Source organism: Sphingomonas sp. 2378, assembly GCF_038084995.1.
Classification (GTDB): Bacteria; Pseudomonadota; Alphaproteobacteria; order Sphingomonadales; family Sphingomonadaceae; genus Sphingomonas.
Genome location: NZ_JAXCMJ010000012.1, coordinates 1 through 103,801 on the forward strand (window position 1 = coordinate 1; position 103,801 = coordinate 103,801).

The following is a 103,801-nucleotide window of genomic DNA, read 5'->3' on the forward strand; positions in this document are numbered from 1 at the left end:
GTAACTCGTTCGGTATCGCAGGCTCTTTGCGTCGGGACATATCGGGTCTCCTTCTTCCCCTTTATGCCCGCCCGCACACGAAATTCCTGACACTCCCCGCTCAGGCTGAACGGAGCGGGAAGTCGAAGCCCAAGGGAATCCCTCACGCGATCGCCAAAGGCCGCACCGGTTCCGCCACCGCCGACCCCGGCACCGCGAACACACCTCTTTTCGCCAGCCTTTCGCCCGGTCGCACCTTGGCCGTCTGCATCGCCAGCCACGGCGCGAGCAGCAGCCCCAAGGTCACCGGCGACAACCACGCCCCCAGCACCGGGTTCAGGAACGACACGCCAAGCAACACCACGCCGACCGCCAGATGCCAGTAATAGCGCGGCATCGCATCCGCCGCCGCCAGCCCGTCGCGCACCCGGCTCTGCGGGCTCCAGCCGGAGGGCTTGCCGCGCACGATGTTGATGAGGTCGATCGTCTGGGTCAACGCGATCACCGGCGCGGTCAGGATCGACAAGGGCACGTCGAGCGCCACCGACGCCAGGATTCCCCGCGCGCCGCCGTAACTCGCCCGCCGGTTCCGGTCGGCCATCGCCCAGACGATGCTCAAGACCTTCGGCCCGAACAGCAGGATCAGCGTCACCACCAGCACCTGGGTCGAGGTCACCGCGCGCACCGTCGCGGCGTCGTCGGACAGGCTCTGCGCGATCGAGGTGGCGATCAGGATCAGCCAGGCGGGCGACATCAGATAGGCGAGCGCGCCGATGAACAGCTGCAACCGGCTGATCCAGTGGAAACCGCTCGACCCCAGCAGCTTGAGGTGCTGGGTATTGCCCTGCGCCCAGCGCCGGTCGCGCACCGCCTGGTCGATCAGGGTCGGCGGAAACTCCTCGAAACTCTCCTCGACCATCAACATGTGCAGCCGCCAGCCGCGCCGCCGCAGGAGGGCCGCCTCGACCATGTCGTGGCTCATGATCGTGCCCCCGAAGGGCGGGCGTCCGGGCAGGTCGGGCAGGCCGCAGCTTTCGGCAAAGGCGCGGATGCGGATCAGCGCGTTATGCCCCCAGAAGGTCGACTCCGACCCCGACCACCAGACCAGCCCCGCCGTCGAGATCGGCCCATAGAAGCGGCTGGCGAATTGCATCCAGCGCTGGAACAGGGTGGTCGCGCCGATGATCATCGGCACGGTCTGGAGCAGCGCGATCGAGGGGCGCTGCTCCATGATCTGCGCCATGCCGACGATCGTGTCGCCGCCCATCAGGCTGTCGGCGTCAAGCATCAGCATGAAGTCGTACGCCGCACCGTAATTGCGGATCCATTCGGCGACATTGCCGGGCTTGCGTCCGACATTCTGGGTCCGGCGGCGATAATGGAGCGGCACCGCCAGACGGGGGGCGAGGCGGGCCCAGGCGGCGCGTTCCTCCGCTTCCGCCGCTTCGCCCGAATCGGACAGGACGAAGAAGGCGAAACGGTCCGCCGCGCCCGCCCGGTCGATCATCATCGCCATCCGCGCGATCCGGTCGAAGACGGCGTCGACATCCTCGTTATGCACGGGCACCAGCACGGCGGTCCGCGCGGTCAGGGGGGCCGCGCCGCGGGGGGCGGGGGTGATGCCGGGATGCGCGCCGGAAATCAGCAGGATGAAGCCGATCGCCGCGGTGACGAAGCCGAACGAAATCCAGGCGAAGAGCGGGAAGAACAACAGCAACAGCAACCCGTCGAGCAGGTTGAACCCGTCGCTGAGCAACGCCTCCTTGACCGACGCGGAAGCGGCGGTGGCGAGCAGGCCGGTCAGCAATACCAGCAGCAACCGGCGCGTCAGGATATCGTCGGGTGCCAGATTGACCCCGATCCGGGGCTCCGGCGCGTTGTGCGGCGGCGGCGGGCCGTCGAACCGCTGGACCTCCATGGTCAGCGGCGCGGGCGGCGGCATCATGCTGCGCGGGTCGGTCATGGCAGAAAGACGGGGGCCAGCACCGTCTCGGTCAGCGCCTTGTTGCCGCGCTTCAGGAACAGGCGGACATCGGCGGGGCCCTGCCCCACGGGCGCGATATCGGCGGTGACGCGCCAGCGATTTCGCTGGCCGACGACCGGATAGGCGGCTTGCGTGAGCAGCTTGCCGCGCGATACGCCGATCTCGGCGGTCACGTTGCTCTGCCGGTCCAGCCCCGCCAGCGCCGGGCCGACGAAATCGACGACCAGCTTGCGCGCGCCCGGTGTCGGCTCGGCACCGGGCCGACCGGCCGCGCCGGTCCACTGGTCGACCGCGTGCGCGACGGCGGGGACCACGGTCGGGTCGGTCGAGCCCCAGCTCAGGCGATAGTCGAATTGCCGCTTCTGCCCCGCCTTGGGCGCGTCGGCGGGGTTCCAGAAGGCGACGATATTGTCGACCGTCTCCGACGCGGTGGGGAAGGCATAGAGCATCACCTGCCCCCGGCCCCAATCCCCCTGCGGCTGCACCCACAAATTGGCGCGGCGGTCATAGAATGCCCCGTCATCCTGATAATGATCGAAATCCCGGTCGCGCTGGAGCAGGCCGAAGCCGCGCGGATTGGTGTCGGCGAAGCTGTCCAGCGTCGGGCGCGGCGGGTTGACCAGCGGCCGCCACAGCCGCTCACCCGCGCCGGTCAGCAGTGCGAGGCCGTCCGAATCGTGGATCTCGGGTCGCCAGTCGCTGCCCGCTATGCGGTTGCCCTCGCCATACCAGAACATGCTGGTAGCGGGCGCGATGCCCAGCCGCTCGACGTCGCGGCGGAAGAACAGGACGGCGGAGACACGCTGTTCGACCCCGTTTGCGCCCTTCACCGACTCGATCTTGTACGCGCCCGTCACGCTCGGCCCGTCAAGCAGCGCGTGAACGATATAGCCCTGCGCCCCCGTCCGCTCGATCCAGAAATCGGTGAAGGCGGGAAACTCCTCGCGCCCATCGATCCCGGTGTCGATCGCGATCCCGCGTGCCGACAGGCCATATTGGTCCTGCGCGCCTGCGGTCCGGAAATAGGAGGCGCCCTGAAAGGCCAGCCAGTCGCTCTTGCCGTCCGCCGTCATCGCGCGGAACCCGGCAATGCCCAGCGGCGGCGCATGGCCCGCTTCCGCCGTGAAGAGCGAGGGGGAGAAGGGAAGGCTGCGCGCCTGGCCGTTCTCGACGATGTGGATGCCGACCGGGTTGGGCGCATAGCGGCCCAGCGGGAACAACCGGATTCCGCCCGCCAGCGTCCGGTCGTCGCGATACCGGATCGTGCCGACCGCATCATAATCGATGGCGGCGGCGGCCTCGACCTTGGCCTGTGGGCGATAGGGTTGCCGGGCCTGCGCCTCGGCCTGCGATTGAAGTGCGGCCCAGGAAAAGGGCTTGGGCGCGCCCATCTTCACGCCCGAAGGCGTGGCTTGCGCGGCGGCGCGGGCGGCCCATGCAGGCGACAGCCCCAGGGCGGCGAAGGCTGCGATCAACTCTCGACGATTGGCTCGGATCATCGGCTCCAGCATCTCCTGCGACGGACGGACGGCCTCCCGGCTGCGTGAGCTTGGCCGTTTGTGCAACGCAACACGCGACGATCGGTTGCTCCCGCGCCACCAGACGATCGACGAATACGGTATAATATATTTGACTCTTTAAGGGCTTTGGTTAAAATTAACCAATTGAACCAGTTAGGGGGCTCATACGTGAATGGAAATTACAGGAGGCTGGCCTGTTCGGCCGGCGCAATTGCAATCGCGCTGCTTTCGGTTTCACCCGTCAGTGCACAGACCGCTCAGGGTGCGACCAGTGATGACGCGGCGGATTGCGTGCCCGCGCCCGACCGGCCCTGTCCGTCGAACGCCGCCGCGCTGCCCGACAGCGCCAACGGGTCCGCGGGCGAGGCGATCGTCGTCACCGGCACCCGGCTTCAGCGCCCCAGCCTGACCAGCAACAGCCCGCTGACGGTCGTGGACGACGCCGAAATCCGCTATCAGGGCGCGATTCAGGTCGAGAATGTGCTCAACCGCCTGCCGCAGGTGACGCCGGACTCGAACGAGAATGGGTCGAACGGCTCGGACGGCACCGCGCGCGTCAACCTGCGCAACCTGGGCAGCAACCGGAACCTAGTGCTGATCAACGGCCAGCGCATGCTGCCGGTGCAGGCCAACGACCTGAACTTCATCCCCTCCGCGCTGGTCAAGCGGATCGACGTGGTGACCGGTGGCGCTTCCGCCGTGTACGGGTCGGACGCGATTTCGGGCGTGGTCAACTTCATCCTGCGCGACGATCTGGAAGGCATTCGGACCGACATCCAGTACGGCTTCGCCCAGCATCAGAACGACAATGCGTTCGCCCGCCGTATCCAGAGCCAGGCCAATTACCGCCTTGCCAACCGCAACGTGCTCGACGGGCAGAAGCTGGACGTCAACGTCGCCTTCGGCACCAACTTCCCCGACAATCGCGGCAATGTGACCGCCTATTTCGGCTATCGCGATACCAAGCCGGTGCTTCAGGGCAATCGCGACGTGTCCTCCTGCGCCTTCGATCCGGCGGGGGCGGGTAATTCGACGCTGACCTGCGGCGGGTCGAGCAACAACCAATATGGCCTGTTCGACCCGATCACGGGCCCCAGCGCCGATTCCGGCGCGTTCAACAATACGCGCGACGGCAATCGTAGCTGGGTGCCGTATGATTCCAGCTTCCGCTACAATTACGCACCGCTGAACTATTTCCAGCGCAACGATACCCGCTACACTGCCGGGGCCTTTGCCCGGTACGAGATCACGCCGTCGGTCGAAGCCTATGGCAGCGTGATGTTCATGGACGACCACACCAATTCGCAGGTCGCCCCGTCCGCGCTGTTCCAAGGCTATACCTACTCGGTCAATTGCGACAATCCGTTCCTCAGCGCGCAGCAGGGCAATATCCTGTGCGGCTCGGCCTATGGCACCAACGCGACGCAGCAGCTCTACATCGGCTATCGCCCGGTCGCCGGGAACGCCCGTCCGCGCCGTGACGACCTGCGCCATACCGACTATCGCTTCTCGGGCGGCGTGCGCGGCGAGATCGCGCCCGGCATCCGCTATGACGCCAACGCGCTGTTCTCGACGGTCCTCTATAACGAGACCTATGAGAACGACATCGACCCCAGCCGCGCCAATCGCGGTATCCAGGTGGTCAATGTCAACGGCACCCCGACCTGCAAGTCGGTGATCGACGGCAGCGACCCGCAGTGCGTTCCGCTCGACATCTTCCGCTACAACGGCATTTCGGATGCGGCGTTCGGTTATATCTATGCGCCGACCTCGACCCGCGGCGTCGACAAGGAAACCGTGCTCAGCGGCAATATCAGCGCGGACCTTGGCACCTATGGCGTCCGGTCGCCCTGGTCGGACGACGGCATCGGCGTCGTGCTCGGCTTCGAGCATCGCTATGAAAGCCTGGAGTTCAAGGCCGACGCGCTGGCGTTGCAAAAGGGGACCAAGGAGACCCAGGGCCGCTTCGACGTGAACGAGATCTTCGCGGAAATCGAAGTGCCACTGGTCCAGAATCGCCCGTTCTTCAAGGACCTGTCGCTGAACGCGGGCTATCGCGGATCGGACTATAGCAACCTGTCCAAGATCGTCTCGACCTACAAGGCCGAGCTGTCCTGGGCGCCGAGCAGCGATATCCGCCTGCGCGGCAGCTATAACCGCGCGATCCGTGCCGCCAACGTCTCGGAATTGTTCGGCCCGCAGTTCAACGGCAATGTCAGCGCGCAGGACCCCTGCTCCACCGCGACGCCGACCGCGACCTTCGCCCAGTGCGCCCTGACCGGCGTGACCCAGGCGCAATATGGCCGCATCACGGAGTGCCCGGCGGAAACCTGCACCGCGCAGTTCGGTGGCAATCCGGCGCTGAAGCCCGAAACCGCCGACACCTTCACCGCCGGTCTGGTCCTGACGCCGACCTTCCTGAAGCGGCTGTCCTTCTCGGTCGATTATTTCGACATCAAGGTGCGCGACTATATCGGTTCGATCTCGGTCAACCAGACGATCAGCCAGTGCATCGCGACGGGCAACCCCTTCTTCTGCAACCTGTTCAAGCGTGATCCGCGCGGCGGCATCATCTTCGGTGACCAGGGCTATATCGTCTCGACGACGCAGAATACGGGTTCGCTGCGCACCTCGGGCGTGGACTTCGGCCTGGCCTATCTCCAGCCGCTGGGCGGCGTGGGATCGCTGGCGATCGACTTCCAGGGCACCTGGAACCGCAAGCTGGTGAACGAGCCGGTGCCGGGCCTGGGTTCCTATGACTGTGTCGGCTATTTCGGCCCCGTTTGCGGCCAGCCGACGCCCGAATGGCGGCACCAGTCGCGCTTCACCTGGACCGATGCGTCGAAGGTGGGGACGATCTCGCTCAACTGGCGCTATATCGGCGCGACGAACCTGACGAACAATTCCACCGACCCGAACCTGACCGGTACGCCGTCGCTCTTCAACAGCCGGATCAAGGCGTATAGCTATTTCGATCTGGCCGCGACCGCCAAGGTGCAGGACGGCGTCACCTTCCGCGCGGGCGTCAACAACCTGCTCGACAAGGATCCGCCGATCATCGCGCAGGGGCTGCTGTCCTCGTTCGGCAACGGCAACACCTATCCCGGCATGTACGACGTGGTCGGCCGGTCGGTGTTCATCGGCCTGACGGCGGAATTCTGACGGAGAAGGGGGGCAGCGCCCCCGATCCCGACAACGGCTTTTACCCCAGCCTGCCCCGTCCGGTTCACACCGGGCGGGGATTTTTTATCCTCCTCGGCACGGGGAGGGGGGCCAGCGAAGCCGGTGGAGGGGGATCGCCGCAAGGCGTGTCCTGTGTGGAAGCCCCCCGTCAGGCCTTCGGCCTGCCACCTCCCCGTGCCGGGAAGCGTTGCAAAACCCGTCAGACCATCCCGGCGAAGGCCGGGATCCGGTTAGGATAGCATGGGTAAGTTGCTCCAATCGTCTCGCAACTGGACCGCGGCCTTCGCCGAGGTGGCGGACAGGGGGGAGCGGAAGGGCGACTTTCGCAATGATCCCGTGCCGGGGAGGATCGGGGGGTTACGCCGCTTCGGCGAGCAGCTTCTGTGCCTCCGCGCCCGCCCAGTCGAAGCCGCCGGTCACCCGCCAGACTTCCTTGCCGTCCGCACCGTACAGGATCGTGGTCGGCAGGTTCGCCTTGTAATGGACGCTCAGGGACAATTTGGGGTCGAGATAGATGGGCAGCGCGTCGAGGGACTTGCCCGTCAGGAAGGGTTTGACCTTGGCGGCATCGTCCTGCGCCACGGCGATCACCGCGACCTTGCCTTTCAGACGATCCGCCGTGGCGGCCAGCGTCGGCATCTCCGCCACGCACGGCCCGCACCAGGTCGCCCACAGGTTCATCAGCACCGGCTTGTCCCGGAAATCGGCCAGCGTCATGGGCTTGCCGTCGAGCGTGGTGAAGCCCAGCGTCGGGGCGGCCTCGCCCTTGTGGCTGCGATCGACGGCACCGGCGGGCTTGGGCGCGTCCGGCGCGGGGGCGGCGGTCGCTTCCCCGCCGGTCACTTCCCCACTTGAAACTTGTGTGTCGGAGGTGTTGCTGGCTTGCTCCGGCGCGGGGCTTTGCCTATCGCACCCGGCGACCATCAGCCCCAGGAGACAGGCGATCACGGTACGCGACGACATGGGCGGCTCCAACGCAATGTGGGGCGGGCGCTTCGCAGAAGGTCCCGCCGCGGTGATGCGCGAGATAAACGCGTCCATCCCCTTCGACAAGCGATTGTGGAAACAGGATATCGCCGGATCGAAAGCGCATGTCGCGATGCTGGGCCGACAGGGGATCGTCTCTGCCGAGGACGCCGCGACGATTTCCGCCGGGCTGGACCGGGTCGCCGAGGACTATGCCGCGAACGGCGTGGCCGAGGATCTGACCCTCGAAGACATCCATATGCAGACCGAGGCGAAGCTGGCCGCGCTGATCGGCCCGGTCGCGGGGCGGCTGCACACCGCGCGGTCGCGCAACGATCAGGTCGCGACCGATTTCCGCCTTTGGGTGCGCGACGCGATCGACGAGACGCTGGCCGCGCTGGGCGCTCTGCGCAACGCCTTGCTGACCCGCGCCGAAGACCATGCCGACAGCGTGATGCCGGGCTTCACCCATCTTCAGTCCGCGCAGCCGGTGACGTTGGGCCATCACCTGATGGCCTATCACGAGATGATCGTGCGCGATGCCAGCCGCTTCGTGGCGGCGCGCGCGCGGATGAACCAGTGTCCGCTGGGCTCGGCGGCGCTGGCGGGGACGGGCTTTCCGGTCGACCGGCACATGACGGCGGCGGCGCTCGGCTTCGACGAGCCGACGCGCAATTCGCTCGATGCGGTCAGCGACCGCGACTTCGCCATCGACTATCTCCAGGCGGCGACCAACTGCTCGCTGCACCTGTCGCGGCTGGCCGAGGAGTTCGTGCTCTGGGCGTCGCAGCCCTTCGGCTTTGTCGCGCTCAGCGACCAATGGTCGACAGGCAGCTCGATCATGCCACAGAAGCGCAACCCGGACGCCGCCGAACTGGTGCGCGGCCATGCGGGGCGGATCATGGGCTGCATGACCAGCCTGATGGTCACGATGAAGGGCCTGCCGCTCGCCTATTCCAAGGACATGCAGGACGACAAGCCGCCGGTGTTCGAGGCGCACGACCTGCTGGCGCTGTCGATCGCGGCGATGACCGGGATGATCCAGAGCGCGACCTTCCGGACGGAGCGGATGCGCGCGGTGGCGGAGGCGGGCTTCTCGACCGCGACCGATCTGGCCGACTGGCTGGTGCGGGTCGGCGGCATTCCGTTCCGCGAGGCGCATCACATCACCGGCCGCGCGGTGAAACTCGCCGAGGAGAAGGGCGTGATGCTGCACCAACTGTCGATCGAGGAATTGACCGCCATCGACGCGCGGATCAACGCCGGTATCTATGACGTGCTGTCGGTGGATGCCTCGGTCGCCAGCCGGGTCAGCTTCGGTGGCACCGCGCCCGCCAATGTCCATGCGGCCATCGCGACGGCACGGGGATTGCGGGCATGAAGCGCGCGATCGCCCTGCTGGTCGCGCTGGCGCTTTCGGCCTGCGGTGCGGCCAACCGGCTGCAACCGGCCAAGGGCGAGAGCCTGCCCGTGGCACCCCGCGGCGCCACCGCGACTCCGACGCCGCAGCAATTGCTGACGGCCACCCCCCAACAACGCCCGCAGCGCTCCGACGAACTGATGACCCAGTCGCAGGACCGGCGTTCGGACGAATTTGATTTGCCCCCCCGCTGATGGACCATTTTCATTTCTCGAACGGCGAACTCCATGTGGAGGACGTGCCCGTAGCCCGGATCGCTGCCGAGGTCGGCACGCCGGTCTATATCTATTCCGCCTCCACCTTCCGTCGCCATGCGCAGGTGTTCCGCGAGGGGCTGAGCGCCCTGCCGCGCGTGCATCTGGCCTATGCGATCAAGGCGAATCCCAACCTCGCCGTGCTGCGCGTGCTGGCGGACGAAGGGTATGGCGCGGACGTGGTTTCGGTCGGCGAGATGCGCCGCGCGCTGGCGGCGGGGATGAAGGCGGAGGACATCGTTTTCTCCGGCGTCGGCAAGACCCGCGCCGAATTGATCGCCGCGCTGGAGGCCGGGATCGGCCAGTTCAACCTGGAACTGGAGGAAGAGGGCGCGGTCCTTGCCGAACTGGCGCATGAACGCGGGCTGGTCGCCCCCGCCACGCTGCGGGTGAACCCGGACGTGGACGCTGGCACCCACGCCAAGATTTCGACCGGGCGCAAGGAGAACAAGTTCGGCGTGCCGATCGACCAGGCGCTGGGCATGTTCGACCGTCTGGCGGGGCTGCCCGGTATCGACCTGAAGGGCGTCGCCTGCCACATCGGCAGCCAGTTGGGCGATCTCGCGCCGCTGGAGGCCGCCTATAAGCGGATCGGCGAACTGGTCGCCGAACTGCGCGGGGCGGGGCACCGCATCAGCCGCGTCGATCTGGGCGGCGGCCTGGGCGTTCCCTACAAGCCCGGCGACGTCATGCCCGCCCCCGCCGCTTATGGCGAGATGGTGGCGCGCGTGACGAAGGACTGGGATGTCGAACTGATGTTCGAGCCGGGACGGGTGATCGCGGGCAATGCGGGCGTGCTGGCGACCGAAGTCGTCTGGGTGAAGCCGGGCGTCGCCAACCCCTATGTCATCGTCGATGCGGCGATGAACGACCTCACGCGCCCTGCGCTCTACGACGCCTGGCACGACTTCGTCGCGGTGAAGCCGACCGGCGAGCGGATGATGGCGAATATCGCGGGGCCGGTATGCGAGACGGGCGACACCTTCGCGATGAACCGCGAGATCGACGTGGTGAAATCGGGCGACCTCGCCGTGTTCCGCACAGCGGGGGCTTATGGCGCGACCATGGCGTCGACCTATAACAGCCGCCCGCTGGTGCCCGAGGTGATGGTGGAGGGCGACCGCTATGCCGTCGTCGCCGACCGCATCGCCGCCGAGACGATCATCGCCGCCGAGCGTGTGCCGGAGTGGCTGAAGAAGTGAGGCGACGGGCGGGTTCCCCGTCTAAACCGTCATCCCAGCGAAGGCTGGGATCTTTGGCGGGTTTCGGGCCGTCAGTCGGCAGAGGCCCTAGCCTGCGCTGGGGCGACAATGCGGGGGCGGGGCGGTGAGCCTCGCGAGCCTGCCACTGTTCGTCCGGTTGGCTGGTCGCCCGGTCATCCTGCTGGGCGAGGGGGAGCCCGCCGAGGCCAAGCGGCGTCTGCTCGACCGCGCCGGTGCGCTGGTGGTGGGGGAAGACGCGCAAGCCGCGCTCGCCATCGTCGCGATCGAGGACGAGGGCCAAGCGCAAGGAGCCATCGCCCGGTTGAAGGCGCGCGGCGTGCTGGTCAATGCGGTGGATCGCCCGGCGGCGTGCGACTTCACCCTGCCCGCTATCGTAGAGCGCGGGCCGGTGATCGTCGCGATCGGCACCGGCGGCGTGTCGGCGGGACTGGCGGCGGCTTTGCGCCAGCGGCTCGAGGCCTTGTTGCCCGCCGGACTGGGGACGCTGGCCGAGGGGCTGTACGCCGCCCGCGCCGCCTTGCGCACGCGGTTCCCGGACGGGGCGGAGCGGCGGCGTGCGATCGGGGCGGCGCTGTCGCCGGGCGGTGCGCTCGATCCTCTGGCGGGCGAAACCGATGTCGCGGGCTGGCTGGCGGGCGTCGAGCGTCCGGCGGCGTCGGTCGCGACCTTTGTCCTGACCTCGTGCGACCCGGACGACCTGACCCTGCGACAGGCGCGCGCGCTCGCCGCTGCCGACCGGGTCTATCATCGCCCCGACGTGCCGTCCGCCATCCTGGACCGTGCGCGCGCCGATGCGGTTCGGATCGAAAGCGACGCATTGCCCATGGAACCGGGCGAGGGGCAGATCGTCGACCTGACCATGGACAGGCACGCATGACCGGCTTCGCCTATCGCATCGACGGGGGCAAGGCGGACGCCATCCCGATCCGCGAGGCGGTGGAGGCGAAAGCCCGGCTGGTCTGGGTGCATCTGGAGACCAATGACGCGGTGGCGCAACGCTGGCTGTGCGAATCGGCGCATCTGGAGGATTATGTCGTCGACGCGCTGACCGCGACCGAGACGCGCCCGCGCTGCGAGGCGGTGGGCGAGGGGGCGTTCCTCAACCTGCGCGGGCGCAGCAGCGAGCCGCTCGACGGGTCGGACATGCTCGCCTCGGTCCGGATCTGGGCGGTGAAGGGCAAGGTCTATTCGGTCACGCGCCGCCCGCTGCTGGCGGTGGATGCGGTGCGCAAGGAGGTGGAGGGCGGCGCCATCGCCGATCCGGGCGACCTGATCACCGCCTTCGCCACCGCGATCACCAGCGACCTGGACCCCGATGTCGCGGGGCTGGGCGACGAACTCGACAGTTGCGAGGAGCAGTTGGACGAACACCGCGTGTTCCAGCTTCGCCGCACGGTCAGCCGGGTGCGGGTCGCCGCGATCGGATACCGCCGCTTCCTCAATCCGCAGCGTGCGGCGCTGGAGAAACTCGCGGCGCTGCCGGGCGACTGGCTGGCGGATGACGACCGGCTGCATCTGTCCGCCGCCGCCGACCGCGCCGCGCGCATGGCCGAGGAACTGGAATCGATCCGCGAACGCTCCGCGCTGATCCATGAGACGCTGACCGACATGCGCGCCGAGCAGATCGACAATCGGGCGCTGGTCATCTCGATCGTGGCGATGGTGTTCCTGCCGCTGACCTTCATTACCGGGGTTTACGGGATGAACGTCAAGAACCTGCCCTATGCCGAGGAGCCCTGGGCGTTCGACGCGATCCTCGGGGGCTGCGCGCTGATCGCGGCGGGGATCGTCATCTATTTCGTCCAGCGGCACTGGTTCCGGCGGTAATCTTCACCCCCGCCCCGGCCATCCGTTCGGCCTGAGCGAAGTCGAAGCGCACGTTCCGCGCTGGCGGCTTGGCGGAGGGATCCCCTTGGCCCCTTCGACTGCCTGCCAAGGCAGGCGCTCAGGACAGGCTTCGACTTCGCTCAGGCTGAACGCAGGGTGGGGAGCGGCCCCCTTACGCCCCCGCCTTCTTGCTCATCTGGCGGACCGTCTCCCAGGCTTCGGCGATATCGGCGATGTTGTCCGCCACGTCGCGGAACAGCTTCGGATTCTGGTCCAGCGAGCCGTCGACGATCTGCCGCCGCGCACCCGCATAGAGTTTGGCGAAGGTGATCGACATGTCGCCGCCATTCTCGAAGTCGAGCCCCGCCTCCAGCGCGAACAGGATGGCGGTGGCGCGGGTCACCCGCTCGCTCTTGCGCGCGAGCTGCCCATGCTCGGTCGCCCACGCCGCCGAACGGAGCGCGGAGATGAGTTCCTCGTAGAGAAGCTGGACGAGCGCGGGGCCGTCCGCCATCGCGGTGCGGCCGACGACGTCGATCTGGCGATAGGTCGCGGCGGGATCGGCCAGCAGTCCGGTTGCATAGGCCATCTTAGCTGCTCTTCGTCCACATCTTGACCTGCTGGTCCATGAAATTCTGCACCGATTTGTAGCTGGAGACGCGCGCGTTCATCGCGGAGAACTGCGCCGTCATCCGGTCCTGCGCCGCGCTCTGATCGTCCGCCAGATCGCTCTGGGCCAGAGCGTTGGCGCTCTGGTCCTGGCTCAACTGCCTGGCGGTCGCGCCGAGCCCGTAAAGGGTGCTGGTCGCCGCCATCTGGATGCCGTTCAACTGCGCCGACAGGCCGACCAGATTGTCGCCGCTCGACTGGAACATCTGTTCGACCGCATCCGGATATTGCGCCATCACCTGCGCCAGACGCACCGTGTCGACCTTCAGCGTCCCGTCCTTGTTGGTCCCGACGCCCAGATCGGCCAGCGTCTTGGGGCCCGGCGTGCTGGCGTCGCCGGGCACGATCTTGGACGTGGTCAACCGCCCCAGCGACTGGGACAGCGTGCGCGCCGCGAGGTTGCTGCGCAGATCGCCCGTCTGGGGGTTCAGTTCCTTGTTCAGCTCGGTGATCTTGTCGTTGAAGGTCGCCACGAAGTCCGACACGACCGAGGTCAGCGCGGCGGTCGGCCGCGTGCCGGTCAGTGAGACCGGGGTGGTCGAGACCGCGTTCAGCGTCATCGTTACGCCGCTCACCAGATCGCTGATGGTATTACTGGCGCGCTCCACCGTGACGCCGTCAACCGTCAGCTCGGCATTGGCGGCCGTGGAGGTGTTGCGCGTACCTGTCGCGCCGCCACCGACGTTGAGCCGCGACAGGCCCGCCGTCGCCCCCTCGCTGGCGGTCACGGTGAAGCTGTTCGCCGCGCCCGTCGCGCCGGTGAAGGACAGATAGGCCTTGCCGTCGGCATCGGTGATGACCGAGGCGGTGACGCCGGTCTTTGCCGCGTTGATCCTGGCCGCGACATCGTCGATCGTCGGGCTGGTGCCGTCATCGAACTGGACCGTGACGGCGGCTTTGGAGCCGACCTGGATCGACAAGCTGCCGGTGCCCATCGAGGCGGTCCGGTCATAGCTGATGCGCGTCACGCTGGTCTGCGGCGTGGCGAGTGCGTTGACGGTGATCGACTTGGACAGCCCGGCCAGCTTCGCGCCCGCCGCCGTCGTCACGCTGAACACCGCCGGATTGCCGCTGCTCGCCTGGGTGGCGAGCGTCCCGCCCTTGGCGAGCGAGGCGAGCGAGCTGGCGAAGTCGGTGATCGAGCTCATCACCGTCGATGTCGCCGAAATCTGCGAGGTCAGCGTATCGGCCTTCGCCTTCAGCGCCGCGGTGCGCGCGGCGAACTGCGCCTGGACCAGCGAGGGGACCAGCGCGGACAAATCCATGCCGGAACCGGTCTGGAGCGAGGTGAACAGCGCCTGCGCGGCGGATTTGGTGGCGTCCGTGGTCGACTTGGTCGCCGTGGTGCTGGTCACCGCAGACGTCGATGAGGTCGAGGAAATGGTCGTCATCGACGGGACTCCGGCACGCGTTCGCCTTCGTGAACGACCATCGGGATGGTTTCTTTAGGGATTTGCGACGAACCGTTCATGGCGTACCGGTTCATGACTGGGGCTGGCCGTTTTCGTCGAAACGGGCGTCGACCGGCACCTCGACCGGCGGCTGCGCCGTGCCACCCGCGCCTGCGTTGAGCCCGAAGACGAAGGCGAGCACGACGGCGATCGCCTGATACAGGTCGGCGCGGACCTCCTGCCCCTCGCGGCTGGTGTAATAGACGGCGCGGGCAAGCTGGGGATATTCCAGCACGGGCTTGGCATATTCGCCCGCCATCTCGCGGATCGCCAGCGCGGTAGCCCCTCGGCCCTTGGCGACGACCACCGGCACCTCGTCCTGCCCCCGTTCGTAGCGCAGCGCGACCGCGAAATGGGTCGGGTTGGTCAGGATGACATGCGCCTCCTGCACCGCCGCGCGGACCGCCCGGCGCGACATTTCGCGCTGCTTGCCCCGGATATGCGCCTTGGCCTCGGGATTGCCCTCGCTCTCCTTATGCTCGTCCTTGACCTCCTGCTTGGTCATCTTGAGCTTGGAGAAGAGCTGGAAGATCTGGAGCGGCACGTCGAAGCCCGCGATCAGCACCAGCCCCATGCCCATCACCAGCAGCACCGAGATGAAGGTCCCGCCCAGCGAGCCGAGCGCGCTGTTGAGGTCCGACTGCGCCAGCCCCATGGTGGTGCGCGACGACTTCCACAGCATGTACGCGCCGATCGCGCCGAGCAGCACGACCTTGAGCAGCGACTTGCCCAGCTCGGTCCAGCCCTGCATGCCGAAGATGCGCTTCAGGCCCGAGGCGGGATTGAGCTTGGAGGGTTTGGGCGCGATCGCCTTGGGATTGAAGTGGAGCGAGCCCAGCCCCGCCTGCGACGCGATGGTCGCGACGATGGTGACCGCGAACAGCGAGGCGAGCGAGGGGGCCAGCTTCCATCCCGCCTCCATCAGCGGGCGGAAGGGCTCGAAATCCTCGACATCGGCATGGCTGAATTGGAAGCTGGCGGCCATCACCGCCTTGCATGCGCCGAGCAGGGTGGGCCCTGCGAAGATCAGCCAGGCGATACCCGCCATCATCACCAGCGCCGCCGCCAGATCGCGGCTGCGCAGGATCTGCCCGTCGTCGCGCGCTTTTTCGCGACGCTTCTGGGTTGGGGCTTCCGTCTTTTCGCCGCCCTCCGACATCAGCCGAGCACCAGCGTCTGGGTGGCGGCAAGGCCTTCGCGGAGGATGACGAGCATATAGTCCCCCATGGCGGGGAAGGCGATGGCGATGGCGATGACGCCGAGGAACAGCGCGGCCGGCAGGCCCACCGAGAAGAGGTTGAGCGAGGGCGCGGCGCGGCTCATCATCCCCATGACGAGGTTGAGGCAGAGCAGCAGGAAACCGACCGGCAGCGCCAGCAGCAACCCCGCGAGGAAGGCGTAGCTGCCGAACAGCGCGATGGCGCGAAACTGCGCCGGGGCCATCCAGGCCTGTCCGGGGGGCAGCGCGTCATAGCTCTTCACGATGGTATCGACGAGGACGAGATGCCCGTCGACCGACAGGAACAACAGGGTCAGCATCACCGTGAAGAACTGGCCCAGCGCCTGGGTCGAGCGACCGTTGAGCGGATCGACGGTCGCGGCGAAGTTGATCCCCATCGATCCGCCGATCAACTCGCTGGCGACGAGCGGCGCGGTGAAGGCGACTTGCAGGATCAGGCCGAGCGCCAGCCCGACGATCGCCTCCGCCGCGACCGACATGATGGTGGGCAGGGCGAAGATCACCGGCGGCGGCACGACCGGGTGCGCCATGTTGACCAGAAAGGCGATCGCCCCGGCCAGGCTGACCCGCACGGGCAGGGGGATCGACACCGCGCCGAACACCGGCGCGGTGATGAACGCCGCCCCGACCCGGACCATGATGAACAGGATCGCCCAGGCCTGCGGTTCGATCGAGAGGCCGAAGCCGAGCATGTTACTTGACCCAGGCCTTCACTTGACCAGGTCCGGGATACGCTCGAACATGCTGACGGTGAAGTCGCTCAGCAGGCCCATGATGAGGCTGCCGAAGATCAGGATCGAGACGGCGACGACGATCAGCTTCGGCACGAAGGACAGGGTCTGTTCGTTGATCGAGGTCGCGGCCTGCACCATGCCGATCACCAGCCCCGACACCAGCACGGGCAGCAGGATCGGTGCGGCGGCGAGCGCCAGCACCCACATGGTCTGGTTGGCCAGCGTCAGGAAATAATCGGCGTCCATGATGCTCGGGTGCTTCCGTGGGAGAGGGTTTCCCGTGGCCTTCGACTTCGCTCAGGCTGAACGGCGGTTGGGATCTCGGGCTTCTCCTCACAGCCGTTCAGGCTGAACGAAGTCGAAGCCCAGGGGAATCACGTCGCGAAACTGTTCGCCAGACTGCCCATGGTCAGCGCCCATCCATCGACCAGCACGAACAGCAGCAGCTTGAACGGCAGCGAGATGATCGATGGCGACAGCATCATCATGCCCAGCGCCATCAATACCGTCGCCACCACCAGATCGATGACGATGAAGGGCAGGAAGATCAGGAAACCGATCTGGAACGCCGTCTTCAATTCGGAAGTGACGAAGGCGGGCAGCAGCACCGAATAGGGAATGTCGTTGGGGCTGGCATAGGGGCCCGACTTCGCCATTTCGGCGAACATCGTCACGTCCTTGATCCGGGTCTGCTTGGCCATGAAGGCGTGGAGCGGCGCGCCCGCGGCCTTGATCATCTCGGTGCCGGGCAGGCGACCCTCGGCATAGGGCTGGATCGCGTTCGCGTTCATCTGGCTGATGGTCGGCGCCATGATGAACAGCGACAGGAACACCGACAGGCCGATCAGCACCTGGTTGGGCGGGGTCTGTTGCAGGCCCAGCGCCTGGCGCAGGATGGCGAGGACGATGACGATCCGGGTGAAGCTGGTCATCATCAGGATGATGCCCGGCAGGATCGTCAGCAGGCCCATGATGATCAGGACCTGGAGCGACAGGCTCAGCGAGCCCGAGCTGCCATTGCCGCCGCCGCCGAGCTGGCCGATCGCGCGGTCCACCGCGTCGCCGACACCCGGTGCGGGGGCGGCGGCCGGAGCGGCGGCGGGGGCCGCTTGGGCGAAGGCGGGCATCGCGATGACCAGCGCCAGCAGCAGTGCCAGCAGAATCCACAGCGGCTTCAGGCTGCGGGCCGGTGCCGCGCGGCCATGCGCTCGTATCAGCGCGGGGCCGGTGCCCCGGCGGGTCACGGAAATGCTCATTGGTCGAACGTCTTCGGCGCGAAGCGCGACACGAAGTCGCGACCGCGTGGAGTGGTCTGTTCCATCGGCGTCGGCGTGACCGGCGTCGTGGGGCCCTTACCGTCGACCTTGTCGACCAGTTGCACGCCGCCACGCCCGACCGAGACGAGCAGGTTGCGCCCCTCGAACTCGATCACCGCCAGCCGCAGGCCGGGCGAGATCATCATCGTCTCGCGCACATGGATCAGCCGCGTCGCCGGACGCCCCGGCATCCGGCTTTCCAGTCGCCGCCAGAGATAGAGGCACCCGATCATCAACCCGCAGATCAGCGGGAGCAGGACGACCAGCTTCAGGATATAGGACCAGAGCATCGGGGGGATCAGCCGCGCTTGTCGGGGTTGACCAGTTCGGTCATGCGCACGCCGAAGCGGTCGCCGACCGTCACCACCTCGCCCCGCCCGATCAGCGTGCCGTTGACCAGCACGTCGAGCAGTTCGTTTGCCTGGCGGTCCAGCTCGATGACGCTCGATTCGGACAGCGCCAGCAACTCGCGCAACGACAATTGGGTCGAGCCGATCTCGACGGTCAGCTTGACATCGACATCCTGGAGCAGCCGGAAATTGGCCGCAACCGACGTGTCGACGGGGAAGCCCCCGGCCATATCGTTCATTGTTCGAATCCTTCGTGAGCGCGGGCCAGTCCCTCGATGGACCGGTTGAGCGTGGTAAGCTGGACGGCGGCGCGGCCATTGGCGGTGCCGACCGTGCCCATGCCGAGCAGGTCGCCGCCGACCATCACCGGCACTTCCGGGCCGAAACTGATCGGGATCACGTCGCCGATCTTCAGGTCCATCAGGCGGCTGAGCGGAACGACGGGTTCGGCCAGGACCGAGCGGACCGGGAAACGCACCGTCATCACCGCGCGGGTCAGGTCGCCGCGCCAGGTGGGATCGGCGGCGGCCTGCTTGTCGACCACCTTGCCGGTCAGGGCGGAGCCGTGCGGCTTCAACGCGCTGACGGGATAGAGGATGTCGAGCATGGTCGGGCGGCGCGTCTGTCCGGCGATGCCGAAACGGGTGACGATCATCGCGTCCTCGCCCTCGATCCCCGACAGCATGGCGGGCGAGGATTCGGGACGACCGGCGCGAAAGTCCAGCCGGGCCAGCGATTCCCATGCATTGCGCAGCGGGATCGCCATCATGTCGCCAAGCTGCGTCACCATCGTCTCGGCCCCGTGCGAGAATTCGGCGGGCAGGGGATCGGGCACATGGCCGGTGCCGCCGAAGAGCAGGTCGATCAACGACAGGCCGAACCCGCCATCGATGACGATCAGCGCCTGCGAATCGGGGGGCGACCCGCCGGGCGCGCTCATCGTCATCGGCAACCACGCGCTCAGCCCTTCGCCGCGCTCCGCCCGGTAATCGGCGAAACGCTGGACGACCAGCGGCTCCGCCCAGCAGCGCAGTTCCTCGCGAAGCAGCGATTCGAACAGCCCCCGCAGGGTCCGCGCCAGACGCGCGGACAGATGCTGCATCGTGTGCAGATCGCCGAACGGGTTGAGCTTGGTCGAACCCAGCACGCCGTGATCGGCGGCGGGCTGTTCCCGATTGCGCTCGCGTCGTTCGGCCTGAGGGACGGCGTTAACCATGCCTCACTGAACAACAAAATTGGTAAAGTAGACGTTAGCGATACCCCCGAATCCCTCTTTCTGCCGAAGAATCTCGTTGATCGCGTCGACCAGCCTGCGTTGCAGCTGGCGCTTGCCCTCGCTGGAGAACACGGCTTCCTCATTGGCGTCGCCCAGCGTCATCAGGATGGCCGAGCGGACCGCCAGGTCGTTGGTCTTCAGATTGTTGATGACCGTATCGTCATAGGGCGTCGATACCGCCAGCCCGACTTGGATGATGTGCACGGAGTCGCGCATGTTGGACGTGAAGTCCTTGGGCAACTGGTAATAGTTGCTGGCATAGCGTTCGCCGCCATCGCCGATCGGCGTCTTCATGCCGACATTCTCATGGCCGCCGCCTTCGCCCTCTGCTCCTTCGCCGCCGCCATGGCCGCCGCCTTCTTCGCCTTCGGCCTCACCGGCGCGCTTCTGCTCGGCCTTGGGGACCAGCTTGGGGCCGGGATGGCTGGCATCGGCCTCGGCCTCTTCGGCGGCGGCCTTGTCCTTGGTCGAATGGCCGCCGACCAGCCCCGAATTGGCCGCATAGAGCCCGGCCCCGACACCACCGCCCAAAAGGACGACGACCCCGGTGGCCATGACGAGGATCTTGCCGATCTTGCCCTTCTTCTTCTTGGGCGTGCCCTCGGTTTCGGGCGTGTCTTTCGCGTCGCTCATATTTCAGTTCCTCAGGCGATTCGGGTGGTGGCGGCGGCGGGATCGCCCGACGCGCTCTCGCGGAATGGGTCGGCCTCGGGCGCGCGCGGGCGTGCCGGAACCATGGGGGTAGGCGGGGTCGACGGACGCTGGTCGCGCGCCGATTGGCCCAGGTCGGAGCCGCCGGTCGCCCCCGCCTGCACCGCCATGCTGCCCAGCCGCATCCCCTTGTCCTCGGCCAGTTGGGCGAGCGTCGCATGCGCGTCCGCCAGGATCGTCGCGGTGTGCGCCTGCTCGGCGGTGAAGTGGATATGCGTCCGGTCGTCGTCGCGCCGGATCGCGACGGCTATTCCGCCCAGCGCGTCGGGCGACAGCTGAATCCGGGTGTCGGCGGTCGCGGCGTCCTCGCGCACGCGGTCGATCCGGTCGATCATCGCCTGCGGCCAGTGATGCTGCGTCATGTCGAGCGGAGCCTGATCGGCGGTCGCGGTCGTCGCGACCACGGGACGCGCGCCATCGGTCGCCGCCAGCGCGACGGGATCGGCAGCGCCCGCCACGGTCAGGGGCGCACGGTCGGACGCCTCGTCGCGATCCTCGGGCGGTGTGGAAAAATGGCGCAGCGTCTCCGCCAGCAGGCCGATCACCGGCGCGCCTTGCGCGGGTTGCAGCACGCTCAGCGGGCCGCTGGGCATAGCGGGGGACAGGGCGGCCATGTCGGTGTTCGTCTCGACACGGGGCTGGGCGGCGACCAAGCGAAAGCCGGTGGTCCGGGCCGCCGGGGTCGGCATGTCGGTGACCTGGCCGGTGGCGTTCGCCACCACATCGAGCATCGCGGTGTCGCTCGGCAGGATCGGGGGCGTCGCGGCGTCGAGGCGTGGGGCACCGGGGTCCGTGGCGCCGCGCGGCGTCGCCACGATCGTGTTACCGTCGATCCTTGGCGTACCATCCTGCGGGGCGATCACCGTCGCGGCGGCCTCACCGCTGGCGACCGGTGCCGCATATTGCGGTGGCGGCGGCACGTCGGCGAAGACCGGCAGGACCATCGGCAAGATGCCCGGCAAGGGATTGCCGGGGTCCGTTGCCGCCTTGTCGCTCGTCTCCGGCGAGGAATCATCGTCCTCGGTAACGAGTGAAAGCCCGCCCACGTCTGCGGCGGGCGACGCTATCGCCAGGAGATCGGAAAATTTCCCCGGATTTCCGTCGCCTGCCGGGCTCGTGCCGCCCGGCTTGGCGGACAGGCTACGACCGGGATGCAGGGCATCCAGCGTGAGGGGGGAGGGAATGGCTGACATGGCATGATACCCGTCAGCAAGGATCGTGCCGATTTTGCGAGCGGCGCGGCGGCGCGGCGGGCATGTCCTCCAGCGCGCGCATCTCGGCGCGGATCGCGGCGGCGCGGGCGCGTTCCAGCAGCTTTTCGACCGCCGTCTGGTCGCGCTTGGCATCGCGGGTCTGCTCGGCGGCGCGGTCCGCCTGGCGCTCGGCGGCGGCAACGCGCCCGGCGGCGGCGTCGGAGGATTCGTTCAACCGGTTGCGGAAATGCGCCCGCGCCATCAGCGCCACCGCCGAGGTCGGCGGGGCCGGGGTGGGGGCGACCGCCTGGGCCAGTTGGGCGATGCGATCGGATAGCTGGCGCTCGGTCGCGACCCGCTCCTGCGCGCGCGATTCCTCGGCCATGGTCAGGTTGAGTTGCAGCGTGCGGACCCGGTGGAGCCGGTTCAGCATCGCCTGTTGCCGGTTGGGCATGGGGTGTCCTTCGGTCAGACGCCGGGCTGGCCGAACACGCCGACCAGTTCCTCGACCGCGTGGTCGAGCGGCACGATCTCGTCGGCGTCCTGGCGGATATATTCCATCACCGCCGGGTGGCAGGCGATGGCGGCATCGATCGCCGGGTCCGCGCCCGCCCGGTACGCGCCCATCAGCACGAGGTCGCGATTTTCCTCATAGGTCGCCAGGTGACGACGCAGCGTCCGCGCGGCCATCGCATGGGGCTTGCCGACGATGTCGGTCATGACGCGGCTGACCGAGGGGCCGATATCGATCGCCGGATAGACGCCGCGCTCGGCCAGATGGCGGTTGAGCACGATATGCCCGTCCAGGATCGAACGCGCCGAGTCGACCACCGGGTCGTTGCCGTCGTCGCCGTCCGCCAGCACGGTGTAGATGGCGGTGATCGAACCCGGCCCGTGCGCATCGGCCCCGGCGCGCTCGATCAGATTGGGCAGCATCGCGATCGCGGACGGCGGATAGCCGCGTGCCGAGGCGGGTTCGCCCAGCGCCAGCCCGATTTCGCGCCCGGCATGGGCGACGCGGGTCAGCGAATCCATGATGAGGAGCACCTTCTTGCCCTCGGCGCGGAACGCCTCGGCAATGGCGGTGGCGCGCAGGGCCCCGCGAATGCGCAGCACCGGCGAATGGTTGGCGGGCACCGCGACCACGACCGAGCGCGCACGCGCTTCGCCCGCCACCTTGGTTTCCAGAAAGTCGGCGACCTCGCGGCTGCGTTCGCCGATCAGGCCGATGACGATCACATCGGCCTTGGCGGCGCGGACCATCATGCCGAGCAGAACCGATTTGCCGACGCCCGAACCCGCCATGATGCCGACCCGTTGGCCCTGGCCGATGGTCAGCAGCCCGTTGATCGCGCGCACCCCGACGTCCAGCGGCTCGCGCACCCGGCCGCGATCGAGCGGCGACTGCATCCGGCCCGCCAGCGGCCAGCGGCCTGCGCCGCGAATGGGACCGAGGCCGTCGATCGGCTTGCCCGACCCGTCGACCACGCGGCCCAGCATCGCCGCGCCCACTTCGGCCTCGCCCGGAGGACCGAGCGGGCGCACCGGCGCGCGCGGCAGCAGCGGCGCGGGACCGCCCAGATTCATCAGGAGGGTGCGGCCATTGCGGAAACCGATCACCTCGGCCTCCACCCGCTCGCTCTCCGTATCGCCGATCGCGCAGACGGTGCCGACCGGCAGCGACAGGCCGACCGCCTCCATCAACAGCCCGTCATAGGAGGACAGCCGCCCCGACACGCTGACGCGCGGCGCGAAATCGGCCTGGGCCAGCGTTTCCAGATAGTCGGCGGTGAACCGGTTCAGCATGACGGGACCGGCACCTTGTCCATGACCGCCGCCAGTTGATCGAGCCATAGGCGCGGTCCGTCCTCGATGATGGTGGAGGCGCTTTCCAGCACGAAGCCGCCGCGCTCGACACTGGGATCGCCGACCGGAAAGATCGTCTGCGGCAGTCGCCCGTCCAGTGCGGCGACATCGTCGGGATGGACGCGCAGCATCGCGGACTCATGCGCCTCGGCCAGCAGGTCGATCGCGCCTTCGATCCGCGCGGTCAGTCGGTCGGCGTCGATGCCGGTCTCACCGACCAGCCGGGTGACCAGCGCCATGACGGTGTGCCGCAACTGGTTCGCCATCATGTCGCGGTCGATCCGCGAGGACAGCGCGTGCGAGATGCCGCCGATCAGTCCGGCGTCGCGCGCCTGCGCTTCGGACAGGGCCTGGAATTCGCGGGTCGCGTCCTCGACGCCCTGGGCATAGCCCTCGGCATGGGCGGCGGCGCGGGCCATCGCGATCGGATCGACCGCAGGCTCCTCGCTTTCCTCGCATGCGGCGAACGGGTCCCAGCCCTGGGTGGGGTCTTCGGTCCGGTTGGCCGGGTGGAAGTGGCGGGGGCGTGCCTGTCCGTCCGCTTCCGGGGCGGGATCGGCACCCGGCACCGGCGAGCGGGGACGGAACGACACCGGCCCCGCGCCCAGGTCGAAGCCCATGCCCATATCCGCATTGGCAACCGATCCGGCACCCATGCCGGGCAGGTCCGACCGGGCAAAGCCGCCCGGCGGCGCGAACGCCTGTTGCAGCGCCGCCGCCGCCGCATTCTGCCGCGCGGAGAAACCCGCGACGAAATCAGACATAATCGTCCTCGCCGCCGCCCATCATGATGGTGCCTTCCTTGGCCAGGTTGCGGGCCACCGCGATCATCGCCTTCTGCGCCTCCAGCACTTCGGACAGCTTCATGGGCCCGCGCGAGTCGATCTCGTCGCGGATGCCCGCCGCCGCCCGCGCCGACATGCACGCCAGGAAGCGTTCGCGCGCCGCCTCGTCCGCGCCCTTGAGCGAGCGGATGAGCACTTCGCCATCGACATTGCGGATCAGCGCGCCCAGATTCTTGTCGTCCATCTCCAGCAGGTTGTCGAAGATGAACAGCGCCTCTTCGATCTGCTTGGCGACGTCGCGGTCGATCTTGAACAGCTTGGGCATGACCCGCTGCTCGGTCGCCTTGCGCGCGCTCGACAGGATCTTGGCCGCCTCGCGCGAGCCGCCCATGGTCAGGCCGTTGCCCGCCCCGCCGCCGCCATTGCCGCCGCTCGTGCGACGCGACAGGATCGCGTTCAGCGTCTCGATCGCCTGCGGCGTCACCGGCCCCAGCCGCGCGACGCGGTGCAGGATGTCGGGCTGCATCGTCTCGGGCAGCAGTTCGAGCACCTGGCCCGCCACCGCCGGATCGCAATTGGCGATCAGGACCGCGCCGATCTGCGGATGTTCCTTCTCGACGATCTTGGCGATGTCGGTCGCGTCGAGCCAGTGGAGCATCTCGATCTCGCACTGCGCCTCGGGCGGCACGATGCGCGACAGCACGCTGTCGGCGCGTTCGGGCCCAAGCGCCCGGTTCATCAGATTTTCGACCAGCGGCTTGGGCTCGAACGCGATCGAGGTCCGCGCCCGCGCACAGCCGACGAAATTGTCGAGCACCTCGTCGACGTCGCTCTCGCTGACATCGGCGATCGAATACATCGCCTTGCCCAACTCACGCACCTCGTCCGGGTCCAGCTTCTGGAGGATGGCGGCGGCTTCCTCCTCGCCGACCAGCATCATCAGGACCGCCGCACGTTCCACCCCGCTATAGGCACGGGGGGCCTCCGCGACCGCGCTCATGCCTGGGGCTCCGGCATGCGGATCATGTCGCGGATGGCGAGCGCGGCGCGCGCCGGATTGTCGCGGGTGAAGCCGCGCACCTTGCCGATCCGTTCGTCGAGCACGGTCGAATCCTCGATATCGTCGAGCGTCACGGGTGGCTGGACCGCGATCTGATCGGGCCGGGACTGGTTCGCCAGCGCGGGATCGCCGTCGGCCTCCGCCCCGCCATCTGCGCCATCCGCGCCGTCGGCGGCTCCCATCGGGAGAGCCTTGGTCGCCGCGTCATCCTTTTTCTTCGTCATCGCCTTGATCATCGGACGCACGCCGAGCAGCAGGACGAGCAGTGCGATGATCAGCGCGGTCGCATTGCGCGCCAGCACGGGCAGCCAGCTATTGTCGTACCAGGCCGGACCCTGATCGGTGCTCGCATCGGCGAATTTGCGGCTGATGACGGTCACATTGTCGTTGCGCTGCAGATCGAAGCCGACCGCCGACTTCACCAGATCGGAAATCTGGCCGATCTCCATCTGGCTGCGCTTGCCCGTGGCGGGATCGCGCAGCAGGACGGCGACGGTCAGCCGCTTGATCGAACCCGGCGCGGCGCGCGTCACCGAGACTTCCTTGCCCAGGTCATAGGCGCGCTGGAAGCTGTCGGACTGTTTTTCGGGGTTCACGCCCGGACCACCGGCGACCGGCTTCTGGTCGGCGGGCGGCGTGCCCGGCGCGCCATTGGCGGCCTGCGGCTGTTGCAGCGTGCTGGCGGGCGGCGGAGTGTTGGACAGCGCGCCCGGAATGCCGCCCGGCGTGGTCGGATCCTTCTGGTTGCCGGTCCAGTTGCCGGTTTCCGCGCGCAGAACGCCTTGCTTGTCATAGGATTCGCGGGTCGCGCTGGTCTCGTCCAGATTGACCTCGGCCTGCACCTCGGCGGTGAAGTTGCCCGCGCCGACCAGGGGGGTCAGCAACTGGACCAGTTGGGTGCGGTATTTCTCTTCCAGGCGGCGCTGGAAATCGATGCGGCGATCGTCGCCGTTCGCGCCCTCGGCACCCTTCTTCGAGAGCAGGCCGCCCATCTGGTCGACGATGGTCACATCCTCGGGCTTCATCCCCGGCACCGACGAGGCGACGAGATTGACAATCGACTGGACCTGCGATTCCGACAGCGAACGCCCGGCGTTCAGCTTCAGCACCACCGAGGCGGAGGGCGAGGCGTGGTCGCGCACGAAGACCGACGCCTCCGGCATGGCGAGGTGGACGCGCGCCTCGGCCACGGCGTCGATCTCCTGGATCGAGCGGGCGAGTTCGCTCTCGCGCGCCTGGCGAAGCCGCTCGCCCTCGACCGCGCGGCTGACGCCCATCGGCAACTGGTCGAGGATCGCGTAGCCGCCGGGCGCCTGCTTGGGGAGCCCCTGGCCCGCCAGCAGCATCCGCGCCCTGGAGTAATCCTCCTCGTTCACGGTCAGCGCGCCGGTGCCGTCGTTGATCTTGCTCTTGATGTTCGCGGCGGACAGCGCGGTCGTCACCGCCTGCTTGTCCGCGTCCGAGAGGTTTTCGAACAGCGTCTTCTGCGGCGGGCTGGACAGTGCCATCCAGGCGAGCGCGGCGGCGGCGATCAGTCCGATCAGCATCGCCATCGGCGCGGAACGGCGCACGGCGGGCTGCGCCATCACCGACTTGATCTGGCGAAGCGGGTTGGCGAACTTTTCCGGCAGCGGCGGCAGGGCCGGTGCGGGATTGGCGGATGCGGGGGTGAGGGCTGTGCTCATCTTACACCGGCATGCTCATGATGTCCTTATAGGCGGACAGGAGTTTGTTACGGACCTGCAAGGTCGCCTCGAAGCCGACCGAAGCCTGCTGGCGGGCCATCATCACCTTGGCGATGTCGACGGTTTCGCCGCGTTCATAGGATTCGGAGAGGCGGGCGGCCTGTTGCTGGCCTTCGTTCACGCCCTTCAGCGCGGTTTCCAGCGTGTCGGCGAAATTCGCCGGAGCCGCCGGGGCTTGGGTCTGGGCGGCCTGTGCCGCCTGATTGGCACCGGCCTGGCTTGCCGCCTTGAGCGCCTGATTGCGTTCCAGGATCTGCGCGCGAAGCGCCATCACCCGGTCTACGCTCATCGCGCCGCCGACACCGCCGACGCTCATGCCATCATGGCCCGGCTAGAGGGGCGGATGATCTCCTCGCCCTGCTCGCGCGCCTTGGCGAGGCGGTAGCGCAGCGTGCGCTCCGAAATGCCCAGGCGCTTGGCGGTCTCGACCCGGTTGCCGCCGCACGCGGCCAGCATCTCGCGGATCGCGGCGAATTCGCTCATCTGCACGACCTTGCCCAGCGTCGCTTCCGCGGTCGTCACGGTCAGCGGCATGTCGTCGGTGTCGTTGGCGACCATCGGGCGGTCGAACACGATATGCTCGGGCTCGATGGTCGCACCGCCCGCGAAGAGCAGGGCGCGCTGGATGACGTTTTCCAATTCGCGGACATTGCCCGGCCAATTGTGCATGGCGAGCTTGTCGATCGTCGCCGCGCTCGGCCAGGGCATGACGGTGCGGCCCGAGGCGTGGCGCAGGATCATCGTCGCGGCAAGCGCCGGGATGTCCATGCGCCGCTCGGCCAGCGGCTTGGTGGTCAGCGGGAAGACCGACAGGCGGTAGTAAAGGTCGGCGCGGAACCGGCCCGCCGCCACTTCGGCCTGGAGATCGCGATTGGCGCAGGCGATGACGCGGACATCGACCGACTGCGGCATCGACGCGCCGAGCGGGATCACCTCACGCTCCTGGAGCACGCGGAGCAGCTTGGCCTGAAGCTGGAGCGGCATCTCGGCGATCTCGTCGAGCAGCAGCGTGCCGCCGTCCGCCGCGCGGAAGAAACCTTCGCCCGCCTGGGCCGCGCCGGTGAACGCGCCCTTCTGGTGACCGAAGAGCAGCGCCTCCAGCATCGATTCGGGCAGCGCGGCGCAGTTGATCGCGACGAACGGCTTGGACGCGCGGGCCGACTGGGCGTGGATGGCGCGGGCCACCACTTCCTTGCCGGTGCCGGTCGGGCCGTTGATCAGCACGGTGATGTCCGACTGGGCAACCCGCTCGGCCAGGGTGAAGAGGGCCAGGCTTTCCGGGTCGGCGGCGGTCGGCATTTCCGCCCCGGCGACCAGCGCGCGGACGAAGCTGTTGCCGACGCCCGCCTCGCTTGCCGGATAGATCACGGTCGTCGGTCGGCCATGGCTTGCCGGGATGATCGCGGGCTCCGCCCCGTCGCCGACGATCACGGTGCGCGTCGGATGGGTTACGACGTCGTCCGGGGTCAGCAGGAACATATCCCCCGCCTGCGGTGCGGCACCCGGTTCGGCAATCGCCAGACCCTGAGCGCGCAATGCGGAGATCAACGCATATTTCTGCTTGATCAGGGCGGGAGAGGGAAGAATCGACGGCATCGGCGGGGAAGTCCTTTCGTGACTCCCCATTGCCGCTTCTTTGGTAAAACCGCGGTTAATACGGCAAGAATGGCGGCAATATTTTTCCGGGCGCACGCGGCCGTGTGCGCCCGAGCGCCCGTATGCGCGTCCGTACGGGCCCGCGCACCCGCGAAAACGGCAGAACCGGCAGAAACTTGCGGCGGTTTTTTGCCGCCTGCCGGCTAAACCCTGCCGGAACATGGCCGTTCTCCTGTTCGACGGCGCGACGGTCCGAGGGGATGCAGCGAACCCGTCTGGCGATTCGGAGATCAAGAAATGGCTGTTATTGCTAGTAACATCAGTGCCTTGCGGGCCACCTCGGCCTCGACGATGGCGACCAATGCGCTCAACGTGTCGATGCAGCGCCTGTCGGCCGGCAAGCGGATCAACTCGGCGAAGGACGATGCGGCGGGTCTGGCCATCGCGGCGTCGATGACCGCGCAGGTTCGCGGCATGGCGCAGGGCATCCGCAACGCCAATGACGGCATTTCGCTGGCCCAGACGGCGGAAGGCGCGCTGGACGAAGTCAGCAACATGCTCCAGCGGATGCGCGAACTGGCGGTGCAGGCGTCGAACGGCACCTATGCGACCGGCGACAAGACCAACATCGCGACCGAACAGCTCGCGCTGGCCAACCAGATCAACGCGGTCGTCGCCAACACGACCTTCAACAGCAAGTCGCTGTTCGACGCCGACGCGGCGGACACCACCAAGGGCTTCCTGATCCAGACGGGCGCGACCAGCAACGACACGGTGCGAATCAACACCGTCAACTTCCAGTCCGGCGGTACGTCGGGCCTGAAGGCGGTGACGGGCGGCGGCGGCGGTGCGCCGACCACGACCACCGTCGCGGCGGTCACGCTGACCCAGTTCGACACGGCCATCTCCGAGGTGTCGACCGCCCGCGCCGGTCTGGGTGCGGTGCAGAACCGGCTCCAGTCGGCGGTCAACAACACGACCTCGACCATGACCAACCTGACCGAAGCGCGCAGCCGCATCGAGGATACCGATTTCTCGGTGGAAACGACCGCGCTCGCCAAGGCGCAGATCCTGTCCCAGGCGTCGACCGCGATGCTGAGCCAGGCCAACCAGTCACAGCAGGGTGTGCTCAAGCTCCTGAGCTGATCCTGACTGTCCGACCGGCCACGGGCTTCCCCTCGGCCGTGACCGGTAATTCGACCCCGGCGTCCTCTGGATGCCGGGGTCGAACACTATTGGGCCAAATAAAACCGAAACCGGCAAGCTGTCGCCACCGGGCGGCAAATTAATTCCGCAAATGACTAAATATTGCCGGTTGGATGACGTTTCCTTCATTGGCGGCTCGGTCGGTCCATGAGGGGACTTGGAAGGGGATCGCCGGGACTTTTCCGGGAGACAATTCATGGGCGTCATCGCCAGCAACATCAGCGCATTGCGCGCGACCTCCGCTTCGACCATGGCGACCAGCGCGCTGAACGTGTCGATGCAGCGCCTGTCGACCGGCAAGCGGATCAACTCGGCGCGCGACGACGCCGCCGGCCTCGCCATCTCGGCGTCCATGACCGCGCAGGTTCGCGGCATGGCGCAGGGTATCCGCAACGCGAACGACGGCATCTCGCTGGCGCAGACGGCGGAAGGTGCGCTCGAAGAGGTCGCCAACATGTTGCAGCGGATGCGCGAGCTGAAGGTCCAGGCGTCGAACGGCACCTATGCGACGGGTGACAAGGACAATATCGCCACCGAGCAGCTGGCGCTGGCGACCCAGATCAACAGCGTGGTGGCCAACACGACCTTCAACGGCAAGTCGCTGTTCGGTTCGGCCGCCGCGACGGGCTATGACATCTATACCGGTGCGACGGCGTCGGACAAGGTGACGGTCACCTCGGCCGACCTGACCCTGGCGACCGGCACGTCCAAGCTGGTGAAGGTCACGGGCACCGTCGCGGGCCCGCCCTATACGGCGCCGACCGCCGCCTCGGTCGCGGGGGTGACGCTCGTCCAATTCGACGATGCGATCGCCGAGATTTCGACGACGCGCGCCAGCTTGGGCGCGGCGCAGAACCGGCTGCAATCCGCAGTGAACAACACGACCTCGACCATGACCAACCTGACCGAAGCGCGCAGCCGGATCGAAGATACCGATTTCTCGGTCGAGACGACCGCGCTCGCCAAGTCGCAGATCCTGTCCCAGGCCTCGACCGCGATGCTGAGCCAGGCCAACCAGTCGCAGCAGGGCGTGCTCAAGCTGCTGAGCTGATCGGGGCGCGATGCCGCCGCTTGACCGGTGGCCGTCCGACGCAATTGTCCAATGACGATCATGGCCCCGCTGTCCGTATGGATGGCGGGGCCTTTTGCCGTCCTGGCACTTCTGTAAGCGACATGGCGGCGAAAATGGCGGTTTTCCGCGGTTTTGCGGGCCGTCGAGGGGAAGGGCAGGGCTGTCACGCCCTGGAAAACCGGCAATCATCATTGAATTTGCGGCAAAATTCGTCCGGTCGCGGCTAAAGTTTGCCGGTGGGCTGCCGTTTCTCCTCATGACGGTTCGATGGTCCACGGGAAGGGGCACAGGCTGGATCGTCCGACCACATTCACGGAGCTCGATCATGGCAGTTATCGCAAGCAACATCAGCGCCCTGCGCGCTACCTCGGCCTCGGCCATGGCGTCGAACGCGCTGAACGTGTCGATGCAGCGCCTGTCGACCGGCAAGCGGATCAATTCGGCCGCCGACGATGCCGCCGGTCTAGCCATCTCGGCGTCGATGACCGCGCAGGTTCGCGGCATGGCGCAGGGCATCCGCAACGCCAATGACGGCATCTCGATGGCGCAGACCGCCGAAGGCGCGCTGGACGAGGTGAACAACATGCTCCAGCGGATGCGCGAACTGGCCGTGCAGGCGTCGAACGGCACCTATGCCTCGGGCGACAAGACCAACATCGCGACCGAGCAGGACGCGCTACAGAAGCAGATCGTCGCGATCACGACCAACACCAAGTTCAACGGCAAGACGCTGTTCGATGCGACCGCCGCCACCGGTTACGACATCTACACCGGTGCGGGCTCGGCGGATAAGGTGACCGTCCAGTCGACCGACTTCACCGCCACCGCGTCCAAGGTGAAGGTCATCACCGACAACACCTATACCGGCGCCACGCCCGGCACCCCCGCGCTCAGCGCCTATGACGATGCGATCGCGGAAGTGTCGACCACCCGCGCCAAGCTGGGTGCGGTGCAGAACCGGCTCCAGTCGGCGGTGAACAACACGACCTCGACCATGACCAACCTGACCGAAGCGCGCAGCCGGATCGAGGATACCGATTTCTCGGTGGAAACGACCGCGCTCGCCAAGTCGCAGATCCTGTCCCAGGCCTCGACCGCGATGCTGAGCCAGGCCAACCAGTCGCAGCAGGGGGTGCTCAAGCTGCTCGGCTAAGTCACTGACGGGGCTTGAAAACCCCGAATAGCAAAAGCGTGCCCCCCGCTATTTCAAAGAGATAGCGGGGGGCGCCCCGATAAAAACGTCGCCCGCCGCACTTTTTTCCTAAAGTGCGGCGACAGGCGGCCGTTTTCCGTGGTGGCAGCTCGACCTTCGCCTTGGGGGCGGCGGAGAGCTCCGGCTTTGGAGAACGACCATGACGGTTATCGCCACCAACATCTCGTCGCTACGCGCATCCAGCGCGTCGACCAGCGCCCAGGACGCGCTGGGTGTCGCCATGCAGCGCCTGTCGACCGGTAAGCGCATCAATTCGGCCAAGGACGACGCGGCGGGTCTTGCCATCGCGGCTTCGATGACCTCGCAGGTCCGCGGCATGAACCAGGGTATCCGCAACGCCAATGACGGCATCTCGATGGCGCAGACCGCCGAGGGCGCGCTGGACGAGGTCGCCAACATGCTCCAGCGTATGCGCGAACTGGCGGTGCAGAAGGCCAACGGCACCTATTCGACCAGCGACCAGTCGAACCTGACCGCCGAACAGGATGCGCTGAGCGCCCAGATTTCCACGATCCTGACCAACACCTCGTTCAACGGCCAGAAGCTGTTCGACGGTACGGCGGGCACGACCGGCACCGTCAAGATCCAGGCCGGGTCGGGCACCAATGACGGCATCAACATGGTCTTCGGCAACCTGAAGGCCGAGACGGCGCTGACCGACCTGATCAATTTCACCGCAACGCCGCCGGTCATGAAGTCGACCGCGACGCTCGACCAGTTCGATGTGGGCATCGGCAAGGTCGCGAACATCCGCGCCGGCCTGGGTGCGGTGCAGAACCGGCTCCAGTCGGCGGTCAACAACCTGACCTCGAACATGACCAACCTGTCCGAAGCGCGCAGCCGGATCGAGGACACCGATTATTCGGTGGAAACCACCGCACTCGCCAAGGCGCAGATTCTGTCCCAGGCCTCGACCGCGATGTTGAGCCAGGCGAACCAGTCGCAGCAGGGTGTGCTCAAGCTGCTCGGTCAGTAACACCGGATCCTGAGCGCCCCGGCACCGCGCCCCCACTCGGGTGCCGGGGCCGACCGACCGCCCATGTGCGCGGTACGGTTCGCAGGAAAAACCCCGGCGGCCTTCGGGTCGCCGGGGTTTACGCGTTTCTATTCACCGCGAAGCACCAGCGCGGGCGACACGCGCGCCGCCTGCCAGGCGGGATAGAGGCTGGCCAGCACCGCGCCCGCCAGCACGCAGACGCCGATGATCGTCACCTCATGCGGCGAAATCCCGATGGGCAGCGACAGGAAGACGTCCAGATCGCGCTCGCGCGTCGGGGCCAGCCACAGGGCGAACGCCGCGATCCGATCGCGCTGGGTCAACAGGCCGCTCGCCAGCGTGAGGCCCGCCACCGCGCCGACCCCGGCGATCACGCTGCCCACCGTGGTGAACACCCGCGCGATGCCGCGCGCGGACATGCCCATGCTGCGCAACACCGCGATCTCGCGCCGCTTGGAGCGGGCGAGCAGGGTCATCGAGGACAGGATATTGAACAGCGCGATCACCGTCACCAGTCCGACCGCGATGGTCATGCCGATCTTCTCGGTCGCCAGCGCGGCGAGCAGCGCGCGATTGGACTGGGTCCAGCTCGCGATGCGATAGCCGGGGCCGAGGCGGCGGCGGATTTCACCGGTCACCATCGCTTCGTCGGCGGGTTTCGTCAGCGTCACCGCGACCCGGCGCGTCACCGCCGCCCTGTCGTCCAGGATCGGCAGGCCCGCCACCGGGCCGATGACGAGGGGCGACTGTCCGCCATCGGCTTCGTCGTCATGATAAAGCCCGGCGACCCGCGCATCGAACAGCTTCAGCGACACCGCCCCGTCGGAACCGACCTCGACCCGGCCCAGCGCGACCGGCATCCCCGGCAACAGCCCCAGTTGCAGCGCGGCATTCTCGCCGACCGCGATGCTGTCGGGCGAATCGGGGCGGCGGCCCATGGCCATGCGCGACAAACTGGGATGGCGCGCCAGCCCGTCGGGATAGAGTCCCTGCAAGCGGATCGGGCCCATCCGCCCGTCGATGCTGAGCGCGGCGGTGATTTCGCGCAACGGTTTGGCGCGCGCGACACCGGGCAGCCGGGCGATCGCCGCGGCGACCTGCGCCTCGTCCATCAATCGGTGGGCGGCGGCGGTGATGCTGAGATGTCCGTCGACCGGCGCGACGCTGCTGGCCAGCTTGGCGGTCGCGCCGTTCATCACGGCCAGGACCAGCACGAGCGAGGCGACGCCGATCGCCACCCCGACACAGCCGATCGCACCGACCAGCAGGACCAGCCGTCCCCCCGCACCGGGCCACAGATAGCGCGCGATCAGGTGACGTTCGTGACGGGCCAACATGCTCTTCCCCCGGATGCGGGGGAGAGGCTTAGGCGCAAGGGCCGGTCAAATGAACATGATTCCTCCCCGGTCGGGGAATCGTCGCGGAACCTTCCGGACGATCCCGGCGAACGCCGGGGCGGGCGACCGGTGGAGTTACGCCTGTCCGGCCAGCGCCTTTTTCAGCTTGGCATGGGCGGCGCTCTTGATCTGGCAGACGCGGGCGGCGCCGACATTCAGCACTTGGCCGATTTCCTCCAGATTGAGTTCCTCGACATAATAAAGCTGGATCACCATCGCCTCGCGCTCGGGCAAGGCCGAGATGGCGGCGATCAGGGCGTCGCGCAGGTCGCTTTCGGCGAGTTGCTCGAAGGCGTCGGGGGTGTCGTCGGCGAACCAGGGCAGATCGTCCGAATAGACATCGTCGATCGAATCCAGCCGCACCGCCTCCGCCGTCTTGTATTCGGCGCGCAGCTTTTCGACCGTCACGCCCAGCTTTTGCGCCACCGCCTCGTCGGTCGGGGCCTGGCCGTTGGGCTGGGTCAGCGCGGCGATGGCGCGGCTATAGTCGCGGCGACGGCGCATCGCACCGCGCGTCGTCGTCGCCTGACGCCGCAGCTCGTCGATCATCGCGCCGCGCAGCCGCGCCTTGAGATAATGGCCGAACTCGACCCCGCGCTCCTCGAAGGAGGCGGCGGCCTCGACCAGCGCGACCAGCCCGACCTGGACCAGATCCTCGATCTCGACCAGGTTCGACATCGACCCGTGGACGTGCCACGCGATCCGCCGGACCATCGGCAGATGCTGGCGGATCAGCGCGCTGCTGTCGCCCGTGGACCCGCGCGGGGCGGGACGATAGGTGAGCGGCTGGTCCGCGATCGTCGGATTGACCAGCGCGGGGTCGAAGCTCGCCGGGTTGACCGGCTGGGCATTCATGAACGTGCCGCTGAAAGGGTGCGAGGTCATGCAGCAATCGCCTGTTGCTGGGAGTGATGGGGGGCGCCGATGACGGCGACGACTTCGACCGGCTTGTCTTCCGGCACTTCGAAGAAGGAGAGGACGGGCACGTCGGGCAGGCAGGTGCGCAGCAGCTTGCGCATCGCCAAGCGCACGCCCGGCTGGACGACGAGGGCAAAGGGCTTGGCCTCGGCGATCAGGGGCTCGGCCGCCTGGGTCAGCGCGGTGGTGATGCGCTGGCCCAGATCGGGCTCGATGACATGGCGGCGCGACACATCGGCGCGCATCGCCTGGCCCAGCAGCCCTTCGAGTTGACCGTCCAGTGTCATGACGCGCAGCGGTTCGCGCACGCCGCACAGCTTCTGGACGATCAGCGCGCCCAGGCTTGGGCGGATCATCTCGATGATCTCTTCGGCATCGGTCGTCCGCTGTGCCGCGACCGCGACGGCGCTGGCGATGCGGCGGAATTCCTTCAAGCTGATATTCTCGGCGAGCAGGCCCTTCAGAACCTGGGTCAGCGTGGTGAGCGGCAGCGGCGAGGGGCAGAGCGAGGCGGCGAGTTGCGCCGCGCGCTCCTTCAGCCCGTCGAGCAGCGCCTGCACCTCGTCGGGGCCGAGCAGTTCGGACGCGTTGGACCCCAGGATATGGTTCAGATGGGTCGCCATGACGGTGCCCGGATCGACGACCAGATAGCCCATGCCGGTCGCGGCATCGGCGTCGCCCTTCAGGATCCAGGTCGCGGGCAGGCCGAAGGTCGGATCCTTGACCGGCTTGCCGTTCAGCGTGCCGAACGCCTGGCCGGTGTCGAGCGCCAGCATCTCGTCGGGCGAGACCTGGTCCTCGGCCGCGACGACGCCGTTGATGAGGATGCGATAGCTATAGGGGGCCAGGCTGATATCGTCGCGCACCCGCGCCTGCGGCACGACGAAGCCCAGATCCTTGGAAAGCTGGCGACGGACACCGGTGATGCGCGCCATCAGGGGGGCACCGCGACGCTCGTCGACCAGCGGCACCAAGCCGTAACCGATGTCGATATGCACCTGCATCCCGTCGGTCACGTCTTCCCAGGCGATGCGCGAGGGGTCGACCGGCTCGGCCACGGGGGCGGCGGCGGCGATGACGGGGCGCTTCTCGATCTGGCGCAGCTTCCAAGCGGTGAACCCGGCGATGGCGGCGGCGGGCAGCAGGATCAGGTGCGGCATGCCGGGCAGCACGCCCAGCAGGCCCAGGATGACCGCGACCGGCAGCCAGGTCTTGGACGCGCCGAACTGCGACCCGATCTGGCCCGCCAGGTCCTTGTCGGACGAGACGCGGGTGACGATCGCGGCGGCGGCGATCGACAGCATCAGCGACGGCAACTGCGCGACCAGCGCGTCGCCGATGGCGAGCAGGATATAGGTCTTGGCGGCGTCGGCGACGCCCATGCCATGGCTGACCGGACCCAGGATCAGGCCGCCGATGATGTTGGCCGCCAGGATCAGCATCGCGGCGACCGCATCGCCCTTCACGAACTTGGACGAGCCGTCCATCGAGCCGTAGAAATCGGCCTCGGTCGACACTTCGACGCGGCGCGCCTTGGCCTGGTCCGGGGTGATCAGGCCAGCGTTCAGGTCGGCGTCGATCGCCATCTGCTTGCCGGGCAGGGCGTCCAGGGTGAAGCGCGCGGACACTTCCGACACGCGCCCCGCGCCCCTGGTCACGACGATCAGGTTGATGATCATCAGGATCGCGAAGACGAAGAGACCCACGACATAATCGCCGCCGATCAGGAAGGTGCCGAATGCCTCGATCACATGGCCCGCCGCGCTCTCGCCCTCATGGCCATGGACCAGCACGATGCGGGTGGACGCGACGTTGAGCCCCAGGCGGAACAGCGTGGCGAAGAGGAGGACGGTCGGAAAGGCCGAGAAGTCGAGCGGCTTTTCGGCGTTCAGCGCGACCATCAGCACGGCCAGGCTGATCGCGATATTGGCGACGAAGAAGATGTCGAGCAGTGCCGGCGGGATCGGCACGACCATCACGAGCACCAGCAGCAGGATCGCGGCGGGCAGGGCCATGGTGCGGCCGTTGGAGAGGAACTTGCCCATCGCTTAGCCCCCCATGCTCGCGAGCATCATATAGGCGAGGCGTGCATGATCCGGCTTGGGCCGCAGCACGCTGTCGCCGGTCGCGGCCCCCCCGCGCATCCCCAACTGGTTCATCGTGCTGGTCGCCCAGGCGATGGCGTCGGCGGCGCTTTCATTGTTCCCGGTGACCACCGTGGCATCGCCGTTCATCCCCTGGAGCGCGAGCGCCTGTGCGGCGAACTGGAGGTTGGCGGAGCGGGTCGCGTCGCTGTCGGCGCTGCTGCCCGCCAGCTTGTTCGCGAACCGGTCATAGATGTCGGACAGCGAGCGCGGCTGGCCGTTCGAGGCATAGAAGACCGAACGATTGGCCCGCGCGGCGGCGGGGAACAGCGATGCGCCGCTGGCTTGCGGGTTGCTGGCCATGGTGCCCAGAAACTTGGTCGCGCCGCCCAGACCCAGGAAATGCGCCATGTAGAGGTCGGTGCCGTTCGCCTCGCGGCCCAGCGTCGATTCCAGCGCGGCCTTGTTGTCCGAGGCGTGCTCCGCCGCCATCAGCGAGGCGGCGGTGGGATCGTTGCGCAGGCCCATGATCGCCGAGCGCGCATTGCCGGTCACATAATAGCGCCCGCCCGACTGGCCGATCGAATCCGCCGCCCAGCCCAGTCCATGTTCGGCGCCATGCTTCTTCAGAACGGCGAGCCAGCTCTGCTCGACGAACTGATAGAGCCCGGAGGCCGAGGAGGTGCCCGCCCGCGCATTGGCGTTCAGCCCGGATTCCAGCTTCGCCTGGCCGAGCAGATAGCCGAAATCGACCCCGGTGCGGCTGGACGCCAGCGCGATGGCCGATTGGATTCTGGCGTGGGAAACGGGTTGGACGGTCATGCTATGTGGTTAAAGCCCTGGTTTGGACTTCGATTAGCAAGGGGCGTGCCAATCCCGCTCACCGCCACGGGGCGACCCGTTCAAAAGCGATGGCGGCAATAAAAAAGCCCGGAAAAACCGGGCTTTGCTTCACATTTCTGGCTCCGTGACCGCGTGCGGGGCGGTGGTGGGTCGGGTCACGGCAGAGGTCGGTGCGGCAAAGCGGCAAGCGCTTGCCGCCGGCAAGACGGCAATCAGGCGAAGGCGCGCATCATCGGGCGATAGCCCGCCCCGGCGTCGCCAGTCAGGGTCTGCAACCGGCGGCGGACATTGGCGGCCATCAGGTTGACATAGATGCGGCACGTCTCGTTCAGGCGATTGGCCTCGTCGGCCAGTTCGCGCAGCTCGGGTCCGGCGGGGCCGGTGCCCAGCGCGGCGACCTCCTCGATCGCGGCCAGCTTTTCGGTGGTCGCGCGTTCCAGGCCGGCGACGTCGTTGACCTTCAGGGCCGCGATCTCGCGATGAAGGGCCTCGATGACCCGGATCAGGGCGTCACGCCGCGTCATTGTTGTTCCAGCTCAGCTTCAGGGCGATCATCTGGTCGGCGATGGTCGCCGGCAGGATCGGAAAATTGCCGTCCGCGATCGCCTTCTTGATCTGGGCGATGCGCTCCTGATTGATCGGAGGCTGCGAGGCCATCGAAGCGGACAGGCCGCTCAGCGCGCTCGTGTCGCCGGTCGCGCGCTTCGCCGGGGCAGGCCCTGCCTCGGGAGTCGCCGCCACGCGGGCCGCCGCGATCCGCGCGACCCTCGTGTCTCCGGCATTCAGCCTTGAAGTCGTTATGTCCACCATGCCCGCACCTATCGGTTTCGCTGACATCCATGGAAACGGCAGGTTCGTGCATTCTTTTAGTCGGAATTTCGATCGCGACCCCGCAGGAAACCGTCAATCGGCCCAGCCGGGCAGGGTGGCACGACCGCTGGACAGGGCAACTGCTTGAATTGGTTGGCGAGCCGCGTCGATCTTCACCGGAAAATGCGCTCCGGGCGCGGCATCGGCCATCGCGATTCCGTCGCGGGTGATCGAAAATCCGTCCGATCCCGCCTCGACCGTCACCGGATCGCCACGTCGGATCACCGGTTCCTGGCGGACCGGGACGGCGGGAATCGCGGCCACGGCGGCGGCCACCGGGCGGGGGGCGGCCAGCACCGGCACGAAGATGCGCCATTGCGGACTGGAACAGGCGATGACCACGGCGTCATGCGCCTCGGTCCGCCAGGACAGCGCGACGGTGGGGCATTGGGCGAGCTTCAGCCGCGCATCGACGGGCGAACGCGCGCCGCCCTCCACCCCGACCGGGCGGCCGGTGAAGGCGGTGACCGCCGCATCCAGCGCGGCGACATCCTGAAAACCGGCGGCGCCGGCCAGCAACAGGGACAGGATCATGGAGACTTCCTTCGGGGTTCACCGGAAAAGACGAGGCTGACCACCGCACGCCGCTGGCCGGGGGCCGTGGCGGTCGACAGGGTCAGGCGATCGGCGGCGGTCGGGCCGATCAGCGCGGCGGCGGCGCGCGCGCGATCGGCGGCCAGCACCACCGGGCTATGGGTCACGGGATCGACATCGGCGGCACTGCCGTCGGTCGCGGCCTGGATCGACAGGCGCATGCGCGGATCGGCCAGCGCCGCCTTCGCCCAGCGCGCCAGATCGGGATCGGGGTCGATCGGCTGGGCCGAACCGGGGGCGAAGCGGAGCGCGGCGGCGGCGACCGGCATGATCGGCGATGGCACCGAGGTGGGAGCGGCACGGGCAAGCGGCGTGGCCGCCCCGAACTCCGCGCGCAGGGAATCGATCAGTGCGGGACGCCGCTCGGCGCCCATCGCCTGCACCAGCACCAGGAAGCCGACCAGCAGCAGCGCCAGATCGGCCAGGGTAATGAGCCAGAGCGGGCGCGACGCCGGGGGGGCGGGGAAGTCGAACTCGGTCATGCGACGGTGGCCAGGGGGCGACGCGGCGGCGTCGGCGGGCGGACGGCGGCGACCGGGGCCTCGCGCGCGGCGAGCGCGGCGATGGGCAGCTCGATCCGGGCACGCTCGAACGCTTCGATCCGGGCGGCGCGGCGCAGGCGGGCGGCGATGGGCTGGGCGACCAGATTGGCGAACAGCGCGCCATACAGGGTGGCGAGCAGCGCGATCGCCATCGCGCCGCCGATCCGCTGCGGATCGTTCATCGTCGCGAACATCGCCGCCAGTCCGATCAGCGTGCCGACCATGCCCATGGCGGGGGCCGCTTCCGCCGCGCCCGCCCAGATATCGACGACCGCCAGATGCCGTTCGACCCGCGCCATGCGGGCCTGACGGGTGCGGGTGAGGACGGCCTCGGGCCGCTCGCCATCGACGATCGCGCCGATCGCTTCGGCCAGGTCGGGATCGGTGATGACCGAACGGTCGAGTGTGACCACGCCGTGGCGCTGCGCGATCCGGGCCAGATGGGTGATCTGCTCCAGCAGCGGCTCGGCGGAATAGGGCGCGCGAACCAGCGCGCCCAGCGCGCGCACGCCGCGCCGGGCATCCCGCCACGGCGTGCGGAGCAGGGTCGCGACCAGCGTCCCGCCCAGCACGATGGCGAGCGCGGCCGGGTCGAGGAACTGGGAAAGGGGCGGCAATCCGTTCATGCGCCCGTACTGTGCAAGCACCGGGCCAGTTTCGGTGCTTCTCTTCATAAAGGGCAGGGCGACCGGTCCCTTTGCCGCCCGTTGCCGCCACCCGGCAAGGCGGCGGCAACCGTGACGGCAAGGCGTTGCCGGATGCCGGCTTGCCGGTCCTTGCCGTCACGGCCCTTTCCTTCGTGGCGGGCGAATTGGCACGGAGGTTGCGTATCCCCGCTGGCGTGACGTTTCGCGCCGGAAAGGAGGATCGACGATGGCCAATGAAACACTGTTCGGCGTGCATGGAGCAGCGCTGGAGGTGCGGGCACAGCGCATGGGTGTGCTGGCGTCCAACATCGCCAATGCCTCCACCCCCGGCTTCAAGGCGCGCGACATCGATTTCAAGGCCGCGCTGGCCGCGGTCGAGGGCGAACAGGATCAGGGCCGGGGCATCGGCGCGGCGATGAAATATCGCGTGCCGATCCAGACCTCGCTCGACGGCAATACGGTGGAGCTGAACCAGGAGCAGACCGCCTTTGCCGAGAATGCCGTCCAGTATCAGACGACCCTGTCGTTCCTGAACGGGCGCATCGCCACCATCACCCGCGCGCTGAAGGGCGAATAATCCATGGCGGACGCACCCCTTTCCATCTTCCAGGTCGCCGGTCGCGCCATGTCGGCGCAGCTGGTGCGGATGAACACCACCGCGTCGAACCTGGCCAATGCCGGGGACGTCACCGGTTCGCCCGATACCGCGTACCGCACGATGAAGCCGGTGTTCCGCACCAGCTTCGACGCCGCGACCGGCCTGTCCACCGTCGATGTCGAGAAGATCGTGACGGCGGGCGAGAACCCGACCGTGCGCCACGACCCGAACAACCCCTTGGCCGACAAGGACGGCAATATCTACGAAGCCGCCGTCGACGAGACCCGCGAGCTGGTCGACATGATGGAGACGGCGCGCACCTATCAGAACAATGTGGAGGTGATGCAGACGGCCAAGTCGCTGATCCTCGACACCCTCAAGCTGGGCCGCTGATCATGACGATCTCCACCACCATGGACTCCACGCTCGATGCGCTGGGCGTGCGCCGCTCCGGGGCCGCCAGCGGCGCGTCGTCCACCACGACCGCCGCCAAGAAGTCCGACACGCTCGACCAGTCCTCCTTCCTGAAGCTGCTGACCGCGCAGTTGAAGAACCAGGACCCCTTCTCGCCGATGGACAACACCCAGATGGTGGCCCAGATGGCGCAATTCTCCAGCGTGGCGGGCATCTCCGAGATGAACACCACCCTGTCCGCGATCGCGACCAAGCTGAACGGCACGACCAAGGCCGACGCGATGAGCTATGTCGGCAAGACCGTGCTGACGCCGGGATCGGTCGCCTATGGCCGGACCAGCGGCGGTATCGCGGGTGCGGTCGAGCTGGACCAGGCCGCCGCGAGCGTCTCGGTCACGATCTCGGACGCGCAGGGCAACCCGCTCAAGACGCTGTCGCTGGGCGCGCAGAAGGCGGGCACCGCCAGCTTCGACTGGAACGGCAAGACCGATACCGGCGGGGATGCGGGCAGCGGCCCCTTCACCGTCACGCTGAACGCCAATGACGGCGTCGCCGCGGTGTCGGGCCGCCCGCTGGTCTGGGCGCCCGTCCAGTCGGTGTCGATGCCCGCCAGCGGCGATCCCGTCCTGACCGTCGCCGGCCTCGGCCAGATCAACCTCGCCGCCGTCCGCTCGGTCGGCTGACCCCCATCCTCACCAAGGTACTCCGCCCATGTCCTTCTATACCTCGCTCAGCGGTCTTCAGGCTTCGCAGACCGACCTGTCCGTGATCTCGCACAACATCGCCAATGTCGGGACCAACGGCTTCAAGAAGAGCCATGCCCAGTTCGCCGACGTGATGGCGTCGAACTTCGCGACCGATCCGACCAAGCAGGTCGGCTCCGGCACGGTGGTCAAGTCGAACCGGCAGGAGTTCAAGGAAGGCAATTACAACAGCTCGTCCAACGCGCTCGACCTCGCCATCTCGGGCGACGGCTTCTTCGCGGTGCAGACGCCGGGCAAGGGGCCGCTGCAATATACCCGCAACGGCGCGTTCCAGGTCGATCAACAGAACTACGTGACCGACGCCAATGGCGGTCGCCTCCAGGTGCTGCCGGTCGATAGCGACGGCAACGTCACCGCGACGGGGGTCGATGGCCTGACCGCGCTTCGGCTTCCCGCGACCAGCGGCCTGCCGCTTCCGACCAAGAAGGTGACGATGGACCTGAACCTGTCGGGATCGGCGGTCGCGCCGACCGTGGCGTTCAACCGGTCGAACATGGGCACCTACAACAACACCACCCAGACCAAGATCTACGACTCGGCGGGCAACGCCATGACGCTGACCAACTATTATGTCCGCAAGCCGCTGCCCCTCGACGCCAACGGCAAGGAGATCCAGCCCGCGGACGGCAGCAGCAGCTGGCAGGTGTACAGCTTCGTCGACGATCAGCAGTTGAAGGTCGGGGGTTCGACCGATCCCGTCGAGATGACCTTCGACAAGAACGGCAACATGACCGCGCCGGCCAAGGCGATCGCTTTCGACCCCTTCACTTCGCACAGCTCGACCACGGCGCAGCCGCTGTCGATCGACTATGCCGGTTCGTCCCAGGCGGGTTCGGTCTTCTCCGTCGCCTCGCGTTCGCAGGACGGCAAGGCGATCGGTATCCTGTCGGGCGTGTCGGTCGGCGACGATGGCCTGGTCACCGCTTCCTTCTCCAATGGCGAGACGGCCAAGCTGGGCAAGGTCGCGCTGGCCGACTTCGTCAACATGCCGGGCCTGCGCCAGGCGGGCGACAGCTATTGGCAGGCGACCGGCCTGTCGGGCAATCCGGTCATCGGTTCGGCGGGCGAAGGCACGTACGGCGCGATCAAGTCGAGCACGCTGGAAGGCTCCAACGTCGACATCACCGAGGAACTGGTCAACCTGATCGCGGCGCAGCGCAATTTCCAGGCGAATGCCAAGGCGCTCGATACGTCCAGCCAGATCTCGCAGACCATCTTCAACATCCGCAGCTAAGCGCGGCACGGGGGTAACGGGGAGCAGCGATGGACAAGCTGGTCTATACGGCGGCGACGGGCCTGCGCGCGCACATGGCGGCGCAGACCGCGATCGCCAACAACATGGCCAACGCCTCGACGATCGGCTTTCGCTCGGACCGGGTCGTGTTCGACCGCATCGACCTGAAGGGCGGCGGCGCAGCGTTCGAGGCGCGGATGCCCACCGCCGAGGAAGTGACCGACGCCGACCGCGCGCCGGGCACGGTGCAGCACACGGGCAACCCGCTGGACGTCGCCATCGCCACCGGCACCGCCTGGCTGGCGGTGCAGGCCCCCGACGGGTCCGAGGCCTATACCCGGCGCGGCGACCTGGAGGTGACCGCCAGCGGCGTGATGCAGACCGGCGACGGCTATCCGGTGATCGGCCAGACCGGCCCGATCACGGTGCCGCAGTACAATTCGCTGACCGTCGCGCCCGACGGCACGGTGTCGATCGTGCCGCTGGGCGCTGGGCCGGACACCCAGCCGCAGGTGATCGACCGGCTGAAGCTGGCCGACACGCGCGGCTCGACCACGGTCAAGGGGCTGGACAATCTGTTGCGGGTGAAGGGCGGCGGCGCCTTGCCGCAGGATATGGACGCGACCGTCCAGTCCGGCGCGCTGGAAGGCTCCAACGTCAACATGACCCAGACGCTGGTCGACATGATCGAGAACCAGCGCAGTTACGAGGTGCAGGCCAACCTCATGAAAGAGGCCAAGTCGATGGACGAGAACAGCGCATCGCTGATGCGGCTGCCGAGCTGAGGATTAGAAAGACATGTCTTCCGCCGCCATGCACGTCGCGCGCACCGGGCTCGATGCCCAGGATATGCGTATGCGGGTCATCTCGAACAACCTGGCCAACGTCAACACGACCGCGTTCAAGCGCGACCGCGCCGCGTTCGAGACGCTGGCCTATCAGGTCGTCACCGCACCGGGCGCGGCCAGTTCGACCGAGAGCAAATATGCGACCGGCCTGAACCTGGGCACCGGCGTCCGCATCCAGGGGACCGCGCGCATCGCGACGCAAGGGCCGATGCAGACCACCAACAACAGCCTCGACATGGCGCTCGACGGCGAGGGTTATTTCCAGGTGCAGATGCCGGGGGGCACGCTGGGCTATACTCGCGCGGGCAATTTCTCGCGCTCGGCCGAAGGGCTGCTGGTCACCTCCGAGGGGTATCAGGTGATGCCGGGGATCACGATCCCCGAAGGCACCACCAATGTCACGATCGGCACCGACGGCACGGTTTCCGCGACGCTGCCGAACCAGACCGCGCCTGCCGAGATCGGGCAGATCCAGATCGCGAACTTCCCCAACCCGGCGGGCCTCCAGTCCAAGGGCGACAATTACCTGACCGAAACCCCTGCTTCGGGGGTGGCGAACATGGGTGTCGCCGGGCTCGAGGGGCGCGGCCAGATTCGCCAGGGGATGCTGGAGGGCTCGAACGTCAATGTCGTCGAGGAACTGGTCGACATGATCGAAACCCAGCGCGCCTATGAGGTCAACTCGAAGATGATCAAGTCGACCGACGAGATGCTTCAATACGCGAACCAGAATCTGTGATGATGCGCCTTCCCGCCTTCCGCATGGCCTATGGCGTCGAGCTGGCGCTGACCGCCGCCGCCGGTGTGCTGGTCGCCGCCGCGCTGGCGCCCGCGCCCGCCCATGCCAGCCTGTTCGGCAAGAAGAAGCCGGTCGAGGATTTCACCACCACGCGCCCGATGGCGGTTCCGGCGCAGCCGGTCGCCGCGCCCACCGGCTCGATCTTCCAGGCGTCGGACGGCTATGCCGCCTTGTACGAGGGCTGGCGCGCGCGCCGGGTCGGCGATCCGCTGACCATCGTCCTCGTCGAGCGGACCGCCGCGTCCAAGTCGGCAGGGTCGAAGCTGGGCTCCAAGGGGGATTTCGGCCTGACCCCGCCCACCACGGGGCCGCTGGGATCGCTGCTCAAGTCGAGCGATGTGGGGATGAGCGGCAGCCGCAACTTCACCGGTTCGGGCGCCGCCGACCAGTCCAACTCGCTGTCGGGTGAGATCAGCGTGACCGTGGCGCAGGTCTTCCCCAACGGCACCATGCTGGTCCAGGGGCAGAAGCGCGTGACGCTCAATCGGGGTGACGAGTTCATCCAGATCAAGGGGCTGGTCCGCAGCGCCGATATCGGCATCGACAACCGCGTCCCCTCGACCCGCGTCGCCGATGCGCAGATCGCCTATACCGGCAAGGGCGACGTCGCCCGCGCCAGCCGCCAGGGCTGGCTCAGCCGCTTCTTCCAGGCCGTCAGTCCGTTCTGAGGCATTTGACCATGATCCGCTTCCTCCTCGCGCTTCTCGCCGCCCTTTCGATCGCGGCCCCGGCTTCCGCCGACCGGATCAAGGATCTGGGCGGGTTCCAGGGCATCCGCACCAACCAGTTGACCGGATACGGCATCGTCGTGGGTCTGCCGGGCACGGGCGACGACAATCTGGAATATACCGTCCAGTCGCTGAAGGCCGTCGTCTCGCGCTTCGGACTGCAATTGCCGCCCAATGCCAATCCGGGCATGAAGAATGCCGCGGTGGTGATGGTGACGGCGGAACTGCCGCCCTTCGCCAAGCCGGGGCAGAAGCTGGACATCACCGTCTCGTCGATGGGCAAGGCCAAGTCGCTTCGCGGCGGCGCGCTGATCCTCACGCCCCTCCAGGGTGCCGATGGCCAGATCTATGCGATGGCGCAGGGCAACCTCGCGGTCGGCGGGCTGGGCGCGGAGGGCGCGGACGGGTCGAAGATCGTGGTCAACGTCCCCTCGACCGGCCGCATTCCCGAAGGGGCGACCGTCGAGCGCGCCGTCGCCACCGGGTTCGACACCGCGCCCTCGCTGACCTTCAACCTGGCGCGCGCCGACTTCACCACGGCGCAGAATGTCGCGCAGGCGATCAACGGACGGCTCGGCATGGGCACCGCGCAGGCGATCGACGCCGTGTCGGTCGCGGTCCGCGCACCGATGGGGGCCGATGTTCGCGCCATGCTGATGTCGGAGATCGAGAATCTCAACGTCGCCTCCGCCGAACCCTCGGCCAAGGTCATCGTCAACGCGCGCACCGGCACCGTCGTCATCAATTCGGCGGTCCGCGTCGGCCCCGCCGCCGTCACGCACGGCAAGCTGACCGTCAAGATCGACGAGAATCAGCGCGTCAGCCAGCCCGGCCCCTTGAGCGGCGGCCAGACCGCGATCACCCAGAAATCGGGCGTCTCGGTCGAGGAGGAGCGTCGCCCGATGTTCCTCCTCAACCCCGGCCCGAAGCTGGCCGATGTGGTGAAGGCGGTGAACGCGATCGGCGCGGCCCCGTCCGACCTCGTCGCGATCCTCGAAGCCCTCAAGGAAGCCGGTGCCCTCAAGGCGGAGTTGATCGTCCTGTGACCCAGAGCATTTCCGCCACTCCCTCGACCTCGCCCATCACCGGATCGGTTTCCACCGATACCAAGCGGCTGTCGAACGGCGCCAATCTGGACAAGGCGGGCACCCAGTTCGAGGCGATCTTCAACGGCATGATGCTGAAGGCGATGCGCCAGACCAAGCTGGGCGACACGTTGTTCGAGTCCAAGGCGCTCGACACGTTCCGCGATATGCAGGACCAGCAGGTGGCACAGACCATGGCCGAACATGCTCCGATGGGAATCGGCAAGGCGGTCACGACGTTTCTCGCCCAGTCGAAACCCGATCTTAACCACGGGTAACGTAGGCCGAGTCGTATGAGCGACTTGCTCTCCATCGGCGCTTCGGGCGTGCGGGCGTATCAGACCGCGTTGACGGCGGTTGGCGAGAATATCGCCAACACCGGCACGGACGGCTATTCGCGTCGCTCGGTCGGCCTGCGCGAGGTTACGACCTCGGGCGGGGTGACCAGCAGCAGGCTGTCCGCCGGGGCGGGCGTGACCGTCACCGGGATCGTCCGCGCGACCGACACCTATGCCTCGGCGGCGGTGCGGTCGGCGACGGCGGATTTGAAGCGGACCGAAACGGGCGAAGTCTGGCTCAACCGTATCCAGGACGTGATGACGGGTGACGAGGTGTCGAGCCGGTTGACCGGATTCTTCACCGCCTCCCGCGCGCTGGCGGCGGACCCGACCTCGACCGCGCTGCGCACCACGATGCTCGAAGCCGCCAATTCGGCGGCTTTCGCCTTTACCGCGACCGACAAGGCGTTCGATGCGATGGAGGCCGATTTCGACGGCCAGGCCCGCGACGCCGCGCAAGGCCTGTCCTCGCTCGCGCTGTCGCTGAGCAAGGTCAATGACGGCCTGACCCGGACCGAGGCGGGCACCTCCGCCTCGGCGCAACTGGCCGATCAGCGCGACCAGATCCTGTCGCAGATGAGCGAGCTGTCCGACATCAACGTGACGACCGACGAACTGGGTCGCGCGACGGTGCGGATCGGCGATCGCGCCGGACCGATCCTCGCCTCGCCCGATACGCTGGGCGCGGTCAGCTATGCCCGCAAGACCGGCGGCGGCGTCGGCTTCACCGTCGTGTCGCAGGGCAAGGCGACCGACGTCGTCCCCTCCGGCGGGTCGATCGGCGGGATGCTCGACGGGGCGGAGCGGATCGCGGCGATGCGCGACAGCTTCAATGCGGTCGCCAAGGACTTCACCGACACGGTCAACACGATCCAGGGCCAGGGGCAGGACGCCAATGGCGCGACCGGCACCGCGCTGTTCGCCCTGACGTCGGGCACCGCGTCGATGACCGTCGCGCTGACCGACGCATCGAAGATCGCGGCGGCGGCGAACGGACAGGGGCCGCGCAACACCGACAATCTGGCGGCGCTGGAATCGGCGCGCAACAGCGGCCGGTTCGAGGCCCGCATCACCCAGGTCATCACCGAAAACGCCTCCGCCCTGAAGCAGCGGCAGACCATCGCCGATGCGCAGACCGCGATCCGCGACGGGGCCAATGCCGCGCTGACCGGATCGACCGGTGTCACGCTCGACAATGAGGCGGTGTCGCTGATGCGTTTCCAACAGGCCTATTCCGCGTCCAGCCGCGTCATCCAGATCGCGCGCGAGACCTTCCAATCCATTCTCGAGATTCGGTGATGGCGATGCAGATTTCGACCTCCACCCTGTATGACAGCGCGACGCGGCGCATGACGGCCTTGCAGAGCAAGGCCAACGACCTGATGACGCAGAACGCGACGGGCAAGAAACTGCTCAAGCCGTCCGATGATGCCGCCGCCTCGGCACAGGTCGCGCAGCTCAATCGCGCCGATGCGGATGCCGCCGTCTACAAGAGCAATTTGTCGCTCGCCAAGTCGGTGCTCCAGCAGGTCGACACCACCCTGGGTTCGATCGGCAAGCAGTTGCAGTCCGCCGTCGAACTGGCGACCAAGGCCGCCAACGGCACGCTCAACGATTACGACCGTTCGGTGATCGGCGACCAGTTGAGCGCGATCCGCGACCAGCTCGTGTCGCTGGGCAACACCCGGGACGTGCGCGGCCAGCCGCTGTTCGGCACGGTCGACGGCACCGACGCGGTGCGGAACGTCAACGGCAGCTATAGCTATGCCGCTCCCAAGACCTCCGCCGTGCCGATCGACCGCGACCAGACGGTCGAGATCACGGTCGGGGCGGAACGCGTGTTCAAGTCGGGCAGCAACGACACCTTCGCGGTCCTGAACAACCTGATCACCGCGCTGAAGACGCCGGGCGGATCGAGCGCCGACATCCGCAATTCGATCGACCAGCTCAACGCCGCCAACGACAATGTCGGCGCGGTCCAGGCCTCGATCGGTGCGCGCGAGACGCGCGTCGAGCTGCAACAGGCGATGCTGGATACCGCCAGCACCGATCGGGCCGCGCTGCGATCCAATGTCGAGGACGCCGACATCACGAGCAATATCGCGCAGCTGCAACAGACGATGACCGTGCTCCAGGCGACCCAGGCCAGCTTCACCAAGCTGTCGGGCCTGTCGCTGTTCGACTATCTGAAATAATCGCGCTGGCCGTCCCATCCTTTCCGGCGCGGTAACCCTATGGTGACCAAATCCGGTTAATCCAGACACCTGACGGCCTTCGCGCCGGTCCCTGCTGGAGAATCGGTTCACCATGTTTCCTGCCATCGGCCTTGTCATACTGCTCGGCATGGTCTTCGGCGGCTTCGCCATTACTGGCGGCGCGCTGGGGCCCGTGTTCGAGGCGATTCCCCATGAGATGCTCATCATTGGCGGCGCCGCCGTCGGCGCGCTCGTCATCGGCAACTCCGGTGCCGAACTCAAGGCGCTGGGCGGCGCGATGGGCAAGATCTTCAAGGGGCCCAAATACAAGAAGCAGGATTATCTCGACGTCATCTTCCTCGTCTCGAAGCTGATGAAGATGCTGCGCACCGAAGGACCGATCGCGCTGGAGCCGCATGTCGAGGACCCCAAGTCCTCCTCGGTCTTCGCCGAATATCCGCGCCTGGTCGCCGACCATACGCTGGTCAACCTGATCGCCGACACGCTGCGGCTGGTCGTGGTATCCAGCGGCACGCTCGACGTGCATGCGGTCGAGGAGGTGATGGATAATGCCATCAAGACCCATCATCACGAGGTGGAGGGGCCGCAGGGCACGCTCCAGAGCCTGGCCGACTCTCTGCCCGCGCTGGGTATCGTCGCCGCCGTGCTCGGCATCGTGAAGACCATGGGTTCGATCGACAAGCCGCCGAGCGTGCTGGGCGGGATGATCGGATCGGCGCTGGTCGGCACCTTCATGGGCGTGTTGCTCGCCTACGGCATCGTCAATCCGTTCGCGGGCCGGTTGAAGCAGGTGATCGACGCGGATGCGGCCATCTATCACGTGGTCAAGCAGATCATCATCGCCTCGCTTTATGGCCATCCCCAGCCGCTGGTCATCGAAGCGGCGCGTTCGGGCATCAAGCACAAGGACCAGCCCGGCTTCGCCGAAGTCTTCGACGGCCTGCGGGGCCGCTAAACCATGGCGCGCGCACCGCATGGCAAGAACGAGCCGCCCAAGATCGTCATCGTCAAGAAGATCATCGCCGATGGTCATGGCGGGCATCATGGCGGCGCGTGGAAGGTCGCCTATGCCGACTTCGTGACCGCGATGATGGCCTTCTTCCTGCTGCTGTGGCTGTTGGGTGCGACGACCGAAAAGCAGCGCAAGGGCATTGCCGATTATTTCGCGCCGACCCTGCTCGACACCCGGTCGCAGGGGATCGGCGGCGGCGCGCTGAACGGTGGGCCGGGGGCTGGCGAGCGGCAGAGCGGCAGCAACGGTGTCGTCCAGCTTATCGTGCCCAAGGTTTCGGGGGAGGGCGGCGAGAAGGCCGGGACCGGCGACAAGGGGTCGCTGCGCAATCCCAATGCCATGGCACAGGATCGCAAGAGCTTCGCCGAACTGCAAAAGGCGATCCAGCAGAAGATGGAGACGACGCCGGGCCTCAAGAAGCTGGCGCGGCAGGTCCGCTTCATCCCGACCCAGGACGGGCTGCGCATCGATCTGGTCGACAATGCCGATTACTCGATGTTCGCCAGCGGCACGACGCAACTGGAGCCCGAGGCCTCGGCGCTGATCGGCACCATCGCGCGGTCGATCTCCGGCCTGCCCAATACGATCATGATCCGCGGGCACACCGATGCCGTGCCCTATGGCGATCCGCGCGCGATGAACAACTGGATGCTGTCCTCCAGCCGCGCCGAGACCACCCGCCGCCGCCTGGCCGCCGGGGGCATCCCCGAGTCGCGGTTCGAGCGGATCGAGGGCGTCGCCGATCGCGAGCCGATGATCTCGGACAACCCCGCCGACCCGCGCAACCGCCGCGTGGCGATCACCCTGCTCTATCGCAAGGGCGGTTTCGGGCGGTAAGAGGGTGTTACCGGCGGTCAGTAGATCCAGTGGCCGACATAATCGCCGGTGACCGTCACGCCATCGGCCACGCTGGTCGCCTGGAACACGAAGGCTGCCTCGCGGCCCTCCGGTCCATAGAGCCGCCCGCGCATCCTGCCCCTGTAATCGGTCTTGTCGGTGACGTCGGCGGTAAAGATACCCGTCGTCCGGTCGAGCTTGCCGACCATCGTGAAGGAGCGCGGGGTCGGGCCACCGCGAAAGCCGTTGAAGTTGACGGTCGCCTGCACCGTGTCATCGAACTCGATCACCTGAAAGAGCCCGAAATTGGATCTATGGGCGATCGTACTGCCCCCTTCCGGGGTAAAGCCGGGGTTGGGAGCGCTGGGATACCAGATGGTGCCGACCCCCTCATAGCTGGGGTTCAGGGCGAGGGTCGCCGCCCGCATCGCGCGTGCCTTGCGGTCGAACAGATCCTCGCTGTTCGATGTCGCCCCGAAAAAGGCGGAGGAATATTGCATGACACGCACGGGCCTGCCGTCGACGCTGCTCTGGCCCACCAGACGCTCCCAGGCGACCCGCGTGACATATTTCTGCTGCATCGACGGGGGCAGGCCGACCAGGATGCGGTCGGCGGTCGGATCGGACTTGCCGTAGATCCGGTATCCGTCGACATCCTTCCGGTCGGCTGCGGTGAAGAGGGGACTGCTGACCCGGCCATAGTCGACGCGCACGGTGTCCGCATCGCCCGAATGATTCCAGGTCGTGCGCAGATCGGTCGGAAACAATTGGGCGTCGAGATAGAGGTTGGAAACCACTATCGTTGCGGAGGGCTGGCCCGCCACGTCTTGGGTGATCAGGCCCCGGCGAACGTCGAGGCCAACATCCGAGAAGGCGGTATAGCTGCGCGTCAGATCGTTATAGCTGGGATAATTCGTACTGGCCGAGGGGCCGGACGTCGGGGTGGGGGCCGGAAGTACGATCGGGGCGGAGCCGCCGCCGCCATCGCCGCAAGCCGCCAGAGCCGATGCCGCCGCCCATCCGAAAAACCGTTTCATGCCCGCTTGTCCCCCGTATTCCCGAGCGGCCGGGACGATCGCGATACCGGGATCGATCGCCTTGGGAATGTCCGTGGTTAGTCAAGCGCGGGCCTACACTCAACATCCCCAAACAAGGGATGCGGTGGCACCCCTGCCATGTTTTTATAAACGCAAAGAAAAAAGGCCCCGCCGATCCTCGTAACCTTGGGAGAAGGGCGACGAGTCTCGACGGGGCCTTTTCGCGATCGGGTGATCGCCGCGCGCCTATTCGGCGTCGGCGGCGCCTTCGCCCTTGCGCGGCTTGCGCGCGGCACCGGCGGTGCGCGGACCCGGCTTGCGGCCCAGGCCGATCTTCTTGGCCATCGCGCGACGGCTTTCCGAATAGCTTTCGGCGACCATCGGGTAATCCGGCTTCAGGCCATAGCGTTCGCGATATTCTTCCGGCGTCAGACCATGAGTCGCCAGATGACGGCGCAGGGTCTTGTAGGGCTTGCCGTCGATCATCGAGACGATGTGATCTTTCGAAGCCAGCGACTTGCGAACCGAAACCGCGGGAACATATTCCGTCGGCGCTTCGATATCGGTCGTCTGCGGCGTGCTGCCCAGAAGCGAAGACACGGTTTCGTGCATCTTGTTCAGGAACGCCGGAACCTCTTCGGAAGACGTGCGGGTGTTGGGATTACCCAACCATGCGATCGTCAACTCGGTCGCCAGTTCTACGGCATTCACATCGATAGGGTCGTCGGCCATGATACGCTCCTGTTATTTTCAGCTTGACCTAACCGTCAAATACGAGACGTCAACCGCCCGATTGAGCCGATCGTCCAAAAATTATCCAAAACGACAGTAAATTCTCTTTTTGAAACTCATTTCATGAAGATTTCGGGCAGTGGACAACTTGGAATAAAACCAAATCGGTCAGGACGATACAGGCGGAAGTGTGTGGTCTGGCCCTACAGAAATCTTAGTCCATGTTAGTATTGTATGAAAGTTAATTCATTTGTGAGCATTTTGATGCGGAGCGGCTGATACAAAGCACGCGTATCACGGCGTGAATGCAAAAAACGCAACGAAAATTGATGAGCTTGCATTTGTGTTAATCGTCGGCATCGGCCAAAGAGGATGGGCCTTTCAGGCATCCTCTCCTAAAAACTTTCACGGCTGGTCCTCGGACCAGCCTTTTTTTTGCTATGCATCCGGTGCGACTGGGCCTAGGCTGCCGTCATCGCCGCGCTTCAATATAAAGATAAGCAGGAGTGGAAGCCGCCGGAAAGACCGGCATCGCGCGTCGGTGCCGGGGGTTGAGCGATCGCTTCGCTCCCCCCGCTTACCGTCATGGCCGATCGATTCCTGTTCGATGATCGGCAATAGTCAGTCGTGCGCGCCGGCCGGGTTCTTTGCATCGGCTGATATGGCATCTGTAAGATAAGTTGGGCACCGGATCGAAGTGCAAGAATGCGCTTCGATCCAAAGCCTTGCTCAGAAGACGAATGCTTACGCCTTGTCCTCCGGCGTCTTGCGGCGGATGAACTGGTCGAGTGCGGACAGGGCGAGGCCCGCGAACGCGCCGATATCCGGCGTCGATGGCGCGGGATCACGGGGAAGGTCGTCCTGAGGCTCGGTCGGCGGGGCGTCCTCCGGTGTCGGGCGCGTCGTTTCGCGTGCCAGCGCGGCCGCCGCGACCACCAGGCCAGACGCGATGAGTTGCCGCCCCATCGGGCTACGCGCCTGATCGAGCAGAATCTGGCCCACGCGGTGCAGGGACGATGGCGCATGGGGAGCCGCCTGCTCTTCCTGCGTTGCCTTTTTCTGTTTTTTCTTCTGCTTCTTCTTGCCCATCGACCGGCACCTCCGATAACGGTGTATCCATAATATAATACACCATGGCGACGTAACAAGGTAAGCGCGTGGTCAGCCGCTCAAGGCGCGGGCGCGGCGGCGCTGGACCGAACTGCCGATGCCCAGCGACTCGCGATATTTGGCGACCGTGCGCCTGGCGATGTCGAAGCCCTTGGCCTGGAGCAGCTCGACCAGCGTGTCGTCGGACAGGATCTTCGCGCCCTCGCCCGCGATCAGCGTCCGGATCGCGCTCTTCACCGCCTCCGCCGACACCGCATCGCCGCCGTCCGCCGCCGCGATGCCACTGGTGAAGAAATATTTCAGTTCGTACAGCCCGCGCGCGCAACTGAGATATTTGTTGCTGGTCACGCGGCTTACCGTGGATTCGTGCATCCCGATCGCCTCGGCCACGCGCGCCAGGGTCAGGGGTTTGAGATGCGCGACGCCGTGGAGGAAGAACGCCTCCTGCTGCTTCACGATCTCGGTCGCGACGCGGATGATCGTCCGCTGCCTCTGGTCGAGCGCCTTCATCAGCCAGTTGGCGCTGGCCAGGCAATCGGCCAGCCACGCCTTCGACCCCCTGTCCTGCGGACCGTGGCACAACTCCTGATAATAACGCCGGTTGACCAGCACGCGGGGCAGGGTGGCGGTGTTGAGTTCGATCCCCCAGCCAGACTTGATCCGCGTGACGAACAGGTCGGGCACCACCGCCTGACTCGGTTCGCCGCCATAGCGACAGCCCGGCTTGGGGTCATAGCCGCGCAGCTCGCGGATCATGTCCGCCATGTCCTCGTCATCGACCCCGCAGATGCGCTTCAGTCGGATCAGATCGCCCCGCGCGAGCAGGTCGAGATTGGCGATCAGCCGCGCCATGCAGGGATCGTAACGATCGACCTCCCTGGCCTGTAGCGCCAGGCATTCGGCCAGATCGCGCGCCCCGACGCCGGTGGGGTCCAGGCTCTGCACGACGGTCAACACCCGTTCGACGCGGGCCAGCGGCACGCCCAGCCGCTCGGCGATTTCGCTCAGCGGCACGGTCAGATAGCCCGCCTCGTCGAGTTGATCGATAATATGCGCGGCGATGGTCAGCTCGACCCCGGACAGGATCAGCGCGACCTGTGCCTCGAGATGCTCGGCCAGGCTGGGCGCGTCGTCGGGCAGCGCGTCCCAGTCGGGCCCATCCTCGCCGCCCAACCCGCCGCCGCCCGATCCGCCGTTCAGCGACAGCCCGCCATCCGGGCCGGTGCCGCCATCGGTCACGCTGTCCTGCTGATGGCTTTCGGTCGCATAGTCGAGGTCGAGGCCGCGATCCTCGGCGGGCGCGGTGCCGGTGACCAGTTCGTCGGCGCCGGCCGGAGCCTCCCGTTCGGGACGCTCGGGGGTTGCCACCTCGCGGACGGCGGTCGCGTCGAGCAGGGGGTTCTTCTCCACCTCCTCGGCGATGAACGCCTCGATCTCCAGATTGGACAGGGTCAGCAGCTTGATCGCCTGCTGCAACTGCGGCGTCATCACCAGCGACTGGGACTGGCGAATGTCGAGGCGCGGGGACAGGCTCATGCCGCCGCGCTCCGGTTCGCGCCGGGACCATCGAGGAAAATGGAGCGGCGGCGCGTGGTCATCGGATCAGAGCGAAAAGCCCTCGCCCAGATAAAGGCGACGGACATTGGCGTCGGCGACCAGTTCCTCGGGAGAGCCGCTGAACAGCACGCGACCGTCATAGATGATGTAGGCACGGTCGACGATGTCCAGCGTCTCGCGGACATTATGGTCGGTGATCAGCACGCCGATATCGCGCCGCTTCAGGTCCTTCACCAGATCGCGGATATCGGCGATCGAGATGGGATCGATGCCCGCGAACGGCTCGTCCAGCAGCATGATCGACGGGTCGGCGGCCAGCGCGCGCGCGATCTCGGCCCGGCGACGCTCGCCCCCCGACAATGCCATGGCGGGCGCGGCGCGCAGGCGGGTGAGGCCGAATTCCTCGAGCAGCTTGTCCAGCTTGCGCGCCCGCTCGCCCGGATCGGGCTCGGCGAGTTCGAGCACGGTCAGGATGTTCTTCTCGATCGACAGGCCCCGGAAGATCGAGGTTTCCTGCGGCAGATATCCCAGGCCCAGGATCGCGCGCCGATACATGGGCAGCCCCGTGATATCCTCGCCATCGAGCATGATGCGGCCCGAATCGGGCTTCACCAACCCCATGACCGAATAGAAGCAGGTCGTCTTGCCCGCGCCGTTGGGGCCGAGCAGCCCGATCACCTCCCCGCGCCCGACCGACACCGACACATCGGTCAGGACGGTGCGCTTGTCATAGCTCTTGGCGATCGAGACCACCTGGAGCCCGTTCGCGACCGGGGGTTCCGCCACCGGACTGGTGCGGTCGCTCGCCTCGCGAATCGGGGTGTCCATGTCCATCGGCCAGTCTCTTCCTGTGTTGCGGGACGTTAGCGCGAGGACACGCCGTCCGTCACGCGTCAGTTGCGGTTCGGGACCGAGAAGGTGCCCGTGACCCGGCCCGACGGCGCGCGGGTGACCGTGCCGCCATTGCCCGAGGACGCGCCGCCCGCCACCGACGATCCGTCGATCACCGCGCGACCGGTGTCGAGGTTCAGGGTCAGCCGACCGCCGTTCACGGTGTTGCCGTCCTGGGTCAGCGTCACATTGCCCAGCATGGTGATGACCCGGCGGTTGAGGTCGTAAATGCCGTAATTGGCCCGCGCGGTCTGGTTGGGCCGCTTGACGACGACATTGCCCGACGCCTCGAACCGCGAAACCTGCGGCTTTCCGCCGATCACCTGCCCGGTATAGTGGATGACCATCCGCGCGGCGGTCAGCGTCATCTCCGCCTGGCGCAGCACGACATTGCCCGACAGGACGCCGCGATTCGCCTTGTCCTGCAACTCGATGACGTCCGCGCCGAAATCGACGGGCGCGCGGCTGTCATGCCGGGTCTGCGCCGCGGCGGAGGCTGCCAAAACGAGAAGGGCTGGAGCCGTCGCGGCGAAGAACTTGTGCATGATCGGCTATTTCGTGCTTTACGGTACGATGCGCAAGCGTGCGTTGCCTTCCAGCCGGACGGTGCGATCCTCCAGGTTGGCGCGCAGCTTGTTGGCGCTGAACGTGCCCTGCGGCACGCGCCCCGTCACCGCGCCGCCCGATTCCAGCGTGCGTTGCTGAAGATCGATCGTCGCGTCATGCGTCCGGAGGTCGTATCCGCCCGCCGATTTGAAATCGAGCGGCCCGTCCAGCTTCACCTGCTCGGTGCGCATGTCGTAGCGGCCCGAATCGGCACTGACCGTGGCAGGGCCGTCCGACAGGCGGATCGCGGCGGCCAGCTTGTTGAGCTGCACCACCGGTTCGGCCGAACTCCGCTGGATCGCCGAGCCCGCGTCGAGCGAGAAGGGCTGCCCCTTGTCGTCGACGCCGCGATATTGCGCGGCCTGGATCTTCAACCGTTCCCTGGCGACCTCGACCTTCTTCTTGTCGAGGACGAAGGACACCTCGCTCGACGAATAGACCGGGGCCATGACCAGAAAGGCGGTCAGCACGCCGATCGCGCTGGGCAGCATCCAGCGGGCCAGCGTCACGAACCGGTCGTGGCGGCTGCCCGGCGCGGCCCAGTGCTGGCGCTGGGTGCGGACGCGATCGGCGATCTCGGACATGGGCGGGGCTCCTGGACCGGCCGGATCAGGCGTGGGCGAAGATATCGACCTCGGGCCAGCCCGCGAGATCCAGTTCGGCCCGTGCGGGCAGGAAATCGAAACAGGCCTGGGCCAGTTCCATTCGCCCCTCGCGGATCAGGCGCTTGTCCAGTTCCACCTTCATCCGGTGCAGGTAACGCACGTCCGAGGCGGCATATTCGCGCTGCGCGTCGGTCAGTTCGGGCGCGCCCCAGTCGGAAGATTGCTGCGCCTTGGACAGTTCGACGCCCAGCAGTTCGCGGACCAGTTCCTTCAGGCCGTGGCGGTCGGTATAGGTGCGGATCAGGCGCGAGGCGATCTTGGTGCAATAGACCGGCCCGGCGACCACGCCCAGATAGTGGCGAATCGCCGCGATATCGAACCGCCCGAAATGATAGAGTTTCAGCCGCGCCGGATCGGCGAGCAGCGCGCGCAGATGGGGCGCGGCATAGTCGCTGCCGGGGCCGAAGCGGACGAGATGCTCGTCGGGGCCGCCATCGGACAATTGGACGACGCACAGTCGGTCGCGCGGGGTGATCAGGCCCATCGTCTCGGTATCGACGGCGATCGAGGCGCCGGGCGCGAACAGATCGGCGGGAATGTCTTCTTCGTGCAGATGAACGGTCATGCCCTCTGCCCTAGCGGGCGATGCCGAAAGCCTCAACCGCGATCGCTCGACTCGGGGCCGATCGTGCATCATGGTTTCGGGGAAGTTGTGGAGTTTTGGCCACAATTCCGACGCATTCTGCCTCGTTCGCGCCGAAGCGAGAGCCATTCGCGAGATTTCGTTCGCGATGCGTCGGCTCTTGCGTTATGACTGGCAATTAGGCGCAAAAGGTTTGGCGCCGAAAGACCCGCGCTCTTCGTCCGGCGCACGGTTCTTGAGGATAGCATTTGCGGGCGAACCGGGAAGACGAACAGGGCTTATGGGTTTCGATAGAGGTAGCCGGGGCAATCGCGGCACGCGTGGTCGCGACAAGCGGGACAATTTCGGCGGCAGCGACGATTTCGGTGGCGGCGGCTTCGGCGGCGGTGACCGCTTCGGTGGTGGCGGCTTCGGCGGCGGCGACCGTTTCGGTGGCGGCGGCTTCGGCGGCGACCGTGGTGGCTTCGGCGGTGGTGACCGCGGTGGCTTCGGTGGCGGCGGCGGCGGTTTCCGTGGTGGCGGCGGTGGCGGCTTCGGCGGCGGTCGTGGCGGCGGTGGCGGCATGCCCCCCCAGGTCGTTGGCGAAGGCACCGGTGTCGTCAAGTTCTTCAACGCGCAGAAGGGTTTCGGCTTCGTCGTGCGCGATGACGGCGGCGAGGACGTGTTCGTCCACATCTCGGCCGTCGAGCAGGCGGGCCTGACCGGTCTGGCCGAGGGTCAGCCGCTCGGCTTCACCCTGGTCGATCGCGGCGGCCGCATCTCGGCCACCGAACTGAAGATCGAGGGCGAGCCGCTCCCGGTCCAGGACCGCGCTCCCCGCGAACCGCGTGAAGGCGGCTTCGGCGGCGACCGTGATCGTGGCCCGCGCGGCGGTGCCGCTGGCGGCTTCGGCGGCGCTCCGCAGCGTCAGCTGACCGGTGAGAAGGCGACCGGCACGGTCAAGTTCTTCAACGCGATGAAGGGCTTCGGCTTCATTCAGCGCGACGATGGCCAGCCCGACGCGTTCGTGCACATCTCGGCCGTCGAGCGCGCCGGCATGGGCTCGCTGAACGAGGGCGACCGCCTGCAGTTCGAGATCGAGGTCGATCGTCGCGGCAAATATGCCGCCGTCAACCTGCAGAACGAAGGCTGATCCCTTCGTCTGATTAAGCCATCCCTTTTCGGGCGACAGGGCCCGGCGTTGCAGCGATGCGACGCCGGGCCTTTTCGTTTGTCGGCGCAGGGGATGGAGGTGATGACGTCACCGGCAGCGACAAACCCGGCCAATATCGACGATAGCCACATCTCAATATCGGGATTAAATCCCGGATATGAGTGATTCGCCATCATCCCATCGTGCCTTGGCCGACCATTTGAGATTCGTTCGAACGGAACGGAATCTCAGCCTCCAGGAACTGGCCGCGTCGAGCGGGATCAGTCGGGCCACCCTGTCGCGAATCGAAAATGCCGAGGTCAGCCCGACTGCCGAAACGCTGGGGCGGCTGGCCTGCACCTATGCCATGCCCCTGTCGCGCCTACTCGCCCCGTTGGAGCCGGGCTTTCCGCCTCTGATCCGCCATGACGACCAAAGTCTGTGGCGCGATGCGGGAAAGGGCTTTACCCGCCGGGCCCTGTCGCCGCCTAGCGGGCAACTGTCCCTGGAGATGATCGAGGGCCGGATCGAACCGAATCAGCATATCGCTTATGAACGTCCCGCCTTTCCGGGCCATGAGCATCACCTCGTTCTGCTGGAGGGGATGCTGAACCTTACCGTCGACGGCATGGGATATGACCTCTTGCCTGGCGACTGCGTGCGCTATCGCCTCCAAGGTGCTTCGTCGTTCCGAACGGCGGAGGAGGGCGCCCGCTACATCATCGCGATGGTGTGACGATCATGGCGGTCATCATCACCGAATTCGATGCCGGGGCGGTGGAACAGGGGATCGAATCGCTGACCGGCATCCTGTCCGACAGCGTGAATGAGGGCGCGGCGATCGGCTTCCTGGCCCCGATGGCCGACGCGGAGTCCGCCCGCTTCTGGCGCGATCAGGTGTCGCCGGAACTGTCCGCCGGACGGCGGCGGATGTTCGGAGCCCGACGCGATGGCGATCTGGTCGGCACGGTCCAGTTGCTCACGGCCATGCCCGCCAACCAGCCCCATCGCTGCGAGATCGCGAAGATGATCGTTCATCCCTCGGCCCGGCGGTTGGGGATCGGGCGCAGCCTGATGGGCGTCGCCCTGGATGGAGCAAGGTCGATGGGCAAGAGCCTGGTCACGCTCGACACGCGAAGCGGCGATCGGGCCCAGTCGCTCTACGCTTCGCTCGGCTTCGAGGTGGCGGGGATAATCCCCGATTATGCCTGGGACGCGGATGGCAGGGCCCTCCACACAACGACCTATATGTTCAAGCGTCTCTGACCCGATCACTTGCCCGCGTCGCAGGTCGCCTGTACCGATCGATACACAGATATTTGATCGGTCGAGAGGATCATGACGATGCGCCCGCCGCTGCCGCCCTTCACCGCCGACACTGCCGCGCAAAAGGTCCGCGCGGCGGAGGACGCCTGGAACAGCCGCGATCCCGAGCGCGTGGCACAGGCTTACACCCCCGACTGCCAATGGCGGAACCGGGCCGAATTCGTCACCGGTCATGAGGAGATCGTTCAATTTCTCCGCCGCAAATGGGCGCGGGAGCGGGATTACCGCCTCATCAAGGAGCTATGGGCGCAGGAGGGCGCGCGGATCGCGGTTCGCTTCGCCTATGAATGGCATGACGATGCGGGCCGGTGGTTCCGCTCCTATGGCAATGAGAATTGGGATTTCGCCGAGGATGGGCGGATGCGCCGCCGGATCGCGTCGATCAACGACCTGCCGATCGGGGAGGATGCGCGGCTGTTCCATTGGTCGCTGGGGGCACGGCCCGTCGATCATCCCTCGCTGAGCGATCTGGGGCTTTAGCGGTGGCGCGGTTGATCGCCGAGCGCGCCGACGCGCTGCCGGGGCTGGCGGAGGTGTTCCGCGAACATGGCTATGCGGGGGCCAGCCTCTCGCTGATCGGCACGGCGACCGGGTTGGGGCGGGGGAGCCTCTATCACTTCTTCCCCGGCGGAAAGCAGGAGATGGCCGTCGCCGTGCTCGACGATGTCGCGACGTGGTTCGAGGGTGCGGTCTTCGCTCCCCTGGAAGCGGCGGACGATCCGCGCGCCGGGATCGATGCGATGATGGTCGCGGTGGATCGCTATTTCGAATCGGGGCGGCGCGCCTGCCTGATCGGGTTCTGGGGCCTTGGGGCGACGCGCGATCCCTTTGGCGAGCGGATCGCGGACTATTTCCGGCGCTGGATCGGCGCGCTCCAGACGTTGCTGGTGCGCGGCGGCGTGGCGGAGAGCCACGCGACGGTGCTGGCGCAGGACGTGGTCAGCGGGATTCAGGGCGCGGTCGTGCTGGCGCGGGGGCTGGACGATCCGGGACTGTTCCGCGCCACGCTCGGCCGACTGACCGCGCGGCTCTATACCGCGCTCGCCGCCGTCTGAATCGGGGGGACGGGCCGTCCCCCCGAAGCTTCAGATCGCCGCCAGCGCCTGTTCGCAATCGGCGATCAGGTCGTCGGCATCCTCGACCCCGATCGAGATGCGGACCAGATTGTCGGTGATCCCCAGCGCCGCTTTGCGCTCGTCCGGCACCGAGAGATGCGTCATCGCCGCCGGATGGCTGGCGAGCGTCTCGGTCCCGCCCAGGCTGACGGCCAGCTTGGCGATGCGCAATGCGTCCAGGAAGCGGAAGGATTCCGCCTCGCCACCCTTGAGATAGAGCGAGAAGGTCGATCCGCCGCCGGTGCAGTGGCGGCGATAGATATCCGCCTGCCGCTCCAGGCCCGGCGTGTCGGCGAGAAAGCCGAGATAGCCGACCCGCTCGACCTTGGGGTGATCGCGGAGGAAGGCGCAGACCTTGGCGGCATTCTCGCCCGCGCGGCTCATCCGCAATTCCAGCGTCTCCAGCGAACGCAGCAGCATCCAGGCGGTGTTGGGATCGCAGATGGTGCCGATCGTGTTGCGCATCGACCGGATGGTGGCGATATGCGCCTTCGACCCCAGCACGCCGCCCGCGACCAGATCGGAATGGCCGCCCGCATATTTGGTCAGCGAATAGACGACCAGGTCCGCGCCGTGCTTCAGCGGACGCTGCCACAGCGGCCCCAGAAAGGTGTTGTCGATCGCGATGGGGGGCTTTTCGTCCGCATCGGCGAAGGCCGCGTCGCGCGCCGCCGCCACCGCCTCGATATCGACCAGCGCGTTGGTGGGATTGGCGGGGCTTTCCAGATAGATCAGCGGCACCCGGCCCATGGCGGCGGCCTTTTGCAGCACCGCGCCGATTTCCTCGCGCGTCGCGCCTGCGGGGAAGTCGAGCCACTTCACCCCGAACCGGCCCAGGATCCGGCCGATCAGCGTTTCGGTCGCGGCATAGAGCGGGCCCGAATGAACGATCACGTCGCCCGGCTGGACCATCGACAGGAACAGGGTGGCGATCGCCGCCATGCCGCTGGAGAAGGTCAGCGCATCCTCCGCCTCGTCCCAGATGGCGAGGCGGTCCTCCAGGATTTCCTGATTCGGCCCGTTGAAGCGGGAATAGACCAGGCCGTCCGCACCGCCGGGGCGCTTGCCGGTGACGCCCTCGAAATGGCGCTTGCCCGCCGCGGCGTTGGGGAAGACGAAGGTCGAGGTCAGGAAGATCGGCGGCTTGAGCGACCCCTCCGACAGGACGGGGTCGAAGCCGTGCCCCATCATCAGGGTGGCGGGCTTCAGCTTGCGGTCGCCGATGCTCGTCGCGTCGCTGCTGCGATCGGTCGTCGCCGGGTTTTGGGGCGGAACGCCGGTCAGATCGGATTCGGTCGGCATTGCGGTCTCCTTGGGACATGGTGCCGCTCGGTCGGCGGCTATGCCCCAAGGATAGCGCGGCGAACGGCTTTGGCGAGGCTCAGCCGAGGCCGATCAGCGAAATCTGGCGGCCATAAGAGGGTTCGCCGCGATGGGTCGCGCGACGGAAGCTGAAGAAGCGGTCCTCCTGCGCATAGGTGTCCTCCCCCAGCGCGGCGACGCGACCGACCCCGGCTTCGGCCAGGCGGTGGGCGACATAGGCCTCCAGATCGAACTGGTAATGATCGGCGCGTCGGCCATCGGCGAAGAAACGCTCATTCTCGGGCGAGGGCTCGACGAAGCGGCGGAGAAAGGCGGCATCGACCTCATAGCTGGCGCGCGCGATGCACGGGCCGATCGCGGCGACGATGCGGTCACGCTGCGCCCCCAGCGCCTCCATCGCGGCCAGCGTCGCGTCGGTGATCCCGCCGAACGCGCCCTTCCACCCGGCATGGGCGGCACCGACCACCCCGGCCTGCGCATCGGCGAACAGCACCGGTGCGCAATCGGCGGTCAATATGCCCAGCAACAGGCCCGGACGGTCGGTGACCAGCGCATCGCCATGCGGGCGGATGTCGTCCTCAGGCGCCGTCAGCACCGTCACCGCCTCCGCCGAATGAATCTGGTAGCAGGTGACGAGGCGCGCGCCGGGCAGCACGGCGTCGCGCGCCAGGCGGCGATTCTCGGCCACCGCATCGGCATCGTCTTCCGACCCCAGCCCGACATTCAGCCCGCCATGAATCCCCACCGAGACGCCGCCGTGCCGCCCGAGAAAGCCATGCGCCGCCGACTCCAGCAACGGCGTCCGAATCGCCTCGACGCTCATAGCGACAGCCTCATGATCCGATCCTCGTCGATCGTGTCGCCGACCGGGAAGTCGTATCGGCCAATATCGACGAAACCATAGCGAGCGTAAAAGGCCTTGGCCCGGTGATTGTCGACATAGACCGACAGGATGAGTTCGCTGGCCCCCTGCGCCCTGGCCGATGCGATGGCCCAGTCCATCAAGGCGGGGCCGACGCCCGCGCCCAGATGGCTGGCCTTCACGTAAAGCTGATAGAGTTCGATCGCATCTTCGGGCCAATCGCCGGGGAAGCCCACGGGGCCCAGCTTAGCGAAACCGATGATCGCATCGCCCTCGATCGCGAGGCGGATGGTGAAATCGGGATGGCCGATCTGGCGGGGCAGGCCTTGCGGACCGAAGGCTTCGTCCAGAAAGGCGGCGAGGTCGGCGGGCGGATAGAGATGGCCGAAGGTCTCGGTAAACGCCGCCGCCGCCATCGCGGCCAGGGCTTCGCCATCGCCCGGCCGGGCATCGCGATAGTCGATCATTCGCCATACCCCGCCGGCACGGGCCAGTCGGGCCGGGTGACCGCCAGCGCGCGGAACAGCGTCCCCATGTCCTGCATCAACCGGTTGCGATCGGCGAGCAGCGAGTCGGCGCGATCCGGATGCGCGCGGGCGAGGGAGGCTGTCCGCTGGTCGATCCCCAGCGCGCCGAGCAGGTCGCGCTGCGTGACGGGACCGAAGGCGGCGAGCCCGGCGGCTTGCGCGGCGGCGGCCAGCGTCGTGAAATCGACATGCGCGCTCAAATCCTGCTCCCCCGGCCGCTCGAAGGGATTGGCATAGGCATGGCCGCGCACCGCCTGCAACGTGTCGGCGATGGCGGGGCCTTCATAGCCGTAATCGACGATCAGCGCGGCGCCCCCCTGCGCGGCGATCCGGGCGGACAGCGTTCGCATCACCGCGACGCTGGCGGGGGACACCTCGATCACCGATCCGGCCTCCGCCTCGCGAAGTGGTTCGGGGATGATCTCGGGCGGGACGGGCGGCCCCGCGATCGGCAGGAAGAGCAGGTCCTGCGCGGCGACCAGCCGCTCGTGCCAGCCGTCCCCGCGCCGGACGAGTTGGCGGATCGGCAATGCGTCGAAGAATTCATTGGCGACGACGATCAGCGGGCGGTCGTTGGGCAGCGTCTCGACTGAATCATGCCATGTCGCCTCGGCCACACGCTGGCTCTGCGCGGTGCGGAGCGTCGCGCTGGTCTCGACGAAATGCACGCTGGGCGTGAACCCCGCCTTGGCCATGGCCCGCCCGGCATCGGCGGCCAGCGTGCCGCGCCCCGGCCCGAGTTCGACCCAGTGCATCTCGGGCCGCCCGGCGCGGTCCCACAGGTCGGCGCACCACAGGCCGACCAGCTCGCCGAACATCTGGCTGATCTCGGGACTGGTCGTGAAGTCGCCGCCGGTGCCCAGCGGATCGCGGGTGCCGTAATAATGCGCATTGGCGGCGGCCATGAACTGCGCCACCGGGATCGGCCCGGCCAGCGCGATGGCGCGGGCGAGCCGTTCGGGCAGGGCGTCCTCGGGCTCGGGCTTGTGATCGGCGGGGGGGATCAACGGGTTGGTCATGTCCTTCGCTCTGCCGTCCATGCCCCGCCGCCGCAAGGGGATCAGGCGACGCTGTCGGCCCCCGCGATCGGCTCCACCCGCACGCGCCGCGCCTTGGCCGAGTTCATCAGGTACAGCCCGCCCAGGATCATCGGCACGCACAGCCACTGGCCCATATGCAGCCCGGTCATCTGCGCGAAGGCGCGCAACTGCTGATCGGGTTCGCGGAAGAACTCCACGATGAAGCGCGCGATGCCATAGCCGAGCAGGAACAGCCCCGACAGCTTGCCCGGATCGTAGCGCGACTTTGTGCGCCAAAAGGCGAAGCTCATCACCGCGAAGAGGACAAGGCCCTCCAGCCCCGCTTCGTACAACTGACTGGGATGGCGTGCCGGATCGGGCAGGCCGAAGGGCACCGTGCGCGGGAAGACGATCGCCCAGGGCACGTCCGACGGCTTGCCCCACAGCTCGCCGTTCACGAAATTGGCCAGCCGCCCCAGGAACAGACCGACCGGCGCGGTGCAGACCAGATAGTCGAGGATGCGCAGCCAGTTGAGCTTGTGCTTGCGCGCGAACAGGATGACGCCGACCCCGGTCCCCACCGCGCCGCCGTGAAAGCTCATCCCGCCATCCCACAGCCGGACGATGTGCAGCGGGTGCAGGAACATCTCGGGCGCGTAGAAGATCACATAGCCGATCCGCCCGCCCAGGATGATGCCCAGCGTGGCGTAGAAGACGAGGTCGTCGGCATGCGCCCGCGACATCGGCGCGCCGGGCCGGTCGAGCATCTTGCCCAGATACCACCAGCCGAACAGGATGCCGGTGATATAGGCCAGGCTGTACCAGCGCAGCGTGAAGAAGCCGATCGAGAAGACATCCGGGTGCAACCCCAGATCCTCGAACCGGATATGGCCGGTGGCGGCCGCGAGCATGGGCAGGATCAAGCGCGTTTCCCTTATCTCTGACCGGCTTCCATAGAGTGGTCGCGCGTCAACACCAAGACCATGGGTTCGGGGGCGGAACGTGCGCTTCGACGTCGCTCAGCGCGAACGAAGTCAGGGTGCATCCCAACTTCCGTTCAGCCTGAGCGAAGTCGAAGGCCACGCGATAACGGTCGCCCAATTGGATTCACGCGAAGCCGCGAAGTCGCGAAGATTTTGGGTTCGCGCAGAGGCGCGGAGGGCGCAGAGGTGTTCGGTCCGACCGCGAGGCCGATCTGCTCATCTTGAGCGAAGAAGTCTCCCGATTGAGAGGGCGGGATGGCGGTGCGGCTGCCCCCTCTCTGCGTCCTCTGCGCCTCCGCGCGCAGAAACCTTCGAACGATCGACCCGCTCGCTTTCACACAGCGAAACCCCCGGCTTGCCTGACCGGCCTTCGACGTTAAGGCTCGCCCGTGATGGAGTTCAGCAGGCGCAACATACTCATTGGCGGGGGTGCCGGGGCCGGGTTGCTCGTCGCCTGGAGCCTGTGGCCGCGTGCTTATGGGCCCAATCTGACCGTCAATCCGGGCGAGCAGGCGTTCGGCGCATGGCTGAAGATCGGGCGCGACGGGATCGTCACTGTCGCGGTGCCGCAGGCCGAGCATGGCCAGGGCGTCGTCACCGCACTGGCCCAGGTCGTCGCCGACGAACTGGGCGCGGACTGGCGGACGGTCGCGGTCGAGCCCGCCCCGATCAATTCGCTCTACGCCAATCCGGTCGGCGTCGATTCGCTGTTCGAGGGGGCGTTCGACCGGATGCCGAAGGCTTTGCGCACCGAATGGCTGCGGCGCGACACGGTGATGCTGACCGGCGGCTCCAGCACCATCCGGATGTTCGAGAGGCCCGCCCGTGCCGCCGCCGCCACCGCGCGCGCGTTGATGGCGCAGGCCGCCGCACGCCGATGGGGCGTGGACTGGACCGAGTGCGAGGCGAAGGACGGCTTCATCACGGATGGGCGGTGGCGGTTGCGCTTCGCCGAACTGGCCGAAGCGGCGGTAAGCGAGACGGTGCCCGAACCCCTGCCGCTGGGCAGCGGGGGCGCGGGGCGGCTGGCGGGGACGGATCTGCCCCGACTCGACTCGCCCGCCAAGATCGACGGCTCGGCCAATTTCACCGCCGATATCCGCTTGCCCGAGATGGTGCATGTCGCGATCCGCCACGCGCCGCTGGGTGAGGTGCGGGCGATCCGGTTGAACCGCGATGCCGCGATGAAGGTCGCTGGCGTCGTCGATGTGATCGAGGGCGACGAATGGGTCGCGGTCGCCGCCGCGAGCTGGTGGATCGCGCAGAAGGGGCTGGACGCGGCGGCTCCGCAGGCCGTGAGCCGGGGGCCGGGGGTCAGCAGCGCCGGAATCGCGAAAAGCCTCGACCATGCGCTGGGCGAGGAGGGGCGGCTGGCCTTTGCGCGCGGGGACGTGGCCGAGGCGCTGGAGGGCGGCGGGCTGGTTGAGGCGCATTATCGGATCGGCGTCGGGGGCCATGCCGCGATCGAGCCGCGCGCGGCGGTGGCGGCGTGGCGTGACGGTGGGCTGGAACTTTGGGTGCCGACCCAGGTGCCCGCACAGGTCCGCGCGCTGGCGGCGGAGGCGGTGGGGATCGCACCGGACCGGGTGATCGTCCACCCCATGCCGATCGGCGGCTCGTTCGGCGTCGCGCTGGAGTCCGAGGCGGCGGTGCAGGCCGCGACGATCGCCGCGAAGCTGAAGCGCCCGGTCAATCTGCAATGGTCGCGCGCCGACGATCTGCGCCGGGACGCCTTTCGCGCGCCCGCGCTCGCCCGGCTGACCGCGCGGGTGGACCAGGGGCGGATCGCCGGCTGGCGCAGCCGGATCGCGACGCCTTCGACCGGCCCCGATCTCGCGCGGCGGGTGATGCCGGGCGGGCCTGCACGCTGGGGAATGCGGGGAGAGGGGCGGGGCGACGCCTATGCCATGGGCGGCGCGGTGCCGCCCTATGGGATCCCTGCGCTGGCGGTGCAACATCATGTCGCCGACCTGCCCATCCCGACCGGGCATGTCCGGGGCGGCGCCCATGTCGCCAATGTCTTTGCCCGCGAATCCTTCATCGACGAACTCGCCGCGCGGGCGGGAGCCGATCCGCTGGCGTGGCGGATCGGGATGCTGGGCGGGGAGCCCCGTCTGGCGCGCTGCCTGTCCACCGCCGCGTCGCTGGGCGGGTGGGAAGGCGGGGGTGCGGGCAGCGGGCAGGGCGTCGCGGCGCACGGCTTTCGCGGCAGCCATGTCGCGGTGCTTGCCGAGGCGCATCGGGGCGAGGGCGGGCGGCCGGTGGTCGACCGGCTGGTCGCCGCCGTCGATTGCGGGCGGGTGGTGAACCCCGATCTGGTCCGCCAGCAGATCGAGGGGGGATTGCTGTTCGGGCTCGCCCATCTGTTCGGCGCGGATATCGGCTTTGCGCGCGGACTTGCCGAGCCGGTGCGGCTGGGCGCGCTCCGGCTGCCGCGTCTGGCGGATACGCCCGACATCACGGTCGAACTCATCGCCTCCGACGAAGCGCCGGGCGGGGTGGGGGAGGTGGCGGTGCCGCCGGTCGCGCCCGCCATCGCCAATGCGCTCGCCACCCTGCCCGGCTTCCCACGGATACGAAGCCTGCCGATGGAGTTGTCCGCCTGATGCTGCCCCCCGACCATGTCCCTGTGCCGCGCCCGAAGATCGGCGTGCTCCTGATGAACCTGGGCACGCCCGAGGCGCCCGAGCCGCGCGCGGTGAAGCGCTATCTGCGCGAATTCCTGTCCGACCGGCGGGTGATCGAGATTCCGGCGCTGCTCTGGCAACCGATCCTGCGCGGCATCATCCTGAACACCCGGCCCAAGAAGTCGGCGCACGCCTATTCGCTGGTATGGTCCGACGACGGCTCGCCGCTGGCGGCGATCACGCGGGCGCAGGCGGTGGCGCTCAAAGACGCGTTCGGGCCGGGTGTCATGGTCGACTGGGCGATGCGCTATGGCCGCCCCGCCATCGCCGAGCGGGTGCAGGCGATGAAGGATGCGGGATGCGAGCGAATCCTGCTCGCCCCGCTCTATCCGCAATATTGCGCGGCGACGACCGCGACAGCCAACGATCGCGCCTTCGCGCATCTGGCCACGATGCGCTGGCAGCCCGCGATCCGGACGTTGCCGCCCTATTATGACGATCCGCTCTATATCGACGCGCTGAAGACCCAGGTGGAGACGCAACTCGCCACGCTGGACTTCGAGCCCGAGGCGATCGTCGCCAGCTTCCACGGCATGCCGCAGCGGACGCTGGAACTGGGCGACCCCTATCATTGTCATTGCCGCAAGACCGCGCGCCTGCTGGCGGACGCGATGGCCGACACGCTGAAGGGCCGCGAGTTGCTGGTCGCCTTCCAGTCGCGATTCGGGCGGGCCAAGTGGCTGGAACCCGCGACCGACGTGACGCTGGAGGCGCTGCCTGCGCGCGGCATCCGCAAGGTGGCGATCCTCGCGCCGGGCTTTTCGGCGGATTGCATCGAGACGCTGGAGGAACTGGCGATCCGGGGCCGCGAGAGCTTCGAAGGCGCGGGCGGCACCCATTTCGCCTATCTTCCCTGCCTCAACGATAGCGCGGTCGGGGTCGCGATGCTGCGCGGATTGATCGAACGCGAGCTTCAGGGCTGGTTGCCGTAACGTAATATTCCATTTCGGTCCGGCCTGGGCATTGCGGATGGCGCGTGCCCATTTTATGCCACAATCTGAAAATGGGAGAGGTTGAATGGCACGGGTCGCGATTGTGACGGGTGGTACGCGCGGTATCGGCGAGGCGATCAGCCTGGCCTTGAAGGAGGCAGGCGTCACCGTCGCCGCCAATTATGCGGGCAATGACGAACGCGCCCGGGCGTTTTCGGAGCGCACCGGCATCAAGGCCTATAAATGGGACGTCGCCGATCATGACGCGGTCCAGGCGGGCGTCGCGCAGGTCGCCGAGGAACTGGGGCCGGTCGACATCGTCGTCAACAATGCGGGCATCACCCGTGACGGGACACTGCTCAAGATGACCTACCAGATGTGGAAAGAGGTCATGGACACCAACCTTGGCGGTTGCTTCAACATGGCCAAGGCGGCGTTCCCCGGCATGCGCGAGCGCAAATGGGGACGCATCGTCAATATCGGCTCGATCAACGGCCAGGCTGGCCAATATGGTCAGGTCAATTATGCCGCCGCCAAGTCGGGTATCCATGGCTTCACCAAGGCGCTGGCGCAGGAGGGCGCGCGATTCGGCGTGACCGTCAACGCGATCGCGCCGGGCTATATCGACACCGACATGGTCGCCGCCGTCCCCGCCGATGTGCTGGAGAAGATCGTCGCCAAGATCCCCGTCGGCCGCCTGGGCCAGGCGCATGAGATCGCACGCGGCGTCGCCTTCCTCTGCTCGGACGAGGCGGGCTTCGTGACCGGTTCGACCCTGTCGATCAACGGCGGCCAGCATATGTATTAAAAGCGCGGGCTGGCTTTCCTTCCCTTGCAGGGGAGGAATATCATGCCTTCAACAAGAACGCCGACCTCCGGTGGGGGAGATCGGCGTTCCGTCCTCAATACGCTACGCGAGGAAGACTGGGGCGGGTGGGCAGGATACAGGCCCGCCCGCCCTAACCGTTTAGCGGCAATAGCCGGGGCGCCCCGACCGCTCGATCGCGCGGCCCGCCAGCGCGCCCGCGCCGCCGCCGATCAAAGTGCCCAGCGTCCGGTCGCCGCGCGTGTCGATGGTGCGGCCCAGCAGGCCACCCGCCACCGCGCCGACGATGGTGCCGGTCGTGCCCGAGCGGCGGCACTTGCTGTCGCGATATTCCGCCGCCGCCCCGTCGCGATAGCCGCGATCATAGCGATCGGCATGATGCGCCCGCCGATACCGGTGCGCGTCCGCGGCGGTGGCGGGCAGGACGGCACCGCCGAGCATCGCCAGCGTGGTCGCGGCCAGGGTCAGGGTCTTCATCATCGTCTCACTCCCGAAACTTCTCGATCGACGGTCCCGTCCGTCGTCGTTGATCCGGTAATGGGCGATTCGGATTGAGCGCTTCCTGAATGCCGTCGTTATCTTTCGTTAAGGCAGCGATACGGTCTGGCACCCGAAGCGAATCAGGCTGTCGTGCTGCGCCGCAGCGCGTATGAGGCGCCATGCGCATCCTGCTTTCCTGCCTGATGATACTGGCTTTCGTGCCGGGATGGGCGGGGCGCGATCGGCTGGCGCTCTATGAAGGGGCGCCGCAAATGGATGCGCGGCGGGTGGCGCTGGACCCGCGTGATCCGACGCGGCACCGGCTCGGGGCACTGACGTATCTGGGCGGGGTCGAACTGACCGGTCGGTCCCCGGCGTTCGGCGGCTTTTCGTCGCTGACCGTATCGGGGGAGCATTTCATGCTGCTCAGCGACGGGGGCAATATCGTCCGCTTCGCCATGGGGGCGGACTGGAAGCCGCACGGCCTGCGCTTCGACAATCTGCCGTCGGGGCCCGCGACCGGGTGGCTGAAATCGGATCGCGACAGCGAGTCGCTGGCGGTCGATCCGACCACCGGCACGCTGTGGGTGGGGTTCGAGAATTTCAACCAGATCTGGCGCTACGCCCCCGACTTCACGCGGGCGGAGGGTTATGTCGCGCCCCCGGCCATGGCGGACTGGCCGGGCAATGGCGGGCCCGAATCGCTCGTGCGGATGCCCGATGGCCGATTCGTCACCATTTCCGAAGAGGCGAAGATCGACCGTCCGCGCTGGCGGGGCAGCGAAGAGACGCGGCGCTGGAGCCGCCAGGGGCTGATCTTCGCGGGCGATCCGCTCCGCCACCGGCCCCGGTCCTTCGCCTATCGGGTATCCCCCTATCACGATGTCGCGGACGCCGCCGCGCTGCCCGATGGGTCGCTTATCGTCGTCGAGCGGCGATTCCGCTTGCCGTTCCGCTTTTCGAACCGAATCATGTTCGTCCCCGCCGCCGAGGTTGCGCCGGGCAGGACGGCGCGGGGGCAATTGCTCGCCGAACTCGACGCGCCGTTGATCCACGACAATTTCGAGGGCGTGGCGGTGACCCGGGAAGCGGGGGAGACGATCCTGTGGTTGGTGTCGGACGATAACCAGACGCTGTTGGAGCGCAGCTATCTGCTGAAATTCCGGTTGGATCGGCGGTGATTCGGGCGGGATTGCCCTTGGCCTTCGACTTCGCTCAGGCTGAACGGATGTTGGTAGAAATTCCGATCCCCAAACGCCGTTCAGCCTGAGCGAAGTCGAAGGCCACGCCCTGAACGCGCCCCACACCCCCAAAAACCCAACGACGAAAACCCGCCGCTCCGAAGAGCGGCGGGCTTCAACCCGTCAACCGGTCGTCCGCGAATTACGCGGCGGCGGCTTCGGTCTTGGCGGCGGCCAGCTTCTTCACGACATCGCGCTTCAGGCGACGCACGCGAAGCGAAAGCTGATCGTCCGAGGTCTTGAGCAGCCAGTTGTCCAGGCCGCCATTATGCTCGACCGAACGCAGGCCGTGGGTCGAGACGCGCAGGCGCACGCTCTTCTCCAGCGAATCGGAAATCAGCGTCACGTTCTGCAGGTTCGGCAGGAACGTCCGCTTGGTCTTGTTGTTGGCGTGGGAAACATTGTTGCCCACCTGCCGGCCCTTGCCGGTCAGCTCGCAAATGCGCGACATGATCGTTATCCTGGTTTCAGGCAGTGCCCGGAAAGGCCGCGCCGATACCCCGTCCCGGCAGGCACGTCAACCGATTCCCCGCTTGCCCTCGTGCAACCGCGTCGTCGGAAGGTGCGTTGTTACGGTCACGACCCTGTTGGAGCCAGAGCCATGCGCGCCTTTCTCGTCCTTATCGGCATCGTCCTCCTGTTGGCGGCGGGCGCCATGGCGATGGGCTGGATCAGCATCGACCAGACCCGCCCCGCCGTCGTCCAGGCCCCGGCCTTCCGCGCCGAAGGGCCCAAGGTGTCGGTCGGCACAACCCAGAAGACCGTCGATGTGCCCACCGTCTCGGTCGAAAAGCCCGCCGACAACGCGCAATAAGCGAATCGCTCATCCACCCTTGCCCGCGTGACGGACGCGGGGCAGGGAGGGGCGATGTTCCCGCTCCCCGCCCCGATGCGCGCCGCGCTCGACGCCGCTGCCCAGGCGGCGGCGCTGGGTGAGGTCCCGGTCGGCGCGGTGGTGGTGCGGGAAGGGGCGATCGTTGCGGTCGCCGCCAATGCGCCGCGCCGCCTGCACGATCCCACCGCCCATGCCGAGATCCAGGCGATTCGCGAGGCCGCCGCGCGGCTCGGCCGCGACCGGCTGGAGGATTGCGATCTTTGGGTGACGCTGGAGCCGTGCGCGATGTGCGCGGGGGCCATCGCCCATGCGCGGATCGCCCGGCTTTACTATGCCGCCAGCGACCCCAAGGGCGGGGCGGTGGAGCACGGACCGCGCTTCTTCACGCAGCCCACCTGTCACCACCGACCCGACATCTATAGCGGGATGGGGGAAGGGGAAGCCGCAGCCCTGTTGCGCGATTTCTTCGCGTCACGGCGATAGCCGGTCACCTCTGCGATGACCGCCTCTGCAAGCGGCGCGTGAGGCTCGTCGCCAGGAAACCGCTTGCCCCGCCGAGGATCGCCGCGCGCCATGGCGAGTGCGGCGCGATGTTCCAGGCGTCCAAGATCATCAACCCCGCAAACACGAACAGCCCCGTCAGCAGGGCGGGCGCCCATGGGGAGGCAAGCCCCTTACGCCATGCGTCCTGCACCGCCATGCCGTTCCTCCTCATGATCGCAATGACACCCGATATGCCCGATCGCGGCTGACATCGCCATGACGATAGCGTGACGTGACGACCCCCACGAAAAAGGGCCGCGCGGCATTCCGCACGGCCCCGTTCCGCTTTCAATGAGTTCGGTATCAGCGCAGATCGCCCTCGCGGATCGGCACGATCTTGATCTCGACGCGGCGGTTGGCGGCGCGGCCTTCCTCGGTGTCGTTGGAGGCGATGGGCTGCGACTTGCCGAAGCCGCGCGTGCCGATGCGGGCGGGCTGCACCCCGCGCGACGCCAGATAGTCGGCGACCGACACCGCGCGCTGTTCCGACAGGCGCTGGTTATACGCATCGCTGCCGGTCGAATCGGTATGGCCGTACACGTCGATATAGGTCTGCTTATATTGCGACAGGATGTCGGCGACCTGGTCCAGCGTCTGGCGGAACTGCGGCTGCACCTGCGACGAGTTATAGGCGAAGGTGATGCCCGAGGGCAGGTTCAGCAGCAGGTCGTCGCCCTGGCGGACCACCTGCACATCGGTGCCCGCGGTCCGCGCGCGCAGGTCGCGCTCCTGCTTGTCCATGTATGCGCCGATCCCGGCCCCGGCGAGGCCGCCGATGCCGGCGCCCAGGATCTTCTCGGTCCGGTCGCGCCGCCCGCCGACCAGATCGCCCAGCAGATAGCCGCCCACCGCACCGCCGATGCCGCCGATCGCGGCCTTCGACAGGCGCTGCTGGCCCGTTTCCGGATCGGTCGTGCAGGCCGAGGTGGCGACCAGCGCCGACAGCGCGGCGGCGGCGAGGAACTTGGCGGAGGTCTTCATGCGGATAACCCTTGTTATTTTGTCGCGTCTCACACCCCGAAACGCGAACCCGATCGCGCTTGTTCCGCAGGCGATCTGAACGGAACATGACGACGGGAGTTGTCGAAACCCTGTCCGGCCCGCTATGAGCACCCCATAACGATGGCACCGCTGCCCCCCTTTCCGTGGATCGACGTCCTCATCATCCTCGCGCTTGTCGCGTTGAACGGGGTATTCGCGATGAGCGAGCTGGCGATCGTGTCGTCCCGTCGCGCCCGTCTGGAGGCGATGGCGCGCAGCGGCCGCAAGGGCGCGCAGGCCGCCCTCACCCTGGCGGCCGATCCGGGCAAGTTCCTCTCGACCGTGCAGATCGGCATCACCCTGACCGGCATCATCGCGGGCGCCTATTCGGGCGCGAGCCTGGGCACGCCGACGGCGGCGCGGCTGGAGGCGCTGGGCGTGCCCGCCGCGACCGCCGCCACGCTGGGCTTCGCGCTGGTCATCGGGCTGACCACCTATGCCTCGCTGATCCTGGGCGAACTGGTGCCCAAGCAGTTCGCGCTGCGCAAGCCGGAGCCGATCGCGGCCTTCGTCTCCGTCCCCATGCGCTGGCTGGCGGTCGGGACCGCGCCGATCGTCTGGCTGCTCGATTCGACCAGCGGCGTGATCTTCAAGCTGCTGCGCCTGAACCGCGACAATGAGGATCAGGTGACCGCCGAGGAACTGCACCTGATCGTCGCCGAGGCCTCCAAGTCCGGCGTGATCGAGGAGCATGAGCGCTCGATCATCTCGGGCGTCGTGCGGCTGGCCGATCGGCCGGTGCGTGAGGTGATGACGCCGCGGACCGAGATCGACTGGCTGGACTGCACGCTGGGCGACGAGGCGATTCGCGCCAAGCTGCTGGAAAGCCCGCGCACCCGCCTGCCGGTGGGGGAGGGCTCGATCGACGCGGTGGTCGGCGTGGTGCAGGCGCGCGACATCGCCATGGCGCTGTTCCGGGGCGATCCGCTCGACCTGAAGCATCTGATGCGCAAGGCCCCCGTCGTCATCGACCGGATCGACGCGATGGACGTGCTGCTGGCGCTGCGCCAGGCGGAAGTGCCGATGGCGCTGATCCACGACGAGTACGGCCATTTCGAGGGGATCGTGACCCCGTCGGACCTGCTGGCCGCGATCGCGGGCGAATTCGCCTCCGACGCCGATCCCGGCGAGGCGCCCTCCGTGGTCGAGCGCGACGACGGTTCGCTGCTGGTCGCAGGCACCATGGCGGCGGATGCGCTGGCCGACCGGCTGGGCATCGACCTGCCCGACGACCGCGATTACGCGACCGTCGCCGGGCTGGCGCTGGCGGTGTTCCGCCATTTGCCGGGTGAGGGGGAAAGCTTCGTCGAACAGGGCTGGCGCTTCGAGGTGGTCGATCTCGACGGGCGGCGGATCGACAAGCTGCTGGTCAGCGAGGCGTAAGGCGAGAGACCGATTCCGACCGGCTGTTCCGGCGGTCGATGAAGAGCCTTTAGGGAGGACGCATGAAGCGTCGTTTTCTTGCCGCATGGGGTGTCGGTGCGATCCTGGCGTCGATCTATTTGGCGAACGCCTCCTGGATCGCCAGTCCGCCCACGGGGCGACCCATCGTCGTTGCGCAGCGTGGCGTTCATCAGCTTTTCGACGGAAACTCCGACGATCCCAATGCCTGCAAGGCGGGGCATATCCTGCCGCCGCATCACCGGCTTATCGAAAATACGCTGCCCTCCATCCGCGCCGCCATCGATGCGGGCGCGGATATCGTCGAGGTGGATGTACGCGAAACGGCGGACGGCGAATTCATCCTTTTCCATGATATCGGGCTGGAGTGCCGCACGGACGGAGCGGGACTTGTCGGCAAGACGCCCTTCGATCGGATGAAGGCGCTGGATGTCGGCTATGGCTATACAGCGGACGGCGGCAAAACCTATCCGCTTCGGGGTGCCGGTCGGGGACTGATGACTACCCTGGACGAAGCGCTACGCACATTCCCGGCGCAGCGCTTCCTGGTGCAGATGAAGGACGGTCGGTCCGCCGGTCCGAACCTGGTATCCTATATCGACAAGCGGCATCCCGATGCATGGAGCCGCATCGCCTTGTTCGCGGACACCCCGGCCACGATGGCGGCGAAGGCGCTGCGTCCCGACGTTCCCGTGATCCATGATCGACGGGCCGCGAAATGCACCCTGACATATGCCGCGCTCGGGTGGACCGGTTATGTCCCGCAGGCGTGCCGCGACGGCACGATCATCGTCGCGATGAATACTCGCGCGCTGGCCTGGGGCTGGCCCAACCGGTTTCTCGGGCGCATGGCGAAGGCGCACGTCGACGTGATGCTGATCGGGTCGGTCTTCGGGCTGGGCGCGAACGATTTCACCCGGCTGGACCGTATCGAGGACCTTGCGCGCGTGCCGACCGGCTTCGATGGCCTGATCTGGACCGACCGGGTCGAGACGATCGGGCCGGCGGTTCGCAAGCGATGGGCCCTGGACCGGGACACCATGCCGCCCCGACACGCACCCTCAACCGTCTAGCGCGATATCCCCCGATGCCACCACCCGCGCGATCATCGGGAAGATGTTCGCGATCGCGAATTGATGGAGTTCGGTCGAGCGGGAGGCGCAGGCGTCTTCGGCGATGACGATGTCGTAGGACAGTTCCCACGCCGAGCGGGCGGTCGATTCGACGCCCATATTGGTCGAGATGCCCGCGATCACCACCGTCCGAACGCCCCGCCGCCGCAATTGCAGGTCCAGGTCGGTGCCGGTGAACGCACCCCAATGATGCTTGAGCACCACGATATCGCCGGGCTGGCGGAGATCGGGAACCAGTTCACTGAATTCCGGCGGTGTGCCCTGGGCGGGCAGGCTGGGGCGGTCGACATTCTGGCTGGGCATGGCGTCCGCCGTGAAGCCGACATGGACCAGCACCACCGGCGCGCCGACCGCGCGGAACCGGTCGGCCAGCGTCATGGAGGTCCGCACCACCTCGTCGCCCGAACGTGGCCCCCCGGCATGGGGGACGATGCCCTGTTGCAGGTCGATGAGGATCAGCGCGGTGGTCCGGGGATCGAGCGTCGTCATCGCGCCTCAACCGGTCAGTCCGTGCGCCGTTCCGTCAGAGTCGCCCGAACACCGCCTCGAACCCGGCCCGGTCGCCCGCCGCCAGCAGGCGCGCCTGTTCCAGCCAGCGGTCGCGCGCCATCCGGCCCGAGAACGGCCCGAGCTGCGCATCCAGGGCCTGTGCCTGCTGGTCGCTGAGCGCCGCCATGTCGCCGACCGTGGTGATGCCATGTTCGGCCAGCTTCTGGGTCAGCTTGGGGCCAAGGCCCTTCAGCAGCGTGATCGGCTGATCCTGGGGGCGCTCGGCAGAAGCGGCGGCGGTGGGAGCGGCCTCCGCCGCCGGACTGGCGGACATCGGCGCGGCGGCCGCGACCGGTTCGTCGCTGAGCGGTTCCGGCGCGGCGACGGGTTCCTCCGGCACGGCGGGGGCGGGCATGACCGGCGGTGCGGCGGGTGACGGAACCGGGGCGGGCGCGGGTGCCGCCTTGGGCTGGGTCAGCGCGGCTTCGCTCAAGGGCGCGGAATCGGGGGCGCGGACGGTCATGCCCGCATCCTGGGCATTCTCCTCCACCTGCCGTGCGGCATGGGTACGCCGCCGCTTCAGTCGCATGCCGATGATGATGACCGCGATCGCCGCCAGTGCGACGATGGCGAGCAGGGCGAAGTGAATCGTCGTGATCGTCGCCACGCCATCGGGGATCAGGCTTTCAGCCGGTGCTGCCCCCCCAGTTGCTGCCGTCGTGTCGTTCATCGCCTCACCCTTATTGTTCCACAGCCCCGATCGCGAGCCCAATCGATCGGATCACCCCTGGGTTCCCACAGCGTCCGCTTCGCGCGCCATCTCGCGCCAGCCGATATCGCGGCGGCAAAAGCCATCGGGAAAGCGGATCGCGTCGACCGCGCGGTACGCGGCGGCCTGCGCCTCGCCCACCGTGGCTGCGCTGGCGGTGACGGCCAGCACCCGGCCGCCGCTGGCGACCAGCCGATCGCCGTCCATCCGGGTCCCCGCCTGGAACACCACCGCGCCGGTCGCCTCGGCGGCGTCGATCGCGTCGATGCTGCCGCCCGACTTGGGCGTACCGGGATAGCCCGCCGCCGCCATCACCACGGTCAGCGCCGGATCGTCCGAGAAAGCGGGGTCGGGCAGTTCGGCCAGTCGCCCCTCAGCCACCGCCAGCATCACCGCCAGCAGATCGCCCTGGAACCGCAGCATCAGCACCTGGCATTCGGGATCGCCGAAGCGGGCATTATATTCGATCAGTTTGGGCCCCTGCTCGGTCAGCATCAGCCCGGCATAGAGCACACCGGAAAAGGGCGTCCCCTCGGCGCGCAGCGTGTCCACGGTGGGGCGGACGATCCGGTCGATCGCCTGTTGCTCCAGTTCGGGCGTCAGCACGCGGGCCGGGCTGTACGCGCCCATGCCGCCGGTATTGGGGCCGGTATCGCCATCGCCGACGCGCTTGTGATCCTGTGCCGAGCCGAAGGGGAGCAAAGCCTCGCCATCCGTCAGGACGAAGAGGCTGGCCTCTTCGCCATCCAGAAACTCCTCGATCACCACTTCGGCACCGGGAACGGAGAACAGGTCGTTGATCGCCGCCTCGGCCTCGGCCTTGGTGAAGGCGACCGTCACGCCCTTGCCCGCCGCCAGTCCATCGGCCTTGATGACCACCGGCAGGCCGAAGGTCGTCGCCAGCGCGGCTTGCGCCTCCTCCAGCGTGTTCACGCGGACATAACCGGCGGTCGGGATGTCGGCGCGGCGGCACAGGTCCTTCGTGAAGCCCTTCGACCCCTCCAGTTGCGCGGCGGCCTTGGATGGCCCGAACACCGGCACAGCCTCGGCGCGCAGCGAATCGGCGAGACCATCGACCAACGGCGCTTCCGGGCCGACCACGACCAGTCCGATATCGTGATCCTTCACGAACGCCACCACGGCGGCGTGATCGGTCGCGTTCAAGGCCACGCAGGTCGCGTGGTTCGCGATACCGGGGTTGCCGGGCGCGGCGTAGAGCGTATCTAACCCGTTCGACTGTGCCAGCTTCCATGCCAGCGCATGTTCGCGGCCACCCGATCCCAGCAGCAGGACGTTCATGCCCGATCCTTATTCCTATGACGAAAGTTCGAGGCTGGTAGCCGAGGAGATCGCCGGCGACAACGCGCTCGCGCTATCGGTGGGCGAACTCAGCCTGAAGCTGAAGCGGATGGTGGAGGGCGAATTCGGCCATGTCCGCCTGCGCGGCGAGATTTCCGGCTATAAGCGCGCCACCTCGGGCCATGTCTATATGAGCCTGAAGGACGAGAATGCGGTCATCGACGCGGTGATGTGGAAGGGCGCGGCCAACACGCTCCCCTTCCAGCCGCAGGACGGAGTGGAAGTGATCGCGACCGGTCGCCTGACCACCTTCCCCGGCCGGTCCAAATACCAGATCGTCGTCGAGCGGATGGAGTTGGCGGGCGCGGGCGCGCTGATGGCGCTGCTCGAAAAGCTGAAGGCCAAGCTGGCGGGCGAGGGGCTGTTCGACCGGGATCGCAAGAAGGTGCTGCCCTTCATGCCCCCGGTGATCGGCGTCGTCACCTCGCCGACCGGCGCGGTGATCCGCGACATTCTCCACCGGCTGGAGGATCGCTGCCCGACCCATGTCATCGTCTGGCCGGTCAAGGTGCAGGGCGAGGGATCGGCCAGGGAGGTCGCCGCCGCGATCCAGGGCTTCGACGCGATTCAGCCGGGCGGTCCGGTGCCGCGCCCCGATCTGGTGATCGTCGCGCGCGGCGGCGGCTCGATCGAGGATCTCTGGTCGTTCAACGAGGAGATCGTGGTCCGCGCGGTGGCCGAATGTTCGATCCCGATCATCTCGGCGGTGGGGCATGAGACGGATACGACTTTGTGCGACTATGCCGCCGACCTGCGCGCGCCGACCCCCACGGCGGCGGCGGAGATCGCGGTGCCGGTGCTCGCCGATCTGCGCCTGACCGTCGCCAGCCATCGCCAGCGCACCGAGCGTTGCGCGCGCCGCTATGTCGAGCGCGGTCGCGAACGGCTGGACGCGATGGCGCGGCTGCTGCCCAAGCGCGACCAGTTGCTGGGGCCGCAGCGCCAGCGGGCGGACGAAGCGGGCGCGCGGCTGGACCGGGGCTTGGAGCGGCGGGTCACGCTGGCGCGCGGCGGGCTGGACCGGGCGGGCGCGGCGCTGCGCCCCGCAATCCTCGAACGGCAGGTCGAGCGCGGGCGCGACCGGCTGGCCGTGACCTGGCGGCTGGTCCAGTCGCTCAACCCCGACCGCATCCTGGAGCGCGGCTATGCCCGCATCACCGCGCGACCGGGCGGCGCGACCCTGTCCTCGGCGGATGCGGCGCGGGCGGCGGACACGCTGACCCTGCGCTTCCGCGACGGCACGGTCGATGTGGCGGTGGAGAAGGCCGGGGTTGAGCGCCCCGCACCCAAAACCTATGACAAGCCCAAGCGGGAGCCCAAGGCCGACCAGCCGACGCTTCTCTGATGCCTTCGAAAGAGCCAATATGTTGATGTCGAATACCGATCGCCCCGCGCGGCTACACTATATGGCCAACGGCTTTCGCGTGCTGGCGCCCGGCGACCATGTCGTCTGCGCGGTGACCGGGCGGCGCATTCCGCTGGAAGACCTGAAATATTGGAGCGCGGCGCGGCAGGAAGCCTATGCCGATGCGGAGGCGACCGCCAAGGTGCTCAGCCCGCAATGAGGCTGGGCGGCGGAGGGATGGCGCTGCTGCTGGCCGGATGCGTCGCGCCGAGCGGGCTCGTATCGACTCCGGTTGCGACCTCCGCGCCGCAATCCGCCGCCGCGCCCGCTGCTCCGCCTGCCGTGCCGCTTACCCCGTTCCGCTGGACCGGGGAACTCAGCCAAGGGGGCTTGATACGGGGGCAGGCCCCCGCCGGTGCGGTATCGGTGACGCTGAACGGCGAAGCGATCCCGCTCGCCCCCGATGGCGCGTTCCTGGCCGGGTTCGATCGCGATGCCGGACCCTCGGCCGAACTGGTCGCGACTCTGCGCGACGGGAGACAGGTGCGCCAGCCGCTCGCCATCGCACCGCGCGCCTGGCGGATCGAGCGGCTGGATCGGTTGCCCAAATATCCCGTGCCCGATCCCGAGTTCCAACGGCTGCGCTCTCCCGAACTGGCACAAATCCGCGCGGCCCGCGCGCAGGCGACGGGTGCGGATGGCTGGCGCCAGACCCTACATTGGCCGCTGACCGGGCGCATCTCGGGCCTGTTCGGCGCGCAGCGCGTCTATCGCGGCGAGCCGGGCAGCTATCACTCCGGCACCGATGTCGCCGCGACCACCGGCACCATCGTTCGCGCGCCCGCCGACGGCGTGGTGATCCTGGCGGCGGACCAGCCCTTCACGCTGGAGGGGCATCTGCTGATGCTCGACCACGGCCAGGGACTCAACAGCGCCTTTCTGCACCTGTCGCGCATCGACGTCCGCGTCGGCGATCACATCCGCCAGGGCCAACCGATCGGCGCGGTCGGCGCGACCGGCCGCGCGACGGGGCCGCACCTGCACTGGAGCCTGCAATGGCGCGGGCGCAAGCTCGACCCGCTGCTGGTGACGGGGCCGATGCGGTGAAGGATCGTCGACGACGGCGGGTGCGCCTAGCGTATCCGTTTGGTCAGGACCGAACGGTCGCCTGCGATCGATAGACGATAGCCGCCCATCGCCGCTTCCTTGACCGTTACCCCGGTGCCTGGCTTGGGTGGGAAGGATAGCGCCTCCAGCGTCTGCCACACCGAACCGTTGGCCAATTGGATGTCGAAGCGGCCATAGGCCTTGGCCGGGGCGATCGCGACGATCTTGCTGTCGAGTTGGCGCACCGCGGTCGCATCGTCGGACGCGCCACCGCCGAACATCTCGCCGGTCGGGGTGGTCAGCCCGAAGCGTTGTTGCTTGCGCGCCACGACCGTTTTCCGGTCCAGCACCATCAGGTCGCCGGACGCCCGCGCATTCGCCAGCACGTCCGCCGCACGATCATAGCAGCGCAATCGTGCTGCATCGCCGCGAACCTCGCGGCAGGCGGTCAACTCGTCAACCGTCCTGGAACGGTCGTCGATACGCTGCGCCGCAGCAGCTGACGATAGGCAAACCGCTAAAATGATCTGGACTTTCATCGACTTCGGTATCCTTCGTGCGTTTCCGGCGGGTTTGATGAAATTTTAATGCACGTTCTGTGACGGTTATGTCACAGCCACGATAAACCTGAAGATATGGGCCCAAATCCAGGGGTTTGGGTTTGCAACCGACTCTAACGCCTTTGTAATAAAATGGCAGCACCCGGTTAAATCCGGGTCGAAAACGTCAGGTCACAAGGCCGACAAAAGGGGTTAAGTCTATGAAAACAAATGCTCGCGTGCGCCTGCTGGCGTCCACGTTGCTGATGGGTGCAGGTATTTTCGCTGCTCCCGGTCAGGCGCAGGTCGTGCCGCAGGACCCGGCCGCCCAACAGACGAACACCGACGGCACGCCCGTCACCAGCGAGTCCAGCCAGGGCGATATCGTCGTCACCGGTACGCTGATCCGCAACCCGAATCTGGTTTCGTCGAGCCCGGTCGCGGTCGTTGGTCGCGAAGAACTGACGCTGCGTCAGACCAACACCGCCGAGGAAGTGCTGCGTCAGCTGCCCGGCGCGGTGCCCGGCATCGGCACGGCGGTCAATAACGGCAATGGCGGCGCGTCGTTCGTCAACCTGCGCAACCTCGGTTCGAACCGAAACCTCGTCCTGATCGATGGCAAGCGCATCGCGACAGCGGGGCTCAGCGGCCAGACCGACCTCAACAACATTCCGCTCGCCCTGCTGGAGCGGATGGACGTCCTGACCGGCGGTGCATCGACCTCGTACGGCGCCGATGCGGTGTCGGGCGTCGTCAACTTCGTCACCCGCTCGGACTTCTCCGGCGTCGATGCCTCGGCCAGCCAGCAGATTTCGCAGCGCGGCGACGGCAACTACTTCCGTGCCGACGTCACCATCGGTGCGAATTTCGACGATGGGCGCGGCAATGCCGTATTCAGCGTCGGTTACCAGGAAGCCGATCCCATCTATCAGGGTGATCGCCGTTACTCGTCGAACACGATCAGCTCGACCACCGGTAGCGCCGCCGCCGGTTCGCCGACTTCGGTGCCGACCTCGCTCGGCCTGGACGGACAGTCCGACCTGCTGCAGGTGAATCCGGGCAGCAACCTGCTGGTCGCGCCCTATCAGGACTTCAATTTCAGCCCGTACAACATCTTCTTCACGCCGTTTAAGCGCTACAACATGTACGGCGCGGCGCATTACGACGTGTCGGATACCGTCACCGTCTATACCCGCGGGCTGTTCTCGAAGAACCGGGTGTCGACCATCATCGCACCGTCGGGCATCTTCGGCGAGTCGCTGACCATTCCGGGCAACAATCCGTATCTGCCGACGGGTATCCGCAGCCAGCTTTGCGCGGCCGCCGGAATCACCGATGCGGCGGCTTGCGCGGCGAACGCCGCCATTCCGATGCCGGAAGTCTATCGCCGTACGGTCGAACTCGGGCCGCGCGTCAGCGAGTTTGAAACGACGCTGTTCGACTATACCGCCGGGGTCCGCCTGAACCTGACCAAGTCGCTGAACCTGGATGTTTACGGATCCTATGGCGAAAGCCAGAACACCCAGACCCAGTCGGGTTATGTGCTGCGTTCGCGCGTCCAGCAGGCGCTGAATGCCGATAACACCACGACCTGCACCGTCACGACCAATGGCTGCGTGCCGCTCAACCTGTTCGGTCAGGCGGGCAGCATCACGCCGCAGCAGGCCGCGTTCCTGAACGGTCAGAGCACGATCACCACCAAGACCCAGCTGTCGCAGGTCCATGCGCTGCTGAACGGTGATTTCGGTTTCGCTTCGCCCGCCGCGTCCACCCCGATCAGCTTCGCGGTCGGTGCGGAATATCGCGATTACGGCGCGCAGCGTATCCCCGACGCCTATGCCCTGGTTCCGGGCGAACTGGGCGGCGCGGGTGGCGCGGTCCTGCCGGTCAATGGCGGCTTCAACGTCACCGAATTCTTCGGTGAGGTCATCGCCCCGCTGGTCGAGGACAAGCCGTTCTTCCGCAACCTGACCATCGAAGGCGGTATCCGCCAGTCGCGTTACAAGATCGACGCCACCGGCAACCCCAGCTTCAATGCCACCACCTGGAAGGCTGGCGGTAGCTGGGAACCGATCGCCGACTTCAAGGTGCGCGGTAACTACCAGCGTGCGGTTCGTGCGCCCAACATCAGCGAACTGTTCGCGCCGGTGTCGACCTATCTGGTCAACCTGACCGTCGATCCGTGCGCCGGTGCCGCTCCGACCAGCAACGCCAATCTGGCGGCGATCTGTCTGGCACAGGGCGCTCCGGCGGCGGTGATCGGTTCGATCGCGAACCCGGCTTCGGGCCAGCCCAACGCCACCGGCGGCGGCAATCCGAACATCCGTCCGGAAGTCGCCGATACCTTCACCGTGGGGGCCATCCTGACCCCGCGCACGCTGGTCGAAGGGCTGACGATCAGCGTCGATTACTTCAACATCAAGATCAACCAGGCGATCACCGAAGCGACCCCGGCGGACATTCTGTCTGCCTGCTTCGGCAACATCACGGCGGCCTCGGCCACCTCGACGGCCTGCACCAGCATCCGTCGCAGCACCACGACAGGCCGTCTCAGCGGTTCGTCGGCGACGGTGGCGGGCTTGCCGCAGCCGTTGACCAATGCTGGCCGCATCGCGACCGATGGTATCGACCTGACCGCCGATTACCGTCGTGACCTGGGCTTCGCGAAGCTGAACCTGAACTTCCAGGGCACCTGGACGAACAGCAATACCTTCCAGGCCTCGCCCAGCTCGGTCGTTCGCGAATGCGTCGGCTATTACAGCGCCAACTGTCTGACCATCCAGCCGAAGTTCGCCTGGAACCAGCGCACCACGCTGACCTTTGGTGATGTCGACCTGTCGCTGCTGTGGCGTCATATCGATGCTGTCCGGTACGAGCCGGGTCTGACCCCGCTCTTCTCGGGCACGATCACGGGCAACACCCCGATCGCCGGCCAGGTCTGGAACTTCAACCGGATCAAGGCCTATAACTATCTCGATCTCGGCACGCGCATCCGTGCCACCGAGAATTTCGAGTTGTCGATCCTGGTCACCAACCTGCTCGACAAGCAGCCGCCGATCGTCGGATCGAACGCCGGTTCGACCTCGTTCAACAGCGGCAACACCTATCCGTCGACCTATGACACGGTCGGTCGCGGCTTCCGCGTTCAGGGTCGCGTCCACTTCTAAGGACCGGTTCGCGATCGCAATCGCCAAGGGAAAGGGCGGTCCGCAAGGGCCGCCCTTTTTCGTTGGGAATCGCAGGCTGTTAATCCCCGAAACAGCGCGGACGGCGCTTGTAACCCGCCCGGTTCCCCCCGCATAACGGCATCATGACCCAGCCGCTTCCCGCCCCCGCAATGTCGTTGCTCCAGCAGGCCCAGGCCGCGCAGGCACGGGGCGATGGACCGGGGTCGCGTCGTTTGTTGAAACAGGCCCTGGCGCAGGTGGCCGATCATCCGATCCTGTGCAACGCGATGGGGATGAGCCTGTTGTCGACCGACCCGGCGGGGGCGGCCGACTGGTTCGAGCGGGCGATCCAAAGCGATGCCGATGCACCGCCCCTATGGATGAACCTGGCGACCGCGCGGCGCGACCAGGGCGATGTGGCGGGCGAGCGCGAGGCGCTGCTTCAAGTGCTCCGCCGCGATCAGCGGCACGTCATGGCCAATGTCCGCATGGCCGAATGGCACGACCGGGCCGGAGAAGAATCGCAGGCGCAGTTCCGCTGGCATGGGGTCGCGACGGTCTTGCAGTCCCTGCCCGAACGGTCGGCAGGCCTCGACCAGTTGCTCGCTCATGCCCAGGCGCGGATAGCCGCCCGTGCACAGGCGCTCGGCGATCAACTCGACGCCGCGCTGGCACCGGATTGGGGGGGTGTGCCTGCCAGCCGGCGGCGGCGGTTCGATCGGTGCGTCGATGCGCTGCTCGGGCGGCGGGCGATCTACCACAATGTCTGCCATGGGGTGCATTTCCCCTTCCTGCCTGCCGACGAGTTTTTCGACCCCACGCATTTCCCCTGGTTCGCCGAGCTGGAAGCGGCGACGCCTGCGATCCGGGCCGAGTTGGAGGCGCTGCTCGCGCGGCCGGACAGCGGTTTCACGCCCTATGTCGCGATGGAGGCCGGGACCCCGGAGAATAAATGGACGGCGCTCGACCATTCCGAGGCTTGGAGCGCCCGCTATCTCTGGCGCTACGGCGTGCGCGACGCGGATATGGCCGCGGCCTGCCCGCAGACGATGGCGTTGCTCGATCGGCTGCCGCTGGCGCATATTCCGGGGAAGGGGCCGACCGCCTTCTTCTCGGTCCTGAAACCCGGCACGCGCCTGCCTGCGCATACCGGGGTCAGCAATGTTCGGGCGATCGTGCACCTGCCGCTGATCGTACCCGAGGGCTGCGGGTTCCGCGTCGGCGGCGAAACGCGCGCCTGGGTCGAGGGGCAGGCCTTCGCCTTCGACGACACGATCGAGCACGAGGCATGGAACGACAGCGCAGAATTGCGGGCGGTCCTCATTCTCGATGCCTGGAACCCGCATCTGGCCGACGACGAACGACGGATGCTGCAAAATCTGTTCGTCGCACTCGGAAAGATCGAGGGAGCGAAGACGCTCGCCGCGCTGGCCGAATAGCCCCGGAGCGGAGTTTCACTCGCATTCGACGTGATGCCCGGCTGTTATGATCGGCGTCATCACCTTGTCATGATCTGCGGACGGGCCATCGCGCTGCTTGGTCAATCCGTGCCGCCGCGGGAGATAGCGGCAATAAACTAACACCGTTTTCGGAGGCGATTTTATCTGCTGCCCTTGGGGAGCGGCATCCACCCGCTCGCCCATACTCTCCATTTGATTTCATAACATATGTCAGTAACACTGACATCGTTTGCATGTCATTTGCGCGTCATGTTCGCGTCATTCTGACGTCCGGGTGACGGTCCTGTCATATGAGACAGTGCTTGTGTCATTTATGCGACAGGCGCACGGTTGTGATGATTTCCCCTGATTTCTGGCCTTTACACGAGCCATGGTTCGTCTCAATCAAGCAACATTCCGTTAGCAAATGGGATTTTTCTTTCACGCGAGCGGTGACCCTTCCGGCCAGAAGGCCGGGAGGAAGAGAAAAAAGGGGTAATGAACATGACCAATTCGTGGATCGGTCAGCGCAGGCTCGGCCTGCTCGCGACGGTCGCGCCGCTTTCGCTGGCGCTCGTCTCTCCGGCCTGGGCGCAGAGCGTGCCCGACGCCAACCAGAATGCCGAAAACAACGCCCAGGTCGCACAGGGGGCCGAACAGGCCGATGCCGGGCAGGGCGGCGACATCGTCGTCACCGGCTCGATCATCCGCGGCGCCGATGTCGGCCCGTCGCCGGTGTCGACCATCACCACCGAGAATCTCGACGCGCGCGGCATCAACACGGTGCAGGCGGGTATCCAGGCGCTGGCGTCGAACAACGGCCCGGCGCTGACCAACTCGTTCACCGCCAATGGCGCGTTCGCGTCCGGTGCGTCGTCGGTGTCGCTGCGCGGTCTGTCGACCAACTCGACGCTGGTCCTGTTCGACGGTCTGCGCGCCGCTTACTATCCGCTGTCGGATGACGGCACGCGCAACTTCGTCGACCTGAACACCATCCCCGACGACATCGTCGACCGCGTCGAAGTGCTGCGCGACGGTGCGTCGTCCAGCTATGGCGCGGACGCGATCGCGGGCGTGGTCAACATCATCACCAAGCGTTCGGTCAAGGGCATCATGGGCCGCGCCGAGGCCGGTATTTCCGAGCGCGGCTATAACGCCAACCAGCGCCTCTCGCTGACCGCCGGTACCGGCGACCTCGATGAGCAGGGCTATAACGCCTATATCAGCGGCTTCTACTATCGCTCCGAGGGCGTGAAGGCGCGTCAGGTGCCGTCGCCGTACAACAGCAGCGACGAGCGCGGCATCTGTTCCGACCGCACCGGCTCGCTAGTCTGCGGCCCCAACAACATCGCCAACGGGCTGGACGCCAACAACCAGTATACCAATGGCTTCGCGATCAACACGCCGAACTTCTTTGTGCGCCCGGCGGATGCGACCAACACGACGGCGCTCGGTCGCTATCAGTTGCTGAACCCGACGGCGGGCTGCCTCACCGGCAATCCGTACAACCCGACCGCGTCCGAACTGGCGCTGCCGATCAACGCGACCGCGCCGGGCACCGTCTGCCAGGTCGATAGCCAGCGTCTGTACGGCAACATCACGCCCGACATCGAGCGTGTCGGCGGTTCGGCGCGCTTCACCGCCAAGATCGGTGATACGTCGGAAGCCTATCTGCAGGTCAATTTCCAGCAGGCGACGACCAGCTATACCGGCACCCCCACGGTGCTGCGCGCCAATGCGCCCGCCGGTATCCTGTTCCCGCAATATTCGACGTCGCAGAACGCCACGCCCGCGATCGATCCCAACTCGGCGATCCTGGCGCTGCCGGTCTATATCTGCCCGCGCACGACCGTCGGCGCCTGCACCGCGACCAACGGCACGCTGAACCCGAACAACCCGTTCGCCGCGGCGGGCCAGGTCGCGCGTCTGGTCGGCATGCTGCCGAACAGCTTCGAATCGACCCGGACCCGCAGCCGCGTCTATCGCGCCGCCTTCGGGATCAACGGCACGATCTTCGACGATGTCGATTATCGCTTCGACGCGACCGCGATGCACACCGATCTGCGCCTGGAGCAGAACGGCTATGTGTACATCCAGCACCTGCTCGATGTGATCAAGGACGGCAGCTACAACTTCATCAACCCCGGCCAGAACAGCCAGGCGACGCTGAACTATCTGACGCCGACCAACATCACCAACGACAGTTCGGACCTGTTGCAGGCGCAGTTCACCCTGGGCAAGGCGATCATGACGCTGCCGGGCGGCGATCTTCGCCTCGCGGTCGGCGGCTCGATCTTCTACGAAGCGATCGATGCGCCCAGCGCGAACTCGGACGAGAACGGCCCGACCCAGCGCTATTTCCGCCTGAACGCCTTCGGCACCAAGGGCAACCGCACCGTTTCGTCGGCCTTCTACGAGGTCAATGCGCCGGTGTTCGACCAGCTGACCCTGAACGCCTCGGGCCGTTACGACCATTATTCGAGCGGCCAGAGCGCCTTCTCGCCCAAGTTCGGCGCGATCTTCAAGCCGATCCGCCAGGTCTCGTTGCGCGGCACCTATTCGCGCGGTTTCCGCATTCCCTCCTTCGGCGAGGCGAACGCGCTGCCCACGACCGGTTACGTGACCCAGTCGCTGAGCAGCATTCCGGATGCCTTCCTGCGTCAGTACAGCATCAATCCGGGCGCCGGACAGATCTGTTCGCAGAACACGCCGACCAACTGCTCGGGCTATATCTCGAACTATTCGATCGGCCAGACGACGCTGGCGTCGCAGAATCTGGACCCGGAAAAGTCGCGCAGCTTCACCGCCGGGATCAAGGTCGATCCGGTGCGCGGCCTGTCCTTCACGGTCGATTACTATAACATCCGCAAGACCGGGGCGATCACCACGCCCGACCTGTCGCCCGCCATCGCCGCCTATTATGCGGGCACCGCGATCCCGGCCGGCTTCACGGTCATCCCGGATGCCGTCGACGTCAACAACCCCACCGCGACGCCGAAGATCGCCTTCGTCCGCTCGCAGCTGATCAATGCGCAGACGATCAAGTCGGAGGGCATCGATTTCGGGGTCAACGGCTTCTACGACTTCGGCGCGGTCCGCTGGACCACCAACCTCAACGCCAGCCTCATCCTGGAGCTGAGCACGACGGTGGACGGCGTGCGCCAGACCTATGTCGACACGCTGGGCAACTTCAACCTGACGGCCGGTTCGGGCACGTTCGAGTGGAAGGGCAACTGGGTCAACACCTTCGACTTCGGCAACTTCGCACTGTCGGGTACGGTCAACTACACCTCGGGCTATGACCTGTCGGCCATGGACCAGGGCGATGCGTACAAGGATTGCGGCCAGGCCCCGGCCTATTTCGGTTGCCGCGTGAAGAGCTACATCACGGCGGATGCGAACGCGTCGTTCAAGGTCAACGACAAGTTCACCTTCTACGTGAACGTACTGAACGTCTTCAACCGCCTGCCTCCGATCGATCCGGTGACCTACGGCGCGTATCTGTACAACGCGGTGCAGGGCGGCGACGGCATCTTCGGCCGCCAGTTCCGCGCGGGCGCCAAGTTCAACTTCTAACCCCAGGTCCGCTTGCGGACCCAACTGAAGGGGGCGGTTCCTTTGCGGGAGCCGCCCCCTTTTTCATGGCGCGGCCTTGAGATTCTGGGAATCGTGATTCGCGAGAGGAAGGGCGCGCATTGACCGCCAATAGCCGCTCCGCAATTCAATCCTGCCAAACGGTGTGTTGCTGTATTACAAATATATATCAATGTAAGGTGTGCGGCTAAGTTGTTGGTACACAGCATCTTTCTTGCGCGTAATTGATGCAATCATTTACGCCGTAGAGCGTAAGTGTTGCATTTTGCGCACAATCTTCCATGAAAAGCGAATAAAATGTCAAAAAGCCTTTGTAAGAGTGCGTCATCTTCCTGACATATGTTGGTCATCGCCCCTTCAGGGTGGCGAAAAGGCGTCGTTCAGACGTCATTTCAGGGGGAATAAAGGTGACCAAACAAGGTTTGTTTGCAAAGGCATTCCTGCGTCGGGGCTCGGCGCTCCAGTCTATTGCCATGCTTGGCGCGGGCGTGGTCGGCTTGGGCATCGCCGCACCGGCTGTGGCCCAGACCAGCATAACGACGGATGCACCACAGAAGGCGCCCGACGAGATCATCGTCACGGGATCGCGCATCTCCAACCCGAACCTTGAACAGTCCAGCCCGGTCGTAAGCATCGATGCAAAGGAAATCGCGCGGCAGGCACCGACGTCGGTCGAGAATATCCTGCGCGAGCTGCCGGGGTCGGTCATTGGTAACGGTGACACCATCAACAATGGCACGAACGGCACTGCCTCATTCAATCTGCGGGGACTCGGTTCGAACCGCAATCTTGTCCTGCTGAACGGTCGCCGTGTCGTTCCATCAGGTCTGGGCAACGTAACCGACCTGAATAACATCCCGATCGCACTGATCGAGCGCTTCGACCAGTTCACCGGCGGTGCGGTTACGACCTATGGCGCAGACGCCATTGCTGGCGTGGTGAACTTCGTCACGCGTCAGGACTTTTCGGGTCTTCAAGTGACCGCGCAGAACGGTATTACCGAACGCGGTGACGGCAACAAGATGCGCCTCGACATGGTCATGGGCGCCAACTTCGACGACGGTCGTGGCAACGTCACGATCGGCCTGAACTACACTGACCAAAAGTCCGTTCTGCAGGGCCGCCGCCCCTATGCGTTCACGTCGCTGCAGTCCACATGTACCGGTGTCGATTCGCGTCGCGGAGCCGCATGTGATGCAGCTACATCCGGTGTGGCCCAGGGGTCGAACACGGCAGTGCCCGCCTCGTTGTTCTTCCCTTTGCCCGACACCGGCGCCTTTGCCGATGGCGCGCGGTTCGATCCCTCCACGGGCACGATCACGCCGGGGCTCTCCGATTTCAACTTCAGTCCGCTGAATCTTTTTCAAACGCCTTTGAAGCGATACTCGATCTTCGCGCAAGGCAAGTATGAAGTTGCGAGTAACATCGAGGCTTACGGAGAGGCTTTTTATTCGCGCAATACTGTGCGGATGGAAATTGCGCCAACTGGTACTTTCACGAACCAGTTTCAGGTTCCGCTCAACAATCAGTTCCTGACCTCGGCGCAGCGCATCCAGCTCTGCTCGTTCGCGCAGCAATCCGGCGTCGCGATCGCGGACTGCCCTACGGCGATCGCCAACGGGACCGAAATTCCGCTCATCGCGGCGCGGCGTTTTGTCGAAACCGGTCCTCGGATCACGACCTATAACTCGAATACGTATCAAATTACCGTGGGCGTGCGCGGCAAGCTTTCCAGCACGCTGAACTTCGACATCTTCGGTCAGCACGGTGAGGCGGATCGTCGTAACGTCTCCAGCGGCAGCGCCTTGGCCGATCGCGTGCAGGCGGCTCTTCGTGGATGTCCCGCAGGATCACCGGTTCGTGCATCTTGCGTTCCGATCAATATCTTCGGTGCTGCGGGCTCGATTACTCCGGCGATGTTGAACTATATTTCGATCCCGACTTCGACCTTCGTCGAAACGTCGTTCTCGTCGGCGCAGGCTGTGATCGATGGCGACTTCGGCGTGTCGTCACCCTTCGCCGACAATCCGATCGGCGTCGCGGTCGGGGCCGAATATCGAGCCTATTCGGGCAACTCCTTCGGTGATCTGCCGTCGCAGACGCCGGGCGCTGTTCTGGGCGCGGGTGGGGCGACGCCTACGGTTTCGGGCTCCTATCATTCCTATGAAGGGTTCGCCGAAATCAACGCACCGCTGATCACCGACCGGCCGTTCTTTCACAACCTGACGGCGGAGGCGGGCATCCGTTACGCCGACTACTCGACATCGGGCGGCAACACGACGTGGAAAGTCGGCGGTAGCTGGGCTCCTGTTCGCGATCTGCGCTTCCGGGCAGCCTATACCACTGCCGTTCGAGCGCCGAATATCGGGGAACTGTTTACGCCGGTGACGACGTCTCTCGCCACCCGTGCCGTCGATCCTTGCCAAGGTTCGAACGCCACAGTGAATGCGACCCGCACGGCGCTCTGCACAGCGCAGCTTGCGGCCGTTGGTCTGCCCGCATCCCGTATCGGATCGATACCGGCTCCGATCGCCAATCAGGTCAACACGACCGGCGGCGGAAATCCGAATCTGGCCCCCGAAACCGCGCGGACGTTGACGATCGGTGGCGTTCTGACGCCGAGTGTACTGCCTGGTTTCTCGGTCTCGCTCGACTATTACCGGGTGAAGGTGCGTAATGCGATCACCTCGCCAACGATCAGCGACATCGTCGATGGTTGCTTCGCACAGTCTAGCGCGACTTTTGCCAATTGCCAGGCGATCCTCCGCAATCCGCTGACCGGCGGTCTGTCGGGCGACCCGTCGACCACGCAGGGCGTGATCCTCCAGGCTTCCAATCTGGGCTTCCTGCAGGTCGAAGGCTATGATCTCACGGTTAACTACAGCCGCAAGTTCGGTGCGGTTTCGGCGTTGTTCACCTTTAACGGTAACTATACGACGAAGAGCCAATTCCAATCGGTGCCGTCGGCGTTCATTCGCGAATGCGTTGGCTATTACTCGGCATCTTGCGATCCGGTCATGCCAAAGTTCACTTGGAACGCCCGTGCTGGTTTCGGTTACGAAAATGTTAACATGTCGCTGTTCTGGCGTCATCTGTCGTCGGTTCGCTATGAGCCGCGGACTGGTGCCAACGATAGCACCCCGCCAACGGCCGGGACGGTTGGCAGCTTCGGTGCGGTCAGCACCTCATCGGTCGTTGGTGCCTATCGCGCGATCAATGCCTATGATATCTTCGATGCTAATATCGGTTTTGACCTGACCGAAAAGATGACCTTTTCGTTCTTGATCGATAATCTGTTCGACAAGCAGCCGCCGCTGACTGGCAACACTATCGGCGCGCTTAGCTCGGGAAACACCTTCCCATCGACCTATGATGCTCTTGGTCGTCGTTACACCGTTACGGTCGGCCTGAAATTCTAATCGCGGCCGAGTCGCATTGAAAATGTTGGGGCGGTCCTTACGGACCGCCCTTTTTTGTGCTTACCCCACCGACAATGCCAGCTTGCCGTCGCCCTCATCGACGGTGACGGTCGAGCCGTCCTTCACATGTCCGCGCAGGATTTCTTCGGCCAGCGGGTCCTGGAGGTGGCGTTGGACCGCGCGGCGGAGCGGCCGCGCGCCGTAGACCGGGTCGTAACCCACCCGGCCCAGCCATTCGCGCGCGGCGTCGGTCAGGTGCAGCGCGATCTTCCGGTCCGCCAGCAGCTTGGCGACGCGGCCGACCTGGATGTCGACGATCGGCCCCATATGGCTCTGGCCCAGCCGGTGGAACAGGATGATCTCGTCCAGCCGGTTGAGGAATTCGGGGCGGAAATGGGCGCGCACGATCTCCATCACCTGCGGCTCGACGCTCTCGACGCTTTGCCCGTCCTCGACCGCTGCCAGATACTGGCTGCCCAGGTTGGAGGTCAGGATGATCAGCGTGTTGGAGAAGTCGACCGTCCGCCCCTGACCATCGGTCAGGCGGCCGTCGTCCAGCACCTGGAGCAGCACGTTGAACACGTCGCCATGCGCCTTCTCCACCTCGTCGAACAGCACGACCTGATAGGGCCGCCGCCGCACCGCCTCGGTCAACACGCCGCCTTCCTCATAGCCGACATAGCCCGGAGGTGCGCCGATCAGCCGGGCGACGCTGTGCTTCTCCATGAACTCGCTCATGTCGATGCGCACCATCGCGCTAGGGTCATCGAACAGGAATTCGGCGAGCGCCTTGGTCAGTTCGGTCTTGCCGACGCCCGTCGGCCCGAGGAACAGGAAGCTGCCCAACGGCCGGTTCGGGTCCTGTAGGCCTGCCCGCGCGCGGCGAACGGCGGTGGAGACGGCGCGGACCGCATCCTCCTGTCCGATCACGCGCTTGCCGATCACCTCCTCCATGCGGAGCAGCTTCTCGCGCTCGCCCTGGAGCATCCGGTCGACCGGCACCCCGGTCCAGCGGCTGACCACACCCGCGATATCGTCGGCGGTCACTTCCTCGCGTAGCATCGCGCCCTCGGTCGCGGACTGGGCCTCGGCGAGTTGCTTCTCCAGTTGCGGGATGCGCCCATAGGAGAGTTCGCCCGCCTTGGCGAGGTCGCCCGCGCGCTGCGCCTGGTCGAGTTCGATCCGCGCCTGGTCCAGTTGCTCCTTCAGCTTCGCCTCGCCCGCGATCTTGTCCTTCTCCGCCATCCAGCGCTGGGTCAGTTCGTGCGACTGTTCCTCGAGGTTGGCGAGTTCCTCCTCCAGATGCTCGAGCCGGTCGATGCTGGCGGCGTCGCTCTCGCGGCGCAGCCCCTCGCGCTCGATCTTGAGGCGCAGGATGCGGCGGTCGAGCGTCTCGATCTCCTCGGGCTTGGACTCCACCTCCATGCGGATGCGGCTGGCGGCTTCGTCCATCAGGTCGATCGCCTTGTCGGGCAGGAAGCGGTCGGTGATGTAGCGGTTCGACAAGGTCGCCGCCGCCACCAGTGCGCCATCGGTGATCCGCACGCCGTGATGGAGTTCGTACTTCTCCTTCAGCCCGCGCAGGATCGAGATGGTGTCCTCGACCGTGGGCTCGCCGACGAAGACCGGCTGGAACCGCCGCTGGAGCGCGGGGTCCTTTTCGACATACTTCCGATATTCGTCGAGCGTGGTCGCGCCGACGCAGTGCAGTTCGCCGCGCGCGAGGGCGGGCTTGAGCAGGTTGGAGGCGTCCATCGCCCCGTCGCCCTTGCCCGCGCCGATCAGCGTGTGCATCTCGTCGATGAACAGGATGATGTCGCCCTCGGCGGCCTTCACCTCGTCCAGCACGCCCTTCAGCCGCTCCTCGAACTCGCCGCGATACTTCGCACCCGCGATCAGCGCGCCCATGTCGAGCGCCATCAGCTTGCGGTCCTTGAGCGTGTCGGGCACGTCGCCGTTGGCGATGCGCAGCGCGAGGCCCTCGGCGATCGCGGTCTTGCCGACGCCGGGTTCGCCGATCAGGGCAGGGTTGTTCTTGGTCCGGCGCGCCAGGATCTGGATGGTGCGGCGGATTTCCTCATCGCGGCCGATCACGGGGTCGAGCTTGCCGTCCCGCGCCACTTGCGTGAGGTCGCGGGCGAATTTCTTGAGCGCGTCGTAACGGTCCTCCGCGCCCGCCGTGTCGGCGGTGCGGCCCTGGCGTAGCTGCTCGATCGCGCCGTTGAGCCTTTGCGGGTTCACGCCGCCCGTCGCCAGCGCCTTGCCCGCCGCATGGGTGGAGGCCAGCGCGAGCGCCAGCAGCAACCGCTCGACGGTGACGAAGCTGTCGCCCGCCTTTTGCGCGACCTGCTCGGCCTGGTCGAGCACCCGGACCAGATCATTGTCGAGCCCCGGCGAGCTCTGCGCGCCCGAGCCGGAGACGGCTGGAATATTCGCCAAAGCCGCATCGGTCTCCCGCTCGACACGCTTGGCATCGCCGCCCGCCGCCTGGATCAGGCCGAAGGCCATGCCCTGATCGTCCTCGATCAGCGCCTTCAAGAGATGTTCGGGGGCGATACGCTGATGGCTGTTGCGGATCGCCACGGTCTGCGCGGCTTGCAGAAAGCCTTTGGCGCGGTCGGTGAATTTTTCGAGGTTCATCTGGTCTTCCTGTCGCTTTCCAGGTCAGATGGTGTTGCATTAAAGCAACACAAGGGGTTGGCGGAATTTCCTGTCCGCAACATGGGATGGCCGTTTCGATTGCGAAAGGGTGGGTCGTAAATCCCCCAAGCATCATTTGTCGTGCCGGGATTGCCGTCCGCCCTTTGCCCGCTATGCTCGAACCATATACCGAGTGGGGAGACTCCATAGTCATGCGTATCAAGTCCGTAGCGCTGTCGGGCGCTGCCGCCCTCGCGTTCGTCCTGCCGACCCAGACCATTCTGGCCCAGGCCGCGCCCAAGGCCGTCGCGGTGGCGAAACCCGCCCCCGTCTCGACGCTCGTGAAGGCGGTCGACATTCCCTATCAGACCTTCACCCTCCCCAATGGTCTGCGTGTCGTCGTCCATACCGACCGCAAGGCGCCCGTCGTCGCGGTCAGCGTCTGGTACGATGTCGGCTCCAAGCATGAGCCGAAGGGCAAGACCGGCTTCGCGCATCTGTTCGAGCATCTGATGTTCAACGGGTCGGAGAATGCGCCGGGCGACTTCTTCGCGCCGCTGAAATCGGTGGGCGCGACCGATTATAACGGCACCACCTATTTCGACCGGACCAATTATTTCGAGACGGTGCCGACCGCCGCGCTCGACCGCGCGCTGTTCCTGGAATCGGATCGCATGGGCTATCTGCTCGGCGCGGTGACGCAAGGCGTGCTGGACGAGCAGCGCGGCGTCGTCCAGAACGAGAAGCGCCAGGGCGACAACCAGCCCTATGGCCTGACCCAGTATAAGGTGCTGGAGGGGCTGTTCCCCGCCGGGCATCCCTATGCCCACACCACCATCGGTTCGATGGCGGACCTCGACGCCGCCTCGCTGGAAACGGTGAAGGACTGGTTCCGCAGCCATTATGGCCCGAACAACGCCGTGCTGGTGCTGGCGGGCGATATCGACGTCGCGACCGCCAAGCCCTTGGTGGAAAAGTATTTCGGCGCGATCAAGCCCGGCCCCAAGAGCGCGTTGCCGACCGTTTCCATCCCGACGCTACCCGCCCCCGTCAGCGAGGTGATGAAGGACCGCGTGGCGGCGGTGATGATCAGCCGCAACTGGGCGGTGCCGGGGCTGAACGATCCCGAAAGCGCGCCTCTGGTCGTCGCGGCCTCGGTGCTGGGCGGGCTTGCGTCGTCGCGGCTCGACAATATCCTGGTCAAGAAGGAGAAGCTGGCGGTCCAGGTCTCGGCCAGCGACCGCGTCTTCGCGCAGGTCGGCATGTTCAACATGATGGCGATCGTCCGCCCCGGCGTGGACCCCGCGCTGGTCAACAAGCGGATGGACGAGATCCTGGCGGACTTCCTGAAGAACGGCCCGACCGCCGATGAGGTGAACCGGGTGGTCGCCAAGTCGGTGTCGGGTCGCATCCAGGGGCTGGAATCGGTCGGCGGTTTCGGCGGCAAGGCGGTCGCGCTGGCCGAGGGCGCGCTCTATTCCAACGATCCGGGCTTCTACAAGAAACAGCTTCAGGCGATCGCGGCGCAGACGCCCGCGACCGTCCAGGCGGCGGCGGACAAGTGGCTGTCGCGGCCCAGCTATACGCTGACCGTCGTGCCGGGTGCGCGCGACGCCTATGAGGAGGCGAAGGTGCCGCCGCGCGCCGACGTCCCCGCCGCCCCCGACCAGCCCGCCAAGGGTACGCGCGGCGCGCTGCCCGAAGTCGGTCAGGTCAAGCCGCTGAGCTTCCCGACCGTGCAACGCAGCCGCCTGTCGAACGGGATCGAGCTGGTCTATGCGCAGCGCACCGCCGTGCCGATCACCCAGATCGAGGCGTCGTTCGACGCCGGTATCGCCGCCGATGTTGCCGGCAAGCTGGGGACGCAGCGCCTGACGCTGGGAATGCTGGAAGAGGGCACCGCGCGCCGCAACTCGATCGCCATCGCCGAGGAGCAGGAGCGGCTGGGCGCGCAGATCGGGTCGGGCGCGTCGAACGATCGCACCACCGTGGGGCTCAGCGTGCCGAGTATCAACCTGGCCTCCGCGCTCGACCTCTATGCCGATCTACTGCGCAATCCGGCCTTCCCGGAGGACGAACTGGCGCGGGTCAAGGCGCAGACGCTGGCAGGGATCAAACAGGAACTGACCAGCCCGCAAGGCTTGGCGGGCCGCGTCCTGCCGCCGCTGGTCTATGGGCCGACCAGCCCCTATGCCAAGGCGCAAGGCGCGGGCGATCCGCGTGCGGTGGCGGCGATGACCCGCGCCGACCTGATCGCGTTCCAGCAGGCATGGTTGCGGCCCGATAAGGCGAAGATCTTCATCACCTCCGACCGTCCGCTGGCCGAGGTGAAGGCGGCGCTGGAGCGGGCGCTGGGCGACTGGCGCGGCACGGGGGCGGCGGGGGCGAAGAGCTTCACCGCCGGACAGGCCTCCGCGCCCAAGATCGTGCTGATCAACCGGCCCGACAGCCCGCAGTCGATGATCCTGGCGGGCGCGCCGACGCCGCTGAAGGGCATCGACAATCTGTTGGTCCAGAACACCGCCAACGACGCGCTGGGTGGCAGCTTCCTCAGCCGGATCAACACCGACATTCGTGAGAACAAGCATTGGTCCTATGGCGTGCGCGGCGGTTTCCAGACCTCCGAATTCGCGGCGCCCTATGTCATGTCGGCCCCGGTCCAGGCGGACAAGACCGGCGCGTCGATCGATGCGCTGCGCACCGACGTCACCGAATTCCTGACCACCAAGCCGATGGATCAGGTTGAGTTCGACCGCGCGATCACCGGCGCGATCCGGTCGTTGTCGGGCAATTTCGAGACCTCCGACGCGGTGCTGTCGGCGATGGAGGCCAATGACCTATATCGTCGCCCCGACGATTATTATGCGACGATCACCCAGCGTTATCAGGCGATGACCCTGCCCGAGCTGAACAAGTCGATCCAGGCGGCGTTGAACCCCAAGGATTTCATCTGGGTCGTGGTCGGCGATGCCAAGACGGTCAAGCCGCAGCTCGATACGCTGGGCCTGCCCGTCGAGGTGGTCGAGGCGTCCGCGGTCGTCGGGCAGTAAGCGTCGGGATTTAAGGGAGAGAGACTATGGCCGATATCGACGGCACCTGGAACTGCACCGTCAAGTCGCCGCTGGGCGATCAGGACATGACGCTGACCGTCCGGACCGAGGGCGATCGCTTCACCGGCTCGGGCGGCGGCCAGATGGGCGCGATGGAGATCGAAGGCGACGTGTCGGGCAATACGATCACGTGGAAGATGTCGATCACCACGCCCATGCCGATGACGCTGGATTGCGAAGCGACCGCCGATGGCGACACGCTGACCGGCTCGGTCGGCGCGGGCGCGTTCGGCAGCTTCCCGTTGTCGGGGACGCGGGCGGGGTGATCTTCCTGCGGTGAGATGGGGAAGGGCGGTGCGTCGATGGACGGGCCGCCCTTTTTCTTTGGGGTTTCCCTTGGCCTTCGACTTCGCTCAGGCTGAACGGTGTATGGGATGTGGGGCCGGGGGCGCTTCCCGGTCTGATGGCCAACCTCCGTTCAGGCTGAGCGAAGTCGAAGCCCACGCCCCCATCCCCGCCACATAACCGGTTCAATTCCCGCCAAATCCCGTTACGCTGCCCCCAAAGACGAAAGGGGACCAGCATGATCGACCGTCGGCATTTCCTGGGCGGCACCGCCGCGATGGCGGTGGCTGCGCAAAGCGAGGGCGTCCTGGCCCAGGCCACCGTATCCACTCCGCTCAACGCGCTATTCGACACGCTGGTCCAGGAACAACTCCGCCGCAGCCCGGAGGCGGCGACCAATCTCGGCCTCGACACCGGTGCCAATGCCGATCTTCGCTCGAAGCTGTCCGATCAGTCGGCCACCGGCATCGCCGCGGCGAAGCAGGCGACCAAGGCCGATCTGACCCGGCTAGAGGCGATCGACCCCGCCAGTCTGTCGCCGGAGGAACGGATCGACCTTGAGGCGATCCTTTACACCCGCCGCTCGGCGCAAAGCGTGCAGGCGTTCGACTTCGGCGGGACCTCCTATGGCCCCAGCCCCTATGTCGTATCGCAATTGTCGGGCGCCTATCAGTCGGTCCCCGACTTTCTCGACACCAAGCACAAGATCGCGAGCGCGGGCGACGCCGACGCCTATCTGATGCGGCTCCGCGCCTTTGCGGGCCAGATGGATGCACAGACCGAGCGGATGCGCCATGACGCCGGGCAGGGGGTGGTGCCGCCCGACTTCATCATCGACCTGGCGCTCGAGCAGATGGCCAAGACCCGCCAGCCCGCAGGGCAAGCGCCGGTCGTCCAGTCGCTCGCCCGCCGCGCTACTGAGAAGGGGCTGGGGGACCGCTATGCCGCGCAGGCCGCGAAGATCTATGAGGCGGAGGTGCTGCCCGCGCTCGACCGCCAGATCGCCTATGCCAAAACGTTGCGCGCCAAGGCCACGCATGACGCCGGGATATGGAAATTGCGGGAGGGCGCGGCCTATTACCCGGTCGCGCTCAAGGCCAACACGACGACCAGCTTCTCGCCCGACGAGGTGCACCGTTTCGGTCGCGATCAGGCGGCGATGCTGTCGTCGCGGCTCGACGCACTGTTGAAGACGCAGGGCTTTACCAAGGGGACGGTGGGCGAGCGGATGGCCGCGCTCTACAAGAACCCGGACCAGCTCTATCCCAATACCGACGAGGGCAAGCGCGCCGCCATCGCCTATTGCAACGAACGGCTGGACGCGATCCGCACCCGCCTGCCGCAGGCGTTCGAGCGGATACCGCCCTATGGCTTCGAGGTGCGCCGCGTGCCGCCCCAGACCGAGGCGGGCGCGGCGGCGGCCTTCGCGCAAGGGCCCGCCATCGACGGCTCGCGCCCCGGCCTGGTCTATTTCAACCTGAAGGACAGCGCCGACTGGCCCAAATTCTGCCTGGCGACGACCGTCTATCACGAAGGGCTGCCGGGGCATCAGATGGAGGGCGGGCTTGCCCTGTCCAACACGCGCCTGCCGCTGATCCGCAAGATCAACGGCTTTTCCGGCTATGGCGAGGGCTGGGCACTCTATGCCGAACAACTGGCCGACGAGATGGGCATGTATGAGGACGATCCGCTGGGGCGGCTGGGATATCTCAAATTCCTGCTGTTCCGGGCCAATCGCTGTGTGGTCGATACCGGTCTGCATCACCTGCGCTGGACCCGCGAACAGGCGATCCGCCATTTCGTCGAGGCCGAGGGCGAGGCGGAGGGCTTCGCCACCCGTGAGGTGGAGCGCTATTGCGTCAATCCGGGCCAGGCGGCGAGCTACAAGCTGGGTCACTCGGTGTTCGTCGACATTCGCGATCTGGCGAAGAAGCGACAAGGCGACCGTTTCGACCTGAAGGCGTTCCATACCGCCGTGCTGCGCCATGGCCGTGTCCCCCTCGACGTGTTGCGCCGGATCGGGGAGGAGTGGGCGCGGACTTGACCGGGATCGGCATCGCGGTGATCCTTCCATCCGGGAGACTATCGCGATGCAGGGCAGCGTTCGGGTCCGGCAGGATAAGTGGCGACGGCTGGCGGCTGTCGTCGCCACGGTCGTGGTCCATGCCGCGATCGTTGCGCTGTTGATCCTGGGGTCGTCGCGGGTCCGGCGGATCGACGATACCCGGTGGTCGAGCCTGACCTTGTTCGAGGTCCCGCCCTTGCCCGAACCGCCGCCCCTGTCGGTCCCGCCCCCTGCCGTCGGACGCACCGCGAGGCTCTCGCGCTTCACGGGGGCGGGCGTAACT

98 protein-coding genes and 1 pseudogene are annotated in these 103,801 nt (G+C 66.8%); 47 read left to right on the top strand and 52 right to left on the bottom strand.

What is annotated here, in order from left to right; translation table 11 throughout:
* Positions 1-142: 142 nt before the first annotated feature.
* Together mdoH and SM191_RS08170 are read right to left on the bottom strand one after the other, a co-directional pair.
* Complete coding sequence (gene mdoH / locus SM191_RS08165; protein WP_341505751.1) at positions 143-1,924, bottom strand: glucans biosynthesis glucosyltransferase MdoH; 1,782 nt, start codon at positions 1,922-1,924, stop codon at positions 143-145.
* 14 nt (positions 1,925-1,938) lie between these two features.
* A complete protein-coding gene (locus tag SM191_RS08170) occupies positions 1,939-3,462 on the bottom strand; it encodes a glucan biosynthesis protein (protein ID WP_341505752.1) in 1,524 nt (507 codons plus the stop codon).
* Between the two features lie 189 nt (positions 3,463-3,651).
* On the opposite strand from SM191_RS08170, the gene SM191_RS08175 reads away from it, so the two are divergent.
* On the top strand, positions 3,652-6,645 hold the full coding sequence (locus tag SM191_RS08175; RefSeq protein WP_341505753.1) for a TonB-dependent receptor domain-containing protein: 2,994 nt from the start codon (positions 3,652-3,654) through the stop codon (positions 6,643-6,645).
* Positions 6,646-7,023: 378 nt separating this feature from the next.
* Here SM191_RS08175 and SM191_RS08180 read toward each other — a convergent pair whose 3' ends face one another.
* Complete coding sequence (locus SM191_RS08180; RefSeq protein ID WP_341505754.1) at positions 7,024-7,629, bottom strand: TlpA family protein disulfide reductase; 606 nt, start codon at positions 7,627-7,629, stop codon at positions 7,024-7,026.
* A gap of 16 nt (positions 7,630-7,645) precedes the next feature.
* On the opposite strand from SM191_RS08180, the gene argH reads away from it, so the two are divergent.
* From argH to SM191_RS08205, 5 genes are all read left to right on the top strand, one after another.
* The gene (argH, locus tag SM191_RS08185) at positions 7,646-9,013 is read left to right on the top strand and encodes an argininosuccinate lyase (RefSeq protein WP_341505830.1); all 1,368 of its coding nucleotides are present in this window, start codon (positions 7,646-7,648) and stop codon (positions 9,011-9,013) included.
* The gene (locus SM191_RS08190; RefSeq protein ID WP_341505755.1) at positions 9,010-9,246 is read left to right on the top strand and encodes a hypothetical protein; all 237 of its coding nucleotides are present in this window, start codon (positions 9,010-9,012) and stop codon (positions 9,244-9,246) included. Before argH ends, SM191_RS08190 begins: the two co-directional genes overlap by 4 nt.
* Positions 9,246-10,508, top strand: a complete 1,263-nt coding sequence (lysA, locus tag SM191_RS08195) for a diaminopimelate decarboxylase (protein WP_341505756.1) — start codon at positions 9,246-9,248, stop codon at positions 10,506-10,508. The genes SM191_RS08190 and lysA overlap by 1 nt, the downstream gene beginning before the upstream one ends.
* A 124-nt stretch (positions 10,509-10,632) precedes the next feature.
* A complete protein-coding gene (locus SM191_RS08200) occupies positions 10,633-11,406 on the top strand; it encodes a precorrin-2 dehydrogenase/sirohydrochlorin ferrochelatase family protein (protein ID WP_341505757.1) in 774 nt (257 codons plus the stop codon).
* Positions 11,403-12,356, top strand: a complete 954-nt coding sequence (locus tag SM191_RS08205; protein WP_341505758.1) for a zinc transporter ZntB — start codon at positions 11,403-11,405, stop codon at positions 12,354-12,356. Before SM191_RS08200 ends, SM191_RS08205 begins: the two co-directional genes overlap by 4 nt.
* A gap of 172 nt (positions 12,357-12,528) precedes the next feature.
* Here the strand turns inward: SM191_RS08205 and SM191_RS08210 are convergent, their stop codons facing one another.
* From SM191_RS08210 to SM191_RS08295, 18 genes are all read right to left on the bottom strand, one after another.
* Positions 12,529-12,945: a flagellar export chaperone FliS gene (locus SM191_RS08210; protein ID WP_341505759.1), complete on the bottom strand. Its 417-nt coding sequence runs from the start codon at positions 12,943-12,945 to the stop codon at positions 12,529-12,531.
* Position 12,946: 1 nt separating this feature from the next.
* A complete protein-coding gene (fliD, locus tag SM191_RS08215; RefSeq protein ID WP_306997468.1) occupies positions 12,947-14,380 on the bottom strand; it encodes a flagellar filament capping protein FliD in 1,434 nt (477 codons plus the stop codon).
* A 127-nt stretch (positions 14,381-14,507) separates the two neighbouring features.
* Positions 14,508-15,635, bottom strand: a complete 1,128-nt coding sequence (locus SM191_RS08220; RefSeq protein WP_341505760.1) for an EscU/YscU/HrcU family type III secretion system export apparatus switch protein — start codon at positions 15,633-15,635, stop codon at positions 14,508-14,510.
* Positions 15,635-16,408 carry a flagellar biosynthetic protein FliR gene (gene fliR / locus SM191_RS08225; RefSeq protein WP_306997472.1) on the bottom strand — a complete coding sequence of 258 codons (774 nt, stop codon included), beginning with the start codon at positions 16,406-16,408 and terminating at the stop codon, positions 15,635-15,637. The genes SM191_RS08220 and fliR overlap by 1 nt, the downstream gene beginning before the upstream one ends.
* 18 nt (positions 16,409-16,426) lie before the next feature.
* A complete protein-coding gene (gene fliQ / locus SM191_RS08230; RefSeq protein ID WP_341505761.1) occupies positions 16,427-16,696 on the bottom strand; it encodes a flagellar biosynthesis protein FliQ in 270 nt (89 codons plus the stop codon).
* Positions 16,697-16,824: 128 nt separating this feature from the next.
* Positions 16,825-17,706: a flagellar type III secretion system pore protein FliP gene (gene fliP, locus SM191_RS08235; protein ID WP_341505762.1), complete on the bottom strand. Its 882-nt coding sequence runs from the start codon at positions 17,704-17,706 to the stop codon at positions 16,825-16,827.
* The gene (locus tag SM191_RS08240) at positions 17,703-18,056 is read right to left on the bottom strand and encodes a flagellar biosynthetic protein FliO (protein WP_341505763.1); all 354 of its coding nucleotides are present in this window, start codon (positions 18,054-18,056) and stop codon (positions 17,703-17,705) included. The genes fliP and SM191_RS08240 overlap by 4 nt, the downstream gene beginning before the upstream one ends.
* 8 nt (positions 18,057-18,064) lie before the next feature.
* Complete coding sequence (gene fliN, locus SM191_RS08245) at positions 18,065-18,355, bottom strand: flagellar motor switch protein FliN (protein WP_007406148.1); 291 nt, start codon at positions 18,353-18,355, stop codon at positions 18,065-18,067.
* On the bottom strand, positions 18,352-19,332 hold the full coding sequence (locus tag SM191_RS08250) for a flagellar motor switch protein FliM (protein WP_341505765.1): 981 nt from the start codon (positions 19,330-19,332) through the stop codon (positions 18,352-18,354). The genes fliN and SM191_RS08250 overlap by 4 nt, the downstream gene beginning before the upstream one ends.
* Before the next feature lie 3 nt (positions 19,333-19,335).
* Entirely contained in the window at positions 19,336-20,025 is a 690-nt protein-coding gene (locus SM191_RS08255; RefSeq protein WP_341505766.1) for a flagellar basal body-associated FliL family protein, read from the bottom strand.
* Between the two features lie 11 nt (positions 20,026-20,036).
* On the bottom strand, positions 20,037-21,296 hold the full coding sequence (locus SM191_RS08260) for a flagellar hook-length control protein FliK (protein ID WP_341505768.1): 1,260 nt from the start codon (positions 21,294-21,296) through the stop codon (positions 20,037-20,039).
* A 13-nt stretch (positions 21,297-21,309) separates the two neighbouring features.
* On the bottom strand, positions 21,310-21,750 hold the full coding sequence (locus tag SM191_RS08265) for a hypothetical protein (RefSeq protein WP_341505769.1): 441 nt from the start codon (positions 21,748-21,750) through the stop codon (positions 21,310-21,312).
* A 14-nt stretch (positions 21,751-21,764) separates the two neighbouring features.
* Positions 21,765-23,102 (bottom strand): FliI/YscN family ATPase, encoded by a 1,338-nt coding sequence (locus tag SM191_RS08270; protein WP_341505831.1) that lies wholly within the window; start codon positions 23,100-23,102, stop codon positions 21,765-21,767.
* Entirely contained in the window at positions 23,096-23,926 is an 831-nt protein-coding gene (locus SM191_RS08275) for a FliH/SctL family protein (protein WP_341505770.1), read from the bottom strand. The genes SM191_RS08270 and SM191_RS08275 overlap by 7 nt, the downstream gene beginning before the upstream one ends.
* Positions 23,919-24,947 carry a flagellar motor switch protein FliG gene (gene fliG / locus SM191_RS08280; protein ID WP_341505771.1) on the bottom strand — a complete coding sequence of 343 codons (1,029 nt, stop codon included), beginning with the start codon at positions 24,945-24,947 and terminating at the stop codon, positions 23,919-23,921. The genes SM191_RS08275 and fliG overlap by 8 nt, the downstream gene beginning before the upstream one ends.
* Positions 24,944-26,692 carry a flagellar basal-body MS-ring/collar protein FliF gene (gene fliF / locus SM191_RS08285; RefSeq protein ID WP_341505772.1) on the bottom strand — a complete coding sequence of 583 codons (1,749 nt, stop codon included), beginning with the start codon at positions 26,690-26,692 and terminating at the stop codon, positions 24,944-24,946. Before fliF ends, fliG begins: the two co-directional genes overlap by 4 nt.
* A gap of 1 nt (position 26,693) precedes the next feature.
* Positions 26,694-27,068 carry a flagellar hook-basal body complex protein FliE gene (fliE, locus tag SM191_RS08290; RefSeq protein ID WP_267434290.1) on the bottom strand — a complete coding sequence of 125 codons (375 nt, stop codon included), beginning with the start codon at positions 27,066-27,068 and terminating at the stop codon, positions 26,694-26,696.
* Positions 27,065-28,348, bottom strand: coding sequence for a sigma-54 interaction domain-containing protein (locus SM191_RS08295; protein WP_341505773.1), 1,284 nt, complete (start codon positions 28,346-28,348; stop codon positions 27,065-27,067). Before SM191_RS08295 ends, fliE begins: the two co-directional genes overlap by 4 nt.
* Positions 28,349-28,645: 297 nt before the next feature.
* Between SM191_RS08295 and SM191_RS08300 the strand changes: the two genes are divergently transcribed.
* From SM191_RS08300 to SM191_RS08315, 4 genes are all read left to right on the top strand, one after another.
* The gene (locus SM191_RS08300) at positions 28,646-29,494 is read left to right on the top strand and encodes a flagellin N-terminal helical domain-containing protein (RefSeq protein ID WP_341505774.1); all 849 of its coding nucleotides are present in this window, start codon (positions 28,646-28,648) and stop codon (positions 29,492-29,494) included.
* Positions 29,495-29,750: 256 nt separating this feature from the next.
* Positions 29,751-30,605, top strand: a complete 855-nt coding sequence (locus SM191_RS08305) for a flagellin N-terminal helical domain-containing protein (RefSeq protein ID WP_306997504.1) — start codon at positions 29,751-29,753, stop codon at positions 30,603-30,605.
* Positions 30,606-30,951: 346 nt separating this feature from the next.
* Entirely contained in the window at positions 30,952-31,779 is an 828-nt protein-coding gene (locus tag SM191_RS08310) for a flagellin N-terminal helical domain-containing protein (RefSeq protein ID WP_306997506.1), read from the top strand.
* 199 nt (positions 31,780-31,978) lie between these two features.
* Positions 31,979-32,815 carry a flagellin N-terminal helical domain-containing protein gene (locus SM191_RS08315; protein WP_306997508.1) on the top strand — a complete coding sequence of 279 codons (837 nt, stop codon included), beginning with the start codon at positions 31,979-31,981 and terminating at the stop codon, positions 32,813-32,815.
* 128 nt (positions 32,816-32,943) lie between these two features.
* Here SM191_RS08315 and SM191_RS08320 read toward each other — a convergent pair whose 3' ends face one another.
* The 9 genes from SM191_RS08320 to SM191_RS08360 form a co-directional block, all read right to left on the bottom strand.
* Complete coding sequence (locus tag SM191_RS08320; protein WP_341505775.1) at positions 32,944-34,173, bottom strand: ABC transporter permease; 1,230 nt, start codon at positions 34,171-34,173, stop codon at positions 32,944-32,946.
* 135 nt (positions 34,174-34,308) lie between these two features.
* Positions 34,309-35,118: a sigma-70 family RNA polymerase sigma factor gene (locus SM191_RS08325; RefSeq protein ID WP_341505776.1), complete on the bottom strand. Its 810-nt coding sequence runs from the start codon at positions 35,116-35,118 to the stop codon at positions 34,309-34,311.
* Positions 35,115-37,196 (bottom strand): flagellar biosynthesis protein FlhA, encoded by a 2,082-nt coding sequence (gene flhA, locus SM191_RS08330; protein WP_341505777.1) that lies wholly within the window; start codon positions 37,194-37,196, stop codon positions 35,115-35,117. The genes SM191_RS08325 and flhA overlap by 4 nt, the downstream gene beginning before the upstream one ends.
* A 3-nt stretch (positions 37,197-37,199) precedes the next feature.
* The gene (locus SM191_RS08335) at positions 37,200-38,057 is read right to left on the bottom strand and encodes a lytic transglycosylase domain-containing protein (RefSeq protein ID WP_306997515.1); all 858 of its coding nucleotides are present in this window, start codon (positions 38,055-38,057) and stop codon (positions 37,200-37,202) included.
* Positions 38,058-38,290: 233 nt separating this feature from the next.
* On the bottom strand, positions 38,291-38,602 hold the full coding sequence (locus SM191_RS08340; RefSeq protein WP_230483398.1) for a flagellar protein FlgN: 312 nt from the start codon (positions 38,600-38,602) through the stop codon (positions 38,291-38,293).
* A complete protein-coding gene (gene flgM, locus SM191_RS08345) occupies positions 38,589-38,888 on the bottom strand; it encodes a flagellar biosynthesis anti-sigma factor FlgM (protein ID WP_306997517.1) in 300 nt (99 codons plus the stop codon). Before flgM ends, SM191_RS08340 begins: the two co-directional genes overlap by 14 nt.
* 93 nt (positions 38,889-38,981) lie before the next feature.
* On the bottom strand, positions 38,982-39,482 hold the full coding sequence (locus SM191_RS08350; protein ID WP_341505778.1) for a flagella basal body P-ring formation protein FlgA: 501 nt from the start codon (positions 39,480-39,482) through the stop codon (positions 38,982-38,984).
* Positions 39,479-40,024: a hypothetical protein gene (locus tag SM191_RS08355; protein ID WP_341505779.1), complete on the bottom strand. Its 546-nt coding sequence runs from the start codon at positions 40,022-40,024 to the stop codon at positions 39,479-39,481. The genes SM191_RS08350 and SM191_RS08355 overlap by 4 nt, the downstream gene beginning before the upstream one ends.
* Complete coding sequence (locus SM191_RS08360; protein WP_341505781.1) at positions 40,021-40,710, bottom strand: motility protein A; 690 nt, start codon at positions 40,708-40,710, stop codon at positions 40,021-40,023. The genes SM191_RS08355 and SM191_RS08360 overlap by 4 nt, the downstream gene beginning before the upstream one ends.
* Positions 40,711-40,957: 247 nt before the next feature.
* On the opposite strand from SM191_RS08360, the gene flgB reads away from it, so the two are divergent.
* The 13 genes from flgB (at position 40,958) to SM191_RS08425 (ending at position 51,604) form a co-directional block, all read left to right on the top strand.
* On the top strand, positions 40,958-41,308 hold the full coding sequence (gene flgB, locus SM191_RS08365; RefSeq protein ID WP_267434303.1) for a flagellar basal body rod protein FlgB: 351 nt from the start codon (positions 40,958-40,960) through the stop codon (positions 41,306-41,308).
* Between the two features lie 3 nt (positions 41,309-41,311).
* Entirely contained in the window at positions 41,312-41,722 is a 411-nt protein-coding gene (gene flgC / locus SM191_RS08370; protein WP_306997524.1) for a flagellar basal body rod protein FlgC, read from the top strand.
* 2 nt (positions 41,723-41,724) lie between these two features.
* Entirely contained in the window at positions 41,725-42,426 is a 702-nt protein-coding gene (locus SM191_RS08375; RefSeq protein ID WP_341505782.1) for a flagellar hook assembly protein FlgD, read from the top strand.
* A 28-nt stretch (positions 42,427-42,454) separates the two neighbouring features.
* On the top strand, positions 42,455-43,741 hold the full coding sequence (locus tag SM191_RS08380; protein WP_306997528.1) for a flagellar hook protein FlgE: 1,287 nt from the start codon (positions 42,455-42,457) through the stop codon (positions 43,739-43,741).
* A 29-nt stretch (positions 43,742-43,770) separates the two neighbouring features.
* Positions 43,771-44,526, top strand: a complete 756-nt coding sequence (locus SM191_RS08385) for a flagellar basal body rod protein FlgF (protein WP_341505783.1) — start codon at positions 43,771-43,773, stop codon at positions 44,524-44,526.
* Between the two features lie 13 nt (positions 44,527-44,539).
* Complete coding sequence (gene flgG, locus SM191_RS08390) at positions 44,540-45,328, top strand: flagellar basal-body rod protein FlgG (protein WP_306997532.1); 789 nt, start codon at positions 44,540-44,542, stop codon at positions 45,326-45,328.
* A 23-nt stretch (positions 45,329-45,351) separates the two neighbouring features.
* Entirely contained in the window at positions 45,352-46,056 is a 705-nt protein-coding gene (locus SM191_RS08395) for a flagellar basal body L-ring protein FlgH (protein ID WP_445949832.1), read from the top strand.
* A gap of 11 nt (positions 46,057-46,067) precedes the next feature.
* Positions 46,068-47,162, top strand: a complete 1,095-nt coding sequence (locus SM191_RS08400) for a flagellar basal body P-ring protein FlgI (RefSeq protein WP_341505785.1) — start codon at positions 46,068-46,070, stop codon at positions 47,160-47,162.
* Complete coding sequence (locus tag SM191_RS08405; protein ID WP_341505786.1) at positions 47,159-47,479, top strand: rod-binding protein; 321 nt, start codon at positions 47,159-47,161, stop codon at positions 47,477-47,479. The genes SM191_RS08400 and SM191_RS08405 overlap by 4 nt, the downstream gene beginning before the upstream one ends.
* Positions 47,480-47,494: 15 nt before the next feature.
* Entirely contained in the window at positions 47,495-48,838 is a 1,344-nt protein-coding gene (gene flgK, locus SM191_RS08410) for a flagellar hook-associated protein FlgK (protein WP_341505787.1), read from the top strand.
* Entirely contained in the window at positions 48,838-49,734 is an 897-nt protein-coding gene (gene flgL / locus SM191_RS08415) for a flagellar hook-associated protein FlgL (protein WP_341505788.1), read from the top strand. The genes flgK and flgL overlap by 1 nt, the downstream gene beginning before the upstream one ends.
* A 112-nt stretch (positions 49,735-49,846) precedes the next feature.
* On the top strand, positions 49,847-50,710 hold the full coding sequence (motA, locus tag SM191_RS08420) for a flagellar motor stator protein MotA (RefSeq protein ID WP_341505789.1): 864 nt from the start codon (positions 49,847-49,849) through the stop codon (positions 50,708-50,710).
* Between the two features lie 3 nt (positions 50,711-50,713).
* A complete protein-coding gene (locus SM191_RS08425) occupies positions 50,714-51,604 on the top strand; it encodes a flagellar motor protein MotB (protein ID WP_341505790.1) in 891 nt (296 codons plus the stop codon).
* A 17-nt stretch (positions 51,605-51,621) separates the two neighbouring features.
* Here SM191_RS08425 and SM191_RS08430 read toward each other — a convergent pair whose 3' ends face one another.
* The 8 genes from SM191_RS08430 to SM191_RS08465 all read right to left on the bottom strand — a co-directional run bounded on the left by SM191_RS08430 (position 51,622) and on the right by SM191_RS08465 (position 58,767).
* Positions 51,622-52,641, bottom strand: coding sequence for a hypothetical protein (locus SM191_RS08430; RefSeq protein ID WP_341505791.1), 1,020 nt, complete (start codon positions 52,639-52,641; stop codon positions 51,622-51,624).
* A 246-nt stretch (positions 52,642-52,887) separates the two neighbouring features.
* Positions 52,888-53,373: a MucR family transcriptional regulator gene (locus SM191_RS08435; protein WP_306997550.1), complete on the bottom strand. Its 486-nt coding sequence runs from the start codon at positions 53,371-53,373 to the stop codon at positions 52,888-52,890.
* Between the two features lie 744 nt (positions 53,374-54,117).
* Complete coding sequence (locus SM191_RS08440; protein ID WP_341505792.1) at positions 54,118-54,462, bottom strand: hypothetical protein; 345 nt, start codon at positions 54,460-54,462, stop codon at positions 54,118-54,120.
* 72 nt (positions 54,463-54,534) lie between these two features.
* Positions 54,535-56,019 (bottom strand): RNA polymerase factor sigma-54, encoded by a 1,485-nt coding sequence (gene rpoN, locus SM191_RS08445; RefSeq protein ID WP_341505793.1) that lies wholly within the window; start codon positions 56,017-56,019, stop codon positions 54,535-54,537.
* A 66-nt stretch (positions 56,020-56,085) separates the two neighbouring features.
* Positions 56,086-56,868, bottom strand: coding sequence for an LPS export ABC transporter ATP-binding protein (gene lptB, locus SM191_RS08450; protein WP_445949833.1), 783 nt, complete (start codon positions 56,866-56,868; stop codon positions 56,086-56,088).
* Positions 56,869-56,933: 65 nt separating this feature from the next.
* Entirely contained in the window at positions 56,934-57,476 is a 543-nt protein-coding gene (locus SM191_RS08455) for an LptA/OstA family protein (RefSeq protein ID WP_306997556.1), read from the bottom strand.
* Positions 57,477-57,494: 18 nt separating this feature from the next.
* Positions 57,495-58,121, bottom strand: a complete 627-nt coding sequence (lptC, locus tag SM191_RS08460; protein WP_341505795.1) for an LPS export ABC transporter periplasmic protein LptC — start codon at positions 58,119-58,121, stop codon at positions 57,495-57,497.
* Between the two features lie 25 nt (positions 58,122-58,146).
* Positions 58,147-58,767, bottom strand: coding sequence for a ribonuclease D (locus SM191_RS08465; protein ID WP_341505796.1), 621 nt, complete (start codon positions 58,765-58,767; stop codon positions 58,147-58,149).
* 298 nt (positions 58,768-59,065) lie between these two features.
* Between SM191_RS08465 and SM191_RS08470 the strand changes: the two genes are divergently transcribed.
* From SM191_RS08470 to SM191_RS08490, 5 genes are all read left to right on the top strand, one after another.
* Entirely contained in the window at positions 59,066-59,917 is an 852-nt protein-coding gene (locus tag SM191_RS08470; protein ID WP_341505798.1) for a cold-shock protein, read from the top strand.
* A 178-nt stretch (positions 59,918-60,095) separates the two neighbouring features.
* Positions 60,096-60,653 (top strand): helix-turn-helix domain-containing protein, encoded by a 558-nt coding sequence (locus SM191_RS08475; RefSeq protein WP_341505799.1) that lies wholly within the window; start codon positions 60,096-60,098, stop codon positions 60,651-60,653.
* A gap of 5 nt (positions 60,654-60,658) precedes the next feature.
* Positions 60,659-61,183 carry a GNAT family N-acetyltransferase gene (locus SM191_RS08480; protein WP_341505800.1) on the top strand — a complete coding sequence of 175 codons (525 nt, stop codon included), beginning with the start codon at positions 60,659-60,661 and terminating at the stop codon, positions 61,181-61,183.
* 72 nt (positions 61,184-61,255) lie between these two features.
* Positions 61,256-61,723, top strand: coding sequence for a nuclear transport factor 2 family protein (locus SM191_RS08485; protein ID WP_341505801.1), 468 nt, complete (start codon positions 61,256-61,258; stop codon positions 61,721-61,723).
* A 2-nt stretch (positions 61,724-61,725) separates the two neighbouring features.
* Positions 61,726-62,298, top strand: a complete 573-nt coding sequence (locus tag SM191_RS08490; RefSeq protein ID WP_341505802.1) for a TetR/AcrR family transcriptional regulator — start codon at positions 61,726-61,728, stop codon at positions 62,296-62,298.
* A gap of 30 nt (positions 62,299-62,328) precedes the next feature.
* Here the strand turns inward: SM191_RS08490 and SM191_RS08495 are convergent, their stop codons facing one another.
* The 5 genes from SM191_RS08495 to lgt all read right to left on the bottom strand — a co-directional run bounded on the left by SM191_RS08495 (position 62,329) and on the right by lgt (position 67,012).
* The gene (locus SM191_RS08495) at positions 62,329-63,660 is read right to left on the bottom strand and encodes a cystathionine gamma-synthase family protein (RefSeq protein ID WP_341505803.1); all 1,332 of its coding nucleotides are present in this window, start codon (positions 63,658-63,660) and stop codon (positions 62,329-62,331) included.
* Positions 63,661-63,739: 79 nt separating this feature from the next.
* Positions 63,740-64,504, bottom strand: a complete 765-nt coding sequence (gene pgeF / locus SM191_RS08500; RefSeq protein WP_341505804.1) for a peptidoglycan editing factor PgeF — start codon at positions 64,502-64,504, stop codon at positions 63,740-63,742.
* Entirely contained in the window at positions 64,501-65,010 is a 510-nt protein-coding gene (locus tag SM191_RS08505; protein WP_341505805.1) for a GNAT family N-acetyltransferase, read from the bottom strand. Before SM191_RS08505 ends, pgeF begins: the two co-directional genes overlap by 4 nt.
* Positions 65,007-66,089 (bottom strand): class I SAM-dependent methyltransferase, encoded by a 1,083-nt coding sequence (locus tag SM191_RS08510; RefSeq protein ID WP_341505806.1) that lies wholly within the window; start codon positions 66,087-66,089, stop codon positions 65,007-65,009. Before SM191_RS08510 ends, SM191_RS08505 begins: the two co-directional genes overlap by 4 nt.
* 41 nt (positions 66,090-66,130) lie before the next feature.
* Entirely contained in the window at positions 66,131-67,012 is an 882-nt protein-coding gene (gene lgt, locus SM191_RS08515) for a prolipoprotein diacylglyceryl transferase (RefSeq protein WP_306997578.1), read from the bottom strand.
* Between the two features lie 452 nt (positions 67,013-67,464).
* On the opposite strand from lgt, the gene SM191_RS08520 reads away from it, so the two are divergent.
* The 3 genes from SM191_RS08520 (at position 67,465) to phbB (ending at position 71,499) form a co-directional block, all read left to right on the top strand.
* Entirely contained in the window at positions 67,465-69,678 is a 2,214-nt protein-coding gene (locus SM191_RS08520; protein WP_341505807.1) for a xanthine dehydrogenase family protein molybdopterin-binding subunit, read from the top strand.
* Positions 69,678-70,691: a ferrochelatase gene (hemH, locus tag SM191_RS08525; RefSeq protein WP_341505808.1), complete on the top strand. Its 1,014-nt coding sequence runs from the start codon at positions 69,678-69,680 to the stop codon at positions 70,689-70,691. The genes SM191_RS08520 and hemH overlap by 1 nt, the downstream gene beginning before the upstream one ends.
* Before the next feature lie 85 nt (positions 70,692-70,776).
* The gene (gene phbB / locus SM191_RS08530; RefSeq protein WP_306997584.1) at positions 70,777-71,499 is read left to right on the top strand and encodes an acetoacetyl-CoA reductase; all 723 of its coding nucleotides are present in this window, start codon (positions 70,777-70,779) and stop codon (positions 71,497-71,499) included.
* 159 nt (positions 71,500-71,658) lie between these two features.
* Here phbB and SM191_RS08535 read toward each other — a convergent pair whose 3' ends face one another.
* The gene (locus SM191_RS08535) at positions 71,659-71,997 is read right to left on the bottom strand and encodes a glycine zipper 2TM domain-containing protein (protein WP_306997587.1); all 339 of its coding nucleotides are present in this window, start codon (positions 71,995-71,997) and stop codon (positions 71,659-71,661) included.
* A gap of 179 nt (positions 71,998-72,176) precedes the next feature.
* Here SM191_RS08535 and SM191_RS08540 point away from each other — a divergent pair, with 179 nt between their 5' ends.
* Positions 72,177-73,178 (top strand): esterase-like activity of phytase family protein, encoded by a 1,002-nt coding sequence (locus tag SM191_RS08540; protein WP_341505809.1) that lies wholly within the window; start codon positions 72,177-72,179, stop codon positions 73,176-73,178.
* A 202-nt stretch (positions 73,179-73,380) separates the two neighbouring features.
* On the opposite strand, the gene rpmB is transcribed toward SM191_RS08540, so the two are convergent.
* Positions 73,381-73,689, bottom strand: coding sequence for a 50S ribosomal protein L28 (gene rpmB, locus SM191_RS08545; protein WP_341505810.1), 309 nt, complete (start codon positions 73,687-73,689; stop codon positions 73,381-73,383).
* Between the two features lie 150 nt (positions 73,690-73,839).
* On the opposite strand from rpmB, the gene SM191_RS08550 reads away from it, so the two are divergent.
* On the top strand, positions 73,840-74,052 hold the full coding sequence (locus SM191_RS08550) for a hypothetical protein (RefSeq protein ID WP_306997591.1): 213 nt from the start codon (positions 73,840-73,842) through the stop codon (positions 74,050-74,052).
* 54 nt (positions 74,053-74,106) lie between these two features.
* Positions 74,107-74,556: a nucleoside deaminase gene (locus tag SM191_RS08555; RefSeq protein ID WP_341505811.1), complete on the top strand. Its 450-nt coding sequence runs from the start codon at positions 74,107-74,109 to the stop codon at positions 74,554-74,556.
* Between the two features lie 4 nt (positions 74,557-74,560).
* Here SM191_RS08555 and SM191_RS08560 read toward each other — a convergent pair whose 3' ends face one another.
* Both SM191_RS08560 and SM191_RS08565 read right to left on the bottom strand, forming a co-directional pair.
* Complete coding sequence (locus SM191_RS08560) at positions 74,561-74,773, bottom strand: hypothetical protein (protein ID WP_341505812.1); 213 nt, start codon at positions 74,771-74,773, stop codon at positions 74,561-74,563.
* A 146-nt stretch (positions 74,774-74,919) separates the two neighbouring features.
* Positions 74,920-75,597 (bottom strand): OmpA family protein, encoded by a 678-nt coding sequence (locus tag SM191_RS08565; protein WP_042487217.1) that lies wholly within the window; start codon positions 75,595-75,597, stop codon positions 74,920-74,922.
* A 141-nt stretch (positions 75,598-75,738) separates the two neighbouring features.
* Between SM191_RS08565 and SM191_RS08570 the strand changes: the two genes are divergently transcribed.
* Together SM191_RS08570 and SM191_RS08575 are read left to right on the top strand one after the other, a co-directional pair.
* Positions 75,739-77,040 (top strand): hemolysin family protein, encoded by a 1,302-nt coding sequence (locus tag SM191_RS08570; protein ID WP_341505813.1) that lies wholly within the window; start codon positions 75,739-75,741, stop codon positions 77,038-77,040.
* 62 nt (positions 77,041-77,102) lie between these two features.
* Entirely contained in the window at positions 77,103-78,131 is a 1,029-nt protein-coding gene (locus SM191_RS08575) for a glycerophosphodiester phosphodiesterase family protein (protein WP_341505814.1), read from the top strand.
* Here the strand turns inward: SM191_RS08575 and SM191_RS08580 are convergent.
* The 3 genes from SM191_RS08580 to purD are packed head-to-tail and all read right to left on the bottom strand — an operon-like array spanning position 78,120 to position 80,748.
* Positions 78,120-78,680 (bottom strand): hydrolase, encoded by a 561-nt coding sequence (locus SM191_RS08580; protein ID WP_341505815.1) that lies wholly within the window; start codon positions 78,678-78,680, stop codon positions 78,120-78,122. The genes SM191_RS08575 and SM191_RS08580 overlap by 12 nt on opposite strands.
* Before the next feature lie 34 nt (positions 78,681-78,714).
* The gene (locus SM191_RS08585) at positions 78,715-79,410 is read right to left on the bottom strand and encodes a hypothetical protein (RefSeq protein ID WP_341505816.1); all 696 of its coding nucleotides are present in this window, start codon (positions 79,408-79,410) and stop codon (positions 78,715-78,717) included.
* Positions 79,411-79,461: 51 nt separating this feature from the next.
* Complete coding sequence (purD, locus tag SM191_RS08590) at positions 79,462-80,748, bottom strand: phosphoribosylamine--glycine ligase (RefSeq protein WP_341505817.1); 1,287 nt, start codon at positions 80,746-80,748, stop codon at positions 79,462-79,464.
* On the opposite strand from purD, the gene xseA reads away from it, so the two are divergent.
* From xseA to SM191_RS08605, 3 genes are read left to right on the top strand one after another with little or no spacing between them, the layout of a single operon-like run.
* Positions 80,747-82,153, top strand: a complete 1,407-nt coding sequence (gene xseA / locus SM191_RS08595; protein ID WP_341505818.1) for an exodeoxyribonuclease VII large subunit — start codon at positions 80,747-80,749, stop codon at positions 82,151-82,153. The genes purD and xseA overlap by 2 nt on opposite strands.
* A gap of 19 nt (positions 82,154-82,172) precedes the next feature.
* On the top strand, positions 82,173-82,373 hold the full coding sequence (locus SM191_RS08600) for a DUF2093 domain-containing protein (protein ID WP_306997611.1): 201 nt from the start codon (positions 82,173-82,175) through the stop codon (positions 82,371-82,373).
* The gene (locus tag SM191_RS08605) at positions 82,370-83,260 is read left to right on the top strand and encodes a peptidoglycan DD-metalloendopeptidase family protein (RefSeq protein ID WP_341505819.1); all 891 of its coding nucleotides are present in this window, start codon (positions 82,370-82,372) and stop codon (positions 83,258-83,260) included. The genes SM191_RS08600 and SM191_RS08605 overlap by 4 nt, the downstream gene beginning before the upstream one ends.
* Before the next feature lie 26 nt (positions 83,261-83,286).
* Here the strand turns inward: SM191_RS08605 and SM191_RS08610 are convergent, their stop codons facing one another.
* Complete coding sequence (locus SM191_RS08610) at positions 83,287-83,799, bottom strand: hypothetical protein (RefSeq protein WP_341505821.1); 513 nt, start codon at positions 83,797-83,799, stop codon at positions 83,287-83,289.
* A gap of 221 nt (positions 83,800-84,020) precedes the next feature.
* Here SM191_RS08610 and SM191_RS08615 point away from each other — a divergent pair, with 221 nt between their 5' ends.
* From SM191_RS08615 to SM191_RS08630, 4 genes are all read left to right on the top strand, one after another.
* The gene (locus tag SM191_RS08615; RefSeq protein WP_341505822.1) at positions 84,021-86,966 is read left to right on the top strand and encodes a TonB-dependent receptor domain-containing protein; all 2,946 of its coding nucleotides are present in this window, start codon (positions 84,021-84,023) and stop codon (positions 86,964-86,966) included.
* A 143-nt stretch (positions 86,967-87,109) separates the two neighbouring features.
* Positions 87,110-88,405, top strand: coding sequence for an aspartyl/asparaginyl beta-hydroxylase domain-containing protein (locus SM191_RS08620; protein ID WP_341505824.1), 1,296 nt, complete (start codon positions 87,110-87,112; stop codon positions 88,403-88,405).
* A gap of 504 nt (positions 88,406-88,909) precedes the next feature.
* On the top strand, positions 88,910-91,981 hold the full coding sequence (locus SM191_RS08625) for a TonB-dependent receptor domain-containing protein (protein WP_306997619.1): 3,072 nt from the start codon (positions 88,910-88,912) through the stop codon (positions 91,979-91,981).
* Between the two features lie 425 nt (positions 91,982-92,406).
* Positions 92,407-95,418 (top strand): TonB-dependent receptor plug domain-containing protein, encoded by a 3,012-nt coding sequence (locus tag SM191_RS08630; protein ID WP_341505825.1) that lies wholly within the window; start codon positions 92,407-92,409, stop codon positions 95,416-95,418.
* Positions 95,419-95,478: 60 nt separating this feature from the next.
* Here SM191_RS08630 and clpB read toward each other — a convergent pair whose 3' ends face one another.
* A complete protein-coding gene (gene clpB / locus SM191_RS08635) occupies positions 95,479-98,058 on the bottom strand; it encodes an ATP-dependent chaperone ClpB (protein ID WP_341505826.1) in 2,580 nt (859 codons plus the stop codon).
* A 212-nt stretch (positions 98,059-98,270) separates the two neighbouring features.
* Between clpB and SM191_RS08640 the strand changes: the two genes are divergently transcribed.
* From SM191_RS08640 to SM191_RS08655, 4 genes and pseudogenes are all read left to right on the top strand, one after another.
* The gene (locus SM191_RS08640; RefSeq protein WP_341505827.1) at positions 98,271-101,108 is read left to right on the top strand and encodes a M16 family metallopeptidase; all 2,838 of its coding nucleotides are present in this window, start codon (positions 98,271-98,273) and stop codon (positions 101,106-101,108) included.
* A gap of 26 nt (positions 101,109-101,134) precedes the next feature.
* Positions 101,135-101,434 (top strand): hypothetical protein, encoded by a 300-nt coding sequence (locus SM191_RS08645; protein WP_341505828.1) that lies wholly within the window; start codon positions 101,135-101,137, stop codon positions 101,432-101,434.
* A gap of 257 nt (positions 101,435-101,691) precedes the next feature.
* Positions 101,692-103,497, top strand: coding sequence for a DUF885 domain-containing protein (locus SM191_RS08650; protein ID WP_341505829.1), 1,806 nt, complete (start codon positions 101,692-101,694; stop codon positions 103,495-103,497).
* Positions 103,498-103,543: 46 nt separating this feature from the next.
* Positions 103,544-103,801: pseudogene (locus SM191_RS08655) on the top strand (hypothetical protein); the annotation flags it as partial.

Excerpts from the sequence above, each read along its gene's own strand:
- SM191_RS08650 (WP_341505829.1), top strand. The coding sequence starts at position 101,692 with ATGATCGACCGTCGGCATTTCCTGGGCGGCACCGCCGCGATGGCGGTG.
- SM191_RS08565 (WP_042487217.1), bottom strand. The coding sequence starts at position 75,597 with ATGAAGACCTCCGCCAAGTTCCTCGCCGCCGCCGCGCTGTCGGCGCTG.
- SM191_RS08260 (WP_341505768.1), bottom strand. The coding sequence starts at position 21,296 with ATGTCAGCCATTCCCTCCCCCCTCACGCTGGATGCCCTGCATCCCGGT.
- mdoH (WP_341505751.1), bottom strand. The coding sequence starts at position 1,924 with ATGATGCCGCCGCCCGCGCCGCTGACCATGGAGGTCCAGCGGTTCGAC.
- SM191_RS08510 (WP_341505806.1), bottom strand. The coding sequence starts at position 66,089 with ATGACCAACCCGTTGATCCCCCCCGCCGATCACAAGCCCGAGCCCGAG.
- lptC (WP_341505795.1), bottom strand. The coding sequence starts at position 58,121 with ATGTCCGAGATCGCCGATCGCGTCCGCACCCAGCGCCAGCACTGGGCC.
- fliE (WP_267434290.1), bottom strand. The coding sequence starts at position 27,068 with ATGAGCGTCGGCGGTGTCGGCGGCGCGATGAGCGTAGACCGGGTGATG.
- SM191_RS08550 (WP_306997591.1), top strand. The coding sequence starts at position 73,840 with ATGCGCGCCTTTCTCGTCCTTATCGGCATCGTCCTCCTGTTGGCGGCG.
- SM191_RS08350 (WP_341505778.1), bottom strand. The coding sequence starts at position 39,482 with ATGATCCTGTCCCTGTTGCTGGCCGGCGCCGCCGGTTTTCAGGATGTC.
- SM191_RS08335 (WP_306997515.1), bottom strand. The coding sequence starts at position 38,057 with ATGACCGTCCAACCCGTTTCCCACGCCAGAATCCAATCGGCCATCGCG.
- SM191_RS08455 (WP_306997556.1), bottom strand. The coding sequence starts at position 57,476 with ATGCACAAGTTCTTCGCCGCGACGGCTCCAGCCCTTCTCGTTTTGGCA.
- SM191_RS08610 (WP_341505821.1), bottom strand. The coding sequence starts at position 83,799 with ATGAAAGTCCAGATCATTTTAGCGGTTTGCCTATCGTCAGCTGCTGCG.
- purD (WP_341505817.1), bottom strand. The coding sequence starts at position 80,748 with ATGAACGTCCTGCTGCTGGGATCGGGTGGCCGCGAACATGCGCTGGCA.
- SM191_RS08400 (WP_341505785.1), top strand. The coding sequence starts at position 46,068 with ATGATCCGCTTCCTCCTCGCGCTTCTCGCCGCCCTTTCGATCGCGGCC.
- fliR (WP_306997472.1), bottom strand. The coding sequence starts at position 16,408 with ATGCTCGGCTTCGGCCTCTCGATCGAACCGCAGGCCTGGGCGATCCTG.
- SM191_RS08355 (WP_341505779.1), bottom strand. The coding sequence starts at position 40,024 with ATGACCGAGTTCGACTTCCCCGCCCCCCCGGCGTCGCGCCCGCTCTGG.
- phbB (WP_306997584.1), top strand. The coding sequence starts at position 70,777 with ATGGCACGGGTCGCGATTGTGACGGGTGGTACGCGCGGTATCGGCGAG.
- SM191_RS08430 (WP_341505791.1), bottom strand. The coding sequence starts at position 52,641 with ATGAAACGGTTTTTCGGATGGGCGGCGGCATCGGCTCTGGCGGCTTGC.
- SM191_RS08240 (WP_341505763.1), bottom strand. The coding sequence starts at position 18,056 with ATGCTCTGGTCCTATATCCTGAAGCTGGTCGTCCTGCTCCCGCTGATC.
- SM191_RS08615 (WP_341505822.1), top strand. The coding sequence starts at position 84,021 with ATGAAAACAAATGCTCGCGTGCGCCTGCTGGCGTCCACGTTGCTGATG.
- SM191_RS08535 (WP_306997587.1), bottom strand. The coding sequence starts at position 71,997 with ATGATGAAGACCCTGACCCTGGCCGCGACCACGCTGGCGATGCTCGGC.
- SM191_RS08640 (WP_341505827.1), top strand. The coding sequence starts at position 98,271 with ATGCGTATCAAGTCCGTAGCGCTGTCGGGCGCTGCCGCCCTCGCGTTC.
- rpoN (WP_341505793.1), bottom strand. The coding sequence starts at position 56,019 with ATGAGCCTGTCCCCGCGCCTCGACATTCGCCAGTCCCAGTCGCTGGTG.
- SM191_RS08625 (WP_306997619.1), top strand. The coding sequence starts at position 88,910 with ATGACCAATTCGTGGATCGGTCAGCGCAGGCTCGGCCTGCTCGCGACG.
- flgB (WP_267434303.1), top strand. The coding sequence starts at position 40,958 with ATGGCCAATGAAACACTGTTCGGCGTGCATGGAGCAGCGCTGGAGGTG.
- argH (WP_341505830.1), top strand. The coding sequence starts at position 7,646 with ATGTGGGGCGGGCGCTTCGCAGAAGGTCCCGCCGCGGTGATGCGCGAG.
- flgK (WP_341505787.1), top strand. The coding sequence starts at position 47,495 with ATGAGCGACTTGCTCTCCATCGGCGCTTCGGGCGTGCGGGCGTATCAG.
- pgeF (WP_341505804.1), bottom strand. The coding sequence starts at position 64,504 with ATGAGCGTCGAGGCGATTCGGACGCCGTTGCTGGAGTCGGCGGCGCAT.
- SM191_RS08320 (WP_341505775.1), bottom strand. The coding sequence starts at position 34,173 with ATGTTGGCCCGTCACGAACGTCACCTGATCGCGCGCTATCTGTGGCCC.
- SM191_RS08340 (WP_230483398.1), bottom strand. The coding sequence starts at position 38,602 with ATGACGCGGCGTGACGCCCTGATCCGGGTCATCGAGGCCCTTCATCGC.
- SM191_RS08305 (WP_306997504.1), top strand. The coding sequence starts at position 29,751 with ATGGGCGTCATCGCCAGCAACATCAGCGCATTGCGCGCGACCTCCGCT.
- SM191_RS08435 (WP_306997550.1), bottom strand. The coding sequence starts at position 53,373 with ATGGCCGACGACCCTATCGATGTGAATGCCGTAGAACTGGCGACCGAG.
- lptB (WP_445949833.1), bottom strand. The coding sequence starts at position 56,868 with ATGGACACCCCGATTCGCGAGGCGAGCGACCGCACCAGTCCGGTGGCG.
- SM191_RS08580 (WP_341505815.1), bottom strand. The coding sequence starts at position 78,680 with ATGACGACGCTCGATCCCCGGACCACCGCGCTGATCCTCATCGACCTG.
- hemH (WP_341505808.1), top strand. The coding sequence starts at position 69,678 with ATGCTGCCCCCCGACCATGTCCCTGTGCCGCGCCCGAAGATCGGCGTG.
- flgM (WP_306997517.1), bottom strand. The coding sequence starts at position 38,888 with ATGGTGGACATAACGACTTCAAGGCTGAATGCCGGAGACACGAGGGTC.
- SM191_RS08485 (WP_341505801.1), top strand. The coding sequence starts at position 61,256 with ATGACGATGCGCCCGCCGCTGCCGCCCTTCACCGCCGACACTGCCGCG.
- SM191_RS08275 (WP_341505770.1), bottom strand. The coding sequence starts at position 23,926 with ATGTCTGATTTCGTCGCGGGTTTCTCCGCGCGGCAGAATGCGGCGGCG.
- SM191_RS08190 (WP_341505755.1), top strand. The coding sequence starts at position 9,010 with ATGAAGCGCGCGATCGCCCTGCTGGTCGCGCTGGCGCTTTCGGCCTGC.
- SM191_RS08170 (WP_341505752.1), bottom strand. The coding sequence starts at position 3,462 with ATGATCCGAGCCAATCGTCGAGAGTTGATCGCAGCCTTCGCCGCCCTG.
- lysA (WP_341505756.1), top strand. The coding sequence starts at position 9,246 with ATGGACCATTTTCATTTCTCGAACGGCGAACTCCATGTGGAGGACGTG.
- SM191_RS08505 (WP_341505805.1), bottom strand. The coding sequence starts at position 65,010 with ATGATCGACTATCGCGATGCCCGGCCGGGCGATGGCGAAGCCCTGGCC.
- SM191_RS08645 (WP_341505828.1), top strand. The coding sequence starts at position 101,135 with ATGGCCGATATCGACGGCACCTGGAACTGCACCGTCAAGTCGCCGCTG.
- SM191_RS08600 (WP_306997611.1), top strand. The coding sequence starts at position 82,173 with ATGTTGATGTCGAATACCGATCGCCCCGCGCGGCTACACTATATGGCC.
- SM191_RS08585 (WP_341505816.1), bottom strand. The coding sequence starts at position 79,410 with ATGAACGACACGACGGCAGCAACTGGGGGGGCAGCACCGGCTGAAAGC.
- flgC (WP_306997524.1), top strand. The coding sequence starts at position 41,312 with ATGGCGGACGCACCCCTTTCCATCTTCCAGGTCGCCGGTCGCGCCATG.
- SM191_RS08360 (WP_341505781.1), bottom strand. The coding sequence starts at position 40,710 with ATGAACGGATTGCCGCCCCTTTCCCAGTTCCTCGACCCGGCCGCGCTC.
- motA (WP_341505789.1), top strand. The coding sequence starts at position 49,847 with ATGTTTCCTGCCATCGGCCTTGTCATACTGCTCGGCATGGTCTTCGGC.
- xseA (WP_341505818.1), top strand. The coding sequence starts at position 80,747 with ATGCCCGATCCTTATTCCTATGACGAAAGTTCGAGGCTGGTAGCCGAG.
- fliP (WP_341505762.1), bottom strand. The coding sequence starts at position 17,706 with ATGAGCATTTCCGTGACCCGCCGGGGCACCGGCCCCGCGCTGATACGA.
- SM191_RS08465 (WP_341505796.1), bottom strand. The coding sequence starts at position 58,767 with ATGACCGTTCATCTGCACGAAGAAGACATTCCCGCCGATCTGTTCGCG.
- SM191_RS08220 (WP_341505760.1), bottom strand. The coding sequence starts at position 15,635 with ATGTCGGAGGGCGGCGAAAAGACGGAAGCCCCAACCCAGAAGCGTCGC.
- SM191_RS08475 (WP_341505799.1), top strand. The coding sequence starts at position 60,096 with ATGAGTGATTCGCCATCATCCCATCGTGCCTTGGCCGACCATTTGAGA.
- SM191_RS08620 (WP_341505824.1), top strand. The coding sequence starts at position 87,110 with ATGACCCAGCCGCTTCCCGCCCCCGCAATGTCGTTGCTCCAGCAGGCC.
- SM191_RS08380 (WP_306997528.1), top strand. The coding sequence starts at position 42,455 with ATGTCCTTCTATACCTCGCTCAGCGGTCTTCAGGCTTCGCAGACCGAC.
- flhA (WP_341505777.1), bottom strand. The coding sequence starts at position 37,196 with ATGGGCAAGTTCCTCTCCAACGGCCGCACCATGGCCCTGCCCGCCGCG.
- SM191_RS08210 (WP_341505759.1), bottom strand. The coding sequence starts at position 12,945 with ATGGCCTATGCAACCGGACTGCTGGCCGATCCCGCCGCGACCTATCGC.
- SM191_RS08255 (WP_341505766.1), bottom strand. The coding sequence starts at position 20,025 with ATGAGCGACGCGAAAGACACGCCCGAAACCGAGGGCACGCCCAAGAAG.
- SM191_RS08425 (WP_341505790.1), top strand. The coding sequence starts at position 50,714 with ATGGCGCGCGCACCGCATGGCAAGAACGAGCCGCCCAAGATCGTCATC.
- SM191_RS08480 (WP_341505800.1), top strand. The coding sequence starts at position 60,659 with ATGGCGGTCATCATCACCGAATTCGATGCCGGGGCGGTGGAACAGGGG.
- clpB (WP_341505826.1), bottom strand. The coding sequence starts at position 98,058 with ATGAACCTCGAAAAATTCACCGACCGCGCCAAAGGCTTTCTGCAAGCC.
- SM191_RS08440 (WP_341505792.1), bottom strand. The coding sequence starts at position 54,462 with ATGGGCAAGAAGAAGCAGAAGAAAAAACAGAAAAAGGCAACGCAGGAA.
- SM191_RS08315 (WP_306997508.1), top strand. The coding sequence starts at position 31,979 with ATGACGGTTATCGCCACCAACATCTCGTCGCTACGCGCATCCAGCGCG.
- SM191_RS08300 (WP_341505774.1), top strand. The coding sequence starts at position 28,646 with ATGGCTGTTATTGCTAGTAACATCAGTGCCTTGCGGGCCACCTCGGCC.
- SM191_RS08270 (WP_341505831.1), bottom strand. The coding sequence starts at position 23,102 with ATGCTGAACCGGTTCACCGCCGACTATCTGGAAACGCTGGCCCAGGCC.
- SM191_RS08375 (WP_341505782.1), top strand. The coding sequence starts at position 41,725 with ATGACGATCTCCACCACCATGGACTCCACGCTCGATGCGCTGGGCGTG.
- SM191_RS08310 (WP_306997506.1), top strand. The coding sequence starts at position 30,952 with ATGGCAGTTATCGCAAGCAACATCAGCGCCCTGCGCGCTACCTCGGCC.
- SM191_RS08560 (WP_341505812.1), bottom strand. The coding sequence starts at position 74,773 with ATGGCGGTGCAGGACGCATGGCGTAAGGGGCTTGCCTCCCCATGGGCG.
- SM191_RS08385 (WP_341505783.1), top strand. The coding sequence starts at position 43,771 with ATGGACAAGCTGGTCTATACGGCGGCGACGGGCCTGCGCGCGCACATG.
- SM191_RS08570 (WP_341505813.1), top strand. The coding sequence starts at position 75,739 with ATGGCACCGCTGCCCCCCTTTCCGTGGATCGACGTCCTCATCATCCTC.
- flgG (WP_306997532.1), top strand. The coding sequence starts at position 44,540 with ATGTCTTCCGCCGCCATGCACGTCGCGCGCACCGGGCTCGATGCCCAG.
- fliF (WP_341505772.1), bottom strand. The coding sequence starts at position 26,692 with ATGAGCACAGCCCTCACCCCCGCATCCGCCAATCCCGCACCGGCCCTG.
- SM191_RS08540 (WP_341505809.1), top strand. The coding sequence starts at position 72,177 with ATGCGCATCCTGCTTTCCTGCCTGATGATACTGGCTTTCGTGCCGGGA.
- SM191_RS08180 (WP_341505754.1), bottom strand. The coding sequence starts at position 7,629 with ATGTCGTCGCGTACCGTGATCGCCTGTCTCCTGGGGCTGATGGTCGCC.
- SM191_RS08555 (WP_341505811.1), top strand. The coding sequence starts at position 74,107 with ATGTTCCCGCTCCCCGCCCCGATGCGCGCCGCGCTCGACGCCGCTGCC.
- SM191_RS08470 (WP_341505798.1), top strand. The coding sequence starts at position 59,066 with ATGGGTTTCGATAGAGGTAGCCGGGGCAATCGCGGCACGCGTGGTCGC.
- SM191_RS08250 (WP_341505765.1), bottom strand. The coding sequence starts at position 19,332 with ATGGTTAACGCCGTCCCTCAGGCCGAACGACGCGAGCGCAATCGGGAA.
- SM191_RS08605 (WP_341505819.1), top strand. The coding sequence starts at position 82,370 with ATGAGGCTGGGCGGCGGAGGGATGGCGCTGCTGCTGGCCGGATGCGTC.
- flgL (WP_341505788.1), top strand. The coding sequence starts at position 48,838 with ATGGCGATGCAGATTTCGACCTCCACCCTGTATGACAGCGCGACGCGG.
- SM191_RS08395 (WP_445949832.1), top strand. The coding sequence starts at position 45,352 with ATGGCCTATGGCGTCGAGCTGGCGCTGACCGCCGCCGCCGGTGTGCTG.
- SM191_RS08265 (WP_341505769.1), bottom strand. The coding sequence starts at position 21,750 with ATGCCCAACCGGCAACAGGCGATGCTGAACCGGCTCCACCGGGTCCGC.
- SM191_RS08205 (WP_341505758.1), top strand. The coding sequence starts at position 11,403 with ATGACCGGCTTCGCCTATCGCATCGACGGGGGCAAGGCGGACGCCATC.
- fliG (WP_341505771.1), bottom strand. The coding sequence starts at position 24,947 with ATGAGCGCGGTCGCGGAGGCCCCCCGTGCCTATAGCGGGGTGGAACGT.
- SM191_RS08520 (WP_341505807.1), top strand. The coding sequence starts at position 67,465 with ATGGAGTTCAGCAGGCGCAACATACTCATTGGCGGGGGTGCCGGGGCC.
- fliN (WP_007406148.1), bottom strand. The coding sequence starts at position 18,355 with ATGAACGATATGGCCGGGGGCTTCCCCGTCGACACGTCGGTTGCGGCC.
- SM191_RS08495 (WP_341505803.1), bottom strand. The coding sequence starts at position 63,660 with ATGCCGACCGAATCCGATCTGACCGGCGTTCCGCCCCAAAACCCGGCG.
- SM191_RS08295 (WP_341505773.1), bottom strand. The coding sequence starts at position 28,348 with ATGCCGTCGATTCTTCCCTCTCCCGCCCTGATCAAGCAGAAATATGCG.
- fliQ (WP_341505761.1), bottom strand. The coding sequence starts at position 16,696 with ATGGACGCCGATTATTTCCTGACGCTGGCCAACCAGACCATGTGGGTG.
- SM191_RS08575 (WP_341505814.1), top strand. The coding sequence starts at position 77,103 with ATGAAGCGTCGTTTTCTTGCCGCATGGGGTGTCGGTGCGATCCTGGCG.
- rpmB (WP_341505810.1), bottom strand. The coding sequence starts at position 73,689 with ATGTCGCGCATTTGCGAGCTGACCGGCAAGGGCCGGCAGGTGGGCAAC.
- SM191_RS08325 (WP_341505776.1), bottom strand. The coding sequence starts at position 35,118 with ATGACCTCGCACCCTTTCAGCGGCACGTTCATGAATGCCCAGCCGGTC.